Origin of the sequence: Cupriavidus gilardii (assembly GCF_013314895.1) — a bacterium.
GTDB lineage: Bacteria > Pseudomonadota > Gammaproteobacteria > Burkholderiales > Burkholderiaceae > Cupriavidus > Cupriavidus gilardii_C.
In genome coordinates this window covers 56,967-143,267 of record NZ_JABTYE010000015.1, presented here as the reverse complement: position 1 = coordinate 143,267, position 86,301 = coordinate 56,967, and the positions used below count along the sequence as shown (strand labels likewise).

The 86,301-nt window shown below is 67.7% G+C and carries 73 protein-coding genes, 1 tRNA gene and 1 pseudogene (1 of these 75 cut by a window edge); 43 read left to right on the top strand and 32 right to left on the bottom strand.

The features are described 5' to 3' along the window. Positions 1–1,495 (bottom strand): NfeD family protein (locus HTY53_RS16130; RefSeq protein WP_174107610.1); only part of this gene is annotated, 1,495 nt, incomplete at its 3' end. 215 nt (positions 1,496–1,710) lie between these two features. On the opposite strand from HTY53_RS16130, the gene HTY53_RS16125 reads away from it, so the two are divergent. The 6 genes from HTY53_RS16125 (at position 1,711) to HTY53_RS16100 (ending at position 6,142) form a co-directional block, all read left to right on the top strand. Then, the gene (locus tag HTY53_RS16125; RefSeq protein WP_438820967.1) at positions 1,711–2,961 is read left to right on the top strand and encodes a YbfB/YjiJ family MFS transporter; all 1,251 of its coding nucleotides are present in this window, start codon (positions 1,711–1,713) and stop codon (positions 2,959–2,961) included. A 109-nt stretch (positions 2,962–3,070) separates the two neighbouring features. Then, complete coding sequence (locus HTY53_RS16120; RefSeq protein WP_174107609.1) at positions 3,071–3,856, top strand: class II aldolase/adducin family protein; 786 nt, start codon at positions 3,071–3,073, stop codon at positions 3,854–3,856. 55 nt (positions 3,857–3,911) lie between these two features. After that, positions 3,912–4,100, top strand: a complete 189-nt coding sequence (locus HTY53_RS16115) for a 4-oxalocrotonate tautomerase (protein ID WP_006578927.1) — start codon at positions 3,912–3,914, stop codon at positions 4,098–4,100. A gap of 70 nt (positions 4,101–4,170) precedes the next feature. Further along, positions 4,171–5,202 carry a threonine aldolase family protein gene (locus tag HTY53_RS16110; RefSeq protein ID WP_174107608.1) on the top strand — a complete coding sequence of 344 codons (1,032 nt, stop codon included), beginning with the start codon at positions 4,171–4,173 and terminating at the stop codon, positions 5,200–5,202. A 69-nt stretch (positions 5,203–5,271) separates the two neighbouring features. Then, the gene (locus tag HTY53_RS16105; RefSeq protein WP_174107607.1) at positions 5,272–5,859 is read left to right on the top strand and encodes an NUDIX domain-containing protein; all 588 of its coding nucleotides are present in this window, start codon (positions 5,272–5,274) and stop codon (positions 5,857–5,859) included. Positions 5,860–5,914: 55 nt separating this feature from the next. Continuing rightward, positions 5,915–6,142, top strand: coding sequence for a sulfurtransferase TusA family protein (locus HTY53_RS16100; RefSeq protein ID WP_006578930.1), 228 nt, complete (start codon positions 5,915–5,917; stop codon positions 6,140–6,142). A gap of 85 nt (positions 6,143–6,227) precedes the next feature. Here HTY53_RS16100 and HTY53_RS16095 read toward each other — a convergent pair whose 3' ends face one another. The 4 genes from HTY53_RS16095 to HTY53_RS16080 all read right to left on the bottom strand — a co-directional run bounded on the left by HTY53_RS16095 (position 6,228) and on the right by HTY53_RS16080 (position 10,739). Further along, positions 6,228–6,386 carry a hypothetical protein gene (locus HTY53_RS16095; RefSeq protein ID WP_174107606.1) on the bottom strand — a complete coding sequence of 53 codons (159 nt, stop codon included), beginning with the start codon at positions 6,384–6,386 and terminating at the stop codon, positions 6,228–6,230. Continuing rightward, positions 6,383–6,721 (bottom strand): nucleotidyltransferase domain-containing protein, encoded by a 339-nt coding sequence (locus tag HTY53_RS16090; protein ID WP_174107605.1) that lies wholly within the window; start codon positions 6,719–6,721, stop codon positions 6,383–6,385. Before HTY53_RS16090 ends, HTY53_RS16095 begins: the two co-directional genes overlap by 4 nt. Before the next feature lie 161 nt (positions 6,722–6,882). Next, positions 6,883–7,752 (bottom strand): UTP--glucose-1-phosphate uridylyltransferase GalU, encoded by an 870-nt coding sequence (galU, locus tag HTY53_RS16085; RefSeq protein WP_174107604.1) that lies wholly within the window; start codon positions 7,750–7,752, stop codon positions 6,883–6,885. A gap of 119 nt (positions 7,753–7,871) precedes the next feature. Then, positions 7,872–10,739 carry a valine--tRNA ligase gene (locus HTY53_RS16080; RefSeq protein WP_174107603.1) on the bottom strand — a complete coding sequence of 956 codons (2,868 nt, stop codon included), beginning with the start codon at positions 10,737–10,739 and terminating at the stop codon, positions 7,872–7,874. Positions 10,740–11,109: 370 nt separating this feature from the next. Between HTY53_RS16080 and HTY53_RS16075 the strand changes: the two genes are divergently transcribed. Beyond that, on the top strand, positions 11,110–11,808 hold the full coding sequence (locus tag HTY53_RS16075) for a TetR/AcrR family transcriptional regulator (protein ID WP_174107602.1): 699 nt from the start codon (positions 11,110–11,112) through the stop codon (positions 11,806–11,808). A 66-nt stretch (positions 11,809–11,874) separates the two neighbouring features. Next, entirely contained in the window at positions 11,875–14,235 is a 2,361-nt protein-coding gene (locus HTY53_RS16070) for a UvrD-helicase domain-containing protein (protein WP_174107601.1), read from the top strand. Positions 14,236–14,414: 179 nt separating this feature from the next. Here the strand turns inward: HTY53_RS16070 and HTY53_RS16065 are convergent, their stop codons facing one another. From HTY53_RS16065 to HTY53_RS16050, 4 genes are all read right to left on the bottom strand, one after another. Further along, positions 14,415–15,206, bottom strand: coding sequence for a BPSS1780 family membrane protein (locus tag HTY53_RS16065; protein WP_174107600.1), 792 nt, complete (start codon positions 15,204–15,206; stop codon positions 14,415–14,417). Between the two features lie 58 nt (positions 15,207–15,264). Beyond that, positions 15,265–16,248: a homoserine kinase gene (locus HTY53_RS16060; protein WP_174107599.1), complete on the bottom strand. Its 984-nt coding sequence runs from the start codon at positions 16,246–16,248 to the stop codon at positions 15,265–15,267. 179 nt (positions 16,249–16,427) lie between these two features. Beyond that, positions 16,428–16,892, bottom strand: a complete 465-nt coding sequence (locus tag HTY53_RS16055; protein ID WP_238512466.1) for a hypothetical protein — start codon at positions 16,890–16,892, stop codon at positions 16,428–16,430. Positions 16,893–17,063: 171 nt separating this feature from the next. Further along, positions 17,064–18,032, bottom strand: a complete 969-nt coding sequence (locus HTY53_RS16050) for a TIGR00730 family Rossman fold protein (protein ID WP_238512465.1) — start codon at positions 18,030–18,032, stop codon at positions 17,064–17,066. A 4-nt stretch (positions 18,033–18,036) separates the two neighbouring features. Between HTY53_RS16050 and polA the strand changes: the two genes are divergently transcribed. The 6 genes from polA to HTY53_RS16020 all read left to right on the top strand — a co-directional run bounded on the left by polA (position 18,037) and on the right by HTY53_RS16020 (position 25,473). Next, a complete protein-coding gene (gene polA, locus HTY53_RS16045) occupies positions 18,037–20,850 on the top strand; it encodes a DNA polymerase I (RefSeq protein ID WP_174107597.1) in 2,814 nt (937 codons plus the stop codon). Positions 20,851–20,998: 148 nt separating this feature from the next. Then, on the top strand, positions 20,999–22,327 hold the full coding sequence (locus HTY53_RS16040; RefSeq protein WP_174107596.1) for an NAD(P)/FAD-dependent oxidoreductase: 1,329 nt from the start codon (positions 20,999–21,001) through the stop codon (positions 22,325–22,327). Positions 22,328–22,490: 163 nt separating this feature from the next. Then, on the top strand, positions 22,491–23,366 hold the full coding sequence (locus tag HTY53_RS16035; RefSeq protein WP_174107595.1) for a dienelactone hydrolase family protein: 876 nt from the start codon (positions 22,491–22,493) through the stop codon (positions 23,364–23,366). Positions 23,367–23,456: 90 nt separating this feature from the next. After that, the gene (locus HTY53_RS16030; RefSeq protein WP_174107594.1) at positions 23,457–24,038 is read left to right on the top strand and encodes a nucleotidyltransferase domain-containing protein; all 582 of its coding nucleotides are present in this window, start codon (positions 23,457–23,459) and stop codon (positions 24,036–24,038) included. After that, positions 24,016–24,468 carry a hypothetical protein gene (locus HTY53_RS16025; RefSeq protein WP_174107593.1) on the top strand — a complete coding sequence of 151 codons (453 nt, stop codon included), beginning with the start codon at positions 24,016–24,018 and terminating at the stop codon, positions 24,466–24,468. Before HTY53_RS16030 ends, HTY53_RS16025 begins: the two co-directional genes overlap by 23 nt. 210 nt (positions 24,469–24,678) lie before the next feature. Further along, positions 24,679–25,473 (top strand): ZIP family metal transporter, encoded by a 795-nt coding sequence (locus HTY53_RS16020; RefSeq protein ID WP_238512463.1) that lies wholly within the window; start codon positions 24,679–24,681, stop codon positions 25,471–25,473. 48 nt (positions 25,474–25,521) lie between these two features. Here the strand turns inward: HTY53_RS16020 and HTY53_RS16015 are convergent, their stop codons facing one another. The 3 genes from HTY53_RS16015 to HTY53_RS16005 form a co-directional block, all read right to left on the bottom strand. After that, positions 25,522–26,400, bottom strand: a complete 879-nt coding sequence (locus HTY53_RS16015; protein WP_174107592.1) for a sulfurtransferase — start codon at positions 26,398–26,400, stop codon at positions 25,522–25,524. A gap of 191 nt (positions 26,401–26,591) precedes the next feature. After that, the gene (locus HTY53_RS16010) at positions 26,592–27,512 is read right to left on the bottom strand and encodes a DMT family transporter (protein WP_174107591.1); all 921 of its coding nucleotides are present in this window, start codon (positions 27,510–27,512) and stop codon (positions 26,592–26,594) included. Positions 27,513–27,800: 288 nt separating this feature from the next. Further along, positions 27,801–28,904, bottom strand: coding sequence for an aromatic ring-hydroxylating oxygenase subunit alpha (locus tag HTY53_RS16005; protein WP_174107590.1), 1,104 nt, complete (start codon positions 28,902–28,904; stop codon positions 27,801–27,803). A gap of 349 nt (positions 28,905–29,253) precedes the next feature. Here HTY53_RS16005 and HTY53_RS16000 point away from each other — a divergent pair, with 349 nt between their 5' ends. The 4 genes from HTY53_RS16000 (at position 29,254) to folE2 (ending at position 33,442) form a co-directional block, all read left to right on the top strand. Then, positions 29,254–29,538: an exodeoxyribonuclease VII small subunit gene (locus tag HTY53_RS16000; RefSeq protein WP_174107589.1), complete on the top strand. Its 285-nt coding sequence runs from the start codon at positions 29,254–29,256 to the stop codon at positions 29,536–29,538. Continuing rightward, complete coding sequence (locus HTY53_RS15995) at positions 29,535–30,419, top strand: polyprenyl synthetase family protein (protein WP_174107588.1); 885 nt, start codon at positions 29,535–29,537, stop codon at positions 30,417–30,419. Before HTY53_RS16000 ends, HTY53_RS15995 begins: the two co-directional genes overlap by 4 nt. Before the next feature lie 71 nt (positions 30,420–30,490). Continuing rightward, positions 30,491–32,419, top strand: a complete 1,929-nt coding sequence (gene dxs, locus HTY53_RS15990) for a 1-deoxy-D-xylulose-5-phosphate synthase (RefSeq protein ID WP_174107587.1) — start codon at positions 30,491–30,493, stop codon at positions 32,417–32,419. Between the two features lie 207 nt (positions 32,420–32,626). After that, positions 32,627–33,442, top strand: coding sequence for a GTP cyclohydrolase FolE2 (gene folE2, locus HTY53_RS15985; RefSeq protein WP_174107586.1), 816 nt, complete (start codon positions 32,627–32,629; stop codon positions 33,440–33,442). Between the two features lie 169 nt (positions 33,443–33,611). Here folE2 and tsaD read toward each other — a convergent pair whose 3' ends face one another. Next, positions 33,612–34,646: a tRNA (adenosine(37)-N6)-threonylcarbamoyltransferase complex transferase subunit TsaD gene (tsaD, locus tag HTY53_RS15980; RefSeq protein ID WP_174107585.1), complete on the bottom strand. Its 1,035-nt coding sequence runs from the start codon at positions 34,644–34,646 to the stop codon at positions 33,612–33,614. Between the two features lie 237 nt (positions 34,647–34,883). On the opposite strand from tsaD, the pseudogene HTY53_RS15975 reads away from it, so the two are divergent. The 12 genes and pseudogenes from HTY53_RS15975 to HTY53_RS15920 all read left to right on the top strand — a co-directional run. Beyond that, positions 34,884–36,134: pseudogene (locus HTY53_RS15975) on the top strand (NAD(P)/FAD-dependent oxidoreductase); the annotation flags it as partial. A gap of 70 nt (positions 36,135–36,204) precedes the next feature. Further along, positions 36,205–36,417: a 30S ribosomal protein S21 gene (gene rpsU / locus HTY53_RS15970; protein ID WP_006576196.1), complete on the top strand. Its 213-nt coding sequence runs from the start codon at positions 36,205–36,207 to the stop codon at positions 36,415–36,417. A 152-nt stretch (positions 36,418–36,569) separates the two neighbouring features. Then, the gene (locus HTY53_RS15965) at positions 36,570–37,019 is read left to right on the top strand and encodes a GatB/YqeY domain-containing protein (RefSeq protein ID WP_174107583.1); all 450 of its coding nucleotides are present in this window, start codon (positions 36,570–36,572) and stop codon (positions 37,017–37,019) included. Positions 37,020–37,210: 191 nt separating this feature from the next. Then, the gene (gene dnaG, locus HTY53_RS15960) at positions 37,211–39,022 is read left to right on the top strand and encodes a DNA primase (protein ID WP_174107582.1); all 1,812 of its coding nucleotides are present in this window, start codon (positions 37,211–37,213) and stop codon (positions 39,020–39,022) included. A gap of 215 nt (positions 39,023–39,237) precedes the next feature. After that, positions 39,238–41,817 carry an RNA polymerase sigma factor RpoD gene (gene rpoD, locus HTY53_RS15955; protein ID WP_174107581.1) on the top strand — a complete coding sequence of 860 codons (2,580 nt, stop codon included), beginning with the start codon at positions 39,238–39,240 and terminating at the stop codon, positions 41,815–41,817. Positions 41,818–41,877: 60 nt separating this feature from the next. After that, a tRNA-Ile gene (locus tag HTY53_RS15950) sits at positions 41,878–41,956 on the top strand. A gap of 98 nt (positions 41,957–42,054) precedes the next feature. Beyond that, positions 42,055–42,267 carry a KTSC domain-containing protein gene (locus tag HTY53_RS15945; RefSeq protein ID WP_174107580.1) on the top strand — a complete coding sequence of 71 codons (213 nt, stop codon included), beginning with the start codon at positions 42,055–42,057 and terminating at the stop codon, positions 42,265–42,267. A gap of 216 nt (positions 42,268–42,483) precedes the next feature. Then, positions 42,484–44,409, top strand: a complete 1,926-nt coding sequence (locus HTY53_RS15940) for a serine hydrolase domain-containing protein (RefSeq protein WP_174107579.1) — start codon at positions 42,484–42,486, stop codon at positions 44,407–44,409. A gap of 100 nt (positions 44,410–44,509) precedes the next feature. Continuing rightward, the gene (locus HTY53_RS15935; protein ID WP_174107578.1) at positions 44,510–45,799 is read left to right on the top strand and encodes a sensor histidine kinase; all 1,290 of its coding nucleotides are present in this window, start codon (positions 44,510–44,512) and stop codon (positions 45,797–45,799) included. After that, positions 45,796–46,437: a response regulator gene (locus HTY53_RS15930; protein WP_174107577.1), complete on the top strand. Its 642-nt coding sequence runs from the start codon at positions 45,796–45,798 to the stop codon at positions 46,435–46,437. The genes HTY53_RS15935 and HTY53_RS15930 overlap by 4 nt, the downstream gene beginning before the upstream one ends. Positions 46,438–46,481: 44 nt before the next feature. Further along, positions 46,482–47,237 (top strand): CPBP family glutamic-type intramembrane protease, encoded by a 756-nt coding sequence (locus tag HTY53_RS15925; protein WP_174107576.1) that lies wholly within the window; start codon positions 46,482–46,484, stop codon positions 47,235–47,237. A 169-nt stretch (positions 47,238–47,406) separates the two neighbouring features. Next, positions 47,407–49,788, top strand: a complete 2,382-nt coding sequence (locus HTY53_RS15920; protein ID WP_174107575.1) for a DNA polymerase II — start codon at positions 47,407–47,409, stop codon at positions 49,786–49,788. Between the two features lie 184 nt (positions 49,789–49,972). On the opposite strand, the gene HTY53_RS15915 is transcribed toward HTY53_RS15920, so the two are convergent. Next, positions 49,973–50,758, bottom strand: coding sequence for an IclR family transcriptional regulator domain-containing protein (locus HTY53_RS15915; RefSeq protein WP_174107574.1), 786 nt, complete (start codon positions 50,756–50,758; stop codon positions 49,973–49,975). A gap of 269 nt (positions 50,759–51,027) precedes the next feature. Between HTY53_RS15915 and HTY53_RS15910 the strand changes: the two genes are divergently transcribed. Both HTY53_RS15910 and HTY53_RS15905 read left to right on the top strand, forming a co-directional pair. Continuing rightward, complete coding sequence (locus tag HTY53_RS15910; protein ID WP_174107573.1) at positions 51,028–52,713, top strand: acyl CoA:acetate/3-ketoacid CoA transferase; 1,686 nt, start codon at positions 51,028–51,030, stop codon at positions 52,711–52,713. Between the two features lie 258 nt (positions 52,714–52,971). Then, positions 52,972–53,970, top strand: coding sequence for a tripartite tricarboxylate transporter substrate binding protein (locus HTY53_RS15905; protein ID WP_174107572.1), 999 nt, complete (start codon positions 52,972–52,974; stop codon positions 53,968–53,970). Between the two features lie 123 nt (positions 53,971–54,093). Here the strand turns inward: HTY53_RS15905 and HTY53_RS15900 are convergent, their stop codons facing one another. Further along, a complete protein-coding gene (locus HTY53_RS15900; RefSeq protein ID WP_302480485.1) occupies positions 54,094–55,425 on the bottom strand; it encodes a D-serine ammonia-lyase in 1,332 nt (443 codons plus the stop codon). Positions 55,426–55,655: 230 nt separating this feature from the next. Here HTY53_RS15900 and HTY53_RS15895 point away from each other — a divergent pair, with 230 nt between their 5' ends. Continuing rightward, the gene (locus tag HTY53_RS15895; protein WP_174107570.1) at positions 55,656–56,723 is read left to right on the top strand and encodes a LysR substrate-binding domain-containing protein; all 1,068 of its coding nucleotides are present in this window, start codon (positions 55,656–55,658) and stop codon (positions 56,721–56,723) included. A gap of 269 nt (positions 56,724–56,992) precedes the next feature. After that, the gene (locus HTY53_RS15890; RefSeq protein WP_174107569.1) at positions 56,993–58,492 is read left to right on the top strand and encodes a DEAD/DEAH box helicase; all 1,500 of its coding nucleotides are present in this window, start codon (positions 56,993–56,995) and stop codon (positions 58,490–58,492) included. A 27-nt stretch (positions 58,493–58,519) separates the two neighbouring features. Here HTY53_RS15890 and gluQRS read toward each other — a convergent pair whose 3' ends face one another. Both gluQRS and HTY53_RS15880 read right to left on the bottom strand, forming a co-directional pair. Then, positions 58,520–59,446, bottom strand: a complete 927-nt coding sequence (gene gluQRS / locus HTY53_RS15885; RefSeq protein ID WP_174107568.1) for a tRNA glutamyl-Q(34) synthetase GluQRS — start codon at positions 59,444–59,446, stop codon at positions 58,520–58,522. A 33-nt stretch (positions 59,447–59,479) separates the two neighbouring features. Further along, complete coding sequence (locus HTY53_RS15880) at positions 59,480–60,403, bottom strand: LysR family transcriptional regulator (protein ID WP_174107567.1); 924 nt, start codon at positions 60,401–60,403, stop codon at positions 59,480–59,482. Between the two features lie 150 nt (positions 60,404–60,553). Between HTY53_RS15880 and HTY53_RS15875 the strand changes: the two genes are divergently transcribed. Both HTY53_RS15875 and HTY53_RS15870 read left to right on the top strand, forming a co-directional pair. After that, positions 60,554–61,252, top strand: a complete 699-nt coding sequence (locus HTY53_RS15875; protein ID WP_174107566.1) for a pirin family protein — start codon at positions 60,554–60,556, stop codon at positions 61,250–61,252. Positions 61,253–61,439: 187 nt separating this feature from the next. Continuing rightward, positions 61,440–62,432, top strand: a complete 993-nt coding sequence (locus tag HTY53_RS15870; protein WP_174107565.1) for a CobD/CbiB family protein — start codon at positions 61,440–61,442, stop codon at positions 62,430–62,432. A 55-nt stretch (positions 62,433–62,487) separates the two neighbouring features. Here HTY53_RS15870 and HTY53_RS15865 read toward each other — a convergent pair whose 3' ends face one another. The 3 genes from HTY53_RS15865 to HTY53_RS15855 form a co-directional block, all read right to left on the bottom strand. Beyond that, a complete protein-coding gene (locus tag HTY53_RS15865) occupies positions 62,488–62,793 on the bottom strand; it encodes a putative signal transducing protein (protein ID WP_149316964.1) in 306 nt (101 codons plus the stop codon). Between the two features lie 151 nt (positions 62,794–62,944). Then, positions 62,945–63,931, bottom strand: a complete 987-nt coding sequence (rsgA, locus tag HTY53_RS15860) for a ribosome small subunit-dependent GTPase A (RefSeq protein ID WP_174107564.1) — start codon at positions 63,929–63,931, stop codon at positions 62,945–62,947. Further along, positions 63,928–65,175 (bottom strand): M48 family metallopeptidase, encoded by a 1,248-nt coding sequence (locus tag HTY53_RS15855; RefSeq protein WP_174107563.1) that lies wholly within the window; start codon positions 65,173–65,175, stop codon positions 63,928–63,930. The genes rsgA and HTY53_RS15855 overlap by 4 nt, the downstream gene beginning before the upstream one ends. Positions 65,176–65,315: 140 nt before the next feature. On the opposite strand from HTY53_RS15855, the gene orn reads away from it, so the two are divergent. Both orn and HTY53_RS15845 read left to right on the top strand, forming a co-directional pair. Continuing rightward, complete coding sequence (gene orn / locus HTY53_RS15850; protein ID WP_174107562.1) at positions 65,316–65,966, top strand: oligoribonuclease; 651 nt, start codon at positions 65,316–65,318, stop codon at positions 65,964–65,966. A 126-nt stretch (positions 65,967–66,092) separates the two neighbouring features. After that, complete coding sequence (locus HTY53_RS15845) at positions 66,093–66,974, top strand: AEC family transporter (protein ID WP_174107561.1); 882 nt, start codon at positions 66,093–66,095, stop codon at positions 66,972–66,974. Between the two features lie 150 nt (positions 66,975–67,124). Here HTY53_RS15845 and mog read toward each other — a convergent pair whose 3' ends face one another. Continuing rightward, a complete protein-coding gene (gene mog / locus HTY53_RS15840) occupies positions 67,125–67,781 on the bottom strand; it encodes a molybdopterin adenylyltransferase (RefSeq protein WP_174107560.1) in 657 nt (218 codons plus the stop codon). Beyond that, positions 67,778–68,392: a ribosome biogenesis factor YjgA gene (yjgA, locus tag HTY53_RS15835; RefSeq protein ID WP_371557375.1), complete on the bottom strand. Its 615-nt coding sequence runs from the start codon at positions 68,390–68,392 to the stop codon at positions 67,778–67,780. Before yjgA ends, mog begins: the two co-directional genes overlap by 4 nt. Positions 68,393–68,530: 138 nt before the next feature. On the opposite strand from yjgA, the gene pmbA reads away from it, so the two are divergent. Further along, on the top strand, positions 68,531–69,901 hold the full coding sequence (gene pmbA, locus HTY53_RS15830) for a metalloprotease PmbA (protein ID WP_174107558.1): 1,371 nt from the start codon (positions 68,531–68,533) through the stop codon (positions 69,899–69,901). A gap of 124 nt (positions 69,902–70,025) precedes the next feature. On the opposite strand, the gene HTY53_RS15825 is transcribed toward pmbA, so the two are convergent. The 3 genes from HTY53_RS15825 to HTY53_RS15815 all read right to left on the bottom strand — a co-directional run bounded on the left by HTY53_RS15825 (position 70,026) and on the right by HTY53_RS15815 (position 72,176). Further along, a complete protein-coding gene (locus tag HTY53_RS15825; protein ID WP_174107557.1) occupies positions 70,026–70,517 on the bottom strand; it encodes a dihydrofolate reductase in 492 nt (163 codons plus the stop codon). Next, the gene (locus HTY53_RS15820; protein WP_174107556.1) at positions 70,514–71,308 is read right to left on the bottom strand and encodes a thymidylate synthase; all 795 of its coding nucleotides are present in this window, start codon (positions 71,306–71,308) and stop codon (positions 70,514–70,516) included. The genes HTY53_RS15825 and HTY53_RS15820 overlap by 4 nt, the downstream gene beginning before the upstream one ends. 169 nt (positions 71,309–71,477) lie before the next feature. Next, positions 71,478–72,176 carry a TerC family protein gene (locus HTY53_RS15815; RefSeq protein WP_174107555.1) on the bottom strand — a complete coding sequence of 233 codons (699 nt, stop codon included), beginning with the start codon at positions 72,174–72,176 and terminating at the stop codon, positions 71,478–71,480. A 591-nt stretch (positions 72,177–72,767) separates the two neighbouring features. Between HTY53_RS15815 and egtD the strand changes: the two genes are divergently transcribed. Together egtD and HTY53_RS15805 are read left to right on the top strand one after the other, a co-directional pair. Then, positions 72,768–73,898 (top strand): L-histidine N(alpha)-methyltransferase, encoded by a 1,131-nt coding sequence (gene egtD, locus HTY53_RS15810; RefSeq protein ID WP_254599976.1) that lies wholly within the window; start codon positions 72,768–72,770, stop codon positions 73,896–73,898. 131 nt (positions 73,899–74,029) lie between these two features. Continuing rightward, positions 74,030–75,304 (top strand): SUMF1/EgtB/PvdO family nonheme iron enzyme, encoded by a 1,275-nt coding sequence (locus HTY53_RS15805; protein WP_174107554.1) that lies wholly within the window; start codon positions 74,030–74,032, stop codon positions 75,302–75,304. Between the two features lie 124 nt (positions 75,305–75,428). Here the strand turns inward: HTY53_RS15805 and HTY53_RS15800 are convergent, their stop codons facing one another. The 7 genes from HTY53_RS15800 to HTY53_RS15770 all read right to left on the bottom strand — a co-directional run bounded on the left by HTY53_RS15800 (position 75,429) and on the right by HTY53_RS15770 (position 82,508). Further along, positions 75,429–77,105, bottom strand: coding sequence for an L-lactate permease (locus HTY53_RS15800; RefSeq protein WP_174107553.1), 1,677 nt, complete (start codon positions 77,103–77,105; stop codon positions 75,429–75,431). A 388-nt stretch (positions 77,106–77,493) separates the two neighbouring features. After that, positions 77,494–78,138: a glutathione S-transferase family protein gene (locus tag HTY53_RS15795; RefSeq protein ID WP_174107552.1), complete on the bottom strand. Its 645-nt coding sequence runs from the start codon at positions 78,136–78,138 to the stop codon at positions 77,494–77,496. A gap of 77 nt (positions 78,139–78,215) precedes the next feature. Beyond that, on the bottom strand, positions 78,216–79,403 hold the full coding sequence (locus tag HTY53_RS15790; protein ID WP_174107551.1) for a PLP-dependent aminotransferase family protein: 1,188 nt from the start codon (positions 79,401–79,403) through the stop codon (positions 78,216–78,218). 102 nt (positions 79,404–79,505) lie between these two features. Continuing rightward, positions 79,506–79,961, bottom strand: a complete 456-nt coding sequence (locus HTY53_RS15785) for a RidA family protein (RefSeq protein WP_174107550.1) — start codon at positions 79,959–79,961, stop codon at positions 79,506–79,508. Positions 79,962–79,994: 33 nt separating this feature from the next. Next, positions 79,995–80,930, bottom strand: coding sequence for a DMT family transporter (locus tag HTY53_RS15780; protein WP_174107613.1), 936 nt, complete (start codon positions 80,928–80,930; stop codon positions 79,995–79,997). A 139-nt stretch (positions 80,931–81,069) separates the two neighbouring features. Beyond that, positions 81,070–81,705: a LysE family translocator gene (locus tag HTY53_RS15775; protein WP_174107549.1), complete on the bottom strand. Its 636-nt coding sequence runs from the start codon at positions 81,703–81,705 to the stop codon at positions 81,070–81,072. Between the two features lie 23 nt (positions 81,706–81,728). Next, entirely contained in the window at positions 81,729–82,508 is a 780-nt protein-coding gene (locus HTY53_RS15770) for an alanyl-tRNA editing protein (protein ID WP_254599975.1), read from the bottom strand. Positions 82,509–82,763: 255 nt separating this feature from the next. Between HTY53_RS15770 and HTY53_RS15765 the strand changes: the two genes are divergently transcribed. Next, positions 82,764–84,392, top strand: a complete 1,629-nt coding sequence (locus HTY53_RS15765) for a PLP-dependent aminotransferase family protein (RefSeq protein WP_174107548.1) — start codon at positions 82,764–82,766, stop codon at positions 84,390–84,392. 107 nt (positions 84,393–84,499) lie between these two features. After that, positions 84,500–86,301 carry the 5' portion of a molecular chaperone HtpG gene (gene htpG / locus HTY53_RS15760; RefSeq protein WP_174107547.1) on the top strand. Its footprint extends 124 nt past the window's final position, so only the first 1,802 of its 1,926 coding nucleotides appear in the window; the start codon lies at positions 84,500–84,502; the stop codon falls past the right edge of the window.

Below are 86,301 nucleotides of genomic sequence, written 5' to 3'. Positions count from 1 at the left end.
CGGCGGCAGGGGCGGGGTTGGCGGCGTCGGCTGCCGTGTCGGCTGCCGTGTCGGCGGGCTCGACGTCGAGCACCAGTCCCAGCCGGCCGGTCACGCGCACCGCCTGCCCGGTCTGCAGCGGCGCCGCGCTGCGCACGCGCCAGCGTTCGCCCTGTACTTCGGCCCAGCCTTCGTCGATGATGCGGCCGGCATTGCCGACCACGCGGGTGTCGGCGATCACCGCGGGCTGCCGGCGCGCACGCACGGCGGCCGCCGACACGCCGAAGCTCAGCGCGGCCGCCGCCAGCGACAGCGTGCCGATCAGCCACAGCGGCACGCCGAAGCCCGGGATGTCGGTGTCGATCAGCATCACCGCGCCGAGCGCGAAGGCCACGATGCCGCCCAGGCCGAGCGCGCCGAAGCTCGGCAGGAAGGCCTCGGCCACCATGCAGCCGATGCCCAGCGCGATCAGCGCCAGGCCGGCGTAATTGATCGGCAGCATCTGCAGCGCGAACAGCGCCAGCAGCAGACAGATCGCGCCGGCCACGCCTGGCAGCACCATGCCGGGCGTCGAGAACTCGAAGATCAGCCCGTAGATGCCGATCATCATCAGGATCAGCGCGACACTCGGTTCGGTGAGTACCGCCAGCAGCCGATAGCGCCAGTCGGGCTCGAGCTCGACCACGCTGGCCTGCGCGGTACGCAGCGTGCGCGACGCGCCGGCGGCGACCACGGCGCGCCCGTCGACTGCGCGCAGCAGCGCCGGCACATCGGGCGCGATCAGGTCGACCACGCGCTGCGCCGCGGCCTCGTCGGCCGACAGGCTGACCGCTTCGCGCACCGCGCGCTCGGCCCATTCGGCATTGCGCCCGCGCAGCTGCGCCAGGCCGCGGATATAGGCGGCGGCATCGTGCAGCTGCTTGCGCTCGAGCGTGCTCAGCGAGTCGTCCTTCCTGTCCGAGGAGGCGGCACCGCCGGGCGCGCTTGCCGCGCTGGCCGCGCCCTCCGATGCGGGCACGGCACGCACCGGACGCTCCCCGCGCTGACCCCGGTCTTCGCGCTCGGGCCCGCCGATGCCGAGCCGCACGGGGCTGGCCGCGCCCAGATTGGTGCCCGGCGCCATCGCGGCCAGGTGGCTCGCGTAGAGGATGTAGGTGCCCGCGCTCGCCGCGCGCGCCCCGCCGGGATAGACGTAGCTGAGCACCGGCACCGGGCTGGCGAGGATGTCCTGGATGATCTGCCGCATCGACGGGTCCAGGCCGCCCGGCGTGTCCATCTCCAGCACGATCAGCTGGGCCCCGGCCTGGCGCGCCTGCTCGAAGCCGCGCCGCAGGAAGCTCGCGCTGGCCGGGCCGACGGCGCCCTTGAGCGGGATCAGATAGACCGGCGCGGCCGGGTTCGGCTGCGCACGCGCGGGGTTCGCCGTGCCGCCAGGCTGGGCCAGCGCCAGGGTCATGCCGGCAATCAGCAGCAGCACGGCGGCGAGACGTTGCGCGAACCTTGCCTGTGCGTTCATGGATCTGCGCTCGTGAAGTGGAGGGCCGCCGATGTCGTCCTGGCCGGCCGAACCGCGGTGCGCGGTGGGCGCCTGGCGGCGCTGCTTCCAGTGTAGGCGACACGACACCGCTTGCCCGGGACGGTGGCGTGGTCTTGCCGGCCCCGCCGTCGTGCTTTGCCGGCCGCGGGTACGATAGCGGGATTGCCGACGCGCCAGAACGGAGAATCCGCATCGTGTCAGTCTCGCCCTCCCGCAATCCCGAGCTGGTCCACGGCGCGCTCGCCGGTAGCGAAGCCCACCGTCCGGGCGCATGGGCGGTCGCGCTCGGCGGCCTGGTGTCGCTGGCGGTCGCCATGGGCATCGGCCGCTTCGCCTTCACGCCACTGCTGCCGATGATGCTGCACGACGGCAGCGTGACGCTGCATCAGGGCGGGTGGATCGCGACCTGGAACTACATCGGCTATTTCGTCGGCGCGCTGGCCTGCCTGCTGATCCGGCCCGATGCTGCGCGCATGGTGCGCTGGGGGCTGGCGGCCACCGTGGCGCTGACGCTGGCGATGGCGCTGCCGCTGGGCATGCTGGCCTGGTCGCTGTGGCGCGCGGCAGCCGGCGTCGCCAGCGCGTTCGTACTGGTCTACACGACGGCCTGGTGCATGCAGCGGCTGGCCGAGGCCGGCAAGCCGGCGCTCGGCGGTCTGATCTTCTGCGGACCGGGCATCGGCATCGTCGCCACCGGGGTATCGGCCTTCGGCATGGTCGGCATGCGCTGGAGCGCGGCCTGGGGCTGGATCGCGTTCGGCGTGCTGGCGCTGCTGCTCGTGGCGGCGGTGTGGCGCATCTTTCAGCCCGATGCGGTGCAGCGCACGGCCGCAACGTCCACGAGCGCCGCGCCGGCCCGGCGGGCCACGATTTCCGGCGAGGCCTGGGCGCTGACGGTGGCCTACGGTCTGGCCGGCTTCGGCTACATCATCACCGCGACCTTCCTGCCCGTGATCGCGCGCCAGGCGATGCCGGGCTCGCTGTGGGCGGACCTGTTCTGGCCGCTGTTCGGCGCCGCCGTGGCGCTCGGCGCGCTGACGGCGGTGCGCATCGGCGTGCGGCACGACAACCGCGTGCTGCTGGCGTTGGCCTATGGCATGCAGGCGGCGGGCGTGGCGATCGCGGCGGTGTGGCCGACGCTGGCCGGATTCGCGCTGAGCAGCCTGCTGGCCGGGCTGCCGTTCACGGCGCTGGTGCTGTTCGCCATGCACGAGGCGCGCCGGCTTGCGGGCGAGCAGGCGCCGCGGCTGATCGGCCTGATGACCGCGGCCTACGGGCTCGGGCAGATCGTCGGGCCGCCGTTCGCCACCGCGCTGGTGGCCCGCACCGGCGGCTTTGCCGCCTCGCTGATCGGCGCGGCGGTGGCGCTGCTGATCGGGGCGCTGATCTACCTGTGGCTGCGTCGGGTCGCGCCGCTGCCGTCCGCGGCGGCGCCGCACGCCTGAGCCGAGGCCGGCGGTCCACCGGCCTTCGCGCTTGGGCTACAGTATCGCCTTCGCCGCCGTCGGCGGCCGGCTTCCGGGCCGGCATCGCCGAACGCGCAAGGAGCCATCGATGTCCTTCGCCCTGCAACCCGCCCGCGCCACCGGCGCCTCCGCCAACGCATCTGCGACCGCCTCCGAGGCCGAGCGCCGCACGCGCATCGATCTTGCCGCGGCGTACCGGCTGTGCGCGCTGGCCGGCTGGGACGACCTGATCTACACGCATATCTCGGCGACGGTGCCGGACGAGCCCGATCACTTCCTGATCAATCCCTTCGGCCATGCCTTCGACGAGATCCGCGCGTCGGATCTGGTCAAGATCAACGGCCGCGGCGAGGTGGTCGGCGACAGCCCGCATCCGGTCAACGTGACCGGCTTTGCGCTGCACGCGGCCGTGCACGCGGCGCGTCCCGATGCGGTCTGCGTGATGCACCTGCACAATACCGCGGGCGTCGCGGTATCGGCCCAGGCCGACGGCCTGCTGCCGCTGTCGCAGCATGCGATGCGCTTCCATGGCCGGCTCGCCTATCACGATTACGAGGGCCTGGCCTTCACGCCCGCCGAGGGCGCGCGGCTGACTGCCTCGCTGGGCGGCCATCCCGCCATGCTGCTGCGCAACCACGGCACGCTGACGGTGGGTCGCACCGTCGCCGAGGCCTATGTGCTGATGGCCACGCTGATCAAGGCCTGCGAAATCCAGCTCGGCGCGCTGGCCGCGAACCGCGTGGTGCTGCCCGCGGTCGAGGTGGCGACGCGGACCTCGGCCCAGCTCGACGACGGCGGCGCCATCGAGGGCGCGCTGGAATGGCCGTCGCTGCTGCGCAAACTCGATAAAATCGATCCCTCATATCGGGACTGACGGCACCGCCCGCTTCAGTCCCTGCACCCTTCACCCATAACAACAGGAGCCATTCATGCCGACTTTCCACGTAGAGATGTTCGAGGGCCGCACCGTCGAGCAGAAGCGCAAGTTCGTCGAGGAAGTGACCCGTGTCACCTGCGAAACGCTCGGCTGCTCGGCCGGCGCGGTCGACATCATCATCACCGACGTCAAGCGCGAGAACTGGGCCACCGGCGGCGAGCTGTGGGCCGACAAGAAGTAAGGCCTCGCGCAAGCCGCGCCATGCGCGGGCATCCATGAACCGGCGCCTGGCGCCTCTGAACGGAACGGTCATGCAGCATTTCGCCTCGGACAACTACGCCGGCTTCTGCCCGGAATCGCTGAAGTACTTCCTCGAAGCCAACGGCAGCGGCCACGAGCAGGCCTATGGCGACGACTCGTGGACGCAGAAGGTCTGCGATCGCATCCGCGACCTGTTCCAGACCGATTGCGAAGTGTTCTTCGTGTTCAACGGCACGGCGGCCAATTCGCTGGCGCTGTCGGCGCTGTGCCAGTCGTATCACTCCGTGATCTGTCACGAGCTGGCGCATATCGAGACCGACGAATGCGGCGGGCCGGAGTTCTTCTCCAACGGCTCGAAGCTGCTGACGGCGCCCGGGGCGAACGGCAAGCTGACGCCGGACGCGATCGAGGCGCTGGTTACGCGCCGCAACGATATCCACTATCCGAAGCCCAAGGTGGTGTCGCTGACGCAGTCGACCGAGGTCGGCACCGTCTACACGGTAGAGGAAGTCCGCGCGATCTCGGCGATCGCCAAGCGGCGGCAGCTGCGGGTGCATATGGACGGCGCGCGCTTTGCGAACGCGGTCGCGTCGCTGGGCGTGCATCCGTCCGAGATCACGTGGCGCGCGGGCGTCGACGTGCTGTGTTTCGGCGGCACCAAGAACGGCCTGCCGGTCGGCGAGGCGGTGGTGTTCTTCGATCGCAAGCTGGCCGAGGATTTCGCCTATCGCGTCAAGCAGGCGGGGCAACTGGCCTCGAAGATGCGTTTCATCTCGGCGCCGTGGCTGGGGCTGCTGGAGAACGACGTGTGGCTGTCCAACGCCCGCCATGCCAACGCGATGGCGCAGCTGCTGCACGATCGGATCGCCAGCATTCCCGGCGTGCGCATCATGTTCCCGACCCAGGCCAACGCCGTGTTCGCCGAACTGCCGCTGCCGGCGATCGAGGCGCTGCGCGCGCGCGGCTGGCGCTTCTATACCTTCATCGGCGCCGGCGGCTGCCGCTTCATGTGCGCGTGGGATCTGCAGCCCGAGACGGTCGAAGCGCTGGCGGCGGACATGCGCGAGGTTTGCGCCGCGTGACTCCCGGCGCGTCCACGCGGATCGCTGTCTGACCCCGGCGCATCGCGCCATCGAACAGGAAATCGAGCCATGCCCTCCTATCGCTACTGTCCCCACTGCGGCACGCCGCTGATGGCGCTGCCGATGTCCGGGCGCGAACGCATGGCCTGCGTGCAGGACGACTGCCAGTTCGTCCAATGGGACAACCCGCTGCCGGTGCTGGCCGCGGTGGTCGAGTACGAGGGCAAGCTGCTGCTGGCGCGCAATGCCGCGTGGCCGCCGTCGATGTATGCGCTGGTCACCGGCTTTCTGGAGCGCGACGAAACGCCGGAAGCGGGCGTCGCGCGCGAGCTGAAGGAAGAGACCAATCTCGATGCGCAATCGGTGTCGCTGATCGGCGTCTACGAATTCATGCGCAAGAACGAGCTGATCATCGCCTACCACGTGCGCGCGACCGGCACCATCGCGCTGTCGGAAGAGCTGGCCGACTACAAGCTGGTGGCGCCGGAGAAGATGCGGATCTGGAACGCCGGCACCGGCTTCGCGGTGGCCGACTGGCTGGCCGCGCGCGGCTATCCGGTGCGCTTCTTCGACCGCCAGACCGGCGAGGACATCCCCGATCCGCGCCAGGCCGCGCAGACGGAGGGCGCCGGCGCGACGCTACAATACCGGCCATGAAGCCTCAAGGAAGGCTTGCCGACATCGCCCATACCAGGGAAACAAGGAAGAGACCATGGAGTTCCAGAAGGAAGTGGACGCGCGCGGGCTGAACTGCCCGCTGCCGATTTTGCGGACCAAGAAGGCGCTGGCCGATATGGCCAGCGGAGAAGTGCTGAAGGTGCTGGCCACCGACCCGGGCGCCACGCGCGACTTCCAGGCCTTCGCCAAGCAGACCGGCAACGAGCTGCTGTCGCACCAGGAGGTCGACAAGGTGTTCGTGTTCTATATGAAGCGCCGGTAAGCAGACCGCGCTGCAAACGACAAAGCCACCGTCAGGTGGCTTTTTTTGTTTTGCCATTCGGCGACGCAGCCCACACGGGCCTTGCTTAGCCGTTGTCGGAGGCCGCCGACGGAAATGCTGTGCGCATGGCGGTCACAAACATCTCCGCCTGCCCGACGAGTTCCGCGGCGTCGGCCAGTTCGACCGAGTTGCTCTTGTAATCGGCCTTGGCCATCAATGTTGCAGGTGTCAGTTTGCCGTTCACAGGCGGACGCCTTCGATAGCGATGTTCCGCAGCAGGGCAGGATTGTCGTACGCCTCAGGATGCTCCCACTCATCGAGCCAGACCGGTAACGGCGAAATATTGACGCCGGTTTCGAGCAGGACATCGAAGGCGACGTCCGCCATCGCCAGCTTGGTCGGGAGAAATCGCTGATGTTCGCCGGCGAGCAGGACGGCCACATCGGCATCGCTGTCGGGGCGGTGAGTGCCACGGGCGCGGCTGCCGTAGACGATGGCGCCCGCGGTCGGATAACGGCGGGAAATCAGGCGCAGGAAGTGCCGGACGGCGGCTTCGGTGTCATGGTCGAGGCGGTTCACAGTGGGCTCCCATGGCAAGTGCTGCTTGGATACCGCAGCCATGATAGTGCAATGCCAGCACCTCGACCATACGACCCATGGGTCGGGCGCCAGCATGCGCTGCCGCCCTTGCGCGTCCCGTCTGCCACGGCGGCCGGGGACAACGCTGACCCGCTTCTGGCTCAGATCCGCTCGCGCAGATAGCTGCCGAACTCGTCGCGGACCTCGGGATGCTTGAGCGCGAACTCGACCATCGCCTTCAGATAGCCGAGCTTGCTGCCGCAGTCGTAGCGCACGCCCTGATAGCGGTAGGCCAGTACCTGTTCCTGGCCGAGCAGCGACTGGATCGCGTCGGTCAGCTGGAATTCGCCGCCGGCGCCGGGCTTCAGGTTGCGGATATGTTCGAAGATGCGGGGAGTCAGGATATAGCGGCCGACCACGCCGAGATTGGACGGGGCCACTTCGGGATCCGGCTTTTCGACGAGGCCGGCGACCTTGATCACGCCTTCGTCCCACTCCCGGCCGTCGACGACCCCGTAAGATTTACTCTGCTCGGGTGCAATTTCTTCCACACCGAGGATGGAGCAGTTGTAATGGTTGTAGAGGTCGACCATCTGCTTCATCACGGGCGGCTCGCCATCCAGCAGGTCGTCCGCCAGCATCACGGCGAACGGGGTGTCGCCGACCAGCTTCTCGGCGCACAGCACGGCGTGGCCCAGGCCGAGCGCCTCGGGCTGGCGCACGTAGAAGCATTCCACATGCGACGGCTTGATCGAGCGGACCACCTCGAGCAGCGCCTGCTTGTTTTTCGCCTCCAGCTCGACCTCGAGCTCGTAGGCCTTGTCGAAATGGTCTTCGATCGCTCGCTTGGAGCGGCCGGTCACGAAGATCATCTCCGTGATGCCGGCGGCCATCGCCTCTTCGACCGCATACTGGATCAGCGGCTTGTCCACCACGGGCAGCATTTCCTTCGGGCTCGCCTTGGTTGCGGGCAGGAAACGGGTGCCGAGCCCGGCTACCGGGAATACGGCCTTGGTGACGCGGGTTTCCATAAAAGAGGCTCCTTCTCAGTTTTGATGTCGTCAGCCTTGCGTTAAAGCAAGGCGCATGCCCTGGACCGCGCTGCCGGCACGGATGCCGACACCGAACGCCGACGCGGTCGGTGTCGACGTCATGCCGGCAGCCGTTGCAACTGGTCCTGCAGCTTGGCCAGCGTCTGTTCGAAGTCGGCCAGCCGCTGGTTTTCCTGTTCGACCACCGCCGCCGGCGCCTTGGCGACGAAACTCTCGTTGGCCAGCTTGCCGCGGGCCTTGGCGATCTCGCCGCCGATGCGCTGGATTTCCTTGCCGAGGCGAACGCGTTCGGCGGCGACATCGATTTCGATCTTCAGCAGCAGGTGGCTGCCGCCGACGATGGCAACCGGCGCACCAGCGCCTTCGGCCATCAGGGTCTGCTCGTCTTCGAAGACGCGAACCTCGGAAAGTTTCGCCAGCGCCTGGATATAGTGCTTCGCCGCGTTCAGGAACGTGCTGTCGCCGTGCGCGTACAGCGGAATCCGCTGCGCCGGCGAGATGTTCATTTCGCCGCGCAGGTTGCGGCAGGCGTCGACCATCGCCTTGAGCTGCGCGACCCACGCCTCGGCCGTTTCGTCGATCTTGGCTGCAGCGGCGAGCGGGTAGGGCTGCAGCGCGATCGATTCGCTGCCGTCGCCCTTGCCGCGGCCGGCCAGCGGTCCGACCTTCTGCCACAGCTCCTCGGTGATGAACGGGATGATCGGATGCGCCAGCCGCAGCACGGTCTCGAGCACGCGCAGCAGCGTGCGGCGCGTGGCGCGCTGCTGCGCCGGCGTGCCGTTCTGGATCTGCACCTTGGCCAGCTCCAGATACCAGTCGCAGTACTCGTCCCAGACGAACTTGTAGATCGCGTTGGCGATATTGTCGAAGCGGTATTCGGCGAAGCCCTTGTCGACCTCGGCCTCGACCCGCTGCAGCAGCGACACGATCCAGCGGTCGGCCTGCGAGAAGTCCAGGTAGCCGTCCGGGCCGCAGTCCTGGTTGCACGGCCCCATGCCGCAGTCGTGCCCCTCGGTGTTCATCAGCACGAAGCGGGTCGCGTTCCACAGCTTGTTGCAGAAGTTGCGGTAGCCCTCGCAGCGGCCGGTGTCGAAGTTGATGTTGCGCCCGAGCGTGGCGAGCGAGGCGAAGGTGAAGCGCAGTGCGTCGGCGCCGAAGGCCGGGATGCCGTCCGGAAATTCCTTCTTCGTCTTGGCCTCGATCTTCGGCGCATCCTTGGGCCGGCGCAGGCCGGTGGTGCGCTTCTTCAGCAGTTCGGGCAGCGCGATGCCGTCGATCAGATCGACCGGATCGAGCGTGTTGCCCTCGGACTTGCTCATCTTCTTGCCTTCGGAGTCGCGCACCAGGCCGTGTACGTACACGTCCTTGAACGGGACCTGGCCGGTGAAGTGCTTGGTCATCATGACCATGCGCGCGACCCAGAAGAAGATGATGTCGTAGCCGGTGACCAGCACCGACGACGGCAGGAAGTGTTCGAGTTCGGGCGTCTTTTCGGGCCAGCCCAACGAGGAGAACGGCACCAGCGCCGACGAGAACCAGGTGTCGAGCACGTCTTCGTCGCGGCGCAGCGGCCCGTCAAAGCCGGCCGACTGCGCCTGCGCGCGCGCCTGCTCTTCAGTGCGCGCGACGTAGCAGTTGCCGGCCTCGTCGTACCAGGCCGGAATCTGATGGCCCCACCACAGCTGGCGCGAGATGCACCAGTCCTGGATATTGGCCAGCCACTGGTTGTAGGTGCTGACCCAGTTCTCCGGGATCAGGCGGATTTCCCCGCTTTGCACGGCATCGAGCGCGACCTCGGCGATCGAGCGGCCCGGATGGAAGGTGCCTTCCGGCGCGGGCTTGCTCATCGCGACGAACCACTGGTCCGTCAGCATCGGCTCGATCACGCTGCCGGTGCGCTCGCTCCTGGGCGTCATCAGCTTGTGTTTCTTGACCTCGACCAGCAGGCCCTGCCCGTCGAGGTCGGCGACGATGCGGCGGCGCGCCTCGAAGCGGTCCAGGCCGACGTACTGCGCCGGCGCGTTGTCGGCGATCTTCGCGTCCAGCGTCAGCACCGAGATCTGCGGCAGGTTGTGGCGCTGGCCCACCGCATAGTCGTTGAAGTCGTGGCCGGGCGTGACCTTGACCACGCCGGTACCGAATTCGCGGTCGACGTAGTCGTCGGCGATCACCGGGATCTCGCGATCGGTCAGCGGCAGCTTCGCCATCTTGCCGATCAGATGCGCGTAGCGCTCGTCCTCCGGATGGACCATCAGCGCGACGTCGCCGAGCATGGTTTCCGGACGGGTGGTGGCCACCGTCAGATGGGTCAGCCCCGTGCGCGTATCCGGCTCGACCAGCGGATAGCGGATATGCCAGAGCGAGCCTTCTTCCTCGACGCTGTCGACCTCCAGATCGGACACGGCGGTGCCCAGCACCGGGTCCCAGTTGACCAGCCGCTTGCCGCGGTAGATCAGCCCCTGCTCATGCAGGCGCACGAACACCTCGGTGACCACGGCGGACATCTTCGGGTCCATCGTGAAATATTCGCGGCTCCAGTCGATCGACGCGCCCATGCGCCGCACCTGCCGCGTGATGGTCGATCCCGATTCCTCCTTCCAGGCCCACACCTTCTGCACGAAGGCCTCGCGGCCGAGGTCGTGCCGCGAGACGCCCTGCGCGTCGAGCTGGCGCTCGACCACGATCTGCGTCGCGATGCCGGCGTGGTCGGTGCCGGGTACCCACAGCGTGTTGGCGCCCCGCATGCGCGCATGCCGCGCCAGGCCGTCCATGATGGTCTGGTTGAACGCGTGTCCCATGTGCAGCGTGCCGGTGACGTTGGGCGGCGGCAGCTGGATGGCGAAATCGGGCCGGTCCGGGTCGAGGGTCGGCTTGGCGATTCCCCGTTTTTCCCACTCGGGGCCCCATTTTGCCTCGATGGCGGCGGGTTCGAAGCTCTTGGCTAGGGACTGGTCTTGGGCGGTCATGCTTGGGATGTCGATCGATGCGTGAAGGCCGAGCGAGCCGGTGCGGCTCTCGCGGTCTGGTGCGCGCCTGGCGGGCGCGGCCAAAGGGAGACAAGCCCTAAATTATAGGGGAGCCCGCTCGGTGACGCCCAAAATGCCCATGCGGGGCGCGCCTGCCCGCCGCGCGCCGCTTCACATCCACCGCAGGACGAACCGCAGTATCGCCCCTTCGTTGCCGCCGATGCGTTCGCTAGAGCACGGTCGAGGCGCGCCGCCGGGCCTATCGTCTGCGTTGGGGGCTCGGGCAGGGGACGCCGCATGGCGGTCCGGGCGGGTTGCCGGGGCACGGGCGGGCCCGGCGCAGCTGTCGGCCGACGGCCGGGTCATGGACATGAACCAGAACGATAACGAACACAATCAGGGAGGCGCCGCCGGCCACAGCCTGGCGCCGCTGCTGCTGCGCTTGCGCCGGGCTCCGGTGCGGGCGCGCGGCCGGGTCACCTTCGAACGCATTCTCGATACCACCGCGTCGCTGCTGGACGAAGTCGGGGTCGAGCGGATCACCACCAATCTGATCGCCAGCCGTGCGGGGATCAATATCGCCACGTTGTACAAGTACTTTCCCAACAAGCTGTCGGTCATCAACGCGCTGTTCGAGCACCAGATGCGCCAGCGCGCGGCCGATTCGCTGGCGGTGCTGCCGTCGGCCGGGGCGGTGGCGGACTGGCGCGCGGTGGTCGATGCGGTGTTCGACCAGGTCCGCACCGCGCGCAGCCGCCAGCCGGGCAGCATCGCGCTGCGCCGGGCGATGCAGTCGTCGCCGGAGCTGCGCCGCATCCACGATGCCACCAGCCGAGAGGTCGCCGAGCTGCTGGCGCGCTGGCTGATGCAGCACCAGCAGGTGGCCGAGGAAGACGCCCGCCTGACCGCGCGCTGCGCCATCGAAGTGCTCACCGCGCTGATGGACCTGGCCGAACTCGAGGGCGAGGCGGTGCGCGAGCGGATCCACGGCGAGGCCCGGCGTCTGCTGAAGGCGTGCCTGGCGCCCTGCTTCGAGCCGCAGCGGCTCGACGACGCGTCGGCGTCCTAGCGCGTGCGGCAAGGGCCGGAGAGGGGCGCGCCGTTATAATGGCCCGATTCCTCAAGGCCCCTCCCGATGTCCGATCTGCTTGCCAATCTGAACGCCGAACAACTTGCCGCCGTCACGCTGCCGGACGAACCGGCGCTGATCCTGGCGGGCGCGGGCAGCGGCAAGACGCGCGTGCTGACCACGCGCATCGCGTGGCTGATCCAGAACGGCCGCGTGTCGCCGGCGGGCATCCTGGCGGTGACCTTCACCAACAAGGCCGCCAAGGAGATGCAGACGCGGCTCTCGTCGATGCTGCCGATCAACACGCGCGGCATGTGGATCGGTACCTTCCACGGCCTGTGCAACCGCATGCTGCGCGCGCATTTCCGCGATGCCGGCCTGCCGCAGACCTTTTCGATCCTCGACAGTCAGGACCAGTTGTCGGCGCTCAAGCGCCTGCTGAAGTCGCTGAACGTCGACGACGAAAAGTATCCGGCCAAGAACCTGCAGTACTTCATCAACAGCGCCAAGGAGCAGGGCCTGCGCGCGGCCGATGTCGAGGCCAACGACGACTTCAACCGCCGCTTCGTCGATCTGTATGCCGCCTACGACGAGCAGTGCCAGCGCGAGGGCGTGGTGGATTTCGCCGAGCTGCTGCTGCGCTGCTACGAGCTGCTGCGTTACAACGACGCGATCCGCCAGCACTATCAGCACCGCTTCCGCCATGTGCTGGTCGACGAGTTCCAGGACACCAACGTGCTGCAGTACCAGTGGCTGAAGCTGCTGGCTGGCTTCGGTACCGGCAACGCGGCCGCGGTGTTCGCGGTGGGCGACGACGACCAGAGCATCTATGCGTTCCGCGGCGCCAATGTCGGCAACATGCGCGACTTCGAGCACGAGTTCCGCGTGCGCCATCTGATCAAGCTGGAGCAGAACTACCGCTCGCACGGCCATATCCTGGACTCGGCCAACCACCTGATCGCCCACAACGCGCGCCGGCTCGGCAAGAACCTGCGCACCGATGCGGGCCACGGCGAGCCGGTGCGGGTCTTCCAGGCCGGCACCGACGGGCAGGAGGCGAGCTGGCTGGTCGAGGAGATCCGCGATCAGATCGCGCAGGGCACCAGCCGCGCGGAGATCGCGATCCTGTATCGCAGCAACGCGCAGTCGCGGGTAATCGAGCACGCGTTGTTCTCGTCGGGCATTCCGTACCGCGTCTATGGCGGCCTGCGCTTCTTCGAGCGCGCCGAGGTCAAGCACGCGCTGGCCTATCTGCAACTGCTGGAGAATCCGCGCAACGACGCCGCCTTCGCCCGCGTGGTCAACTTCCCCACGCGCGGCATCGGCGCGCGTTCGATCGAGTCGCTGCAGGACGCCGCGCGGCAGTACAACTGCGCGCTGACGGAGGCGGTGGCCTATGTTGCCGGCGCGGCCGGCGGCAAGCTGGCGTCGTTCGTCCGGCTGATCGACCAGATGCGCTTCGAGACCCGCCAGATGACGCTGCCGGAGACGGTCGAATACGTGATCAATACCAGCGGCCTGATCACCCATTACCAGGCCGAGAAGGAAGGCCAGGACCGCATCGAAAACTTGCGCGAACTGGTGACGGCGGCGCAGGCCTTCGTGGTCGAGGAGGGCTACGGGCTCGATGCGCCGGCCAACGCGATCCCGGTCAGCCGCCGGCAGAGCCTCGATCGGCCGCTGCCGGCGCTGGCCGAGGGCGACCAGGAACAGCAGGTGCTGGACCCGGAAGCGCTGCCCGAGGTCATGACGCCGCTGGTCGCGTTCCTGACGCACGCCTCGCTGGAAGCCGGCGACAACCAGGCGCAGGCCGGCCAGGACGCGGTGCAGATGATGACCGTGCACGCGGCCAAGGGCCTCGAATTCAATGTGGTGTTCATCACCGGGCTGGAGGAAGGGCTGTTCCCGCACGAGAACAGCATGCTCGACGCCGACGGGCTCGAGGAAGAGCGCCGGCTGATGTATGTGGCGATCACGCGGGCGCGCGAGCGGCTGTACCTGTCGTTCGCGCAGAGCCGCGTGCTGCATGGACAGGTGCGCTACCACATCCGCTCGCGCTTCTTCGACGAGCTGCCCGAGGGCGCGCTGAAGTGGCTGACCCCGCCGGCGCAGAGCTACGGCGCGCAGCGGCGCCAGTCATCGGAGAGCGCGTGGGGCCGCGACTGGTACAAGCGCGCCGAGGATGTCCCCTATACCGGCAGCCGTTCGACCGGCGGCATGGATACCGGCAACGGCTATGCCGACCAGAAGCGGCAGGCGGAGTCCGGCTGGCGCATCGGCCAGCAGGTCTTCCACAACAAGTTCGGCGAGGGCGTGATCAAGGCGCTGGAAGGCGAGGGCGCCGACGCGCGCGCCAATATCGAGTTCAAGCGACACGGCGCCAAGTGGCTGGCGCTGTCGGTGGCAAAGCTGGACGCGATCGATTGATCGATTGAGGCGGGGCGCGCGCGGCGCTTGCCGTCTCGCTTGCCCTCTCCCCCGGCCCCTCTCCCGCGAGCGGGAGAGGGGAGAAAACCGATGGGGTTGTTCTCCGCATTGGGCTTGATAACCCGACGGTGTTCTCCCTCTCCCCCTCAGGGGGAGAGGGCCGGGGAGAGGGGGTGGTTTCAACCCACCGCTGTATCCCCCTCCGGCGGCGCGACATTGAAGCAGCCGCGATAGGTCGCATAGAACGAGCAGTACAGGATCGCCAGCATCAGCAGCGAATACGGCGTGACCAGGAAGGACAGCACGCCCTCGGCGCCGAAGGCGCTGAAGATCGCCTCGAGGAAGAACGGCACCGCCACCAGCAGCAGCGCGAACAGCATCGCATAGGCGAAGAAGGCCCCGCGGTTGCGCCAGCAGGCGGTCCAGCTGAAGAACAGCGCCTTGACCGGCGGCACGTTGTGCCAGGCGGCGAGCAGCGGCGCGAACCAGAACATCATCGCGATCGGCGTGTACAGCGCCGCGCCGACCAGCAGCGCGAAATACAGCTGGCGGATCGCCTCTTCCGTCGGCGGCTCTTCCTTCAGCAGCACCGGCAGCAGCGCGCGCATGTCGACCAGCGTGCCGGCGATCAGGCTGAGCACGAATACCAGCCCCGCATAGATGCCGCCCAGGATCAGCAGATGGCGCGCCGCCTGCTTGCCGTTGCTGCGAAAGCCCGCCAGCAGCACGGTCGGCATTACCCTGCGGTTCTGGATCACCTCGCGGCAGGCGGTCATGATGCCGACCGACAGCCCCGGCGTCAGCACCAGCAGCGCGATGATGCCGATCAGCGGAATGAAGATCGCGATCTGCGCGGCGATCAGGTAGATGAACAGCAGCATCAGGAAGGTCAGCGGGTTCTTGCGGAACAGCCACAGACCCTGGCGGAACCAGACGTAGCCTTCCTTGGCGGGGACTTCCAGTAGTTGCATGACGAATCGGGTCCGAATCAGGTGCGGCGATCAAGGGCTGCCATCGGCGTGGCGCCCATCAGGTCCAGGGGAGCGCGGTGGCGGCGATGCGCCGGCGCAGGATGCGTTCGAAGTGGGTCGGGTCGTGCGGCTCGAGCATGTCGGCCTCGCGCGGCAGATGGTAGTCCCACAGCCGCGAGACCCAGAAGCGCAGCGCGCCGGCCCGCAGCATGTGTTGCCAGTGCTCGGCCTCGACCGCGTCCAGGGGTCTGACCGCATGATAAGCCTGCAGCAGGGCCGTCGCGCGCGGCGCGTCGAGCTCGCCGCTGGCCAGGTCGATGCACCAGTCGTTGACGGTCACGGCCAGATCGAACAGCCACTTGTCGTCGCCGGCAAAGTAGAAGTCGAAGAAGCCGCCCAGGCGCGACTGGCCGTTGCCCGCGTCCTCGAACAGCACATTGTCGCGGAACAGGTCGCAATGGCAGGGTCCGCCCGGCAGCGCGGCATAGGCGGCGCCGCCAAAGAACGCGCTCTGGAACGCGAGTTCGTCCTGCAGCAGCGCGCGCTGGCTGTCGTCGAGGAATGGCAGGATCTCGCCTTCGGTCTCGCGCCACCACGCCAAACTGCGCAGGTTCGGCTGCTGGCGCGGATAACCGCGGCCGGCCAGATGCATGCGCGCCAGCATGTCGCCGACCTCGGCGCACTGCTGCGCGTTCGGCGACAGCTGCGAGCTGCCCGGCAGCCGCGTGACGATGGTGGCGGGCTTGCCCTTGAGTGTGCGCAGGATCTCGCCGTCCTTGCCGGGCATCGGGGCGGGCACGCGAATGCCGCGCTCGGCCAGATGCGCCATCAGATGCAGGTAGTACGGCAGCTGGTCGAAGCGCAGGCGCTCGAAAATGGTCAGCACGTAGTCGCGCGTCTGGCCGTCCTGCTCCATCGTCACGAAGAAATTGCTGTTCTCGATGCCCGAGGGAATGCCGCGCAGTGCGCGCAGCGTACCGAGGTCGTAGTCGAGCAGCCAATGCGCGATCTCGTCGTGCGAGACCGTGGTGAATACAGCCATACTGTCTTGTCTGGTTGGAACCGGATGTAAAGCCGGATGGCGCCGGCGGACATGGGCCCGCGGCATGCCGTGGCGCCGCGGGCAGCGGCGTCCGGCGCGGCCCGGGAGCGAACCCCCGGCCGGGAGCGGTGAAACGTCGGATGGCGCGCGCGGACGGGGCAGCCCCGTCCGCGGCAGGCTCAGAACTGCAGCACGCGCACCGAAGGCACGCGATTGACTTCGCGTTCGCGGATGCGCGGCGAGCTGTCCTCCGGGCGGCTCATCTGGTACTGCGTGCCGGCGCCGGACTTCACTTCGATATCGACCTGCTGGCCGCGGCGGTCCCGGTACTCGCGCACCTGCGTGCCATCGGCCTCGTTCAGCTGGAAGCTCGGCTCGCGCGGGTGGTTCAACTGCGTACGCTGCGCCGGGGCGATGGGCTTGTTGTTGATCTCGTTCAGTTCCTGCTGGGACAGCGCGCCGTTGTCGTCCGCGGCCTGCCGGGCCGATTGCGGCGTCGACGGTTCGGCCGGCTGCTGGGCCAGCGCCACCGGTGCGGCGATCAGCGCGAGCACCGTCGCGGCCAGCGTCAGGCCGCGTCGCGCCACCCCGGGCAGGGGCTCCGGCTCGTCCGCGCTGGCGGCCGGAAGGGAATGGGAGGTCATCTCGGGCTCCTGTGCGATGCGCGCGGCGTGCCGGCGCATCCGAATGGGCGCCGCGCGCGGCAGGGCCGGGCGCGACTCGGGCATCAGGCTTGCATTCTAGCAATTCCTGCCGCCCGCGGGCCCGCGGCGAGGCGGTTCGGGCACTCCGGCTCCGGCCCGCCGGCCGCCGTCTCACAGATAGAACATCTCTTCCTTCGGCGGGATCGGCGTATCGCCGCCGCGGCGCTCGTAGTAGTCGTAGACCGCCTCGAGCACCTCGTGCGGCTCGTCGACGATCTGCATCAGATCCAGATCGTGTTCGGCGATCAGGCCCATCGGCAGCAGCGTGAAGCGGAACCAGTCGAGCAGCCCCTTCCAGAAGCGGCTGCCCACCATCACCACCGGCACCGCGCGCGACTTGCCGGTCTGCACCAGCGTCAGCACCTCGGCCAGTTCGTCCAGCGTGCCGAAGCCGCCCGGCATCACGATGAAGGCGTCCGAGTTCTTGACGAAGGTCACCTTGCGCGTGAAGAAATGGCGGAAGCGCATGGCGATGTCCTGATACGGATTGCCCTGCTGTTCGTGCGGCAGTTCGATATTGAGGCCGACGCTGGCGGACTTGCCCGCATGCGCGCCCTTGTTGGCCGCTTCCATGATGCCGGGGCCGCCGCCGGAGATCACGGCAAAGCCCGCGTCGGAGAACAGCCGCGCGATTTCGATGGTCTGCTGGTAGTACGGCGAATCCTCGCGCAGGCGCGCGCTGCCGTAGATCGACACGGCCGGCCGGACCTCGGACAGGTACTCGGTCGCCTCGATGAACTCTGCCATAATCGTGAACATTTGCCACGAGGCGCGCGCCTTCTTTGCCGTCGCGCGATCTTCGTCGGCCAGCGCACGCAGGCTGGGAATCATCTTGCGCGGGTTGGCCCGCGCCGCCTTGGCGGACGCCGGCGCATCGGCGGGCGAGGCGGTATCGCCCGGGCCATCGTCGGCGGGGCCGACGGTGACGTTCACATCCATATCCGCAGCCGTGGTGATCTTGCCTTCGTTGGCACGGACCGCCGCGGTCACGGGGTTGCTGTGGCTGCCGGCCACGCCATTGGCGTGGTCGGGGGCGGTGGGTTCACCGCTTGCCGCGGCACCAGTCAATTTCGAGTCCATGGGAATGTCGGATAGTCCTAAAACACTGCTGCTCGTCGATGGGTCGAGCTATCTGTACCGCGCGTATCACGCGCTGCCGGATCTGCGCAACGGCGAAGGCCTGCCCACGGGGGCCATCTACGGCATGATCAACATGCTGCGCAAGCTGCGCAACGATTACCCGGCAGAGTATAGCGCCTGCGTGTTCGACGCCAAGGGCAAGACCTTCCGCGATGCGCTGTACCCCGCATACAAGGAACATCGGCCGCCGATGCCCGACGATCTCGCGCGGCAGATCGAGCCGATCCACGAAGCGGTGCGCGCGCTGGGCTGGCCGATCGTCGTGGTCGATGGCGTCGAGGCCGACGACGTGATCGGCTCGCTCGCCTGCCAGGCCACCGCCGAAGGCATCCGCACCGTGGTATCGACCGGCGACAAGGATCTGGCCCAGCTGGTGAACGACAGCGTCACGCTGGTCAATACGATGAGCGGCGAAGTCCTCGATCCGCCGGGCGTGATCGCCAAGTTCGGCGTGCCGCCCGAGCGGATCGTCGACTATCTGTCGCTGATCGGCGATGCGGTCGACAACGTGCCGGGCGTGCCCAAGGTCGGCCCCAAGACTGCGGTCAAATGGCTGACCGAATACGGTTCGCTCGACGGCATCATCGCCAATGCAGACAAGATCAAGGGCGTGGTCGGCGAGAACCTGCGCAACACGCTCGAATGGCTGCCGCGTGCGCGCGAACTCGTGACGGTGAAGATCGACTGCGATCTGTCCGACCCGATTCCCGACTTCCATTCGCTGCGCGACGTCGGCGAGGACAAGGAAAAGCTGGTCGCATTCTTCTCGCGCTATGGCTTCAAGACCTGGCTGCGCGAGCTGACCGGCGAAAAGCTGCCCGACGCGCGTGCGCAGGCTGCCGCCGCGGCCTCGCGCAACGGTGCCGGCCAGGGCAGCCTGTTCGACGGCCCTGCCGCGGAAGCGAGCGACGAGACGCCGACCGAAACGCCCCCGGCGGAGATCCGCTACGAGACCGTGGTCACCGAGTCCGCGCTCGAGGAATGGGCGCGCCGCATCGAACGCGCCGAGCTGACCTGCATCGATACCGAGACCACGTCGATCGATCCGATGCAGGCGCAACTGGTGGGCATCTCGCTGTCGGTCGAGCCGGGCATTGCCTGCTATATCCCGGTCGCGCATCAGGGCCCCGATGTGGCCGGCATGGAAGGCCGCGGCCAGCTGTCGCGCGACTTCGTGCTGGCGCGGCTGCGCGCGTGGCTCGAAGATCCGGCGCACCACAAGGTCGGCCAGCATCTGAAGTACGACGTGCATGTGTTCGCCAACCACGGCATCGCGCTGCGCGGGATCCGCCATGACACCATGCTCGAGAGCTACGTGCTGGCCTCGCACCGCAATCACGGCATGGACAGCCTGGCCGAACGGCTGCTCAACCTGAAGACGCTGACCTACGAAGAGGTCTGCGGCAAGGGCGTCAACCAGCTGTGCTTCGATCAGATCGACCTGGCGCGCGCAACCGAATACGCGGCCGAGGACGCCGACGTGACCCTGCGCCTGCATCGCAAGATGTATCCGCAGCTGGAGGCGGCCGAGGGCCTGCGCTACGTCTACGAGCGCATCGAGATACCGGTGTCGGTGGTGCTGCAGAAGATCGAACGCAACGGCGTGCTGATCGACGCGCAGCGCCTCGCCGCGCAGAGCGCGGAGCTGGGTCAGCGGATGATGGAGCTGGAGCAGCGCGCCTACGAGGCGGCCGGTCAGCCGTTCAATCTCGGCTCGCCCAAGCAGATCGGCGAGATCCTGTTCGGACGGATGCAGCTGCCGGTCATCAAGAAGACCAGCAGCGGCGCGCCGTCGACCGATGAAGAGGTGCTGCAGAAGCTGGCCGAGGACTATCCGCTGCCACGCCTGCTGCTCGACTATCGCGCGCTGTCCAAGCTCAAATCGACGTACACCGACAAGCTGCCGCGCATGGTCAATCCGGCCACCGGCCGCGTGCATACCAGCTACGGCCAGGCCACCGCGGTGACCGGCCGGCTGGCGTCCACCGAGCCGAACCTGCAGAACATTCCGGTGCGCACCGAGGAGGGCCGGCGCATTCGCGAGGCCTTCATCGCGTCGCCCGGCCATGCGATCGTCTCGGCCGACTATTCGCAGATCGAGCTGCGCATCATGGCCCATATCTCCGGCGACGAGAATCTGCTCGGCGCCTTTGCGCGCGGCGACGATATTCACCGCGCGACCGCGGCCGAGATCTTCGGCGTGGCGACCGATGCGGTCAGCAGCGAGCAGCGCCGCTATGCCAAGGTCATCAACTTCGGCCTGATCTACGGCATGAGCGCGTTCGGCCTGGCCAGCAACCTGGGCATCGAGCGCGAAGCGGCCAAGCACTATATCGACCGCTATTTCATGCGCTATCCCGGCGTGGCGCGCTACATGGAAGAAACGCGCCAGACCGCGCGCGAACAGGGCTATGTCGAGACCGTGTTCGGCCGCCGGCTTTGGCTGCCGGACATCAACGGCGGCAACGGTCCGCGCCGCCAGGCCGCCGAGCGCGCGGCGATCAACGCGCCGATGCAGGGCACCGCGGCCGATCTGATCAAGCTGTCGATGATCGCGGTACAGGACTGGATCGAGCGCGAGTCGCTCGGCACGCGCCAGATCATGCAGGTGCACGACGAACTGGTGCTGGAGGTGCCGACCGGCGAACTGGAACTGGTGCGCACGCGCCTGCCTGAACTGATGTGCGGCGTGGCCGAGCTGCGGGTGCCGCTGGTCGCCGAGACCGGCGTTGGCGCGAACTGGGAAGAAGCGCACTGAGCGCCGTGCGCGCCGTGATCGCGTTCGGTCCGGCGCCTTGCCAACCTTGCTGCATTGCAGCAAACTGACGCAAGAACGGAAGCAGACACAAGCAAGCGGCAGTACCCGCCGGCATGCCGGCGGTCCGACCATCCAGAACGGGTAGAACATGCAAACAAGCGCGCATCGGATTGTCGTAGTCGGCGGTGGAGCAGGTGGGCTGGAACTGGTAACGCGTCTGGGTGACAAGCTGGGCAAGCGCGGCGCCGCGCATGTCACGCTGGTGGACCGCTCGCCCACGCATATCTGGAAGCCGCTGCTGCACGAAGTCGCCGCCGGCAGCATGGATCAGAACACGCACCAGCTCGAATATGCGGCGCAGGCGCTCTGGCACCATTTCGAGTTCCAGCAGGGCGAGCTGACGGGCCTGGATCGCACGCGCAAGACCATCTCGGTCGCTGCCTGCGTCGATCAGGACGGCATCGAACTGCTGCCCGCGCGCGACATTCCCTATGACACGCTGGTGCTGGCGATCGGCTCGGTCACGCATTTCTTCGGCACGCCCGGCGCGGCGGAGCACGCGATCGCGCTCGATACCGTCGAGCAGGCCGAGCGCTTCCGCCGCCGGCTGATTTCGGCATGCGTGCGGGCGCAGAACGGGCTCGCGCGGGGCGACAGCGATGGCGATGGCCGCCCCGACGTCGATGTCGTGATCGTCGGCGCCGGCGCGACCGGCGTCGAGCTGTCGGCCGAACTGCGCAATACCGCGCAGGTGCTCAATGCCTACGGGCTGCACCGGCTGGACCCGCGCCGCGACATCCACATCACGCTGATCGAAGGCGGTCCGCGCATCCTGCCGGCGCTGTCCGAGCGTGTGTCGAAGGAAACCGCCGAGCTGCTGCGCAAGCTCGACGTGCGCATGCTGGTCGGCGAGCGTGTCACCGAGATCGGGCCCGACGCGGTCCTCACCGCCAGCGGCAAGCGGATTCCGGCCGAGCTGACAGTCTGGGCGGCCGGGATCACCGCACCGCCGGTACTGAAAACACTGGGCCTGCCGCTGAGCCGGCAGGGACAGATCGTGGTCAAGCAGACGCTGCAGAGCGAAGAGGACCCGGACATCTTTGCATTCGGCGATTGCGCCAGCTGCCCGTGGCCGGCCAAGCAGACCACGGTGCCGCCGCGCGCGCAGGCCGCGCACCAGCAGGCCAGCTTCCTGTACGACGCGCTGCGGGCACGGCTGGAAGGCCGGCCGCTGCCGGAATTCCAGTTCAAGGATCTGGGCTCGCTGGTATCGCTTGGCCGTTTCACGGCGGTCGGCAATCTGATGGGCGGCCTGATCGGCGGCTCGATGTTCATCGAGGGGCTGATGGCCCGGCTGATGTACACCTCGCTGTACCGCATGCACGTGATGGCGCTGCACGGCGCGGTGCGCATGGCGCTCGATACGGTCGCCCACTGGCTGCGCAGCAAGACCCATCCGCGCGTGAAGCTGCATTGAGCGGCGGACGGCCCTCGGCGAGACAGGCGACGCCCGTCGTTTGCCGCGCTGCCGCCCTGCAGCGTGCGCTGAACACCATGTTTGCTTAGAATCGCCTTCCTGATGCCCCGGCTCGTCCGCTGGCGCAGCGTCCCGCCCGTCCGCCAACATCAGGAGAGACCGCATGCTCAAGCCCGAAGTGGAAAGCCTCGTACCCGGCCAGACGTTCGACCGGCGCAGCTTCGTCAAGACCGCCCTCGGCTCGGCCTTCGCCGCCGCGGCACTGCCGGTCACCGCGCAAGCGATCAAGACCGATTTCGACGGGCTGACGGCCGGCGAAGTCACGATCCCGTCCGGCGACTTCAAGATGCCGATCTACCGCGCAATGCCGCAGGGCAAGCGCGACCTGCCGGTGGTGCTGGTGATCAGCGAGATCTTCGGCGTGCACGAATACATCGCCGATACCTGCCGGCGCTTCGCCAAGCAGGGCTACCTGGCGATCGCGCCCGAGCTGTTCGCCCGCCAGGGCGATCCGACCAGCTTCGGGACGATCCAGGAACTGCAGCGCGAGATCATCGCCAGGACGCCGGACAACGAAGTGCTGGGCGACCTCGATGCGGCCGTCGCATGGGCCGGCGCCAACGGCGGCAACCTCGGCAAGGTCGGCATCACCGGCTTCTGCTGGGGCGGCCGCATCGTCTGGCTCTACGCGGCGCACAGCAGGCAACTGAAGGCCGGCGTGGCCTGGTATGGCCGGCTGAGCGGCGACACGACCCAGTTGCAGCCGCGCCATCCGATCGATATCGCGGCCCAACTGAAGGCCCCGGTGCTGGGCCTGTACGGCGGCAAGGACACCGGCATTCCGCTGGAGGCCGTCGACAAGATGAAGGCGGCGCTCGCCGCGGCCAATAACCCGGCGGCCAAGGCATCGAAGTTCATCATCTACCCCGAGTCCGGCCACGCCTTCCATGCCGACTATCGTCCGAGCTACCGCGAAGCCGATGCGAAGGACGGGTGGCAGAAGTGCCTGGCGTGGTTCAAGGAGCATGGGGTGGCGTAGCGGCATCGCGCCGTCCCTCGGGAAGTGAACGGACAGCTTGTCGGGATCATCCCTATAATGGGTACGATCGTACCTAAATTGGGGATATAGATGGGACTGGCCGACTTCATGTTCTCGCCCGGGGTCCAGCGTGTACTGGCTCGTGTCTACGGCGAGCCGATGCGGACGTTCACCCTGAGTGAGCTCATTGACCATGCCGGCGGCGGGCGTGGCAACGGTCAACGTCATATCGAGCGGCTCCTCGACGCTGGAGTGCTGTCGGAAGAGCCACGACGCGGCAAACAGCGGGTGATCCGTGCGAATACGGATTTCGCGCTGTACCCGGAATTGCTGAGTATTTGCACCAAGTCGTTTGGCCTGGTGGAGCCGATTCGGAGTGCATTGCGTCCGTTTGCGGCTGAAATCAGCGAAGCGTTTCTTTTTGGCTCAGTCGCACGCGAAGAAGACGGCCATCGCAGCGATATCGACGTGATGGTGATAGGAACGGCCCCGATGATGGCGCTAATGGACGCAATGCTGAAAGTCGAGGCGGAACTTGGTCGCGCTGTACATCTGAATGCGTACTCTCCTGCCGAATGGGCGGATCTCGTGAGCAACGACCCCGTCGTTGCACGAATTGCCGCCGGATCGATCGTGAGGGTGCTACCCGATGTCCCGGCCACAGGAATATGACAATCTGATTCGTCTCAACTGCTTTACCGAACAACCTCGAACCCCTGGCGCGCTGGAGGCCTATTTGCGCAACGCGCGAGCTTATTTGGCTGCTGGCCGAAAGTTGGACGCTGGGGAGGCATCAATGCCGGTTTTTTCGATTGCGTACGAAGGTTTCTTCCAGGTGGTACGGGCGGTGCTGGAGTTCCATGAGGTGCGGATTCGCGACGCCGGACGCAATACGGCGATTCAGCGGGTATGCGCGGGCCTGGGAATGACGAACGCCGAATTCGCTTTTGTCGTGAACGCCCATATGCGGCGCAATGGCACCAGCTATACGTCTCCCTTTCCACCAATTTCAGCGAGCCAGGCAACCAGCCTGCTCGCGATACTCGAAAAGTATTTGAGCGAGGCTCACCGCTTGACAGGCGTCCCGTGCCCGACGGGGTAGCCAGTCCGATAACGGGCTGCTTCAAGCCCATTGCAAAACCTCCCCCGACCTCCGTACAATGCGGGCTTTGCGCCTCTTGCAACAGTGTTGCGTTTATCGGGGCCGGCACGGCCGGCGCCGTAGTCGACGACCGGTGAGAGGCGAACCCTCCGGGAGCCCATCATCTTTTCCACGCTCGTCCTGATCCTGCTGGCCACCACGATTTCCGGCGTGGGCAGCATTCTTGGTGCCGCCTTGCTGTCACTGACCGCGGCTTCGCGTGTGGTGGAGCGCATGGTCAGTTTTTCGGTCGGCGTGCTGCTGGCCACCGCCTTGCTGCATTCGCTGCCGGAGGCGTTCGCGTCGGGCGCCGATCCGCGCGCGCTGTTCGGCACGCTGCTGGCCGGCCTGCTAGGTTTCTTCTTGCTGGAAAAGATCTCGCTGCTGCGCCACTCGCACCATCACGAGGGCGACGGGCATCACCACCATCACGGCCATGATCGGGAGGAGGCCGGCCGCAGCGGCCTGACCATCCTGGTCGGCGATACCTTTCACAACTTTGCCGATGGCATCGTGATCGCCGCGGCCTTCCTGGCCGATCCCAAGATCGGCATCGTGACGGCGCTGGCGATCGCCGCGCATGAAATCCCGCAGGAAGTCGGCGACTTCATCGTGCTGCTCAATGCCGGGTTCTCGAAGGCGCGCGCGTTCGCCTTCAATCTGCTGTCGAGCCTGGCCGCGGTGGCCGGCGGTCTGGTGGGCTATTTCCTGCTCGACGAGATGAGCAGCTGGGTGCCGTATGTGCTGGTGATCGCCGCCAGCAGCTTCCTCTATATCGCCGTCAGCGATCTGATGCCGCAGATGCAGCGCAAGCCGCGCTGGCGCGAATCGATCGTTCAGGTGGTGCTGGTGGCCGCGGGCATTGCGGCGATCGTGTGGGTGACCGACGGCACCCACGATCACCATGGGCACGGCGAGGCCGGTCATGGCGGGGCCGGCCATGCACATGCGCATGCCGACCACTGAGCGCCGCCAGCCGCCGCTGCACGGGCGGCCGGCTCGACTGGCGCAGGCCTAGCGCTCCCCAGTCGCGACCGGCCGCGCCGGATCCGCGCACCACTCGCTCCACGAGCCGGGGTAGAGCGCCGCGCCGGACAGTCCGGCGACTTCCAGTGCGAGCAGATTGTGGCAGGCCGTGACACCGGAGCCGCACTGCATCACCGAGCGTTCGGCCGGGGTCGCACCCAGCACGCCACCGAATTCTCCACGCAGCGCCTCGGCCGGCTTGAAGCGGCCGTCTGGCAGCAGGTTGTCCCGGAAGCAGCGATTGACCGCTCCCGGAATATGGCCGCCGACGGGGTCCAGCGTTTCGTTCTCGCCGCGGAAGCGATCCGGCGCGCGGGCATCGACGACCAGCAGGCTCGGCGACTGCAGATTGGCCATCAGCGTATCGGCGTCGACGGTGCCGACCAGCGAGGGGCGCCGGGTCAGGTTGCCGCCGGCATGGGCTTCGGGTTCGGGCGTGGTGCCGCTTTCCAGCGGCAGGCCGGCGGCGACCCAGGCCTGCTTGCCGCCGTCGAGCACGGCAACGGCCTCGTGGCCGATCCAGCGCAGCAACCACCAGGCACGGGCCGCATACATGCCGCCCTGCGCGTCGTAGACCGTCACCTGGCTGTCGTCGTTGACGCCCAGAGCGCGCAGGCGCGCGGTCAGCGCGTCCGGATCGGGCAGCGGATGGCGGCCGTTGCGGCCGGTCTTCTCGCCCGACAACTCGTTGTCCAGATGCAGATAGAAGGCGCCGGGCAGATGGCTCTGGTGGTAGGCCGCGCGGCCTGCCGCGGGATCGGTCAGGTCGAAGGAGCAATCGATCAGCACGCTGTGCCGGCCCGGATCCTGGCGCAGCGCATGCAGGTCGGCGCAGGAGATCAGCGTGGTCCAAACGGCTTGGGGCATCGTGAAACCTGTCTAGTGGCGACGGATCGTCGAGGAACCCCGATGATCGCCGAAAGTGGCGCCTGCCGCTATCGGAGCGAGGCTGACGCAGGGCGGGTGTGGCATGCTCGCCGTGCCGATTTTGCCCCTAGTGTTCTCCCTCTCCCGCTTGCGGGAGAGGGCCGGGGAGAGGGCAGTCCCAGGCCGAGGGCCTACACCTCGGGATGCACCTCCGCCTCGGCCGACTTGACCGGCGTCGCGGCGGTCGGCTGGCTGGTGCTCTCGCGTGCACGGGTCAGCGTGGTGGCGATGCCGCTGGCGATAATCAGCCCCATGCCGAGCCACGACAGCCAGTTGAGGGCGTCGTTCCAGATCATCATGCCCCACAGGCTCGAGAACACGATGCCGGCGTACTGCAGGTTGGCCGTCAGCAGCGTGTTGCCGCGCTTGTAGGCCCGCGTCATCGCGGTCTGACCGAGCGTCGCCAGGATGCCGATGCCGAGCAGCAGACCGGCGCCGTGCCAGGTGTGGCTGCTGACGCCCGAGAACATCATCCACACCAGCCCGGCCAGCGTGCCGACCAGCGAGAAATAGAACACGATGCGGCCTTCGGGTTCGCCCAGCTGGCCGAGTTGGCGCACCTCGACATAGGCAAGCGCCGTGAACATGCCCGAGATCAAGCCGACCAGCCCGCCGGTCAGTTGATCCTTGCCGACCGAGGGCTGCAACAGGCAGATCACGCCGGCGAACGACATCACGATGGCGCCGATCAGCTTGCGGTCCGCGCCGCCGGCCGTGCCCGCCAGAGCTGCGCCGGCGCCGACGATCAGCGCGATCCATACCGGCGACATGTAGTTCAGCGTCATCGCGGTGGCCAGCGGTAGCAGGGTGATCGAGGTGAACCACAGCATCAGCGCGGTCACGCCGAACAGGCTGCGCTTGATGTGCGTGGTCATGTGCGGCGTGCGCACCGAGATGCCGCTCGAGGCCAGGATCGCCCAGATGATCAGCATGCTGATCATGCTGCGGTAGAACACGATCTCGCCGGTGGTGTACATCTCGGAAGCCAGCTTGACGCCCACCCCCATCAACGAGAACGAGAAGGCGGCGAACAGCATCCAGAGCGATTGCATGGCGAGGAAAGGCGAGGACAGCGGGAAATTCGGGAACCGCGGCGGGGCGCCAGCGAGGCGCGGCAGCGTGCCGGGCGGCAAGTGAGGTGACAGCCGCTTGGGCGAGCCGATTGTAGCAGTGCTGATGCAATGCACCAAAGCCCATGGGCGGTCATCGCCCAACAGGTCATCGCCCAACAGCGTGCGAAGCCGCTACGGCAAAGCCGGCGCAAATAAGAACGGACCGCCGTGGCGGTCCGTCCTGGGGGCCGGAAAGGGGCCGGAAAAGGGCCGGAAAAGGGCCGGCGCTCAGGCCGCCGGTCCCATCGCCCGCCGATACCACTCATGGAAGTGCTGCATGCCGTCTTCCATCGGCGACTGGTACGGGCCGACTTCGTTGTCGCCGCGCTTCATCAGCGCCAGCCGGCCAGCGTCCATGCGCTCGGCGATCTCGTCGTCCTCGATGCAGGTTTCCATATAGGCGGCCCGCTCGGCTTCGACGAACTCGCGCTCGAACAGCACGATTTCCTCCGGGTAGTAGAACTCGACCACGTTGCGGGTCTTGCGCGGTCCCATCGGGTGCAGTGTCGAGATGACCAGCACGTTGGGGTACCACTCGACCATCACGTTCGGGTAGTAGGTCAGCCAGATCGCGCCATGCTTGGGCAGCTCGCCGTTGTTGAAGCGCAGCACGGCGTCGTGCCACTTCTGGTAGGTCGGGCTGCCGGGGCGCTTCAGGCCGGCATGCAGGCCAACGGTCTGCACGCTGTACCACTCGCCGAACTCCCACTTCAGGTCGTCGCAGGACACGAAGCTGCCCAGGCCCGGGTGGAACGGCACGACGTGGTAGTCCTCGAGATAGACCTCGATGAAGGTCTTCCAGTTGTAGTCGCAGTCGTGGACCTCGACGTGGTCCAGCATGTAGCCGTCGAAGTTCAGGTTCTGCGCGACGCCCAGGCGTGCCAGATCGGCGCGCACGTCGCGCTCGCCCTCGAACAGCAGGCCGTTCCAGTTCTGCAGCGGCGAGCGTTTCAGGTGCAGGCACGGCTGCTGGGCGAAATGCGGGGCGCCGAGCAGCTCGCCCTTCAGATCGTAGGTCCAGCGGTGCAGCGGGCAGACGATATTGGACGCGTTGCCGCGGCCGTTCAGCATGATGGCCTGGCGATGGCGGCAGACGTTGGACATCAGCTCGATGCCTTGCGGGTTGCGCACCAGCATGCGGCCTTCTTCCTCGGCGGCCAGGGTATGGTAATCGCCGACTTCGGGCACCATCAGCGCGTGGCCGACATAGCCCGGGCCCTTCTTGAACAGCAGCTCCAGTTCCTGTTGATGCAAGGCCTCGTCGAAGTATGCACGGACGGGCAGCTGTGTATCAGCCGGCGCAAGGTTCAGCGCGGTGCTGAGATTGGACATTATCCCCACTCCCTAATAAACAGGCGAAAGCAGTGAACAACCCAACCATCGAAATTGAAATCGATATGGGAAAGACAGTCAGACCGTGAGCCCGAGGCATGGTGCCGCGGTTTTCGCTGACGAACCGGGGATTGTACCCTACCCCTGGCATAAGGGTCTGATTTTTTTGCCTTTTTGGCGCGACCGCGGGCACCGACAAGATAAAAAGTGATGTATTGTTATCTTGTTGAGCGCGCGTGGCGAGGGACTCGGACGGGTCCGCGTCCCGGCCGCGCCGACCCCCTCCATCGGATCGGGCTTGGCCGCGGCGATTTGCCGTAAAATCGCGGTTTCTGGATCGAAACCCTTTATGCCAAAGACAACCACCGTGCCAGCCGGCGACGTCGAGCAGGCCCCTGCCAGCGCGCCGCCGGCCTCGTACGAGGCCGCCATGGCCGAGCTCGAAGCGCTGGTCACCAGCATGGAAAGCGGTGCCTTGCCGCTGGAGGAATCGCTGGCGGCCTACCGGCGCGGTGCCGAACTGGTCAAGTATTGCCAGCAGATGCTCGAGCGCATCGAGCAGCAGGTCAAGGTGCTCGAGGGCGATGCGCTCAAGCCTCTGGCCGAGCCGGGCAATCAGGCAGAGACCGAATGACCGCCTTCGCGCAGTGGATGCAGGACCAGGCCGCGCGCACCGAAGCGGCGCTGGCGGTCGCCTTGCCGCCGGCGGATCGCCTGCCGGCGCGCCTGCACGAGGCGATGCGTTATGCGGCCCTGGGCGGCGGCAAGCGCGTGCGCCCGCTGCTGGTCCATGCGGCCGGCGAGGTCGGCGGCGCCGACCCCCGGGCCTGCGATGCGGCCGCCTGCGCGGTCGAGATGATCCACGCGTATTCGCTGGTGCACGACGACATGCCCTGCATGGACGACGACGATCTGCGTCGCGGCCGGCCCACCGTGCACAAGGCTTATGACGAGGCCACCGCGCTGCTGGTTGGCGATGCGCTGCAGACGCAGGCCTTCATCGTGCTGGCGGAGGCCGACGCGCTCGAGCCCGCGGCGCGGCTGCGCCTGGTCGCCGAACTGGCTCGCGCCTCCGGCTCGATCGGCATGGCCGGCGGTCAGGCGATCGACCTGCAGCATGTCGGCCAGGCGATGTCGCTGGACGAGCTGGAAACCATGCACAGGATGAAGACCGGCGCACTGCTGCGCGCCAGCATCCGCATGGGCGCGCTGTGCGGGCACATCGACGAGGCGGGTCTGGCGGCGCTGGACCGCTATGCCGCGGCGATCGGTTTGGCGTTCCAGGTGGTAGACGATATTCTGGACGTTACCGCGGATACCGCCACGTTGGGCAAGACCGCCGGCAAGGATGCCGAGCAGCACAAGCCCACCTATGTGTCGCTGCTGGGCCTGGAGAAGGCCCGTGAACTGGCCGCCAGACTGCGCGACGACGCGCGCAAGGCGCTGGGCGATTTCGGCGCCCGCGCCGCAAGGCTGGCGGACCTGGCCGACCTGATCGTGCTGCGCACGCATTGACAGCGCGCCACGCGACCGATCGCCGTAAAACGACGAGCCGGACGGGAGAATCCGGCGGCAGGACGGATACCATGACTTACGCATTGCTCAATACCATCGACGACCCCGCGGACCTGCGCAAGCTCGACCGCCGCCAGCTGACCACGCTGGCCGACGAACTGCGCGCCTTCGTGCTGGAGTCCGTCTCGCAGACCGGCGGCCATCTGTCGTCCAATCTCGGCACGGTCGAGCTGACGATCGCGCTGCACTATGTGTTCGACACCCCGGTCGACCGGCTGGTGTGGGACGTCGGCCATCAAAGCTATCCGCACAAGATCCTGACGGGGCGGCGCGAGCGCATGCAGACGCTGCGGCAGTGGAACGGCATCTCGGGCTTCCCCCGCCGCAGCGAGAGCGAATACGACACCTTCGGCACGGCGCACTCGTCGACCTCGATCTCGGCCGCGCTCGGCATGGCGCTGGGCGCCCGCACGCTGGGCGAGCAGCGCGTGTCGATCGCGGTGATCGGAGACGGCGCGATGACCGCCGGCATGGCGTTCGAGGCGATGAACAATGCCGGCGTCTACAAGGACCTGCCGCTGGTGGTGGTGCTCAACGACAACGACATGTCGATCTCGCCGCCGGTCGGCGCGCTGAACCGGCATCTGGCGCGGCTGCTCAGCGGGCAGTTCTATGCGGCGACCAAGAAGGGCATCGAGCGCGTGCTGTCGGTGGCGCCGCCGGTGCTCGAATTCGCCAAGCGCTTCGAGGAACATGCGAAGGGCATGGTGGTGCCGGCCACGCTGTTCGAGGAGTTCGGCTTCAACTACATCGGGCCCATCGACGGCCACGATCTCGATTCGCTGGTGCCGACGCTGCAGAACATCCGCCGCCGCGCGCTGGAAGGCGCCGGTCCGCAGTTCCTGCATGTGGTGACCAAGAAGGGCCAGGGCTACAAGCTGGCCGAGGCCGACCCGATCCTGTATCACGGCCCGGGCAAGTTCAATCCCGCCGAAGGCATCCGTCCGGCCGCCAAGCCCGCGCGCAAGACCTATACGCAGGTGTTCGGCGAATGGCTGTGCGATCAGGCCGCGGCCGATCCGCGCCTGATCGGCATCACGCCGGCGATGCGCGAAGGCTCGGGGATGGTCGAATTCGAGCAGCGTTTCCCTGACCGCTATTACGACGTCGGCATCGCCGAGCAACATGCGGTGACCTTCGCCGGCGGCATGGCGTGCGAGGGGCTGAAGCCCGTGGTGGCGATCTACTCGACCTTCCTGCAGCGCGGCTACGATCAGCTGATCCACGACGTCGCGCTGCAGAACCTGCCGGTGGTATTCGCGCTGGACCGTGCCGGCCTGGTCGGCGCCGATGGCGCGACCCACGCTGGCGCCTACGATATCGCCTATCTGCGTTGCATCCCCAACATGATGGTGATGACGCCGGCGGACGAGAACGAATGCCGCCAGCTGCTGAGCACGGCCTTCGCACAGGATTGCCCGACCGCGGTGCGCTATCCGCGCGGCGCGGGCCCGGGCGTGGCGACGCAGGCCTCGCTGGAGACGCTGCCGGTCGGCAAGGGCGAGATGCGCCGCAGCTGCGGCGCGCGTGCCGGCCAGCGGGTCGCCGTGCTGGCGTTCGGCTCGATGCTGCATCCCGCGCTGGGCGCGGCCGAGAAGCTCGACGCCGCGGTGGCCAACATGCGCTTCGTCAAGCCGCTCGATGTGGAGCTGGTCAAGACGCTCGCGCGCGAGCACGATTACCTCGTCACGGTGGAAGAGGGCGTGGTGATGGGCGGCGCCGGCAGCGCGGTGCTCGAGGCGCTGGCCGCGGCCGGCATCGAGATCCCGGTGCTGCAGCTCGGTTTGCCCGACCACTTCGTCGACCACGGCGATCCCGCCTTCCTGCTGTCGCAATGCGGCCTGGATGCGGGCGGCATCGAACGCTCGGTACGCGAGCGTTTCGGCCTGACGACGCCTGCCGCTACGGCCGCGTCCGCCGCGGCAACCAAGGCCGCCTGAGCGGTCGTTCCCACGCACCCGCACCGGCCGCCATCGGCCCGGTGCGGGCGGCATCACCCGAATTCCCTTAGAATCGCTGGTTTTCGTGTTCGCAGCTGCGGGCTGGCGCCGCCGTGTTTTCCGGCGCGCCCGTGGTTTCACACTCGTTGCGCGGCAAGTTGGACTGCGAAGATGCCGCGACCGTAAAGGAAACCGAGGAAATCCGTCATGAATGACATCAATCCGGCCTTCGTGATGCCCGATGTGCAATCGAGCCTGGACACGCGCCAGATCCCGATCCAGCGCGTCGGCGTGCGTGGCGTGCGTTATCCGCTCACGCTGCGTACCCCTCAGGGTGTGCATCCGACCGTCGGCACCTTCAATCTCGACGTGCATCTGCCGGCCGACCAGAAGGGCACGCATATGTCGCGCTTCGTCGCGCTGCTCGAGGACGAGCGCGAGCCGCTCGATCTGGCCTCGTTCCGCGCGCTGCTCGACAAGATGCTGCAGCGGCTCGAAGCCCAGGCGGGCCGTATCGAGGTCAGTTTCCCGTATTTCATCAACAAGGTCGCGCCGGTGTCCGGCGTCGCTTCGCTGATGGACTACGAGGTCACGCTGATCGGCGAAGTGCGCGACGGCGTCACCAGGGTCTGGCTGAAGGCGCTGGTGCCGGTCACCAGCCTGTGCCCGTGCTCGAAGAAGATCTCGCAGTACGGCGCGCACAACCAGCGCTCGCATATCACGATGTGCGTCGAGCTGGCCGCCGATCTGCCGATCGAGGCGCTGGTGCGGATGGCCGAAGAAGAGGCGTCGTGCGAGCTGTGGGGTTTGCTCAAGCGTCCGGACGAGAAATACGTGACCGAGCGCGCCTACGAGAATCCGAAGTTCGTCGAGGATCTGGTGCGCGACATCGCGATGCGGCTGAACGCCGACGAGCGCATCGTCGCCTATGTGCTCGAGGCGGAAAACTTCGAGTCGATCCACAACCACAGCGCCTATGCCGTGATCGAGCGCGACAAGCGCGTCAATCCGCTCACGGTCTGAGCGATCGGGCCCCGGCGCCCGTCATCGGCAGCGCAATGCCGGCAGTGCAATATCTGCGGTGCAATGTCGCCAGCGCAATATCGGCACCGCAATATCGGCAGCACAAAAGAGAACGCCACCCCGTCGGGTGGCGTTTTTCATTGGACTCGTTCGTGTCTGTCGAGCGCCGTCACTGTGCCGCCGGCAGCCGCAGGTCGGCCAGATCCCAGCGCGGCGTGACGCCGTAGCCGTACTCCCGCTGCGCCAGCTGCGGCGCAGCCTGCAGCCGCATCGCCCCGGCGAAGGCGATCATCGCGCCGTTGTCGGTGCAGAACGCCAGGTCCGGGTAGAAGACCTGTGCGCGCCGCCTGGCCGCCAGTTCGTCGAGCCGCTCGCGCAATTGGCGGTTGGCGCCGACGCCGCCTGCCACCACCAGCCGCTTGTGGCCGGTCGCCTTCAGCGCGGCCATCGACTTGGCGGCCAGCACGTCGACGATCGCGTCGACGAAGCCGCGCGCCAGATTGGCGCGGTCCTGCTCGCAGAGGTTGCCGAGCTTGCGCGCCTGCGTCAGCACTGCGGTCTTCAGGCCGGCGAACGAAAAATCCAGATTGCCCGAATGCAGCATTGGCCGCGGCAGATCGTAGACGCCCGGCAGGCCAAACTCGGCCAGCCGCGACACCTCCGGGCCGCCGGGATAGCCCAGGCCCAGCAGCTTGGCGGTCTTGTCGAAGGCCTCGCCGGCGGCGTCGTCCAGCGTCTCGCCGAGCAGCGCGTAGTCGCCGATGCCGCGCACTTCCATCAGTTGCGTGTGCCCGCCCGATACCAGCAGCGCGACAAAGGGGAAGGCGGGCGGATTCGGCGTCAGCAGCGGCGACAGCAGATGGCCTTCGAGATGATGGACGCCCAGCATCGGCACATCGAGGGCGAAGCCCAGTGCGTTGGCCACCGAGGCGCCGACCAGCAGCGCGCCGGCCAGACCGGGGCCCTGCGTGAAGGCGATGGCGTCGATATCGCCGCGCTTGCGCCCGGCCTCGTCCAGCACCTGCTGCAGCAGCGGCAGCACACGGCGGATATGGTCGCGCGAGGCCAGTTCCGGCACCACGCCGCCGTAGTCGCGATGCATCGCGATCTGCGAATGCAGCGCGTGCGCGAGCAGGCCGGCCTCGGTGTCGTAGAGGGCCAGGCCGGTTTCGTCACAGGAGGATTCGATGCCGAGAACGAGCATGGTGGGTGCGGAAAGCCAGGTTGCGCCAGGTTGCGCGAAGGGGCCAGCGGGCACCGAAGACCGCGGGCCGCGAAGCAAAGCTCACGAGGGTAGCACAGCGGGCCGTGGCCCGCTTTTCGCTACAATCGCCGATTCTTCAGCGGGACAGTCATGCCACAGTCGCACCCAGCAGCGCAGCCATCGGCGCGCTCATTATCGCCCCAACCGTCGCGCCGGCCGTCGCCCTCGTCGTCCGGGGCCGGACGTTACGACGTCGCCGTACTCGGCGCGGGGGCGGCCGGCATGATGTGCGCCGCGGTGGCGGGCCAGCAGGGTGCCCGCGTGGTGCTGATCGACCACGCCACGCGGCTTGCCGAGAAGATCCGCATCTCCGGCGGCGGGCGCTGCAATTTCACCAATCTGCATGCCGGTCCTGCCAATTACCTTTCCGACAACCCGCATTTCTGCCGCTCGGCGCTGGCACGCTATACGCCGCAGGACTTCCTCGCACTGATGCGCCGCCACGGGATCGACTGGCACGAGAAGCATCGTGGCCAGCTGTTCTGCAACGACAGCGCCGAGCAGGTCATCGAGATGCTGCGCGCCGAATGCGGCGCGGGGCAGGTGCATTGGCGCACTGGCTGCACGGTGGCCGAGATCCGGCGCGAAGGCGACGATTTCCTGTTGCTGACTCCCGACGGTGCGGTGCGCGCGGGCGCGCTGGTCGTGGCCACCGGCGGTCTGTCGATCCCGAAGATCGGCGCCACCGATTTCGGCTACCGGATCGCGCGCCAGTTCGGCCTGCCAATCGTGGAAACGCGGCCGGCGCTGGTGCCGCTCACGTTCGATGGCGCCGCCTGGCAGCCGTTCGCGCCGCTGGCCGGGCTGTCGAAGGAAGTCGATATCGCCACCGGCAAGGGCAAGGAGGCCGGCGCCTTCCGCGAGGATCTGCTGTGGACCCACCGCGGGCTGTCCGGCCCGGCGGTGCTGCAGATCTCCAGCTACTGGCGCCCAGGCACCCCCATCACCATCGACCTGTTCGAGGGCGAGGACGCCGCGGCCTGGTTGCTCGAGGCCAAGAACGGCACCCGCAAGCATCTGGGCAATCTGTTGGCCGCGCGGATGCCGGCGCGGCTGGCCGACGCCTGGTGCAAAGCCGCCGGACTGGATGCCGCCAGGCTGCCGCACGATCTGCCGGACAAGGCGCTGCGCAAGCTGGGCGAGGCCCTGAACCGTTGGCAACTGGTGCCGTCCGGCACCGAGGGCTACCGCAAGGCCGAGGTGACCCGAGGTGGTGTCGATACCCGCGCGCTGTCTTCGAGCACGATGATGGCGCGTTCGGTGCCGAATCTGTACTTTATCGGCGAGGTGGTCGATGTCACCGGCTGGCTCGGTGGCTACAATTTCCAGTGGGCCTGGGCGTCCGGCGTCGCCGCCGGCAAGGCTGTTGCGGAGAACGCACGGACCGCTGCCCAGGCGCCCGGCAATGGGGCCGCAGCATCGACGTAAACGCGCACGCTTGACGGATTTCGTGCTAGACTCCAAGTCTTCGTAAAACCGCTAACTCCTTTTTTGGCACATGACCACGATTCGCCTCAAAGAAAACGAGCCGTTTGAAGTTGCGATGCGTCGCTTCAAGCGCACCATCGAAAAGAACGGTTTGATTACTGAACTGCGGGCGCGCGAGTTTTATGAAAAGCCGACGGCAGAGCGGAAGCGCAAGAAGGCAGCGGCGGTGAAGCGCCACTACAAGCGCATTCGCAGCCAGATGCTGCCGAAGAAGCTGTACTGATCGACCAGTCGATCGGCTGATCGCCTTTCCGCGTCAGCATCCCGACCCGCTGTGGGCCTTGCTCCGGCGGGTTTTTGTGTTGGTGCTGCGCTTCCTTGTCCGTCCTCGCTCGTCGCGGCTTTGTGCTGACGAGTTCACCTGGAAAGATTGTCATGTCCCTCAAGCAACGAATCAGCGATGACATGAAGGCCGCCATGCGGGCGCGCGAGTCCGAGCGGCTCGGCACCATCCGGCTGCTGCTTGCCGCGATCAAGCAGCGCGAGGTGGACGAGCGGACGGAACTCGACGACGCGGCCGTGCTGGCCGTGGTCGAGAAGCTGATCAAGCAGCGCAAGGATTCGATTTCCCAGTTCCAGCAAGCCGGCCGCACCGATCTGGTGGACAAGGAGAGCGCCGAAGTCGAGGTGCTGCAGGTCTACATGCCCGCCGCGCTGTCCGAGGCCGAGGTGGCCGCCGAAGTGGCGAAGGCGGTCGCCGAGAGCGGCGCCGCGGGTCCGCAGGACATGGGCAAGGTGATGGCCCTGCTCAAAGGCCGACTGGCCGGCCGCGCCGATATGAGCGCCGTGTCGGGCCAGGTCAAGGCCGCCTTGACCGGCAAATAGCGCCTTCCACCGGTGCGATCGCGTGCCGCAGCACAGCATAGTGGCAATATAGTCACAAATTTCTGGCAAGCTGCGATCGGCGCACTACAATAATTTCACTCTTCGCAGCCGGGTGCAGCACCGCCCGGCTTGCATTTCTACAAGGGTCGCCCGAATTTCGCGGCGGCCCCGTCGTCAGGACGGCCAACCGGGTGATTCCGCAATCCTTCATTCAGGACCTGCTGAACCGCGTCGATATCGTCGATGTGGTGGGCAAGTATGTCCAGTTGAAGAAGGGAGGCGCGAACTTCATGGGGCTGTGCCCCTTCCATAACGAGAAGTCACCATCGTTCACAGTGTCGCCGGCCAAGCAGTTCTACCATTGCTTTGGCTGCGGCGCGCATGGGTCGGCCATCGGCTTCCTGATGGAGTATTCCGGTCAGAGCTATCCCGACGCGGTGCGCGAACTGGCGCAATCGGTGGGCCTGTCCGTGCCCGAGGAGCGCGACCGGTTGCCGCCGGCGCAGCGTGCCGAACAGCAGGCCAAGTCGCTGGCGCTGTCCGAGGCGATGACGCGGGCCAGCGAGTTTTATCGCCGGCAACTACGCGGGGCGCCCACGGCGATCCAGTACCTGAAGGGGCGCGGATTGACGGGCGAGATCGCGGCGCAGTTCGGCCTGGGCTATGCGCCGGACGACTGGCAAGGGCTGGAATCGGTATTCGGCAGCTATCGCGACGACGCCATCGCGGGGCCGCTGATCGAGGCGGGCCTGCTGATCGAGAGCGAAAAGCGCGACGCCGACGGCAAGCCGCGCCGCTACGACCGCTTCCGCGATCGCATCATGTTCCCGATCCGCAATACCAAGGGGCAGGTGATCGGTTTCGGCGGCCGCGTGATGGGGCAGGGCGAGCCCAAATATCTGAATTCGCCCGAAACGCCGCTGTTCAGCAAGGGTACCGAGCTGTACGGGCTGTTCGAGGCGCGGCATGCGATCCGGGAAACCGGCTATGTGCTGGTGGTCGAAGGCTATATGGACGTGGTGGCGCTGGCTCAACTTGGATTCGCCAACGCGGTGGCCACGCTGGGCACCGCCTGCACCCCCGTGCATGTGCAGAAACTGCTGCGCCAGACCGACGCGGTGGTGTTCTCGTTCGACGGCGACGCCGCCGGGCGCCGTGCCGCGCGTCGCGCGCTGGAGGCGTGCCTGCCCTATGTCGCCGACAACAAGACCATCCGCTTCCTGTTCCTGCCCGCCGAGCACGATCCCGACAGCTATGTCCGCGAGGAAGGCACCGACGCCTTCGCCGCGCAGGTGCGCGATGCGATGCCGCTGTCGCGCTTCCTGCTGCAATGCGTGACCGAAGAGCAGGATCTGCGGCAGCCGGAAGGACGGGCGCGTGCGCAGTACGAGGCCAAGCCGCTGCTCAAGGCGATGCCGGCCGGCGGCCTGCGCCTGCAGATCGTGCGCGAACTGGCCGAGGCCACCGGTACCACGCCGGCCGAGATCGAGGCGGTGTGCGGCCTGGGCAGCGATGCCGCACGGGTCGGCCGCTTTGCCCAGCCGCGCGCGCGTGCGCGGCGGCAGGCGCCCGCGGGGCTGGAGCAGCGCGTGCTGCAACTGCTGATGCGCTATCCGGCGCTGTCGGCCCGGCTCGACGAGGACGCCCGGGCGCTGCTGCTCGATGCCGAGTCCGGCGGCTCCGAAGTGCTGTCCCATCTGGTGGCCAGTTGCGACGCGCTGGAGGGCGAAGTCAATTTCGCTGCCTTCAGCGAGCAGTTGGCGCAGTCGCCGTTTGCCGACGTCTATGCCAATGTGCGCGCCGGCGTGCTGCGCGAGGACATCGACGAGGAGCCGGCGACGCTGGAATTCGACGCGGCGATCGCCAAGCTGCTGATCGAGCCGCTGCAGCGCGAGTTGGCGCAGTTGCAGTCGGCGTTGGAGAACGGCACGGCGGACGAGGCGGGCAAGACGCGCATGCGTTGGCTGATCGCGGAGATCCATCGGCGCAAGCGTCTTGGTTGAAAAACGGAATCTGGCCGCCATACCGAAGACAGGCGCGCGGCCAGGTGACACAAGGGCAGCAAAACAGGGAAAAGTCCGTGGGTTTTGGGCTTAAGCCTTGATTTTTCAGGTGAAAACCTCACCTGTCGGGAAGGCCGGCTAGTGGCGACGTGCTACAATAGCCGGTTTGGATTGCGAAATCTTTCTCTCCAGTTCTGGTGAAAGTGAGCGTGCCAATGGCAAAGGCCAAAGCAACCGAAAAGGTTTCCACTAAGGCTCCCCGTTCCGGGAGCGGCAAGGCGTCGATACAAGCGACCGCGGCGGAAAAGCCCGCCACGCGATCTGCGACGCAAGCCAGGTCTGCGCCAGCCAAGTCCGCGCGTCCCGCCAAGGCGGCCGCAACGACGACACCCACCAGAACCCGCGCATCCGAGAAACAGCCCTCGACTTCGGCACGCGAGAGCGGCAAGAACGCCAATGCAAGCGCGAGCGCAAGCGCGCATACGGCAACAGCGGGCGGCAAACGTGCCGCGTCCGAACCTGTTAAAGGCAAGAGTATCCCCGTGGCGAAACAGCAGAACACCGAAGTCGAGAGCAAGCGAACGGCAGCCGCCGGCGCCAAGACCGCCAGCGCCAAGTCCGGCGCCACCGCGGCGGCGTCCAAGGCGCGCGCCGCCACCTCCGCACCCGTAGCATCCCAGCAGCCCGTTGCGGCCGTCGCGCCGGAGCCCAAGAAGCGCGGCCGCAAGCCCAAGGCCGAGATGCTGCAAGACGAAAGCCATACTGACGACGTGAACGACGAGCTTTACGAAGACGACACGCGTGCCGCCGCGCCGGCGGCCGCCCCGAAGACCGAGAAGCAGAAGGCCAAGGACCGCAAGGCCAAGGAAAAGGCGCTGCTCAAGGAGTTCGCCTCGGCCCAGCAGGGCACCGAGGAAGAGCTCGAAGCGCGCCGCCAGAAGCTCAAGGCACTGATCAAGCTGGGCAAGTCCCGCGGCTACCTGACCTATGCCGAGATCAACGATCACCTGCCGGACGACATGGTCGATTCGGAGACGATCGACACCCTGGTCGCGACGCTGAACGACATCGGCATCGCCGTCTACGAGCAGGCGCCCGACGCCGAGACGCTGTTGCTCAACGACAATGCCCCGTCGGCCACCAGCGAGGAAGAAGCCGAGGAAGAGGCCGAAGCCGCGCTGTCGACGGTCGACTCCGAGTTCGGCCGCACCACCGACCCGGTGCGCATGTACATGCGCGAGATGGGTACCGTCGAACTGCTGACCCGCGAAGGCGAAATCGAGATCGCCAAGCGGATCGAGGCGGGCCTGAAGGACATGGTGATGGCCATTTCGGCCTGCCCGGTCACGATCTCCGAAATCCTGGCGCACGCCGAGCGCGTCGCCAATGACGAGATCAAGATCGACGAATTCGTCGACGGCCTGATCGACCCGAACGCCGAAGAGGCAGTCGAGGAAGTCGGCGTGACGCCGGCCGCGGCGGCCGCCTCCGACGACGAGGAACTGGAATCGGACGACGAGGAAGCCGACGAGGAAGAGGATGACGACGCCGCCGGTGCCGGCGCCTCGGCACGCCAGCTGGAAGAACTGAAGGTTGCCGCGCTGGAAAAATTCCGCGTGATCGCCGACCAGTTCGACAAGATGCGCCGGGCGTTCGAGAAGGAAGGCTACAAGTCCAAGCCTTACATCAAGGCGCAGGAAGCGATCCAGAACGAACTGATGGGCATCCGCTTCACCGCCCGCAATGTCGAGCGCCTGTGCGACACGCTGCGCGGTCAGGTCGACGAAGTGCGCAAGCTCGAACGCGCGATCCTGAACATCGTGGTCGACAAGTGCGGTATGCCGCGCGCCGATTTCGTGGCCCGCTTCCCGGGCAACGAGACCAATCTGGACTGGATCCATACGGTCGTCGCCGACAACAAGCCGTACAGCCCGATCGTCGAGCGTAATGTCCCGGCCGTGCACGAGCTGCAGCAGAAGCTGATCGACCTGCAGGCGCGCGTGGTGCTGCCGCTGAAGGAACTGAAGGAAGTCAACCGCAAGATGTCCGAGGGCGAGAAGCGCGCCCGCGAGGCCAAGCGCGAGATGACCGAGGCCAACCTGCGTCTGGTGATCTCGATCGCCAAGAAGTACACCAACCGCGGTCTGCAGTTCCTGGATCTGATCCAGGAGGGCAACATCGGCCTGATGAAGGCGGTGGACAAGTTCGAATACCGTCGCGGCTACAAGTTCTCGACCTACGCGACCTGGTGGATCCGTCAGGCCATCACGCGTTCGATCGCCGATCAGGCGCGCACCATCCGTATCCCGGTGCACATGATCGAAACGATCAACAAGATGAACCGCATCTCGCGCCAGATCCTGCAGGAAACCGGCAACGAGCCCGATCCGGCGACGCTGGCCGAGAAGATGGAGATGCCCGAGGACAAGATCCGCAAGATCATGAAGATCGCCAAGGAGCCGATCTCCATGGAGACGCCGATCGGCGACGACGACGATTCCCATCTGGGCGACTTCATCGAGGACACCAACACGCTGGCGCCCGCCGAGGCCGCGCTGCACGGCTCGATGCGGGACGTGGTCAAGGACGTGCTCGATTCGCTGACGCCGCGCGAAGCCAAGGTGCTGCGCATGCGCTTCGGCATCGAAATGAGCACCGACCACACGCTGGAAGAGGTCGGCAAGCAGTTCGACGTCACCCGTGAACGGATCCGTCAGATCGAGGCCAAGGCACTGCGCAAGCTGCGCCACCCGAGCCGCTCCGACAAGCTGAAGAGCTTCCTGGAAGGCAGCTGATAGAACTGCCCTGATGGCCGCAAGCATCGAACGTGCGGCGGTCATTGGGTCCGGTTTCTGGGGCCTCTAGCTCATGCCTGGTTAGAGCAGTGGACTCATAATCCATTGGTGCCGTGTTCGACTCACGGGAGGCCCACCACTGTAGTAAAAAGGGGTTACGTGCAAACGTAACCCCTTTTTGTTGGTGCTCCAGCATTGGCTTCAGCACCGGCTTCAGCCCTGATGAGGACGACAGCCATGCACCTCGATCCCGTCGAATCCTCCGTCGTGGCGGCGATCGGCTACGACTACCGCGGGCGCAAGCTCTTCGTCGAGTTCGTCAGCGGCAATCTCTATCGCTACGACGCCGTTCCCGCCGGCGTCTATCGCGACTTCATGGAAGCCCGGTCCAAGGGCGAGTATCTGAACGAATTCATCCTCGGCGCATACGAGTACGAGCAGATCCGCTGACCGCCTCGTCAGCCAACTCGTCAGCCAACTCGTCAGCCAACTCGTCGGCCGATCCATCAGCCGATGGTTCATCGCTGGGTTCATCGGCAAGTTCACCCAGCAGACAAGTGCCGGAAGTCATGGGTTCGCGCCATGCCCTTTGGCACGCGCGACAAAGTCCGTCGCACGCCAGACTGGCGCTGCCTTGTCCACTGGACGCTTCCAACGAACTTTCCCATGACCCTCGCCTCCTTCTGGGGACGCCAGCGTGCCTGCGTCCCATCGTCTGACCAACCCCGACTTGGCGATCGTCGCCGTCTGCGCATCCAGCAGCCGCTGGCGGCCATCTACCTCGCGCTCGGCCTCGCCGCCTGCGGCGGCGATGACGCACCGGCGCCGCCGCCCGCGGCCACCGACTATTCGGCGCTGCAGGCCTCGGTGTCAGGGACCATCGAGGCCGGCATGGCGTCGCTGGGGATACGCGGCCTGAGCATCGCACTGGTCGATGGGAATAGCGTGCCGTGGGCGCGCGGCTTCGGCATGGCCGATGCGGAGCGAGGAATCCCCGCCGATGCGGACACGATCTACGAGGCCGGGTCGGTCAGCAAGGTGTTCACGGCGACCGCGGTCATGCAGCTGGTGGAGCAGGGCCGCTTGAAGCTCGATCGCCCGATCGAGGAAGCCATTCCCGGCTTCCGCATCCGTTCCCGCTTCACGCAGACGCAGCCCGTCACGCCCCGGCTGCTGCTGACCCACCATGCCGGCCTCCCCGAGGATCTGTCGCGCGGAGGATTTGCCGCCAGCCCCGTTCCGCTCGCCACGCTGGTGTCCTGGCTGGCCGACGAATACCTTGCCTATCCCCCGGGCCAGATGCTGGCTTACTCAAACGTCGGCTTCAACGTCCTGGGCCGCGCCATCGAGATCGCCGGCGGCGTGCCTTTCCCCGACCATATGGAGCGGCAGCTGCTGGCGCCGCTCGGCATGGCACGCTCCGCGTTCCGCCCGCTGCCTGCCGAATCCGTACGCCTTGCCAAGGGTTACGGCCATCTGGCACCGGCCGATTACCCGCCGGCCTGGCTCGATAACGGTGTCGCCGATGGCGGCCTGCGCAGTTCGGTGCGGGACATGACGCGCTTCATGCGCGCGATGCTCGACGGTGGCCGGCTCGATCGCGTATCCGTGATTCGCCCATCGTCGTTGCAGGAAAGCTGGCAGCAGCAGAATCGAGGCGTGCCGCTGGACCTCGATCAGCAGATCGGCCTCGCCTGGTTCCTGGAGACGTTGCCGGCAAAGCGTGGCGATGCGGTGCGGATGGTGTTCCACGGCGGCTCGTCGATCTACCACCAGGCCTATATGGCATTGCTGCCGGACCACGGCCTGGGTGTCGTCATCATGGCGAACACGGACACCGCGGGTGCGCTGCTGCACGCGGTGGCGCGCGATACCCTGCGCCAGGCCCTGAAGGCGCGTCATGGCATCGAACTGGCCGACGCCCCGGCCTTGTCCGCGGCCCAGCCCGTGACGCGTACCGGTGACGAACTTGCGGCGGTGGCCGGCCTCTATGCGTCTGCGATGGGTCCTGCCGTGATCGAGCCGGCTGGCGGGCAGTTGCGGATCTCGGTGGCGGCCTCCGTGCTGGGACAGCTCGAACCGCACCAGCATGGCTTGTTCAGGCTGGCGGACCACAGTGGCAACGACAGTGGCAACGACAGTGGCAACGACAGCGGCCATGACAGCGGCGAACAGTGGTTCTCGTTCGAACGGATCGGCGCCTACGACGCGCTGCTTGCCCATACGGCCGCGGGCCGCGGTTGGGCCGGCGTGCGCGTCGAACCCTACGCCATGTCCGACAGCTGGCGGTCGCGCCTGGGGCGCTATGCGCTGCCGGCGGGCGCGCCGCGCGAGATCATCGAACAGGTCGACGTGGTCGAGATCGGCGGTTTCCTGATGTTCGGTGTTCGCGTGCCGATGAGCGGTCCCGAGCCGTTCCCGGTGCTGCTGCGTCCCGAGGGCGAGCACATGGCCATCGTGCTGGGCATGGGCCGCGGCAAGAACGAGGCCGTACGTTTCGGTACGGAACAAGGGGGCGACTACCTCGTCTACAAGGGTGTCCGGCTCGAACGCATCGCCGATGCCGGCGCATCCGCGGCGCGCGCGCCGTAGCCGGCCGGCGGCGCCGCCCATGCACGAACCGCCACGCCGACCGTTTATACTTCGCGCCCTCGGCACCTGCCAGCGTAGGGGAGAGCGTTGCCGCTCACGGATGATGTCGTCGACCAATCGCGTCTTTCGCAGCATCGGCCTGCTTGCCATCGGCGTGGCGGCCATCCCCGGTTTCCTGGAACAGTGGTTCGCGGGGCCGCAGGCGGCCGCGGGCGCGTTCGGTGGTGCGTTCGGTGGTGCGATCGGTGGCGGGATCGGTGGTGCGGCAGGCAGCGTTGCCATCGATCCCGCGCTGGCCTTTGCCGTTGCACTGGCGCTCCGTGCGATCGGCGTGCTCGCCTTCGCATCGATCTTCTGGCGCCTGACCGGACGCCGCGGCCGGCCCGTGCGTCGCGGCGCCCTGATGGTCGTGGCCCAGTTCGCCGTCGGCCTCGTGACCGACCCCGATCTGCTGCTGATCGTCGCCGCGGAACTGCCGTTTGTGCTGCCGTTGCGCGCCGCGTTGGCATGGCTGGTCGTGCAATGCTCGGCCGTGGTGGTGATGTCCGGCGTGGCTGCGTCGCAGCTGGAATTCAGCGTGCGCGCCACGGTCGGTCCGGACCGGCATCCGCTCGATCCCTCGGCGCTGCCGCCGGCGGAGCTGGTATTCGCCGTCGGCGTGCTGACCGATGTGGCATGGCTGATCTTCAGTTTCTGGATGGGCTATATCGCCGTGTCGGAGCGGCGCGCGCGCCTGCACCTGGCGGCAAGCCATGCCGAGCTGTCGGGAACGCAGCATCTGCTCGCATCGAGCGTCCGCGCTTCGGAGCGGACGCGCATCGCGCGCGAGCTGCATGACGCGATGGGCCACCATCTGACCGCGCTGACGCTGCATCTCGATCTCGCGGCCCGTCTGGCGGGCGGCAAGGCAGGGGAGTCAGTCGCGGTCGCGCGCGACCTGGCGCGGCGGCTGCTCGGCGAAGTGCGCGCCGCCGTCGGTGCGCAGCGGATGCCTCAGCCGGCCGGTCTGCGCGAGGCGCTGACGCAGCTGTGCGCGGGGCTGCCGGGCCGCCGCATCGAACTTCGCATGGATGACAGTGCCGAGCCCGACGATCCCGTACTGGCCCATGTGATCTTCCGCTGCGTGCAGGAGGCCGTCAGCAATGCCGTGCGGCACGGCGATGCGCAGCAGATCCGGATCGATCTGTGCTCGCGGCATGGCGCAGTCGAACTGCGCGTGGGCGATAACGGTATCGGCGCGCAGGCGGTCCAACCGGGCAACGGCCTGCGCGGCATGCGCGAGCGCGTCGAGGCGCGCGGCGGTACCGTGCACTTCCACAGTCGGCCGGGCGCCGGCTTCCATGTCCACGTGTCGGTGCCCGCCGGCGCCATCCGCACGGAGTCCCCATGATCCGCGTCCTGCTCGTCGACGACCAGACGCTGGTGCGCAGCGGCATTCGCGGGCTGCTACAGCTGACACCGGATATCGAGGTCGTCGGCGAGGCTACCGACGGCAGGCAGGCGCTGGAGCAGGTGCCGGCGCTGAATCCCGATGTGCTGCTGCTCGACGTCCGCATGCCCGGCATGTCCGGCATCGACGTGATGCAGCACCTGGCGGAGGCTGGCTGTTTGCCGACCACCATCCTGCTGACCACCTTCGATGACGACGAGGCGCTGCTGGGTGGGATGCGGGCCGGCGCAAGGGGCTTTCTGCTGAAGGACATTTCGCTGGAGGAGTTGGCCGACGCGATCCGCCAGGTCGCCGCCGGGATGACGCTGATCCGGCCCGCCATCACGCAGCGCGTGGCGCGCAGCGTGCGCGACGCCGCGCCGGCTTTCGCCAGCCTCGACCGGCCCGATCCGCTGACGGCGCGCGAGACCGAAATCCTCCGGCTGCTGGCAGGCGGTTGGAACAATCGCGAGATTGGCGATGCCCTGGGTACCAGCGAGGGCACCGTCAAGAATCACGTCTCCAGCATCCTGTCCAAACTCGGCGTGCGCGACAGGGTCCGGGCGGTGCTGCGCGGCATCGAGCTGGGGTATCTCTGATGTTGGGCACGCGTGATTCCGTGACGCCACGGCAACCGATCGACATGAAAGCAAATTCGAACCGAACCCTGAACCGCCGCCTCTTTCTGCTGACCTGGTCTGCCGGCCTTCCAGGCGTGATCGCCATGGCCTGGGTGGGCGTGCCGGTGCTGCTGCAGCACCAGAACCTTCCCGTGCCGATGTGGATCGTCGGCCTGGCCAGCGGCGTGCAGAGCGCGCTGTTGCTCGCGCTGGCCGCGTTCATTGGTGCGAGGCTCGCCGGCAAGGTCGGCCTGGGGGCGCCCGCCCTGGCGGAGATGGCGTCGGGCCGGGCGCCTTGGGTTGCGTTGCGCCCGCAGTGCTTGCCGGGCCTGGTGGGCGGCCTGCTTGCGGGCGTGTTGCTGTGGGGTTGGATCGCGACGGCGCCGCAAGCGGCGGCGCCCATTCACGGCGCGACGATGCCGCTGGCCGTGCGGCTGCTGTACGGCGGCGTGACCGAAGAAGTCCTGGTGCGGTGGGGACTGATGAGCCTGCTGGTGTGGGGGCTGTGGCGCGTATTCCAACGCGGTGCCGGCACCCCCGGCGCCGGGCTGGTCTGGGTCGCGATCGCGCTCAGCGCGGTGGTGTTCGGGCTCGCGCACCTGCCCGCCGCGGCGGGGCTGGCTGGACCGCTGGCGTGGCCGGTGGTGCTGCATCTGACCGGGGCCAACGCGGCCTTCGGGCTGATCGCAGGCTTCCTGTTCTGGCGTTACGGGCTCGAAGCGGCCATCCTCGCGCATATGGTGGCGCATCTGACGCTGGCCGCGATCGTCGGCCGGTGAGCGTTCCGTGAGCCGCCGATGAGCGGCCGATGAGCGGCCGATGAGCCGCCGATGAGCGGCCGATGAGCCGCCGATGGCCGGCGAAACCGCATGGTAGACTCGCCGCCGACTCCCGCCCGTCCGGGTCCGGGCCGTCTCGATCACGACTCTTTTCCGACGACACCCCACCGTGGCCCCGCCGCAGCACGGCTTCATCCTGACCCGCCATTGGCACGACACGCCGGCCGGCACCGAGATCGAAATCTGGTTGGCCACCGATGACGGTCCGCGGCGCCTGCGCCTGCCGCCGCAGCCGTGCGTTGCCTTCATTCCGGAAGAGCAGCAGCCGCGCGCCGATGCTTTGCTGCGCGGCGAGCCGCAGGTCGAACTGAAACCGCTGGCGCTGAAGGACTTCCGGCTGCGTCCGGTGACCGGGGTCTATTGCCGCCACTACCGTCAGTTGCTGCGCATCGAGAAGACGCTGCGGCAGGCCGGCATCGACGTCTACGAGGCCGACATCCGTCCGCCGGAGCGCTATCTGATGGAGCGCTTCATCACCGCGCCGGTACAGTTTTCCGGTCGGCCGGATGCGGACGGCGCGCTGGTCGACGTGCAGATCAAGCCGGCGGCGAGTTATCGTCCGCGGCTGCGATGCGTGTCGCTCGATATCGAGACCAGCATGCAGGGCGATCTCTATTCGATTGCGCTCGAGGGCTGCGGCGATCGTACGGTGTTGATGCTGGGTCCGCCGACGAACGGCGATAAAGACCAGCAAGACGCGCGCGTCGACTTCAACCTCGAATACTGCGACAGTCCCGCCGACATGCTGAACAGGCTGATCGCCTGGTTCGATCGCCACGACCCCGACGCGATCATCGGCTGGAATCTGGTGCAGTTCGATCTGCGCGTGCTGCGCCAGCATGCCGAGCAGCTGAAGGTGTCGCTGCGGCTTGGCCGCGGTGGCGCGCCGCTGGAGTGGCGGCAGCACGGAACGCGCGAACATCACTACTTCGCCGCGCTGCCCGGGCGGCTGATCATCGACGGCATCGAGGCGATGCGGTCGGCGACCTGGAGCTTCGCGTCGTTCAGCCTGGAATTCGTCGCGCGCTCGCTGCTCGGCGAGGGCAAGGACATCGACGATCCGTACGACCGGATGGACGCGATCGACCGCATGTTCGCCACCGACAAGGCGGCGCTGGCCCGCTACAACCTGAAGGACTGCGAGCTGGTCACGCGGATCTTCCAGAAGGCCGAGCTGCTGCAGTTTCTGCTGGACCGCGCCACCGTCACCGGCCTGGAGGCCGATCGAAGCGGCGGCTCGGTGGCCGCGTTCACGCATCTGTACATGCCGCGCATGCATCGGCTCGGCTATGTCGCGCCGAATCTGGGCGATCGGCCCGAGGAAGCCAGCCCCGGCGGCTTCGTGATGGACTCGCGCCCGGGGCTGTACGATTCCGTGCTGGTGCTCGACTACAAGAGCCTGTATCCGTCGATCATCCGGACCTTCCTGATCGATCCGGTGGGTCTGGTCGAAGGCATCCATGCGAACGATCCGGCCGGCACCGTACCCGGCTTTCGCGGTGCGCGTTTCTCGCGCCACCGCCACGCCTTGCCGGCCATCGTCGCCGAGATCTGGCAGGGCCGCGATGCCGCCAAGCGCGATGGCAACAAGCCGCTGTCGCAGGCGCTGAAGATCATCATGAACGCGTTCTACGGCGTGCTGGGTTCGACCGGCTGCCGTTTCTTTGATGCGCGGCTGGCCTCGTCGATCACGATGCGCGGCCACGAGATCATGCGCCGGACGCGCGAGCTGGTCGAAGGGCGTGGCTATACCGTGATTTACGGCGACACCGATTCGACCTTCGTCGCGCTCGGCCGCCGCCACGCCGACGAGGAGGCGGACCGCATCGGGCACGAACTGGTCGCGCACGTCAACGACTGGTGGCGCGAACATCTGCGCCAGCAATACGGGCTCGACAGTGCGCTGGAGATCCAGTACGAGACCCACTACCGGCGCTTCCTGATGCCGACCGTGCGCGGCGCCGAGGATGGCAGCAAGAAACGCTACGCCGGGCTGGTGCGCGGCGCGGACGGCAGCGAGCAGATGGTGTTCAAGGGATTGGAGGCGGTCCGCACCGACTGGTCGCCGCTGGCGCAGACCTTTCAGCAGGAGCTGTACCGGCGCGTCTTTCAGGGCGAGCCGTATGCGGACTATGTTCGCGATTACGTCGCGAAGCTGCTGCGCGGCGAGCTCGATGCGCTTCTGATCTATCGCAAGCGCCTGCGCCGGCAGCTGGACGACTACCAGCGCAATGTGCCGCCGCATGTGCGGGCGGCCCGCGTCGCCGACGACTTCAACCGCGAGCGCGGCCGGCCGCTGCAGTACCGGCAGGGCGCGTGGATCCAGTACGTGATGACCACCGCGGGCCCGGAACCGCTGGAGGTCCGCCGGGCCCCGATCGACTACGACCACTATCTGACGCGGCAACTGCAGCCGGTTGCCGACGCAATCCTGCCCTTCGTCGGCGACGCCTTCGACAACGTGGTCAGCCGGCAGCTGGGGTTGTTCTAGCCGTCGATCGACTGGCACATCGAGGTTCAGCCCTACGTCCGGGTGATGCGTCGCGGCCAAACCTTGAGCAAGATAGCGGCGTGGGCTGGATGCATGTCTGCCCCGCTACCACTGACGCCCCGCAGCTCCCCAGCTTGCGGGGCTTTTTTTGCCCTGAAGGGCGGACGTGAAGAGCGTTGCCGGGTCAGCGCGAGCGCAACACCGCCTCGATCTCCGCGGCGACTTCGTGCAGCGGTGTCAGATAGCGCTCGATCAGCGTGCCGGCATTGCGGCTGCCGAGCACCATGCTGAAACCCAGGCCGGCGACCACCTTGCCGGTCTGGTCGCGCAGCGGCACCGAGATGCCGGCGAAGCCGTCGACCAGCTCGCTGACCAGCACGCAGTAGCCTTCCTCGCGCACCTTCGCCAGCGTGGCCTGCAGCGCCTCACGGGAATCGACCGTGAACGGCGTCAGCTTGCGCAACTCGGCGCGCGCCAGGTAGTGCGCCAGCGCTTCGTCGTCCAGCCCGGCCAGCAACACGCGTCCGAGCGAATGCGCGTAGGCCGGCATGCGGCGGCCGATCGCCATGTCCACGCGCAGGATCTGGCGCGGCTCCTCGCGCGCGACCAGCACGACGGCGTCGTCGTCCAGCATGCCGATCGAACAGGTCTCGCCGCAGCGGCTCGCCAGCGCGCGCAGATGCGGCTGCGCCAGGCGCGGCAGGCTCATCGACGCGAAATACGCGTAGCCGAGCTCCATCACGCGCGGCGTCAGCGAGAACTGCCGGCCGTTCTGCGCCAGGTAGCCGTTGTGCTGCAGCGTCAACAGCAGCCGGCGCGCCGCGGCCCGCGTGACATCGAGACGGTCGGCCACGTCCTGCATGGTCAGGCTCTCGACGCCGCTGGCGAACAGCCGCAGCAGCGCCAGTCCCTTGTTCAGGGAGTCGAGCAACTCATCCTTTTTCTGCGTGGGCGCCTCGGCTTCGGGCATCGGAGATCGTCCTAGATCGAGCGTTGAAGTGACGTGAAATATACGTCAGCAGAGAGATGCGGCGATTTTAGTGCCGACTTCGGGCTTGCGCGACCCGGCCAGTCGTCCGTATGATACGGCGATCCGCGAACAAATGTTCGCAAGAAGCGAATCGCCCGGTCTCGCGTCCGGGATTCGAAGCGCCCATTCCCGCCGACAAGCGCGCTCCCATGCCGGGCGCCGACGGCGACAGCGCCGCGCAAAGGCGCGCTGCAGCATCAGGAGACAGCATGAAGGTGATCACCGCAGAACAGGCGGCGGTATTGGTACAGGACCGATGGACGGTGGCAAGCGCCGGCTTCGTCGGAGCCGGCCATGCCGAGGCGGTGACCGAGGCGCTGGAGCGCCGCTTCCTGCAGAGCGGCCTGCCGCGCGACCTGACGCTGGTCTATTCGGCCGGGCAGGGCGATCGCGGCGCACGCGGCGTCAATCACTTCGGCAATGCGGGCATGACCGCGTCGATCGTCGGCGGCCACTGGCGCTCGGCGACGCGGCTCGCGGATCTTGCGATGGCCGAGCAGTGCGAGGGCTACAACCTGCCGCAGGGCGTGCTGACACACCTGTATCGCGCGATCGCCGGCGGCAAGCCGGGCGTGATGACGAAGATCGGCCTGCACACCTTCGTCGATCCGCGCGGCGAGCTTGACCCGCGCTACCACGGCGGCGCGATCAACCGGCGGGCGCGCGAAGCGATCGCCGAGGGCCGCGCCAATTGGGTCGAGGCGGTGTCCTTCCGCGGCGACGACTATCTGTTCTATCCGAGCTTCCCGATCCACTGCGCGCTGATCCGCTGCACCGCGGCCGATCCGCGCGGCAATCTGAGCACGCATCGGGAGGCCTTCCATCACGAGTTGCTGGCGATGGCGCAGGCCGCGCATAACTCGGGCGGCATCGTGATCGCGCAGGTCGAGCAGCTGGTCGACCGTCACGACAACCTGCAGGCGATCCATGTGCCCGGCATTCTGGTCGACTACGTGGTGGTCAGCGAGGACCCGGCCCATCATCAGATGACCTTCGCCGAGCGCTTCAACGCCGCCTATGTGACGCCGTGGCGCGGCGAGGCGGGGGCGAAGTGCGAAGCGGTGACGTCAACCGCCACGCAAAACCCGCAAAACACGCAAGAAAACACGCAGACGGAGCCCGAGCCCGCGCTCGACGCCCGCACCATCGCGCAGCGCCGTGCGGTGCTCGAGCTGGCCAGGCGCCGCCCGCGCGTGGTCAATCTCGGCGTCGGCATGCCGGCAGCGGTCGGCATGCTGGCCGAAGAGGCGGGACTGGACGGCTTCACGCTGACCGTCGAAGCCGGTCCGATCGGCGGCACGCCGGCCGACGGCCTGAGCTTCGGCGCGTCGGCCTACCCCGAGGCGGTGATCGACCAGCCCTCGCAATTCGATTTCTACGAGGGCGGCGGCATCGATCTGGCGATCCTCGGCCTGGCCGAGCTCGACGGCCACGGCAACGTCAACGTCAGCAAGTTCGGCGAGGGCGCGCAGGCGCTGATCGCCGGCGTCGGCGGCTTCATCAATATCACGCAGAGCGCCAAGGCGGTGGTCTTCATGGGCACGCTGACGGCGGGCGGACTCGAGGTCCGTGCCGAGGGCGGCCAGCTGCATATCGCGCGCGAGGGGCGGGTCAAGAAGATCGTGCCCGGGGTCTCGCACCTGAGCTTCAACGGGCCGTATGTGGCCTCGCTGGGCGTGCCGGTGCTGTACATCACGGAGCGCGCGGTGTTCGAGATGCGCCCGGATGCAAGCGGAGAGGCCCGGCTGACGCTGATCGAGATCGCGCCCGGCGTGGACCTGCAGCGCGATGTGCTGGCGCAGTGCGCGACGCCGATCGCGGTCGCGCCCGACCTGCGGCCGATGGACGCATGCCTGTTCCGGCCGGGGCCGTTCTCGATCGCCCAGGCTGGCTGAAGCGCGCGGCCTGAAGCTTTCGATCCGATTCGCGGGGCGGTGCAACGGCCGCTCTTCCTTCACAAGAACGACAAGGCCGGACCACCGGCCACGAAGCACCACAAGGAGACCAACCACGCCTTGTTTCGACTGGAACTGACGGGATCGATTCAGGTTCGCCGGGCCCACCGATTGCCCTGCGAACCGCTCGAGTTGCCTGTTTCGCCGGCGCGCCCGACGCGGACTGCGCCGATTTCGGATGACGTTTCTCTTGTTGCCATGCAGAACACAAGCCGCCGTACCTTCGCGTGCCGCCTCGGCGCCGCGATGCTGACCGTTTCTCTGCCGCTGTTCGCCACCCAGGCGTTCGCCGACAGCTATCCCTCCAAGCCGATCCGGCTGGTGGTGCCGTTCCCGCCGGGCGGCCCGACCGATACCGCCGCGCGCATCATCGGCCAGAAGCTCAGCGAATCGCTGAAGCAGCCGGTGGTGGTCGACAACCGTCCCGGCGCGTCGGGCACCATCGGCGCCGAGAACGTCGCCAAGAGCCCGGCCGACGGCTATACGCTGCTGGTGCTGGCCACGCCCACGCTGATCGCGCCGCATCTGGTCAATCGCAAGGGCTACGACCTGTTCAAGGACTTCGCGCCGATCGGCGCCGCCTACGATCTGCCGATCGTGATGGTGGTCAATTCGAATTCGCTGCCCGACGTGACCACGCTGCAGCAGTACATTGCCAAGGCCAAGGCCAAGCCGGGCGAGATGAACTACACCAGCGCCGGCAACGGCAGCTTCGGCCATCTGTCGACCGAGCTGCTGCAGAACCTGGGCGACTTCGACGTGCAGCACGTGCCGTACAAGGGCAGCGCGCCGGCGATTCAGGATCTGCTGGCGGGTCAGGTGCCGATGATGTTCTCCGACATGATCGCCGCGCTGCCGCACATCAAGGCCGGCAAGCTGCGCCCGATCGCGGTAGGCTCGGCCAGGCGCGTCAGCTTCACCCCGGACGTCAAGACCGTGGCCGAGCAGGGCTTCCCGGGCTTCGAGGCGACCGCCTGGGGCGGCCTGCTGGCGCCGGCCGGCACGCCGAAGGACATCATCGCAAAGCTGTCGGCCGAGCTGAAGGCCGCGCTGGCCGATCCGACGGTCCAGCAGAAGATGCTGGGCGCGGGCACCGTGGCGGCATACATGCCGCCCGAGCAGTTGGCGGCGCGCATGCGTGCCGACGACAAGAAGTGGGGCAAGGTCATCCAGGACAACGGCATCAAGGGCGACTGATACGCCCGCGTCCGTCATGGGCGCACCGTGGCTTGCCTGTCTTAGCGGGGTAGGGTGAGGGCTGGCGATCACGAGATCGCCGGCCCTTGCTCTTTGCAGGGCTGTCCCCGATTGCCCCGCCGCTCAGCGCGGCCTTGACGAAGCCGCCAGCGCCTCGCCGCGCGCCAGAAAGCGCCGGTATTCCTCCGCGGGAACGAACCGCCCGCCGGTGGTCCAGACCAGATGCGTGGCGGTGGCCATCACGTCGGTCAAGCCATGGCGGGCCAGATAGGCCTGCCCGGCCTCGGTGCCCGCCAGCATCGCGGGGCCGCTGAAGCCGGCGGCGGCCGACGGCTCGATCTCGATGCCGGCATCGCGCCTGGCCAGATACAGATCGCGGAACAGCTGTTCGTCCGCCACCGTGTAGACGCCCGACAGCAGTTCGCGCATGGCCGACGCGGCCAGCTCGGAGGCGCGCGGCACCGCCAGGCCGTCGGCCTCGGTGCGATTGCTCAGCCCGTAGTCGTAAACCGAGGGATTGCCGCCGGCGCCGTTGACCTCGGCGCCGATCATCTGCACCAGGAAGCACGGCGACTGGGTCGGCTCGGCAAAGAAGCAATGCACGTGCGGGCCATACCGCTGCTTCAGGCCGAAGGCAATGCCGGCCGGCGCACCGCCGACCCCGCACGGCAGATAGACGAACAGCGGTCGCTGCGCCTCGGGCGCGATGCCGTGCTCGTGCAATTGCGCCTCGAGGTGCAGCACCGCGGCGCTGTAGCCCAGCAGCAGCGACAGCGAGCGCTCGTCATCGACGAAGTGGCAGGTCGGGTCCTGTTGCGCCTGTGCGCGGCCGGCCGCTACCGCCTGCTGGTAGTCGCCTGCGTGCTCGATCACCTCGACGCCGCGTGCGCGCAGCCGGTCCTTTTTCCACGGCTTGGCGTCGGCCGACATATGCACGACCGCGCGAAAGCCCAGCGCGGAGGCCATCACGCCGATGCTCAGGCCCAGATTGCCGGTCGAGCCCACGGCGACCTGGTAGCGCGAGAAGATTGCGCGCGGTGCCGGATCGGCCAGCACGCCGTAGTCATCGCCCTCGGTCACCAGCCCGTGCTGCACGGCGAGTCGTTCGGCGTACTCCAGTACCTCGTGGATGCCGCCGCGGGCCTTGATCGAACCAGCCACCGGCAGGCTGTGATCGGCCTTGATCCACAGCCTGCCGCTGCCGGGCGACAGGCCGATGGCGGGCTGCAGCGCGGAGGCGGGCAGCACGGGCGACTCGATCGCGCCTGCGCTGCCGGCCAGTTCGGGGAACAGCCGCTGCAGCAGCGGGCCAAAGCGGTCGAAGCGGGCGCGGGCCGCGTGGACATCAGCTAGACTAATGTCCTTTGCGCCGGCCCGCACCGCCGTGGGGGGTTGCGGCGCCAGCAGCGGATTGGTCCACAGACATGGCTCGGCCGCGGCCAGTGCCGACAGCAGCGCGGCATCGGCAGCGGGCGCAGCGGTGGCTGCCGGTGTGGTCGATCTGCCTGTATGGGCGGGGAAATCGGTGGGGTCGTTCACGTCGGTGGCGGCGGTCGCAAGCTTGAGCGGGAATTGAGGGGATGCCGATCTTCGGGCCGGCTCGCTGACCGCATTGTTCTCCGGGCATGCCGTTGCCGCAAACCATTGCTGCTGGGCCATGCATTAGTCAAACTGATGGGATGCCGATGGCTGCTGCCCCACTCTCCGCCTCCTTGCTGGCCTGGCTGCGCTGCTTCGAAGCCGCCGCGCGCCACCACAGCTTCACCCGTGCCGCCGGCGAACTGTGCGTGACGCAGGGCGCGGTCAGCCAGCAGGTCAAGCAACTGGAGCAATGGCTGGGACGCCCGCTGTTCCTGCGCACGCCCCGCGCGCTGGTGCTGACGCCCGAGGGCGAGCGGCTGCGCGGCGTGCTGCGCGAGTCGTTCGAGGCGATCGAGGGCGCGCTGGCGCAATTGCGTCGGCGCGGCGAGGCGGGGCCGGTCTCGCTGTCGTGTTCGCCGTCCTTCGCGATGCGGTGGCTGACGCCGCGGCTGGGCAGCTTCTTCCGCGATCACCCTGATTTGGCCTTGCGCGTGCATGGCGAATTCCAGGCGCTGGACCGCGGCCGCATGCTGCGCGAGGGCATCGACGCGGCAGTGCGCTTCGATCCCGGTGCCTACCGCGACGTGCATGCGCGGCGCTTTCTCGACGAATGGCTGCTGCCGGTGGCAAGCCCGGCCTTCGCCGCCGCGCATCCCGAACTGCGCTCGCCGGCAGACCTGCGCGGCGCCCTGCTGCTGCACGATGCCAGCCCCTGGGACGGCGCGGGCGAGTTCGAAGAGTGGAGCGGCTGGCTGCAGCAGGCCGGCGTCACGGTGCCAGACCTGCAGCAGGGGCAGCGCTTCAACCTGTCGCAACTGGCGATCGGCGCCGCGCTGGCAGGGCAGGGCGTGGCAATGGGACGGGCAGCGCTGGTGCTGGACGATCTCGAGGCGGGCCGGCTGGTCGATCTGTTCGGCGTGCACCTGCCGAGCCCGGCCGCCTACCATTTCGTCTCGGCCAGCGGTCGGAGTCCGGAGGTAGCCGCGATCGGGAGCTGGCTGGAGGCCGAGGGCGCGCGCTTTGAGGCGGCGTGGACGTTGTGGCTGGCGCGGGCGGACCGGGCACGCAAGGGCCGTCGTGCGTCGCCGCGCAGCCGCCGCCAGCCTGCCGGTGCAGGCGCGGCCGTACCAGGGCCGTACCACACTCGCCAGCGTCGCACTACCCCGCAGTAGCCCGCTGTTGTAGAATCTAAGTCTTTGATTCTGTAGCGCTATTGATCGGCTTGCCAAATGTCGCCGATCTCGGCGCGGCAGGGCCTCGAAATCGGTCCGGATTATGGTGCCGATTGTGCCGATTGCGGTACGGATTGCGGTACCGATCCCACAGCCCCGAGCCGCCCTTACCGCCCAGGCCAAGCACTGCGCGGCTACCGCCAGTTCCATTGCGTTCGATCGATGCGTGTCCGCTGGCGCCGGGTTCGCCTTCGCCAGACACCCAAACCATGACCACGAACACGAACACCACTGCTGTACCGACCCCCACCGACGACATCACCTTCGACAGTTTCGGGCTCGACCCGCGCGTGCTGCGCGCGCTGACCGAGCAGGGCTATACCAAGCCGACGCCGATCCAGGCGCAGGCGATCCCGGTGGTGCTGCTGGGCAAGGACGTGATGGGCGCCGCGCAGACCGGCACCGGCAAGACCGCGGGCTTCGCGCTGCCGATCATCCAGCGGCTGCTGCCGATGGCCAACGCCAGCGCCTCGCCGGCGCGGCACCCGGTGCGCGCGCTGATGCTGACGCCGACGCGCGAACTGGCCGACCAGGTCTACGACAACGTGGCCCGCTATGCGCGCCACACCGATCTGCGCAGCACCGTGGTGTTCGGCGGCGTCGACATGAATCCGCAGACCGACGCGCTGCGCCGCGGCGTCGAGATCCTGGTCGCGACCCCGGGCCGTCTGCTCGACCACGTCCAGCAGAAGTCGGTCAACCTGTCGCAGGTGCAGATGCTGGTGCTGGACGAGGCCGATCGCATGCTGGACATGGGCTTCCTGCCCGACCTGCAGCGCATCATCAATTTGCTGCCGGCCAAGCGTCAGACGCTGCTGTTCTCGGCGACCTTCTCGCCGGAGATCAAGAAGCTGGCGGCGAGCTATCTGCACCAGCCGGTGACGATCGAAGTGGCGCGCAGCAACTCTGCCAACGAGAACGTGCGCCAGACGGTCTACCAGGTGCAGGACGGCCAGAAGCAGGAGGCCGTGGTGCATCTGCTGAAGCAGCGTGCCGAGCAGGGCCTGTCGCGCCAGTGCATCGTCTTCGTCAACAGCAAGATCGGCTGCTCGCGCCTGGCGCGCCATCTGGAACGGGAGGGCATCAATGCCGCCGCGATCCACGGCGACAAGACGCAGACCGAGCGGATGCAGACGCTGGAAGGCTTCAAGCAGGGCACCATCGACGCGCTGGTCGCCACCGACGTCGCCGCGCGCGGCCTCGACATCGCCGACATGCCCTGCGTGATCAACTTCGATCTGCCGTTCAACGCCGAGGACTATGTGCACCGGATCGGCCGTACCGGCCGCGCCGGCGCTACCGGCGATGCGCTGTCGATCTTCGTGCCGGGCGACGAACGGCTGCTGGCCGATATCGAGAAGATGCTGAAGCGGCAGATTCCGCGCGCCCAGCTCGAAGGCTTCGATCCGGCGGGAGCGCGCTTGCGCGCCGCCGACGACGACCGCCGCCGCGCGCGTTCGTCGGAGCCGCGCCGCTCACGTGCCGACAGCGACGATCGTCCGCGCAAGCCCGATCACGGCAGCGCGCGCAATGCCTTCCGTCCGGCCGACGATCCGTTCTTCTCGCGGCCCTATGAGCCGAGCCCGTCGGCCGCGGCCTCGCAGCCGTCCGCCGAGTCGACGCTGGATCCGCGCCAGGTCGGTCTGGCGCGTGCCCGGCCGAAGCGCCCGGTCGCCGCGCTGCTGGGCGGCGTGCCGCGCAAGTCCTGATCGACTGATCGTCTTTCGAACGGTTGCTTAGTTTGCGCCGCCCGACGGCGGCGCAATGTGCGATCTGGCCGCCGGCACGGCCCACCTTGCGGCCCACTGCGCGGTCGCCTCGGTCAGCCAGCCTTCGATGTCGGCGCGGCCGCTCTGCAAGCCCAGATGCGCGCCGGCCGCGCGCAGCGCATCCAGCGGTGCCAGCGCGTCGATCGCTTCGGCGCCGGTCTGCTTGCTCAATTTCTCCCCGACTGCGTTGACGACGACCGGCACATGCAGATAGGCAGGCGTCGGCAATTCCAGCAGCCGCTGCAGGTGGATCTGGCGCGGGGTCGACTCCAGCAGGTCCGCGCCGCGCACGATATGCGAGATGCCCTGCAGGCCATCGTCGACCACCACCGCCAGTTGGTACGCCCATAGGCCGTCGGCCCGGCGCAGCACGAAATCGCCCAGTTCGGTGGCCAGGTCCTGGCATTGCCGGCCCTGCCAGCGATCGTCGAAGCACAGCACCGCTTCCTCGCCGTCCGGCACGCGCACGCGCCAGGCCCGCGGCAGCTTGCCATGCAGGCCGTTGCGGCAGGTGCCGGGGTAGGCCAGCGTCTGATGGCGCTCGCGGACGTGGCGCAGCGAGTCGGCGATCTCCTTGCGCGAGCAGCCGCAGGGATAGACCAGCCCGGCCGCCTCGAGCCGGTGCAGCGCCTCGGCGTACAGCGCCTCGCGGCGGCTCTGCCAGACCGGTTCTTCGTCCGGATGCAGGCCAACGCGATCGAGCGTCTGCAGGATCTGGCGGTCGGCGTCGCGCACGCAGCGCGGATAATCGATGTCCTCGATGCGGACCAGCCACTGGCCGCCGTGGGCACGGGCGTCGAGCCAGCTGGCCAGCGCCGTGACCAACGAGCCCAGATGCAGCGGTCCGGTGGGAGAGGGGGCGAAGCGGCCGCGGTAGCGACGATCGGCTGGCATTCCGGCCTGCCCCGGTACTGCGATCATGCCTTGCTACTCCGGCGCGCCCGGTTGTTGCGACAGCAGCGCCTGGGCGAGCCGCGGATTCTGCAGCTTGTCGGTCCACCATTGCAGCGCCTTGCCGCGATGGCTGGTGCGCCAGGCGATCGTGAAGGTGCCGGGCGCGCGCACCTCGACGGTCTCGCGCACCTGCAGCACGCCGCTCTCGATATGCGGCTGCGCCATCGGTGCCGGCAGCCAGCCGCAGCCCAGGCCGCGGATCTGCGCATCGAGCTTGTCGCGCATGGTCGGCACCACCAGCATGTCCTGTCCGGCCAGCACGCCATGCGTGCGCGCCGGCAGATTGCGCGAGGTGTCGCCGACCGCGACGATGCGATGGCGGGCGATCTGCGTGCTGGTCAGCGGCCCCGGCTCGCTGGCGAGCGGATGATGGGAGGCCACGGCGAACACGAACGGCATCGCGCCGAGCGAGCGGATCTGAAAGCCCTGGGTGCTGGGCGCATCGTAGGCGCCGCCGATCACCAGATCGGCCCGGTTGCTGACCAGCGCGTCCCAGGAGCCGCCCAGCACCTCCTTGGCGAAGCGCAGCCGCGTGGCGCTGTTCTCCGCATAGAAGTCCTGGATCACCGGCAGCAGCGCGCGGAAATTGATCAGGTCGTCGACCACGATATTGAGGCTGGCCTCCCAGCCGGTGGCCAGCCGCTTGACCCGGCGCGCCAGATCGTCGGCCGCGTGCAGCAGGTGGCGTCCTTCGTCGAGCAGCGCGCGCCCGGCCGGCGTCAGTTCGGCGCGATGGCGGCGGCGGTCGAACAGCAGCACGTCGAGATCTTCCTCGAGCCGGCGCACCACATAGGTCAGCGCCGACGGCACCTTGCCCATTTCATGCGCGGCGGCGGCGAAGCTGCCCTTGCGTTCGATCGCGTCGAGAACTTCCAGGGATTCGAGAGAGAGTGGCATATTCAGAAATTCTGAATGAGTGCTTGCAAATGGCCCGCCGCCAATATAGCGCAGGCGTCCTAAACTTCCTAGCATCGTTGCAGAACAGACGGTCCATATGCAAGTCCGGGAGGATGAAGCGGAGGACCACTAGCCAGGAAGGACATCAAAATGATTGAAATCCGCAAGTCCGCAGAACGTGGTTATGCCGACCATGGTTGGCTCCAGTCGTATCACAGCTTTTCGTTCGCCGACTATTTCGATCCGCGCCATGTGCAGTTCGGGCCGCTGCGCGTCATCAACGAGGACCGCGTCGCCCCCGGCATGGGCTTCGGCACGCACGGCCATCGCGACATGGAGATCATCAGCTACGTGCTGTCGGGCGAGCTGGCGCACAAGGACAGCATCGGCAACGGCAGCGTGATCCGCCCCGGCGACGTGCAGCGGATGAGCGCCGGCACCGGCGTGCGCCATTCGGAGTACAACCATGCTGCGCACGACACCACCCATTTTCTGCAGATCTGGATCGTGCCGGATCGCAACGGCATCGAACCGGGCTACGAGGAGAAGCACTTCGACGCGGCCGACAAGCGCGGCCGGCTGCGCCTGGTCGGCAGCCCCGACGGTGCCGACGGCTCGGTGCGGATCCATCAGGACGTGCGGCTTTACGCCGGCCTGTTCGATGGCGACGAGACCGCGACGCTGACGCTCGCGCCGGGCCGGCGGGCCTATGTGCATGTCGCCCGCGGCGCCATCACGGTCAACGGCCAGGCGCTGGAGGCCGGCGATGCGGCCAAGCTCGAGGGCACGGACGCGGTCAGCCTGGCGCAGGGCGATGACGCCGAGGTGCTGGTGTTCGATCTGCCGTGACGGTGCCGATGTCGCCCCCGGGAGCGCGGGGGGCGGCAGCGTCAAGGCAAGCAGATGTAACGCGAAGTCCTGCCGGGCAGGGCAGGCGGAAGCGCTGTGCTATCTTCTCGCTATAGATAAGCGCCCGGACCGGCACATGGTCCGGGACGGCCCGGCAGCTCGCCTCGCCGCCTATTTTCGACCCGAGATGACCTTCGTTTCCGTCCTTCTTGCGCTGATCGCCGAGCAGTTCCGCGCTCTGGGCCGCAACAATCCCATTCACGAGATGGTGCGCGCGCTCGCCGAACGGGCCGAGCGCGCCTTCGACACCGGCCGGCCGCGCGACGCGGCGCTGGCGTGGATGACGGTGGCGCTGCCCCTGACCCTGGCGGCGCTGGCGGTCCACCATCTGCTGGCGACGATCAGCGTCGCGCTGACGCTGGCGTGGAACGTCCTGCTGCTGTACCTGACGCTGGGCTTCCGCCAGTTCAGCCACTACTTCACCGACATTCACGACGCGCTCAACCGCGACGATCCGGCCACCGCGCGCGCGCTGCTGCACGAGTGGACCGGGCTCGATACCGTCGACATGCCGATCAGCGAGATCGTCCGCCATACGCTGGAGGCGGCCATCGTCGCCGTGCATCGGCATGTGTTCGGCGTGTTCTTCTGGTTCCTGCTGCCGATAGGCCCGGCCGGCGTGGTGCTGTACCGCGTTGCCGAGTACCTGTCGCGGCAATGGAATCTGCCGTCGACCGAGCGCAGCCCGGCGTTCGGCCGTTTTGCCGCGCGCGCCTTCCATCTGATGGACTGGGTGCCGTCGCGGCTGACCGCAATCGGCTTTGCGATCGTCGGCAACTTCGAGGACGCGGTCTACGCGTGGCGCAACCATGCGCGCAAGTGGCGCGACGAGACCAATGGCATCCTGCTGGCCAGCGGCGGCGGCGCCCTCGGCGTGCGCCTGGGCACGCCGCTGGCCGAGGACGACACCAGCGTGGTGCTGGCCAGCCCCGGCACCGGCGCCGCGTTCGACTATGCCCCCGGCATGGAGGACGACGGCGTGCCCGAGCCGGCCGCGCCCGAGCTCGGCGCCGACCCCGGCGTACGGGCACTGCAGTCGGCGGTCGGACTGGTCTGGCGCGCGGTGGTGCTGTGGATGCTGCTGCTGGCGATGCTGTCGCTGGCGAGCTGGGTCGGCTGAGGGTCGGCTGAGGGTCGGCCGGGCCAAGGCGACCAGCGCAGGGCCTGGCGGAGCGTCACGGCCGCGGGCTGCCGCACTGCCAGCAGGCGCCGAACTGCGCCTCGTGCCATTCCCCGCAGCGCGTGCAACGCCAGCGCGGCCCCGGCGCCGGATTGGCGGCCGCATCGAGCACGGCCCAAGCTTCCTCCTCGCGCGCGTCGTCGAGCAGCCACACCTGCGGCGCGCTCTCCTGAAACGGAATATCGCCGGTCGCGCCGGCCAGCCACGTATTGCGCAGTTGCGCACGGATGCCCGCGGCCAGCAGCAGATTGCGGCAGTGCGCCGCATGCACCAGCGAGGGCGTCGACAGCAGCAGTTTCATCGGCATCACCGGCAGTGGGGATGCTTCAGACCTTAGCACGGGCGCGGCGACATGGCGGAAGACGTGGGTGTTCTCCCCTCTCCCGCAAGCGGGAGAAAGAGTCTCTCATCGCTTCAACGAGCTCCGTTGCCGTCCGCCGAACGCGACACTGCTACCACGGCTTCTGCTGCCTCGACTCGTGCAATAGCTGCAGATACAGCTGATGCCGCCGCGGTGCGATACCGCCGGCGTCGACCGAGGCCAGCACCCCGCAGCCCGGCTCGTTGATATGGTGGCAGTTGTAGAAGCGGCATTCGGTCAGCCGCGGGCGGAACTCGGGGAAGGCGCGCTCGAGCATGCCTTCGGACAGATGGTGCAAGCCGAACTCCTGGAAGCCCGGCGAATCGATCAGACTGCCGCCCTGGCCCCAGTCGGCGGGCAGGTGGTACAGCCGCGTGAACGTCGTGGTGTGCTTGCCCGAATCGAGCTTGGCCGAGATCTCGCGGGTTTGCGCCTCCACCCCCGGAATCAGCAGATTCAGCAGCGACGACTTGCCCATGCCGGACTGGCCGATCAGGATGGTCGCGCGTCCGGCGGTGAGCGGGCGCAGCTGCGCCAGCGCATCGTCGGGATTGCCGTGTACCGACAGCTCGACGGTCGGATAGCCGAGCTGGCGGTACAGCGTCAGCCGGCGCCGCGCCTCCTCCAGCCGTTCGGTCAGATCGGTCTTGTTCAGCAGGATCAGCGGCGCGATCTCCAACGCCTCGGCGGAGACCAGCGCGCGGCCCAGCAGATCCTCCGAGAAGCTCGGCTCGGTCGCCAGCACGATCGCGACCTGGTCGATATTGGCGGCCAGCAGCTTCGATTTGAATTGATCGGAACGATGCAGCAGATTGCGGCGCGGCTCGACCTCGACGATCACACACTGGTCGGCCGCCGCGCGCTCGACGCGCACGCGGTCGCCGACCGCGCATTCGCTCTTCTTGCCGCGCGGAAACGCATGCATGCGCGTGCGCTCGCCGTCGTCGAGCTCGATCACATAGTGACGGCCGTGCGCGGCCACGATCAGCGCGGCTTCTCGCGTCGATTCGCGGGTCGATGCAGCAGGCACGCCGCGGCTGGCGGCGGCGCCGCCTCGTTGTCGGGCGGGGCGGCTCATGCGTGCGCCAGCAGCCGGTCGATACGCTGCGCCGCGGGCGGGTGCGAGTAATAGAACGCGCTGTAGAGAGGATCGGGCGTCAGCGTCGAGGCGTTGTCCTTGTACAGCTTGACCAGCGCCGACACCAGATGGCCGGCATCGGCATGCTCGGCGGCGAACGCATCGGCTTCGAATTCATGCCGGCGCGAGGTCACGCTCGACAGCGGTCCGAGCAGGAAGGTGAACACCGGCAGCGTCAGGAAGAACAGCACCAGCGCCAGCGCGTGGCTGTCCGACATCAGGTTCGGCAGCACGCCCAGGCCCGTGTAGAACCAGGCCTGCGTCGACAGCCAGCCCAGCAGCGCGAGGAAGGCCAGGCTCAGCGCGAACGTCACGACGATGCGCTTGACGATATGGCGCCGCTTGAAGTGGCCCAGCTCGTGCGCGAGCACGGCCTCGATCTCGTCGGCGTTCAGCCGCGACAGCAGCGTATCGAAGAAGACGATGCGCTTGGCCGCGCCGAAGCCGGTGAAATAGGCGTTGCCGTGCGCGCTGCGGCGCGAGCCGTCCATCACGAACAGGCCCTTGCTGGCGAAGCCGCAGCGCCGCATCAGCGCTTCGATGCGCTGCTTCAGCGTCTCGTCGGTCAGCGGCTCGAACTTGTTGAACAGCGGCGCGATCCAGGTCGGGAAGATCACCAGCAGCACCAGGTTGAAGGCCATCCACACGACCCACGTCCACAGCCACCACCACGGGCCGGTCCGGTCCATCAGCCACAGTACCGCCAGCAGCAACGGCAGGCCCAGCACCGCGGCGACCACCAGCATCTTGATCGTGTCCAGCAGCCACAGCCGCCACGTCATCCGGTTGAAGCCGAAGCGCTGTTCGATGCCGAACTGCGCGTACAGCGTGAAGGGCAGCTCGGCCAGCCCGCCGATCAGCGCGACGCTGGCGATCAGCGCGACGCCATAGGCATAACCGGGACCGAAGGTGCCGTACCAGAACTGGTTCAGCCAGTGCAGGCCGCCGAGCAGCGTGAAGCCGATCAGCACGGCGGCGCCGGCCAGCACTTCGAGCATCGACAGCCGCGTGCGGGCGATCGTGTAGTCGGCCGCCTTGCGGTGCGCGGCCAGCGAGATGGTATCGGCGAAGCGCGGCGGCACGGTGTCGCGATGCAGGCCGACGTGGCGAACCTGGCGTGCGGCCAGCCACAGTTTGGTGAGCACCATCACCACCAGGGCGACGAGAAAAAGCAGCGTGAACATCGGGTCCTTGCCTTGTGGGGCGGTCTAGTGCATCGATATGCGAGAATTATATGACTTCGCGCCGGGCACACCCGCAAGGGCCCACGATGCCGGCGCACGATATTCCAATCCCTCCCGCTATCCGATCCTCTCGCAGTCCGATGACAAGCTCCAGTTCCGCCGCCTCCGTACCCGCTCCCGCCTCCGCCACGCCCGCCAAGTCGGTCAAGAGCGAAAACAATCTGGTCTGGCTCGATATGGAGATGACCGGGCTGTCGCCCGAGAACGACCGCATCATCGAGGTCGCGGTGGTCGTCACCGATTCCGAACTGCATATCCTCGCCGAGGGCCCGGTGCTGGTGATCCACCAGGAAGACGCCGTCCTGGATGCTATGGACAACTGGAACAAGGGTACTCACGGCCGCTCCGGCCTGATCGACAAGGTCAAGGCATCGACGCTGACCGAGGCCCAGGCCGAAACCGAGCTGCTCGCCTTCCTCAAGCGCTGGGTGCCGGCCGGCAAGTCGCCGATGTGCGGCAATTCGATCTGCCAGGACCGCCGTTTCATGGCGCGCTACATGCCCAAGCTGGAAGCCTTTTTCCACTATCGCAACCTCGACGTGTCGACGCTGAAGGAACTGTGCAAGCGCTGGGAGCCGGCGATCCACAAGGGCTTCGTCAAGCGCCAGCTGCATACGGCGCTGGCCGACATCCTCGAATCGATCGAGGAATTGCGCTACTACCGCACGCATTTCATTCGCAGCAGCCAGGCTGAGCAGCAGGGCGCGGCAAGCCCGACCGGCGAGGCGTGAGCACCCGATTCCCTGACACATCGTCCCCGCGCAGGCGCGGACCCAGCGGCTTCGCCCGCCCACGCAAGGCACCGGGTTCCCGCTTGCGGGGGAACGGCAACCGATCCGCCACGTCCTTCTCGCACCATGCTTGAGCGCATCGTCTCGATCATCACGCCGGTCATCCTGATCATCCTGGTCGGCTGGCTGTACGGGCGCAAGGCCCATCCCGACATGGCGGGCATCAATCGCGCCACGCTGGACGTCATCGCGCCGCTGCTGGTGGTGTCGGCCTTCGTCAGCAAGGACTTCGTGCTGGCCGACCAGCTCGCGCTGCTGGCCTGCGCGGTCGGCGTGGTGCTCGGGTCCGGCCTGCTGGCGTTAGGCGCGGCGCGGCTGATGGGGGCGGACCCGCGTACTTTCGTGCCGCCGATGATGTTCAACAACTCGGGGAATATGGGGCTGCCGCTGTCGGTGTTTGCCTTCGGGCCGGCCGGGCTCGCCCCCGCGGTGGCGCTGTTCGCGGCGTCCAACCTGATGCACTTCACGCTGGGCCTGAAGATCGTCAACCGCCATGCCTCGCTGGCGCAGATCTCGCGCAATCCGATGGTGCTGGCGACGATCGCCGGCGTGGGCCTGTCGCTGGCGCGGCCGTGGTTCGCGCTGCCCGATCCGGTCTATCAGTCGATCAAGCTGCTGGGCGACGCCACGGTGCCGCTGATGCTGTTCGCGCTCGGCGTGCGGATGAAGGACGTCAATCTGCGCAACTGGGGCATGGGGCTGGCCGGCGCGGTGATCTGCCCGCTGACCGGCATCGTCTGCGCGCTGGCGCTGGCGGCGGTGGTGCCGCTGACCGAATTGCAGCGTGGCCTGCTGTTCGTGTTTGCCGCGCTGCCGCCGGCCGTGCTGAACTTCCTGGTGGCCGATCATTTCCGGCAGGAGCCGGACCAGGTCGCGTCGATCGTGCTGCTGGGCAATATTGCCGCGGTGGTGTTTGTGCCGGTCGGGCTCTACCTGGGTTTGCGGTAGGGCAATTCGTCCGGGGGCTGCCCTCTCCCTCAACCCCTCTCCCGCAAGCGGGGAGGGGAGCGAGTGCCACGCGAACGCGGCCGGTGCTTTCGGCGTTCCCCTCTCCCGCTTGCGGGAGAGGGGCAGGGGAGAGGGCAACCTCGGCGCCGCTCAGCCCTTCTGCCGGATCGCGTGCTTGGGCCGCCAGGCCTTGACCACGGCCTCGTCGGTCTCGATGTAGGGTCCGCCGATCAGATCGATGCAGTAGGGCACCGCAGCGAAGATGCCTTGCACCAGCGACTTGCCGTCGTCGCCGCGCAGCCCTTCGAGCGTCTCGCGGATCGCGCGCGGCTGGCCCGGCAGATTGATGATCAGCGCCGCATGGCTCGGCGTCTCGCGAATCACGGCCACCTGGCGCGACAGGATCGCCGTCGGCACGAAGTGCAGGCTGACCTGGCGCATCTGTTCGCCAAAGCCAGGCATCTCCTTGGTGGCGACCGCCAGCGTGGCTTCGGGCGTCACGTCGCGGCGCGCGGGGCCGGTGCCGCCCGTGGTCAGCACCAGATCGCAGCCGGCCACGTCGACCAGTTCGATCAGCGTGCGCGAGATCTGCGCCTGCTCGTCGGGGATCAGCCGTTCCACGCCCTGCCACGGCGAGGTCAGCGTGCGGCCGAACCAGTCGCGCAGCGCGGGAATGCCTTCGTCCTGATAGGTGCCGGCCGAGGCGCGGTCCGAGATCGACACGAAGCCGACGATCAGCTCGTCGGGATGGCGACGGGCGACAGGCTGCACAACAGGCTGGCTGGTGGTGTGGGGAAGGTCGCTCATGCGGGCTCCTGATCCTCTCCGGTTGACGGCGCGGCGGGCGCCGCGTCGGGCTGCTGGCGCGCCTCGAGCGCGCTCTTGATGGCCTGGAACAGCTCGCGGAAGTGGCGCGGCGGCTTGTTCAGCTGCTGCTCCTTGCGCGCGTTGCGGATCAGGCTGCGCAGGGCTTGCACGTCGACTGCGGGATGCTCGGCGAGGAAACGCGTCAGCGCCTCGTCGTCCTTGAGCAGCAGCTCGCGCCAGCGCTCGATCAGATGCAGCCGGGCGGTCTCGGCCTTGCTGGTGCCCTTGAAGCCGTCCAGCGCGCGCCGGATCGCGTCGATCTCGTCCTCGTTCAGGCCGCGCATCACCTTGCCGACATACTGCATCTGGCGCCGCTTGCCTTCGTGGCTGGTGATGCGCCGGGCCTCGCGGATGGCGTCCTCGAGCACCTCGGGCATCGGCACGCGCGCCAGCCGGTCCTTCGGCAGCGCTTCGAGCTCGGTGCCAAGGTCCTGCAGCGCATGCATGTCGCGCTTGCGCTGGGATTTGCTCTTGGGCGAGTCGTCGTCGGGCTCGGGGGCAAAGGCGCCGGGAAAGCCGGCGCCGGGGGAGTGGCGGGGATGTCGCGTCATGGGCGGCATTTTATCTTGCTATGATTCCCGTTTGGGTTTCAGTTTGCCTCCCCGGCTTCCGGCTCGATGCCGGCATCGCCTCTGCTGCGCGGGACTACGCCAGCCTACTACGCCAGACTTACTACGCCAGACTCACGCATGTCCGATCTCATGACCGACCAGAACGTCCACTTCACCTACACCCAGGCGCAACTGAGCGAGATGGCAGCCGATGTGCTGCGCGTCGCCCGCGAACTGGGCGCCACCGATGCCGCCACCGAGATCTCCGAGGGCAGCGGCCTGTCGGTCTCGGTGCGCAAGGGCGAGGTCGAGACGATCGAGCAGAACCGCGACAAGGTGGTCGGCGTGACCGTGATGATCGGCAAGCGGCGCGGCAATGCCAGCACCTCGGACTTTTCGCCGGCTGCGCTGCGCGCCACCGCCGAGGCCGCCTACAACATCGCGCGCTTCACCGCCGAGGACGACTGCGCGGGTCTGGCCGAAGAGGAATTGCTCGAACGCGATCCGCTCGATCTGGACCTGTACCACCCCTGGGCCATCGACGCCGAGCAGGCCATCGAGATCGCGCGCCGTGCCGAGGCAGCGGCCTTCGCGGTGTCGCCGCGCATCCGCAACAGCGATGGCGCCAGCGTGTCGGCGCAGCATTCGCAGTTCGTGCTGGCGACCTCGCGCGGCTTCGTCGGCGGTTACCCGTACTCGCGCCATTTCATCTCGTGCGCGCCAATCGCCGGCAGCGGCGGCGGCATGCAGCGCGACGACTGGTATTCGTCCAAGCGCGCGCCGGAAGCGCTGGCCGAGCCCGAAGCGATCGGCCGCTACGCCGCCGAACGGGCGCTGGCGCGGCTGCATGCGCGCAAGCTGTCGACGCGCCGCTGCCCGGTGCTGTTCGAAGCCCCGCTGGCGGCGGGTCTGCTGGGCGCCTTCGTGCAGGCCGTGTCCGGCGGCGCGCTGTATCGCAAGTCGACCTTCCTGTACGACACGCTGGGCAAGGCGGTGTTCGCCCCGCATATCGACATCCACGAGCGTCCCCACGTGCCGGGCGCGATGGGCAGCGCGCCGTTCGACGAGGAGGGCGTCAAGACCCGTGCGCGCGACGTGGTGCGCGACGGCGTGGTGCAGGGCTATTTCCTGTCGACCTATTCGGCCCGCAAGCTCGGCATGCAGACCACCGGCAATGCCGGCGGCTCGCACAACCTGGCGCTGACCAGCAAGTTGACGCAGCCTGGCGACGATTTCCCGGCGATGCTGCGCAAGCTGGGCACCGGCCTGCTGGTGACCGAACTGATGGGGCAGGGCGTCAACTACGTGACCGGCGATTATTCTCGCGGCGCGTCGGGCTACTGGGTCGAGAACGGCGTGATCCAGTATCCGGTCGAGGAAATCACGATCGCCGGCAATATGGCGGAGATGTTCCGCCAGATCGTTGCGATCGGCGCCGACACGCTGGTGCGCGGCACCAAGGAGACCGGCTCGATCCTGATCGAGCAGATGACGATTGCGGGGAATTGAGACGCGGGAAACTAAGGGTGCCTGCCATCGGCTTCCCTCTCCCCAACCCTCTCCCGCAAGCGGGAGAGGGAGTGCCGCCCGTGCAGTGCGCACGGCGACAGCCCTGGCAGATTCCTGTTGCGGACTACTCCGGCGCGCGTTCGTACGTCACGAACGCATAGTCGAAGCCATTCGCCTCGGAATGGTGCCGTTCGCGCTCGGTGGCAATCCAGCGCTGCGGGTCGATGTCGGGGAAGTGCGCATCGCCGTCGAAGTCGGCGTCGATCTCGGTGACGATCAGCCGGTCGGCACTGGGTAGCGCCTCCGCATAGAGCTGCGCACCGCCGATCAGGAACACCTGTTCGACGCCGACACACAGGCGCAGCGCATCCTCGAGCGAGGGCGCGATTTCCGCGCCTTCGAGCCGCAGTTCGGGATTGCGGCTGACCACGATATTGCGGCGGCCCGGCAGCGGCCGGCCGATCGACTCCCAGGTCTTGCGGCCCATGATCACCGGCGCGCCCATCGTGGTGCGCTTGAAGTGCGCGAGGTCCTCGGGCAGCCGCCAGGGCAGCGTATTGTCGCGGCCGATCACGCCGTTGCGCGCGCGCGCGACGATCAGCGTCAGCAGCGTCATACCGCCACCGGAGCCTTGATGGCCGGGTGCGATTCGTAGCCGACCAGCGCGAAGTCCTCGTAGCGATAGTCGAAGATCGAATCGGGCTTGCGCAGGATCTCCAGCTTCGGCAGCGCCATCGGCTCGCGCGCGAGCTGCGTGCGGACCTGTTCCTCGTGATTGCTGTAGATGTGGCAGTCGCCGCCGGTCCAGACGAAATCGCCGACTTCGAGGCCGGTCTGCTGCGCGATCATGTGCGTCAGCAGCGCATAGCTGGCGATATTGAACGGCACGCCGAGGAAGATGTCGGCGCTGCGCTGGTACAGCTGGCACGAGAGCCGGCCGTCGGCCACGTAGAACTGGAAGAAGGCGTGGCAGGGCGGCAGCTTCATGCGCGGGATGTCGCCGACGTTCCAGGCCGACACGATCAGACGGCGCGAATCCGGATTGCTGCGGATCTGCTCGATCAGCTGGGCAATCTGGTCGATATGCTCGCCGTTCGGCGCCGGCCACGAACGCCATTGATAGCCGTAGATCGGGCCGAGCTCGCCGTTCTCGTCGGCCCATTCGTCCCAGATCGTGACGCCGTTTTCCTGCAGCCAGCGGACATTGGTCGAGCCCTGCAGAAACCACAGCAGCTCGTAAATGATCGACTTCAGATGCAGCTTCTTGGTGGTGACCACCGGGAAGCCTTCGCGCAGGTCGAAGCGCATCTGATAGCCGAACACCGAGCGCGTGCCGGTGCCGGTGCGGTCCGCCTTGACGGTGCCATGCTCGTACACATGGCGCATGAAGTCGAGATACTGTTTCATCGGCGTCGGAAAGGGAAAAGGGCCGCAGCCGAGGGGCTGGCGGCGCAGGTCGCCATTCTAGCCGATGCGCTCCCGGGCCGGCGCCGGCATGAAAAAGGGGCGGCCCCGACGGAGCCGCCCCTTGATCTACCTTGTCATCCCCGCGAAGGCGGGGACGAGCGGATGCTGCTTAGTGGCTTTCGGCCGCCGGCGAACGGCGCTTCTGCACCATATAGCCGGCCCCCAGCACGCCGCCGATGATCACGATGTAGAGCAGCCATGCCAGCGCCTGGTTGGCGGCGAAGAACGGCTTGACCAGCGGTTCGCCCAGGATCATCTTGACCGCGGTGAACGCGAGCACGCCGGCGCCCAGGTAGATGATGACCGGGTAGCGGGCCATCAGCTTGAGCACCAGGCGCGAGCCCCAGACCACGATCGGGATCGAGATCAGCAGGCCCAGCACCACCAGCAGGAAGCTGCCGTGCGCGGCGCCGGCCACGGCCAGCACGTTGTCGACGCCCATCACGGCGTCGGCGATGATGATGGTCTTCATCGCGCCGGCCAGCGTGGTCGCCGGGGCGCCATGCTCGTCCTCGCCGTTGTCGTCGGACAGCAGCTTGTAGGCGATCCACACCAGCGCCAGGCCACCGACCAGCATCAGGCCCGGAATCTTCAGCAGCCAGACCACGCCGATGGTCATGGCCGAGCGCACCACCACGGCACCGATGGTGCCCCAGATAATGGCCTTCTTTTGCAGATGCGGCGGCAGGTTACGCGCCGCCAGCGCGATCACGATGGCATTGTCGCCAGCGAGCACCAGGTCGATGACGACGATCGACAGCAGTGCCGTCAGAAACTGCATCGTGAACAGATCGGTAAGCCACTCCATGAACTCTCCTATTGGAAACGTGAAATACAGGTTCGCCTGGAGTCATGCAGCCGCGGACGGGAGCCTCTGCAAACCATGAATCCAGGTTGCAAAGGTCTTGCTCGACCGAACTGCGATATCGGCGATGCCGCAGGTACGGTCAGCACAACCGGAGGCCGCAATGGGGACGCGGCGCTCGTAATGACGATTGTGCTAAGGGCGGGCTGCCCTGGAGCTACTCCCCTTTGAAGGGGCTTGGCCGTGGTCGGCCTTGCTTGGGCACGGATTATAAACGAGGTCGATGGCGATTGTCGCCTTTGCGGCAAATGGCGTTTACCCTCGCGCACGGCCATGGCACGGGGCTCCCCGGCGCCACGAACGGTGCCCGTAGGCGGCAAGGCGACAGGCAACCCGCGCCGATAGCGTCTATCCTTACCGGATCGGCAGTGGCCGATGCGCCGCCGGACAGCGATGGCGGCGTGTCCCCTGCCGGCACCGGGCGCCAGCCGCGCCGGTGCGACCGGGGGTTCGGGGTTGTGCAGTACGCAGACTTGCATCCAGCCACATCAACCGACCAGAAGGAAGAACCCTATGCCGGCTGACCCGTTCGGTATGCCATCGCGCCTTGTCCGGCAGGACGCCGGATTGCGCTCCTCGCCTTCATCGTCCACCACGTCCTCCGCTTCCTCCGCTTCCTCCGCTTCCTCGGCTTCACCTCCCAACGCAGCATCGCCCCCCGCCTCGGCCGCGGCCTCTTCGCTGGCCAGGGCGCAAGCCCGCATCGGCAACGCGCTCGCCTTCGTGCAGCAGTACCGCCACGACGACGAGGCCGAACGGGCCGATCTGATCGAGGGCCTGCTGGCGCCGCACGCCAGCGTCCAGCCCAAGCACTTCTACGACGTGCTGGGCTCGCGCCTGTTCGAGGCGATCACCGCCTTGCCCGAGTACTACCCGACCCGTACCGAGGCCGAAGTCTTCGCCGCGCATGCCGCCGCGATCGGCGCGCGCTGCGGCAGCGGCGGGGTGCTGATCGACCTCGGCGCCGGCAATTGCCAGAAGGCGGCCAGGCTGTTCGGCGTGCTGCGTCCCGCCCAATACGTCGCGCTCGATATCTCGGTCGACTTTCTGCGCGACACGCTGGCCGGCCTGCAACAGCAGCATCCGCAGATTCCGATGATGGGACTGGGCGCGGACCTGTGCGCGCCGCTCGCGCTGCCGGCGCCGATCCGGCAGGGCCGGCGGCTGTTCTTCTATCCGGGTTCGAGCATCGGCAATTTCGCGCCCGATGCTGCGCTGGCGCTGCTGCAGCGGCTGCGTGCGGCGGCGCGGCCAGGCGATGGCGTGCTGATCGGCGTCGATCTGCTCAAGGACGAGGCGCAGCTGGTTTCGGCCTACGACGATGCGCTGGGCGTGACCGCGGCGTTCAACCGCAACGTGCTGCGCAATATCAATCGCGCCATCGATGCGAATTTCGTGCTGGCCGACTGGCGCCATGTCGCCAGCTTCGATCGCCAGGGATCCCGTATCCAGATGCATCTGGAAGCGGTGCGCGATGTCGAGGTTCACTGGACCGGCGGCGGCCGCGCCTTCCATGCCGGCGAGCGCATCCATACCGAGGACTCGCACAAGTACCGCGTCGAAGGGTTTGCCGCGCTGCTCGAGGACGCGGGCTTTGTCGATCCGGTCTGCTGGACCGATGCGCGGCAATGGTTCGCGGTGTTCCACGCGCGGGTGCCGGCCTGAGCGGAAGCGGGGCGCAGGGCGGGCGGAAGGGCGGTAGAAGGGAGGGGAAAACCGCGGTGTCATAATGTCCGCTGACATGCCGCCGCACTGCGTGCGGTTTTTCCAGCGGCTTTTGACGAGGCGGGCAACCGATGAGCGGCTTCACCATGCTTCCCGATCTGTATTTCACCGGCGGCCGGCACGACTGGAGCGACGCGCGGCGCCTGCCGCGCGAGGGGCTGGCGCAGGCGCTGGTCGACAGCCGCAACCTCACGCTGGCCTGGCTTTCCGCCTTCGGCGCGGCCCGGCGCGGCTGGATCGTGCCGCGCCAGTACGACGCCGATCCGCCGCTGTGGACGCTCGGCCATCTTGCGTGGCACGCCGAATGGTGGTGCCTGCGCGAGGTGCAATGGCTGGACCGCGGCGGCGTATTGCTGCCGGTGCCGGCCGCCCCCGCGATGCTCGACGGCGCCGACGAGTGGTTCGATCCGGAGCGGATCGGTCCCGATGCGCGCTGGGAAATTGCCTTGCCCGACGTCGCCACGCTGAAGCACTACGCGGCCTCGGTGCTCGACGCGGTGCTGCGCCGGATCGCGCTGCTGCCCGACGATGGCGACGACACGCTGTACCCGTTCCGCCGGGCCCTGCAGCACGAGGACGCGCAGATCGAGCGCATCGCGGCGCTGCTGCAGGCGCTGGCGATGGCCCCCGACGATCCGACCTTGACCCGCTCGCCGGTGAGCGTGCCCGACGCCGGCACGCTGCAGTTTCCCGGCGGCCGTTTCACGCAGGGCTGGAGCGAGGCCGACGGCTTCGCGATGCCCGACGAACTGCCCGCGCAGCCCACCTATGTACCGGCCTTCGAGATCGACGCCGCGCCGGTCACCAACGCGCAGTATCTCGAATTCGTCGACGACGGCGGCTACGAGCGGCCCAACTGGTGGTCGCCTGCCGGCCGCCAGTGGCTGATGACGCAGGAGCGCTCCGCACCGCGCTACTGGGAGCGTCATGCGCAGACGCGCGCCTGGATGGCGCTGCGCTTCGACACGCTGCGCACGCTCAATCCCGACGAGGCGGTGCGGCACGTGACCCTGTACGAAGCGCAGGCCTGGTGCGCATGGGCCGGCCGTCGCCTGCCGGCGGAAGTCGAGTGGGAAATGGCCGCGGTGCAGAATCGCGGCGGCTTTCGCTGGGGCATGGTGCGCGAATGGACCGCGACTCCGTACGAGCCCTATGCGGGCTTCGGCGACGGGCCGTCGCGCCCCGGTCCCGGCGACAGCGCGATGCAGGCGCGGTTTGGCCTGTGCCAGGCCGTGCGCGGCGCCTGCTTTGTCGGCCCGTCACGGCTGCGCCATGCGCGCGCACGGCTGGCGCTGGCACCCGAGGAAGACGCGGCCTTCGTTGGCTTTCGTACCTGCGCGATCTGAGCGCACAACGGCCCGGCGACGGACTGACGACGCCCATCGTCGCGCCATGAAAAAGCCCCGCCGAAGCGGGGCTTTTTCGTTGCCGGACTGCCATCCCGCGCTTGCACGGGGAATGGCATCGTCATCAGTGAATCACCATCCGCGTGAACGGGTCCACATAAGCCTGCAGCGTGACGAACAGGCCCACCAGAATCGCCAGCACGACCGAGTGGAAGAACACGTAGCGCAGGATGTCGCCCTCGTGGCCGTACCACTTGGTCGCGGTCGAGGCCACCACGATCGACTGCGCGTCGATCATCTTGCCCATCACGCCGCCCGAGCTGTTGGCCGAAGCCATCAGCACCGGCGACAGGCCCAGCTGCTCGGCGGTGGTCTTCTGCAGTCCGCCGAACAGCACGTTCGAAGCGGTGTCGGAGCCGGTCAGCGCCACGCCCAGCCAGCCCAGCATGGTGCCGAACAGCGGGTAGAACACGCCGGTGTGGGCAAAGGCCAGGCCCAGCGTGGCGTCGAGTCCCGAATAGCGGGTCAGGTAGCCGACGCCGAACATTGCGCAGATGGTCAGCAGCGAGTAGCGCACCAGCTTGATGGTGTTCCAGTACTCGCGCAGCAGGCGCGGCACCGAATAGCCCATCAGCAGCCCGCCGACCACGGCGGCGACCAGGATGCCGGTGCCCGCCATCGACAGCACGTTGAAGTTGAACACCGCGGCCTCGGCGACCTGCTGCGGCACCACCGGCGGCACCTTCAGCACGGCCTTGTCCAGGCCCGGAATCGCGTACTTCCACGACCAGATCGCGTCAAACGCCTTCTTGATTTGCGGCACGCCCCAGATGAAGACGAACACGGTCAGGATCACCCACGGCATCCATGCCTTGGCGGTCGAGATGCCGGCGGCAGCAGCATTGGCGCGCGCCTCGGCGGCGACCGCCTCGGGATCGTCGACCTTCGATTCGTCGTGGCGGCCCAGGATCTTGGTGGTGGTCCAGATCTTCTTCGGCTTCCACACCTTCAGGAACAGCGCCAGCGAGCCCATCGACACCAGCGCGGCGATCACGTCCACCAGCCAGGGGCCGTGGTAGTTCGACACCAGGAACTGCGGAATCGCGAAGCTGACGCCGGCCACCAGGATGGCGGGCCAGACTTCCAGCATGCCGCGGAAGCCGGCAAAGGCCCAGATCAGCCAGAACGGCACCAGCACCGAGAACAGCGGCAGCTGGCGGCCGATCATCGCCGACAGGTCGAGCAGGTCAAGGCCGGTCACCGCCGACAGCGCGATGATCGGCGAGCCCAGCGCGCCGTAGGCCACCGGCGCGGTATTGGCGATCAGCGCGAGGCCCGAGGCGGCCAGCGGCGAGAAGCCCAGGCCGATCAGGATCGCACCGGTCACCGCCACCGGCGTGCCGAAGCCGGCTGCACCCTCGAAGAAGGCGCCGAAGCTGAACGCGACCAGCAGCAGCTGCAGGCGCCTGTCTTCCGTGATGCCGGCGATCGAGCCCTGCAGCACCTTGAACGAGCCGTTCAGCGTGGTCAGCCGGTGCAGGAAGATGATGTTCAGCACGATCCAGCCGATCGGGAACAGGCCGGAAGCGATGCCCAGGCCGGCGGCCTTGCCGGCCATGGCGGCCGGCATGCCGAAGATCGCCGAGGCGACCACGACGCCGACCACCAGCGCCAGACCGGCGGCCAGATGGGCTTGCAGATGAAAGAACGCCAGCGCACCCAACAGCACCGCGACCGGCACGCCCGCGGCGAGCGTGGACAGGGCCATGCTGCCGAGCGGGTCGTAGACTTGACTCCACACGATTGAATCCTCCTCAGTGATGGGCCGGCGAGCCATCCTTCTGCGGGCGATCCTCGCCGGTTTGCCTGCGCACGCCAGGGACGCGCAGGGGTGACCCAAGCTTCGCGCACGAGCAAGCGAACGATTGTAAGGACGGCTATACGTCACCCGCGATACATCGCGTCACGATGGGCGTGAACCGGATTCAGGAATCAGGGTTAGCCCGGGGCTCGCGCGTCCGGTGTGCAGCGTACTCCAATTGTTGCGGAACGGAAATGTCTGCTTGCCGGCACGGCGGCGTGAGGGAAGCCCCGAGGAGGGCCGAAGCGGGGGGCGCAAGGCGCGCTTGCGGCAGAGCGGCGCCCTGCCGAGGGAGCCCACGGTCGAGCCGGACCCGCAGGCGCAGGGCCTAAGCCAGGGGCAGCACCAGGATGCCCGACGCCGCCGGCCTCGCGCGCATCTTCGCCAGCCACCGCTCCAGTTCGGGACGCGGCTGGCGTTCGATCGGCATCCCCATCCAGCGATGGGCGGCGCAGGCCAGCGAGATGTCGGCCATGCTGAAGCGGTCGTCGCAGATGAACTCGCGCCCGGTCAGCGCCTTGTCGAGCAGCGCGGCCAGCGGCTCGGCGCGCGCGATCGAGCGGGCGATCGCGTCTGCGTCGCGGCGCTCCGCCGGCGTGCGCACGGTCTGCACGAAGGCGTCGACCATGGCCGGCGTGAACGCGGTGTTCTGCCAGTCCATCCAGCGGTCGGCGGACGCGCGGGTGCGCACGTCCTCGGGCCACAGCGTGCCTTCGCCGTACTGCGCGCACAGATAGCGCACGATCGCATTCGACTCCCACAGCACGAACGGCTCGCCGCCGATATCGGTGCCGCGGAAGTCCTCGATCACCGGAATCATCCGGTTCGGATTCAGGCGGACGTAGGCCTCGGTGTCGAGGTCGCCGCGCGTGACGCCGATATCGATCCGCTCATGATCGAGATGCAGTTCGCGCGCGCACCAGACGACCTTCTGGACGTTGATCGAAGAGAGCCGGCCCCAAATGCGCAACATGTTGGCCTTCCATTTTTCTGACGGTTGTCCTGGTTCAAGGCAAGCGGCCCGCCGAGTCCGGCGGGCCTCCGCCGGACTCAGGCCGCCTTGGCCTGCCCGGCCTGCGCCGCGATGGCCTCGGCGAACAGCTTGCCGAGGATCGCCACCCCGTGCTCGATGCGCTCGGGCGGCACCGTGACGAAGGCCAGTCGCAGCGTATTGTGCCGCGGATTGGTGGCGTAGAACGGGGCGCCGGGCACATAGGCGACATTGCGTTTGACCGCCTCCTGCAGGATCGCCATGCTGTCCAGCCCTTCGGGCAGCGACATCCAGATGAACATGCCGCCCTCGGGCTGGTTCCACTTGACGCCGGCCGGCATATGGCGCGCCAGCGCATCCAGCATGTAGCGGCACTGGTTGCCGTAGAGCTCGCGGATGGTCGGGATATGCGTATCGAGCAGGCCGTCACGGATCGTCTCGTAGGCGACGCGCTGCGTGAAGCTCGGCGTATGCAGGTCCGAGGCCTGCTTGGCTTGGCACAGCTTGAAATGCAGGTCGGGCGGGGCGATCACGTAGCCCAGCCGCAGGCCAGGCGCGAGCACCTTGGAGAACGAGCCCATGTAGATGACCCCGTCCGGATTCATCGACAGCAGCGTGGGCAGCTGGTTGCCGGTGTAGCTGAGCTCGCCGTAGGGATCGTCTTCGATCAGCAGCACGTTCAGTTCGCGCGCGCGCTGCACCAGCGCCTGGCGGCGCTCCAGCGGCATGCGGCGGCCGGTCGGGTTCTGGAAGTTCGGCAGCGCGTACAGGAAGCGCGCGCCGGCGGTCAGCTCGGCGGTCAGCGCCTCGGGCTGCAGGCCCTGGTCGTCGCTCGGCAGCGAGACGAACTCGGGCTCGAACAGCGAGAAGGCCTGCAGCGCGCCGAGGTAGCTCGGCGTCTCGACCAGCACCGGGCTGCCCGGATCGATCAGCACCTTGGCCAGCAGGTCCAGCGCCTGCTGCGAGCCGGTGGTGATCAGCACGCGCTCGACATCGACGCCATGGCGGCGCCCGATGAATTCGCGCAGCGGCAGATAGCCCTCGGTAGCGGTGTACTGCAGCGCCGCGTGCGGATTGTCGGCGAATACACGGGCCACCGCCTGTTCCATCGCGGCAACCGGGAAGGTAGCTGGCGACGGCAAGCCGCCGGCGAACGAAATGACTTCCGGACGCTCGGTGACCTTGAGGATTTCGCGGATGGCCGAGCTGGTCAGTTGTTGCGCCCGGCGGGAGATGGCCCAATGCATGTTGGTCTCTTGGTGTGGTTCTCGCGCGGCGGCGCCGCGCGATGTCGGTCAAATCGATGCGGCGATGCGCGCAGGGCGCACGCCTGAAAAGTTGGGACGGTCTTATTGGACCTCGGCGATCATCTCGATCTCGACGCAGGCGCCCAGCGGAATCTGCGCGACGCCGAACGCGCTGCGGGCATGCTTGCCCTTGTCGCCGAACACTTCGGCCAGCAGCTCGGAGCAGCCGTTGGTGACCAGGTGCTGCTCGGTGAAGTCCGGCGTCGAATTGACCAGGCTCATCACCTTGACGATGCGCGTGACGCGGTTCAGGTCGCCGACATGCGCGTGCAGCGTTGCCAGCAGGTCGATCGCGATCGCGCGCGCCGCTGCCTTGCCGTCTTCGGTGCCCAGCTGGTCGCCGAGCTTGCCGACCCACGGCTTGCCGTCCTTGCGGGCGATATGGCCCGACAGGAAGACCGTGTTGCCGGTCTGCGCGGCCATCACGTAGGCGGCGGCGGGGGTGCCGGCGGTCGGCAGTTCGATGCCCAGGCGGGCGAGGGTGTCGTAGACGGACATGCAGACTCCTGTTGTTCGAGAGTTCGTGGGGGTTCAGCGGGATCGTGCCGGCGGCGGGCCGGCGGACGCAGTGGACGCGGCGGGTGCGGCAGACCCGGGCGCGGCACGCACCGCGGTCCGGCGCCCCAGCGCCACCACCGCGATCACCGCGACGGCGAAACCGATGGTCGGCGCGTCGAGCGGCTCGGCCAGCAGCCAGGCGCCGCCGGCCAGCGTCATGAACGGCTGCAGCAATTGTATCTGGCCGACGCGGGCCACGCCCCCTTTCGCCAGTCCGGCGTACCAGAAGACGAAGCCGATGAACATCGAAAAGAGCGAAACGTAGGCCATGCCCAGCCATGCGCGCGTCGACGCGGCGGCAATCTGCGGCAGCGTCTGCAAGGCCATCCAGGCGACCGTCGGCAGCACCACCGGCAGCGACACCACCAGCGCCCAGCTGATGGTCTCGAGCCCGCCGAGTTCGCGCGACAGCTTGCCGCCCTCGGCATAGCCAAGCGCGCCCAGCACCATCGCGGCGAACAGCAGCCAGTCGGCGTGCTGCAGCGCGCCGGCGCCTTGCCACAGCGCGAAGCTCACTACCAGCGCGCTGCCCGCCACCGCCGCGGCCCAGAACGCCATCGACGGCCGTTCGCGGCCGAACCAGGCGGCGAACACCGCGGTGGCCAGCGGCAGCAGCCCGATCACGATGGCTCCGTGGCTGGCCGGCACTTCGCGCATCGCCAGCGACGAGAACAGCGGGAAGCCGATCACCACGCCCAGCGCCGTCACGGCCAGCCGGAACCATTGTCCGCCGCGCGGACGGCGCGCCGCGGACAGCGCGCCGCGCTGCCACAGCAGCGCCAGCGCGAGCAGCGTCGCCACCAGCGCGCGGGCCAGCGCGACGAACGTGGCGTCGAGCTCGGCCACTGCCATCCGCGTGAACGGCAGGGTCTGGCTGAAGATCGCCACGCCGATAAAGCCGAGCAGCATGCCGCCGCTCGGGGCGTCGGCGGGCATGGCAGCAGTCGGCGGATAGGGCGCGGCGGTGTCGCGTTGCGTCATGGCGGGTTCCTGGTGGTGTGCTTCGGCAAGGTGTGCGGACGTGTGATCGGCGCTTTCAAAAGCAGCTTCAGGAGACGGCCGGCCGCCCGGCGAAGGCGATCCACAGCGCGGTGGCGGCCAGTGCCAGCCCCATCGCGCGATTGAACCAGCGGATGCGCTGGCCGACCTGCAGCCACTGGCGCAGCGACGCGCCCATCGCGCCGTAGGCGCCGTTGCTGAGGAAGCCGAACACGCCGAACACCGCGCACACCAGCAGGCCGCGCTGCAGCGGCGACGCCGCGCCGGACATGTAGGACGCGGCGATCGCCAGCGCCAGCATCCAGGCCTTGATGTTGGCGTACTGCAGCGCCACCGATTGCCAGACCGACAGCGGCGCCAGCACCTGCCGGTCGCTGAGCGTGGCGCTGCGGCCGATCTTCGCGGCCAGCCACAGCAGGTATGCGACGCCCGCCAGATGGACGATCGTGGCCAGCACCGGGCTCGCCACGATCAGCGTGCCCACGCCGGCCGCGCACAGCGCGAGGATGCTGGCGAAGCCGAGCGCCACGCCGATGCAATGCGGCAGCGTCGCGCGCAGACCGAAGTTGGCGCCCGTGACCGCGGCGATGGTGGTGTTCGGTCCGGGCGTGAACAGGCCGACCGTCATCAGCGACAGCAGCGCGGCGAACTGCGCAACGCTCAGGCCGGCCAGCCAGACGGGCATGGCGGGATCCATCGGCATCGGACTCATGCGGCGGCGCGCGCCGGGACGGCCTCCGTCCCCATGGCGGCTTCGGCGAAGTTGACCACCACGCGGCGGTTGGTGCGGCTCTTCTTCTCGATCTTGCTGACCACCACCGGCCCGATCTCGGCGACCGCGGCAACATGGGTGCCGCCGCACGGCTGACGGTCGATTCCCGGGATCTCGATGATGCGGATCTGGCCGGCGCCCACCGGCGGCGCCGCGCCGATGGTGCGCACCAGGTCCGGCTCGGCCGCCAGTTGCTCCGCGGTGATGCGGTCGATGCGCACCGGCGTGTTGGCGGCGATCAACGCATTGAGCCGTTCGCTCAGATCGGCCTTGTCCAGCGTCGATTCGGGCAGGTCGAAGTCGATGCGGGCGGTGTCGGGATTGATGTTGCAGCCGGTTACCGGCACCGGGATCAGCGAGCCCAGCAGATGCAGGCAGGTATGCAGCCGCATCAGGCGGTGGCGGCGCGTCCAGTCGATCGCGACCGTGACGCGGTCGCCGGGCGCCAGCGCAGGCAACGCTTGATCGGGCGCGGGCACATGCAGGATCACGCTGCGGTCGGCGCCGTAGAGGGCTTCGCCCAGCGCGATCGTATTGCCGTCGGCCAGCGTCAAGGTCCCGGTATCGCCGGCCTGACCGCCGCTGCGTGCGTAGCAGACCGTTTCGTCGAGCACGATGCCTTCGGGCAGCACCGCGAGCACGGTGGCGCCGCAGCGGTCGAGATAGGCGTCCTCGTCGAAACGCTTGCGCGTCGGCGGCAACAGGGTGTCGGACATCGGGGGTCTCCTGGTTCTGCGGGGGATCGGTATGGGCGCCGGTATGGGCGCCGGTATGGGCGCCGGTATGGGTACCGTTGCGGGCCTGTATCGCAGCGGCGACCGGTGCCGGCCCGGCCAGGCCGCCGGACGGTTCGCACCGACGGCAGGTGACGCCCGGCGCCCTTTCATCGTCCGTCGATGTTAGACAAGGTTGTCGGTACAGTACCGATACAGTTATTCTGCTGATCCTCAGTACAGTTTTGGGGGCCGTCCATGGAAACAGGAAACCAAGCCGGGTCGCCGCACGGCGAGACGGAACAGACGCCGCCAGCCGGGCAGGGGATTGGCGACAGGACGGCCGACGCGGCTGGCAGGCCGGCCCGCGCCGCCAGCCGCCGTCCGCTGCGGCTGGTGTTGCCGTCCGCCCCCCCGGCAGCCGGCGAACTGTCGGCCGCCGACAGCCTGCCCGACCCGGTGCCTTCGGCCCAGATGACGCTGGTCGGGCAACTGACCGAATGGGCGCGGATGCGGATCGAGGAGCGGGTATTCCGCCCCGGCATGCGCATGCCGTCGATCCGCCAGCTGGCGCAGGACAAGGGCATCTCGCGCTTTACCGTGGTCGAGGCCTACGACCGGCTGGTGGCGCTGGGCTACCTCGAATCGCGGCGCGGCTCGGGCTTCTTCGTCAGGGATCGTGGACCTGCCTTCGGGGCCGGTATCGGGCCGGGTATGGCGGGCTCGCCGAGCGAGGCGGCCTCGCCGACGCCGCAAGTCTCGCGCAATATCGACGTGCCGTGGCTGCTGCGCAACATGTTCCACCGCGCCGAGCCCCGCAAGGCGCCGGGCCTGGGCTTCCTGCCCAACGACTGGCTCGACGGCGAACTGATCGGCAGCGCGCTGCGCGGCCTGGCGCGCCAGCCGGGCAGCCATTTCCTTGCCAGCGGCACGCCCGAGGGTTTCCTGCCGCTGCGCCAGCAGCTGCGCACGCGCCTGGCCGAACTGGAGATCGGCGCCGCGCCCGAGCAGATCGTGCTGACCTCGGGCATCACGCAGGCGCTGGACCTGATCGCGCGGCTCTATGTCCGTCCCGGCGATCCGGTGCTGGTCGGCGACCCCGCCTGGTTCGTGATGTTCGCGCGCTTCGCCGCGCAGGGCGCGCAGGTGATCGGCGTGCCGTACACCGCCGAGGGCCCCGACCTCGAAGCGCTGGAGCGGATCGTGCAGGCGCACCGGCCCAAGCTGCTGGTGCTGAATTCGGTGCTGCACAACCCCACCGGCACCTCGCTGTCTGCCGCCAAGGCCTTCCAGCTGCTGCGGCTGGCCGAGCAGTACGACTTCCTGGTGGTCGAGGACGACATCTACTGCGACCTGTGCCCGCCCGGCCATCCGGCCACGCGGCTGGCGAGCCTGGACCAGTTGCGGCGCGTGATCTACCTCGGCAGCTTCTCCAAGACGCTGGCCGCGAACCTGCGGGTCGGCTTCGTCGCGGCCCGGCCCGAACTGGCGCAAAGCCTGACCGATGCCAAGCTGCTGGCAGGGCTCGCCACGCCCGAGATCAACGAGCGCGTGCTGTACAAGGTGCTGACCGAGGGCCACTACCGCAAGCACGTCGAGCGCGTGCGCAACCGGCTCGAGCGGGCCCGCGACGAGACCCGGCACGCGCTGGAGAAGCTCGGCCTGACGCTGTTCCCGGGCCAGCACGCCGGCATGTACCTGTGGGCCGATACCGGCCGCGATACCAATGCGATCGCCACGGCCGGGCACGAGGAAGGCTATCTGTTCGCGCCCGGCAGCCTGTTCTCGCCGTCGCAGCTGCCGTCCGGCTGGATGCGCTTCAACGTAGCGTGCGGCCACGATCCGCAGATGCTGGACTTCCTGGCACGCCAGCTCGACCGGCTGTAGGCGCCCGGGCCCGCACTTGAAAAACAGCCGGGGCGACCCTATCTGGCCGCCACCGGCGCGGCCATGCCGGCCCGGCCCCGCGCCATGCCCTATTCACGAGGAGAACCATGAACGCCACGCACGAGACGATGAGCTTCCAGGCGGAAGTCAAGCAGCTGCTGCATCTGATGATCCACAGCCTGTACAGCAACAAGGAGATCTTCCTGCGCGAGCTGATCTCGAACGCCTCGGATGCCACCGACAAGCTGCGCTTCGAGGCGATCGCCAATCCCGCGCTGCTGGAGAAGGACGCCGATCTCGCCATCCGCATCGAGACCGACAGCAAGGCCCGCACCATCACGATCACCGACAACGGCATCGGCATGAGCCGCGACGAGGCGATCCGCAATCTGGGCACGATTGCGCGTTCGGGCACCAAGGAATTCTTCGAGCAGCTGTCGGGCGACCAGCAGAAGGACGCCGCGCTGATCGGCCAGTTCGGCGTCGGCTTCTACTCGGCCTTCATCGTCGCCGACCGCGTCACCGTCGAGACCCGCCGCGCCGGCCTGCCCGCCTCCGAGGGGGTGCGCTGGGAAAGCCGCGGCGACGGCGAGTTCACCGTCGATGCGATCGAGCGCGCCGAGCGTGGCACCGCCATCACGCTGCATCTGCGCGAGGGCGAGGACGACTTCCTGTCGGCGTGGAAGCTCAAGGACATCATCCGCAAGTACTCCGACCATATCTCGCTGCCGATCCGCATGCCGAAGGAGGTCTGGGACGCCGACACCAGCGCCTACAAGCGCACCGACGAGTGGGAGAGCGTCAACCAGGCCAGCGCGCTGTGGACGCGCGCCAAGAGCGACATCACCGACGAGCAGTACGTCGCCTTCTACCAGCACATTGCGCACGACCACGACAAGCCGCTGGCGTGGACGCACAACCGCGTCGAAGGCCGCAACGAATATACGCAGCTGCTGTACATCCCGGCGCGCGCGCCGTTCGACCTGTGGGACCGCAACCATCGCGGCGGCCTGAAGCTGTACGTCAAGCGCGTCTTCATCATGGACGACGCCGAGCAGCTGCTCCCGAACTACCTGCGCTTCGTCAAGGGCGTGATCGATTCGTCCGACCTGCCGCTGAACGTCTCGCGCGAACTGCTGCAGGAAAGCCGCGACGTCAAGGCGATCCGCGAAGGCAGCACCAAGCGCGTGCTGTCGATGCTCGAAGCGATGGCCGACAGCGAGGATCAGGCCGAGCGCGACAAGTACGCCAGCTTCTGGCAGCAGTTCGGCCAGGTGCTCAAGGAAGGACTGGGCGAGGACACGGCCAACCAGCAGCGGCTGGCGAAGCTGCTGCGCTTTGCCTCCACGCATCAGGACTCGGCCGAGCAGACCGTGTCGCTGACCGACTATGTCGGCCGCATGAAGGAAGGCCAGGACAAGATCTACTACGTGACCGCCGACACGTGGAATGCCGCCAAGGCCAGCCCGCATCTGGAGGTGTTCCGCAAGAAAGGCATCGAGGTGCTGCTGCTGACGGATCGCGTCGACGAATGGATGCTGTCCTTCCTGAACGAATTCGACGGCAAGGAACTGGTGTCGGTCGCACGCGGCGGCCTGGACCTGGGCGCGCTGGCCGACGAGGAGGAAAAGGCCGAGCAGCAGAAGGCCGAGGACGAATGGAAGGACGTGCTCAAGCGTGCCAAGGAGGTGCTGGCCGACAAGGCCAAGGACGTGCGCGTGACGCTGCGGCTGACCGACTCCGCGTCGTGCCTGGTGTCGGACGAGGGCGAGATCAGCGGCTATCTGCAGCGGCTGCTGAAGCAGGCCGGCCAGAAGGCCCCGCAGACCAAGCCGATTCTCGAACTGAATCCGTCGCACGCGCTGGTCGGCAAGCTGCGCCAGCTTGCCGGTGCGGAGGCAGGCTCCGA

Excerpts from the sequence above, each read along its gene's own strand:
- HTY53_RS15855 (WP_174107563.1), bottom strand. The coding sequence starts at position 65,175 with ATGTTCACGCTGCTTTTTCTCGTCGCCCTGGTGGTGATGGTGCTCACC.
- HTY53_RS16100 (WP_006578930.1), top strand. The coding sequence starts at position 5,915 with ATGGAGTTCCAGAAGGAAGTGGACGCGCGCGGGCTGAACTGCCCGCTG.
- folE2 (WP_174107586.1), top strand. The coding sequence starts at position 32,627 with ATGAATGACATCAATCCGGCCTTCGTGATGCCCGATGTGCAATCGAGC.
- HTY53_RS16050 (WP_238512465.1), bottom strand. The coding sequence starts at position 18,032 with ATGGACTCGAAATTGACTGGTGCCGCGGCAAGCGGTGAACCCACCGCC.
- HTY53_RS15790 (WP_174107551.1), bottom strand. The coding sequence starts at position 79,403 with ATGCATTGGGCCATCTCCCGCCGGGCGCAACAACTGACCAGCTCGGCC.
- HTY53_RS15935 (WP_174107578.1), top strand. The coding sequence starts at position 44,510 with ATGATGTCGTCGACCAATCGCGTCTTTCGCAGCATCGGCCTGCTTGCC.
- HTY53_RS15870 (WP_174107565.1), top strand. The coding sequence starts at position 61,440 with ATGACCTTCGTTTCCGTCCTTCTTGCGCTGATCGCCGAGCAGTTCCGC.
- HTY53_RS15895 (WP_174107570.1), top strand. The coding sequence starts at position 55,656 with ATGGCTGCTGCCCCACTCTCCGCCTCCTTGCTGGCCTGGCTGCGCTGC.
- HTY53_RS16035 (WP_174107595.1), top strand. The coding sequence starts at position 22,491 with ATGCTCAAGCCCGAAGTGGAAAGCCTCGTACCCGGCCAGACGTTCGAC.
- HTY53_RS16075 (WP_174107602.1), top strand. The coding sequence starts at position 11,110 with ATGAACCAGAACGATAACGAACACAATCAGGGAGGCGCCGCCGGCCAC.
- HTY53_RS15945 (WP_174107580.1), top strand. The coding sequence starts at position 42,055 with ATGCACCTCGATCCCGTCGAATCCTCCGTCGTGGCGGCGATCGGCTAC.
- HTY53_RS15805 (WP_174107554.1), top strand. The coding sequence starts at position 74,030 with ATGAGCGGCTTCACCATGCTTCCCGATCTGTATTTCACCGGCGGCCGG.
- HTY53_RS15765 (WP_174107548.1), top strand. The coding sequence starts at position 82,764 with ATGGAAACAGGAAACCAAGCCGGGTCGCCGCACGGCGAGACGGAACAG.
- HTY53_RS15890 (WP_174107569.1), top strand. The coding sequence starts at position 56,993 with ATGACCACGAACACGAACACCACTGCTGTACCGACCCCCACCGACGAC.
- HTY53_RS16010 (WP_174107591.1), bottom strand. The coding sequence starts at position 27,512 with ATGCAATCGCTCTGGATGCTGTTCGCCGCCTTCTCGTTCTCGTTGATG.
- mog (WP_174107560.1), bottom strand. The coding sequence starts at position 67,781 with ATGAGCGACCTTCCCCACACCACCAGCCAGCCTGTTGTGCAGCCTGTC.
- HTY53_RS16060 (WP_174107599.1), bottom strand. The coding sequence starts at position 16,248 with ATGGCTGTATTCACCACGGTCTCGCACGACGAGATCGCGCATTGGCTG.
- dxs (WP_174107587.1), top strand. The coding sequence starts at position 30,491 with ATGACTTACGCATTGCTCAATACCATCGACGACCCCGCGGACCTGCGC.
- orn (WP_174107562.1), top strand. The coding sequence starts at position 65,316 with ATGACAAGCTCCAGTTCCGCCGCCTCCGTACCCGCTCCCGCCTCCGCC.
- rsgA (WP_174107564.1), bottom strand. The coding sequence starts at position 63,931 with ATGAGCCGCCCCGCCCGACAACGAGGCGGCGCCGCCGCCAGCCGCGGC.
- HTY53_RS16115 (WP_006578927.1), top strand. The coding sequence starts at position 3,912 with ATGCCGACTTTCCACGTAGAGATGTTCGAGGGCCGCACCGTCGAGCAG.
- pmbA (WP_174107558.1), top strand. The coding sequence starts at position 68,531 with ATGTCCGATCTCATGACCGACCAGAACGTCCACTTCACCTACACCCAG.
- HTY53_RS15965 (WP_174107583.1), top strand. The coding sequence starts at position 36,570 with ATGTCCCTCAAGCAACGAATCAGCGATGACATGAAGGCCGCCATGCGG.
- rpoD (WP_174107581.1), top strand. The coding sequence starts at position 39,238 with ATGGCAAAGGCCAAAGCAACCGAAAAGGTTTCCACTAAGGCTCCCCGT.
- HTY53_RS16005 (WP_174107590.1), bottom strand. The coding sequence starts at position 28,904 with ATGTCCAATCTCAGCACCGCGCTGAACCTTGCGCCGGCTGATACACAG.
- HTY53_RS16105 (WP_174107607.1), top strand. The coding sequence starts at position 5,272 with ATGCCCTCCTATCGCTACTGTCCCCACTGCGGCACGCCGCTGATGGCG.
- HTY53_RS15995 (WP_174107588.1), top strand. The coding sequence starts at position 29,535 with ATGACCGCCTTCGCGCAGTGGATGCAGGACCAGGCCGCGCGCACCGAA.
- gluQRS (WP_174107568.1), bottom strand. The coding sequence starts at position 59,446 with ATGCCAGCCGATCGTCGCTACCGCGGCCGCTTCGCCCCCTCTCCCACC.
- HTY53_RS15820 (WP_174107556.1), bottom strand. The coding sequence starts at position 71,308 with ATGAAACAGTATCTCGACTTCATGCGCCATGTGTACGAGCATGGCACC.
- HTY53_RS16080 (WP_174107603.1), bottom strand. The coding sequence starts at position 10,739 with ATGACCGCCCAAGACCAGTCCCTAGCCAAGAGCTTCGAACCCGCCGCC.
- HTY53_RS15795 (WP_174107552.1), bottom strand. The coding sequence starts at position 78,138 with ATGTTGCGCATTTGGGGCCGGCTCTCTTCGATCAACGTCCAGAAGGTC.
- HTY53_RS16055 (WP_238512466.1), bottom strand. The coding sequence starts at position 16,892 with ATGACCTCCCATTCCCTTCCGGCCGCCAGCGCGGACGAGCCGGAGCCC.
- galU (WP_174107604.1), bottom strand. The coding sequence starts at position 7,752 with ATGGAAACCCGCGTCACCAAGGCCGTATTCCCGGTAGCCGGGCTCGGC.
- HTY53_RS16065 (WP_174107600.1), bottom strand. The coding sequence starts at position 15,206 with ATGCAACTACTGGAAGTCCCCGCCAAGGAAGGCTACGTCTGGTTCCGC.
- HTY53_RS15875 (WP_174107566.1), top strand. The coding sequence starts at position 60,554 with ATGATTGAAATCCGCAAGTCCGCAGAACGTGGTTATGCCGACCATGGT.
- HTY53_RS15925 (WP_174107576.1), top strand. The coding sequence starts at position 46,482 with ATGAAAGCAAATTCGAACCGAACCCTGAACCGCCGCCTCTTTCTGCTG.
- HTY53_RS16040 (WP_174107596.1), top strand. The coding sequence starts at position 20,999 with ATGCAAACAAGCGCGCATCGGATTGTCGTAGTCGGCGGTGGAGCAGGT.
- HTY53_RS15930 (WP_174107577.1), top strand. The coding sequence starts at position 45,796 with ATGATCCGCGTCCTGCTCGTCGACGACCAGACGCTGGTGCGCAGCGGC.
- HTY53_RS16030 (WP_174107594.1), top strand. The coding sequence starts at position 23,457 with ATGGGACTGGCCGACTTCATGTTCTCGCCCGGGGTCCAGCGTGTACTG.
- HTY53_RS16025 (WP_174107593.1), top strand. The coding sequence starts at position 24,016 with ATGTCCCGGCCACAGGAATATGACAATCTGATTCGTCTCAACTGCTTT.
- HTY53_RS15825 (WP_174107557.1), bottom strand. The coding sequence starts at position 70,517 with ATGACGCTGCTGACGCTGATCGTCGCGCGCGCGCGCAACGGCGTGATC.
- HTY53_RS15845 (WP_174107561.1), top strand. The coding sequence starts at position 66,093 with ATGCTTGAGCGCATCGTCTCGATCATCACGCCGGTCATCCTGATCATC.
- HTY53_RS15815 (WP_174107555.1), bottom strand. The coding sequence starts at position 72,176 with ATGGAGTGGCTTACCGATCTGTTCACGATGCAGTTTCTGACGGCACTG.
- HTY53_RS15880 (WP_174107567.1), bottom strand. The coding sequence starts at position 60,403 with ATGCCACTCTCTCTCGAATCCCTGGAAGTTCTCGACGCGATCGAACGC.
- egtD (WP_254599976.1), top strand. The coding sequence starts at position 72,768 with ATGCCATCGCGCCTTGTCCGGCAGGACGCCGGATTGCGCTCCTCGCCT.
- HTY53_RS15940 (WP_174107579.1), top strand. The coding sequence starts at position 42,484 with ATGACCCTCGCCTCCTTCTGGGGACGCCAGCGTGCCTGCGTCCCATCG.
- HTY53_RS15775 (WP_174107549.1), bottom strand. The coding sequence starts at position 81,705 with ATGCCCGTCTGGCTGGCCGGCCTGAGCGTTGCGCAGTTCGCCGCGCTG.
- tsaD (WP_174107585.1), bottom strand. The coding sequence starts at position 34,646 with ATGCTCGTTCTCGGCATCGAATCCTCCTGTGACGAAACCGGCCTGGCC.
- HTY53_RS15905 (WP_174107572.1), top strand. The coding sequence starts at position 52,972 with ATGCAGAACACAAGCCGCCGTACCTTCGCGTGCCGCCTCGGCGCCGCG.
- HTY53_RS16120 (WP_174107609.1), top strand. The coding sequence starts at position 3,071 with ATGTCCTTCGCCCTGCAACCCGCCCGCGCCACCGGCGCCTCCGCCAAC.
- rpsU (WP_006576196.1), top strand. The coding sequence starts at position 36,205 with ATGACCACGATTCGCCTCAAAGAAAACGAGCCGTTTGAAGTTGCGATG.
- HTY53_RS16015 (WP_174107592.1), bottom strand. The coding sequence starts at position 26,400 with ATGCCCCAAGCCGTTTGGACCACGCTGATCTCCTGCGCCGACCTGCAT.
- HTY53_RS15785 (WP_174107550.1), bottom strand. The coding sequence starts at position 79,961 with ATGTCCGTCTACGACACCCTCGCCCGCCTGGGCATCGAACTGCCGACC.
- polA (WP_174107597.1), top strand. The coding sequence starts at position 18,037 with ATGTCGGATAGTCCTAAAACACTGCTGCTCGTCGATGGGTCGAGCTAT.
- HTY53_RS15915 (WP_174107574.1), bottom strand. The coding sequence starts at position 50,758 with ATGCCCGAAGCCGAGGCGCCCACGCAGAAAAAGGATGAGTTGCTCGAC.
- HTY53_RS15910 (WP_174107573.1), top strand. The coding sequence starts at position 51,028 with ATGAAGGTGATCACCGCAGAACAGGCGGCGGTATTGGTACAGGACCGA.
- HTY53_RS15770 (WP_254599975.1), bottom strand. The coding sequence starts at position 82,508 with ATGTCCGACACCCTGTTGCCGCCGACGCGCAAGCGTTTCGACGAGGAC.
- HTY53_RS16070 (WP_174107601.1), top strand. The coding sequence starts at position 11,875 with ATGTCCGATCTGCTTGCCAATCTGAACGCCGAACAACTTGCCGCCGTC.
- HTY53_RS16110 (WP_174107608.1), top strand. The coding sequence starts at position 4,171 with ATGCAGCATTTCGCCTCGGACAACTACGCCGGCTTCTGCCCGGAATCG.
- HTY53_RS15780 (WP_174107613.1), bottom strand. The coding sequence starts at position 80,930 with ATGCTGCTCGGCTTTATCGGCGTGGCGATCTTCAGCCAGACCCTGCCG.
- HTY53_RS16000 (WP_174107589.1), top strand. The coding sequence starts at position 29,254 with ATGCCAAAGACAACCACCGTGCCAGCCGGCGACGTCGAGCAGGCCCCT.
- HTY53_RS15865 (WP_149316964.1), bottom strand. The coding sequence starts at position 62,793 with ATGAAACTGCTGCTGTCGACGCCCTCGCTGGTGCATGCGGCGCACTGC.
- yjgA (WP_371557375.1), bottom strand. The coding sequence starts at position 68,392 with ATGACGCGACATCCCCGCCACTCCCCCGGCGCCGGCTTTCCCGGCGCC.